The 112,648-nt window shown below is 40.3% G+C and carries 104 protein-coding genes, 11 tRNA genes, 1 pseudogene and 1 riboswitch; of the genes and pseudogenes, 54 read left to right on the forward strand and 62 right to left on the reverse strand.

Annotation, left to right across the window (positions count from 1 at the left end; genetic code table 11):
• The 13 genes from HR060_RS09240 to glyA all read right to left on the reverse strand — a co-directional run.
• The coding region (locus HR060_RS09240; protein ID WP_174200020.1) for a saccharopine dehydrogenase family protein at window positions 1–683 on the reverse strand (683 nt) is incomplete at its 3' end.
• Window positions 684–745: 62 nt separating this feature from the next.
• Window positions 746–2,707 (reverse strand): biosynthetic arginine decarboxylase, encoded by a 1,962-nt coding sequence (gene speA / locus HR060_RS09245; protein WP_174200021.1) that lies wholly within the window; start codon window positions 2,705–2,707, stop codon window positions 746–748.
• Between the two features lie 160 nt (window positions 2,708–2,867).
• Complete coding sequence (locus HR060_RS09250) at window positions 2,868–3,251, reverse strand: MAPEG family protein (RefSeq protein ID WP_174200022.1); 384 nt, start codon at window positions 3,249–3,251, stop codon at window positions 2,868–2,870.
• An 81-nt stretch (window positions 3,252–3,332) separates the two neighbouring features.
• On the reverse strand, window positions 3,333–4,277 hold the full coding sequence (gene argC / locus HR060_RS09255) for an N-acetyl-gamma-glutamyl-phosphate reductase (RefSeq protein WP_174200023.1): 945 nt from the start codon (window positions 4,275–4,277) through the stop codon (window positions 3,333–3,335).
• Window positions 4,278–4,360: 83 nt separating this feature from the next.
• The gene (locus HR060_RS09260) at window positions 4,361–4,846 is read right to left on the reverse strand and encodes a phosphatidylglycerophosphatase A family protein (protein ID WP_174200024.1); all 486 of its coding nucleotides are present in this window, start codon (window positions 4,844–4,846) and stop codon (window positions 4,361–4,363) included.
• Window positions 4,847–4,849: 3 nt separating this feature from the next.
• A complete protein-coding gene (thiL, locus tag HR060_RS09265) occupies window positions 4,850–5,845 on the reverse strand; it encodes a thiamine-phosphate kinase (protein ID WP_174200025.1) in 996 nt (331 codons plus the stop codon).
• A gap of 9 nt (window positions 5,846–5,854) precedes the next feature.
• Window positions 5,855–6,289 carry a transcription antitermination factor NusB gene (gene nusB / locus HR060_RS09270; RefSeq protein ID WP_174200026.1) on the reverse strand — a complete coding sequence of 145 codons (435 nt, stop codon included), beginning with the start codon at window positions 6,287–6,289 and terminating at the stop codon, window positions 5,855–5,857.
• Between the two features lie 19 nt (window positions 6,290–6,308).
• A complete protein-coding gene (ribH, locus tag HR060_RS09275) occupies window positions 6,309–6,773 on the reverse strand; it encodes a 6,7-dimethyl-8-ribityllumazine synthase (protein WP_174200027.1) in 465 nt (154 codons plus the stop codon).
• Between the two features lie 103 nt (window positions 6,774–6,876).
• Entirely contained in the window at window positions 6,877–7,986 is a 1,110-nt protein-coding gene (ribBA, locus tag HR060_RS09280; RefSeq protein WP_174200028.1) for a bifunctional 3,4-dihydroxy-2-butanone-4-phosphate synthase/GTP cyclohydrolase II, read from the reverse strand.
• Between the two features lie 59 nt (window positions 7,987–8,045).
• Window positions 8,046–8,711 carry a riboflavin synthase gene (locus HR060_RS09285; protein WP_174200029.1) on the reverse strand — a complete coding sequence of 222 codons (666 nt, stop codon included), beginning with the start codon at window positions 8,709–8,711 and terminating at the stop codon, window positions 8,046–8,048.
• A 9-nt stretch (window positions 8,712–8,720) separates the two neighbouring features.
• Window positions 8,721–9,839 (reverse strand): bifunctional diaminohydroxyphosphoribosylaminopyrimidine deaminase/5-amino-6-(5-phosphoribosylamino)uracil reductase RibD, encoded by a 1,119-nt coding sequence (gene ribD, locus HR060_RS09290; protein ID WP_174200030.1) that lies wholly within the window; start codon window positions 9,837–9,839, stop codon window positions 8,721–8,723.
• Window positions 9,840–9,848: 9 nt separating this feature from the next.
• Complete coding sequence (gene nrdR, locus HR060_RS09295; RefSeq protein ID WP_174200031.1) at window positions 9,849–10,328, reverse strand: transcriptional regulator NrdR; 480 nt, start codon at window positions 10,326–10,328, stop codon at window positions 9,849–9,851.
• Window positions 10,329–10,436: 108 nt separating this feature from the next.
• Entirely contained in the window at window positions 10,437–11,693 is a 1,257-nt protein-coding gene (glyA, locus tag HR060_RS09300) for a serine hydroxymethyltransferase (protein WP_174200032.1), read from the reverse strand.
• A gap of 263 nt (window positions 11,694–11,956) precedes the next feature.
• On the opposite strand from glyA, the gene HR060_RS09305 reads away from it, so the two are divergent.
• Together HR060_RS09305 and HR060_RS09310 are read left to right on the forward strand one after the other, a co-directional pair.
• Entirely contained in the window at window positions 11,957–13,132 is a 1,176-nt protein-coding gene (locus tag HR060_RS09305) for a patatin-like phospholipase family protein (RefSeq protein WP_174200033.1), read from the forward strand.
• A gap of 60 nt (window positions 13,133–13,192) precedes the next feature.
• Window positions 13,193–14,062 (forward strand): GGDEF domain-containing protein, encoded by an 870-nt coding sequence (locus HR060_RS09310; protein WP_174200034.1) that lies wholly within the window; start codon window positions 13,193–13,195, stop codon window positions 14,060–14,062.
• A gap of 5 nt (window positions 14,063–14,067) precedes the next feature.
• On the opposite strand, the gene HR060_RS09315 is transcribed toward HR060_RS09310, so the two are convergent.
• From HR060_RS09315 to HR060_RS09435, 25 genes are all read right to left on the reverse strand, one after another.
• Window positions 14,068–14,622 carry a response regulator transcription factor gene (locus HR060_RS09315; RefSeq protein WP_246283133.1) on the reverse strand — a complete coding sequence of 185 codons (555 nt, stop codon included), beginning with the start codon at window positions 14,620–14,622 and terminating at the stop codon, window positions 14,068–14,070.
• A 3-nt stretch (window positions 14,623–14,625) separates the two neighbouring features.
• The gene (locus tag HR060_RS09320) at window positions 14,626–15,969 is read right to left on the reverse strand and encodes a sensor histidine kinase (protein WP_174200035.1); all 1,344 of its coding nucleotides are present in this window, start codon (window positions 15,967–15,969) and stop codon (window positions 14,626–14,628) included.
• Between the two features lie 22 nt (window positions 15,970–15,991).
• A complete protein-coding gene (locus HR060_RS09325) occupies window positions 15,992–16,639 on the reverse strand; it encodes a hypothetical protein (RefSeq protein WP_174200036.1) in 648 nt (215 codons plus the stop codon).
• Window positions 16,640–16,757: 118 nt separating this feature from the next.
• A complete protein-coding gene (locus HR060_RS09330) occupies window positions 16,758–17,939 on the reverse strand; it encodes a transporter (protein WP_174200037.1) in 1,182 nt (393 codons plus the stop codon).
• A gap of 150 nt (window positions 17,940–18,089) precedes the next feature.
• Window positions 18,090–18,695 carry an HvfX family Cu-binding RiPP maturation protein gene (locus HR060_RS09335; protein ID WP_174200038.1) on the reverse strand — a complete coding sequence of 202 codons (606 nt, stop codon included), beginning with the start codon at window positions 18,693–18,695 and terminating at the stop codon, window positions 18,090–18,092.
• A 123-nt stretch (window positions 18,696–18,818) separates the two neighbouring features.
• On the reverse strand, window positions 18,819–20,501 hold the full coding sequence (locus HR060_RS09340; protein WP_174200039.1) for a sugar MFS transporter: 1,683 nt from the start codon (window positions 20,499–20,501) through the stop codon (window positions 18,819–18,821).
• Between the two features lie 134 nt (window positions 20,502–20,635).
• Window positions 20,636–21,976: a tRNA lysidine(34) synthetase TilS gene (tilS, locus tag HR060_RS09345; RefSeq protein WP_174200040.1), complete on the reverse strand. Its 1,341-nt coding sequence runs from the start codon at window positions 21,974–21,976 to the stop codon at window positions 20,636–20,638.
• 69 nt (window positions 21,977–22,045) lie between these two features.
• Entirely contained in the window at window positions 22,046–23,002 is a 957-nt protein-coding gene (gene accA / locus HR060_RS09350) for an acetyl-CoA carboxylase carboxyl transferase subunit alpha (protein ID WP_174200041.1), read from the reverse strand.
• Between the two features lie 27 nt (window positions 23,003–23,029).
• Window positions 23,030–26,536 carry a DNA polymerase III subunit alpha gene (gene dnaE, locus HR060_RS09355; RefSeq protein ID WP_174200042.1) on the reverse strand — a complete coding sequence of 1,169 codons (3,507 nt, stop codon included), beginning with the start codon at window positions 26,534–26,536 and terminating at the stop codon, window positions 23,030–23,032.
• 93 nt (window positions 26,537–26,629) lie between these two features.
• On the reverse strand, window positions 26,630–27,241 hold the full coding sequence (rnhB, locus tag HR060_RS09360) for a ribonuclease HII (RefSeq protein ID WP_174200043.1): 612 nt from the start codon (window positions 27,239–27,241) through the stop codon (window positions 26,630–26,632).
• Complete coding sequence (gene lpxB, locus HR060_RS09365; protein ID WP_217434901.1) at window positions 27,241–28,452, reverse strand: lipid-A-disaccharide synthase; 1,212 nt, start codon at window positions 28,450–28,452, stop codon at window positions 27,241–27,243. The genes rnhB and lpxB overlap by 1 nt, the downstream gene beginning before the upstream one ends.
• 47 nt (window positions 28,453–28,499) lie before the next feature.
• Entirely contained in the window at window positions 28,500–29,282 is a 783-nt protein-coding gene (gene lpxA, locus HR060_RS09370; RefSeq protein WP_343044202.1) for an acyl-ACP--UDP-N-acetylglucosamine O-acyltransferase, read from the reverse strand.
• 6 nt (window positions 29,283–29,288) lie between these two features.
• Window positions 29,289–29,750, reverse strand: coding sequence for a 3-hydroxyacyl-ACP dehydratase FabZ (gene fabZ / locus HR060_RS09375; protein WP_174200044.1), 462 nt, complete (start codon window positions 29,748–29,750; stop codon window positions 29,289–29,291).
• Between the two features lie 83 nt (window positions 29,751–29,833).
• The gene (lpxD, locus tag HR060_RS09380) at window positions 29,834–30,868 is read right to left on the reverse strand and encodes a UDP-3-O-(3-hydroxymyristoyl)glucosamine N-acyltransferase (RefSeq protein WP_174200045.1); all 1,035 of its coding nucleotides are present in this window, start codon (window positions 30,866–30,868) and stop codon (window positions 29,834–29,836) included.
• Between the two features lie 5 nt (window positions 30,869–30,873).
• Window positions 30,874–31,395 (reverse strand): OmpH family outer membrane protein, encoded by a 522-nt coding sequence (locus HR060_RS09385; RefSeq protein WP_174200046.1) that lies wholly within the window; start codon window positions 31,393–31,395, stop codon window positions 30,874–30,876.
• A gap of 24 nt (window positions 31,396–31,419) precedes the next feature.
• Window positions 31,420–33,930: an outer membrane protein assembly factor BamA gene (gene bamA / locus HR060_RS09390; RefSeq protein WP_174200047.1), complete on the reverse strand. Its 2,511-nt coding sequence runs from the start codon at window positions 33,928–33,930 to the stop codon at window positions 31,420–31,422.
• A 22-nt stretch (window positions 33,931–33,952) separates the two neighbouring features.
• Entirely contained in the window at window positions 33,953–35,302 is a 1,350-nt protein-coding gene (gene rseP / locus HR060_RS09395; RefSeq protein WP_174200048.1) for a sigma E protease regulator RseP, read from the reverse strand.
• Window positions 35,303–35,311: 9 nt separating this feature from the next.
• Window positions 35,312–36,496 (reverse strand): 1-deoxy-D-xylulose-5-phosphate reductoisomerase, encoded by a 1,185-nt coding sequence (ispC, locus tag HR060_RS09400; protein WP_174200049.1) that lies wholly within the window; start codon window positions 36,494–36,496, stop codon window positions 35,312–35,314.
• 17 nt (window positions 36,497–36,513) lie between these two features.
• Window positions 36,514–37,407: a phosphatidate cytidylyltransferase gene (locus HR060_RS09405; RefSeq protein WP_174200050.1), complete on the reverse strand. Its 894-nt coding sequence runs from the start codon at window positions 37,405–37,407 to the stop codon at window positions 36,514–36,516.
• Complete coding sequence (gene uppS, locus HR060_RS09410) at window positions 37,379–38,140, reverse strand: polyprenyl diphosphate synthase (protein WP_174200051.1); 762 nt, start codon at window positions 38,138–38,140, stop codon at window positions 37,379–37,381. Before uppS ends, HR060_RS09405 begins: the two co-directional genes overlap by 29 nt.
• A gap of 148 nt (window positions 38,141–38,288) precedes the next feature.
• A complete protein-coding gene (gene frr, locus HR060_RS09415; protein WP_174200052.1) occupies window positions 38,289–38,846 on the reverse strand; it encodes a ribosome recycling factor in 558 nt (185 codons plus the stop codon).
• A gap of 13 nt (window positions 38,847–38,859) precedes the next feature.
• Entirely contained in the window at window positions 38,860–39,597 is a 738-nt protein-coding gene (gene pyrH, locus HR060_RS09420) for a UMP kinase (protein WP_174200053.1), read from the reverse strand.
• 60 nt (window positions 39,598–39,657) lie between these two features.
• Entirely contained in the window at window positions 39,658–40,506 is an 849-nt protein-coding gene (gene tsf, locus HR060_RS09425) for a translation elongation factor Ts (protein ID WP_174200054.1), read from the reverse strand.
• Between the two features lie 90 nt (window positions 40,507–40,596).
• Window positions 40,597–41,328 (reverse strand): 30S ribosomal protein S2, encoded by a 732-nt coding sequence (gene rpsB, locus HR060_RS09430; RefSeq protein ID WP_174200055.1) that lies wholly within the window; start codon window positions 41,326–41,328, stop codon window positions 40,597–40,599.
• A 362-nt stretch (window positions 41,329–41,690) separates the two neighbouring features.
• A complete protein-coding gene (locus HR060_RS09435; RefSeq protein ID WP_174200056.1) occupies window positions 41,691–44,840 on the reverse strand; it encodes an EAL domain-containing protein in 3,150 nt (1,049 codons plus the stop codon).
• A 359-nt stretch (window positions 44,841–45,199) separates the two neighbouring features.
• Here HR060_RS09435 and HR060_RS09440 point away from each other — a divergent pair, with 359 nt between their 5' ends.
• From HR060_RS09440 to HR060_RS09510, 15 genes are all read left to right on the forward strand, one after another.
• On the forward strand, window positions 45,200–47,230 hold the full coding sequence (locus HR060_RS09440) for a TonB-dependent receptor plug domain-containing protein (RefSeq protein ID WP_174200057.1): 2,031 nt from the start codon (window positions 45,200–45,202) through the stop codon (window positions 47,228–47,230).
• 27 nt (window positions 47,231–47,257) lie between these two features.
• Window positions 47,258–48,520 carry an HmuY family protein gene (locus HR060_RS09445; protein WP_174200058.1) on the forward strand — a complete coding sequence of 421 codons (1,263 nt, stop codon included), beginning with the start codon at window positions 47,258–47,260 and terminating at the stop codon, window positions 48,518–48,520.
• Window positions 48,521–48,724: 204 nt separating this feature from the next.
• Window positions 48,725–49,288, forward strand: coding sequence for a MotA/TolQ/ExbB proton channel family protein (locus HR060_RS09450; protein WP_246283134.1), 564 nt, complete (start codon window positions 48,725–48,727; stop codon window positions 49,286–49,288).
• A complete protein-coding gene (locus tag HR060_RS09455) occupies window positions 49,275–49,580 on the forward strand; it encodes a DUF2149 domain-containing protein (RefSeq protein WP_174200060.1) in 306 nt (101 codons plus the stop codon). Before HR060_RS09450 ends, HR060_RS09455 begins: the two co-directional genes overlap by 14 nt.
• Before the next feature lie 5 nt (window positions 49,581–49,585).
• Window positions 49,586–53,635 carry a cobaltochelatase subunit CobN gene (cobN, locus tag HR060_RS09460; protein ID WP_174200061.1) on the forward strand — a complete coding sequence of 1,350 codons (4,050 nt, stop codon included), beginning with the start codon at window positions 49,586–49,588 and terminating at the stop codon, window positions 53,633–53,635.
• 983 nt (window positions 53,636–54,618) lie between these two features.
• Window positions 54,619–55,023: a hypothetical protein gene (locus tag HR060_RS09465; RefSeq protein ID WP_174200062.1), complete on the forward strand. Its 405-nt coding sequence runs from the start codon at window positions 54,619–54,621 to the stop codon at window positions 55,021–55,023.
• Window positions 55,024–55,143: 120 nt separating this feature from the next.
• A complete protein-coding gene (locus tag HR060_RS09470; RefSeq protein WP_174200063.1) occupies window positions 55,144–55,482 on the forward strand; it encodes a DUF6984 family protein in 339 nt (112 codons plus the stop codon).
• Between the two features lie 113 nt (window positions 55,483–55,595).
• Window positions 55,596–56,153: a hypothetical protein gene (locus HR060_RS09475; protein ID WP_174200064.1), complete on the forward strand. Its 558-nt coding sequence runs from the start codon at window positions 55,596–55,598 to the stop codon at window positions 56,151–56,153.
• Window positions 56,154–56,265: 112 nt separating this feature from the next.
• Window positions 56,266–56,694, forward strand: coding sequence for a hypothetical protein (locus tag HR060_RS09480; RefSeq protein ID WP_174200065.1), 429 nt, complete (start codon window positions 56,266–56,268; stop codon window positions 56,692–56,694).
• Window positions 56,695–56,818: 124 nt separating this feature from the next.
• Window positions 56,819–57,133 (forward strand): hypothetical protein, encoded by a 315-nt coding sequence (locus HR060_RS09485; protein WP_174200066.1) that lies wholly within the window; start codon window positions 56,819–56,821, stop codon window positions 57,131–57,133.
• Window positions 57,126–57,563, forward strand: coding sequence for an MFS transporter (locus HR060_RS09490; RefSeq protein ID WP_174200067.1), 438 nt, complete (start codon window positions 57,126–57,128; stop codon window positions 57,561–57,563). Before HR060_RS09485 ends, HR060_RS09490 begins: the two co-directional genes overlap by 8 nt.
• A 17-nt stretch (window positions 57,564–57,580) precedes the next feature.
• On the forward strand, window positions 57,581–58,132 hold the full coding sequence (locus HR060_RS09495) for a hypothetical protein (protein ID WP_174200068.1): 552 nt from the start codon (window positions 57,581–57,583) through the stop codon (window positions 58,130–58,132).
• Between the two features lie 123 nt (window positions 58,133–58,255).
• The gene (locus tag HR060_RS09500) at window positions 58,256–59,122 is read left to right on the forward strand and encodes a potassium channel family protein (RefSeq protein ID WP_174200069.1); all 867 of its coding nucleotides are present in this window, start codon (window positions 58,256–58,258) and stop codon (window positions 59,120–59,122) included.
• Window positions 59,123–59,315: 193 nt separating this feature from the next.
• Entirely contained in the window at window positions 59,316–59,648 is a 333-nt protein-coding gene (locus tag HR060_RS09505) for a hypothetical protein (RefSeq protein ID WP_174200070.1), read from the forward strand.
• The gene (locus HR060_RS09510; protein ID WP_174200071.1) at window positions 59,635–59,934 is read left to right on the forward strand and encodes a hypothetical protein; all 300 of its coding nucleotides are present in this window, start codon (window positions 59,635–59,637) and stop codon (window positions 59,932–59,934) included. The genes HR060_RS09505 and HR060_RS09510 overlap by 14 nt, the downstream gene beginning before the upstream one ends.
• Before the next feature lie 508 nt (window positions 59,935–60,442).
• Here the strand turns inward: HR060_RS09510 and HR060_RS09515 are convergent.
• Window positions 60,443–61,596 (reverse strand): annotated as a pseudogene (locus HR060_RS09515) (IS110 family RNA-guided transposase).
• A 119-nt stretch (window positions 61,597–61,715) separates the two neighbouring features.
• On the opposite strand from HR060_RS09515, the gene HR060_RS09520 reads away from it, so the two are divergent.
• The 5 genes from HR060_RS09520 (at window position 61,716) to HR060_RS09540 (ending at window position 65,113) form a co-directional block, all read left to right on the forward strand.
• On the forward strand, window positions 61,716–62,312 hold the full coding sequence (locus HR060_RS09520; RefSeq protein WP_174200072.1) for a hypothetical protein: 597 nt from the start codon (window positions 61,716–61,718) through the stop codon (window positions 62,310–62,312).
• 105 nt (window positions 62,313–62,417) lie between these two features.
• A complete protein-coding gene (locus HR060_RS09525; RefSeq protein WP_174200073.1) occupies window positions 62,418–62,672 on the forward strand; it encodes a hypothetical protein in 255 nt (84 codons plus the stop codon).
• A gap of 11 nt (window positions 62,673–62,683) precedes the next feature.
• Window positions 62,684–63,481, forward strand: coding sequence for a helix-turn-helix domain-containing protein (locus tag HR060_RS09530; RefSeq protein ID WP_174200074.1), 798 nt, complete (start codon window positions 62,684–62,686; stop codon window positions 63,479–63,481).
• 55 nt (window positions 63,482–63,536) lie between these two features.
• Window positions 63,537–63,935: a VOC family protein gene (locus HR060_RS09535; protein WP_174200075.1), complete on the forward strand. Its 399-nt coding sequence runs from the start codon at window positions 63,537–63,539 to the stop codon at window positions 63,933–63,935.
• 686 nt (window positions 63,936–64,621) lie between these two features.
• Window positions 64,622–65,113 carry an anthrone oxygenase family protein gene (locus HR060_RS09540; RefSeq protein ID WP_174200076.1) on the forward strand — a complete coding sequence of 164 codons (492 nt, stop codon included), beginning with the start codon at window positions 64,622–64,624 and terminating at the stop codon, window positions 65,111–65,113.
• Window positions 65,114–65,165: 52 nt separating this feature from the next.
• Here HR060_RS09540 and HR060_RS09545 read toward each other — a convergent pair whose 3' ends face one another.
• The 4 genes from HR060_RS09545 to HR060_RS09560 form a co-directional block, all read right to left on the reverse strand.
• Window positions 65,166–66,272 (reverse strand): ABC transporter substrate-binding protein, encoded by a 1,107-nt coding sequence (locus HR060_RS09545; protein ID WP_174200077.1) that lies wholly within the window; start codon window positions 66,270–66,272, stop codon window positions 65,166–65,168.
• A gap of 73 nt (window positions 66,273–66,345) precedes the next feature.
• Entirely contained in the window at window positions 66,346–66,723 is a 378-nt protein-coding gene (locus HR060_RS09550) for a hypothetical protein (RefSeq protein ID WP_174200078.1), read from the reverse strand.
• Window positions 66,724–66,791: 68 nt separating this feature from the next.
• The gene (locus HR060_RS09555) at window positions 66,792–69,026 is read right to left on the reverse strand and encodes a S9 family peptidase (RefSeq protein ID WP_174200079.1); all 2,235 of its coding nucleotides are present in this window, start codon (window positions 69,024–69,026) and stop codon (window positions 66,792–66,794) included.
• A gap of 129 nt (window positions 69,027–69,155) precedes the next feature.
• A complete protein-coding gene (locus HR060_RS09560; protein ID WP_174200080.1) occupies window positions 69,156–70,850 on the reverse strand; it encodes a protein adenylyltransferase SelO in 1,695 nt (564 codons plus the stop codon).
• A 360-nt stretch (window positions 70,851–71,210) separates the two neighbouring features.
• Here HR060_RS09560 and HR060_RS09565 point away from each other — a divergent pair, with 360 nt between their 5' ends.
• Window positions 71,211–72,071, forward strand: coding sequence for a transporter substrate-binding domain-containing protein (locus HR060_RS09565; RefSeq protein ID WP_174200081.1), 861 nt, complete (start codon window positions 71,211–71,213; stop codon window positions 72,069–72,071).
• A gap of 97 nt (window positions 72,072–72,168) precedes the next feature.
• Here the strand turns inward: HR060_RS09565 and HR060_RS09570 are convergent, their stop codons facing one another.
• The gene (locus HR060_RS09570) at window positions 72,169–72,333 is read right to left on the reverse strand and encodes a hypothetical protein (protein WP_174200082.1); all 165 of its coding nucleotides are present in this window, start codon (window positions 72,331–72,333) and stop codon (window positions 72,169–72,171) included.
• 36 nt (window positions 72,334–72,369) lie between these two features.
• On the opposite strand from HR060_RS09570, the gene HR060_RS09575 reads away from it, so the two are divergent.
• The 4 genes from HR060_RS09575 (at window position 72,370) to HR060_RS09590 (ending at window position 76,520) form a co-directional block, all read left to right on the forward strand.
• Window positions 72,370–73,584 (forward strand): DUF1501 domain-containing protein, encoded by a 1,215-nt coding sequence (locus HR060_RS09575; RefSeq protein ID WP_174200083.1) that lies wholly within the window; start codon window positions 72,370–72,372, stop codon window positions 73,582–73,584.
• Window positions 73,585–73,766: 182 nt separating this feature from the next.
• Entirely contained in the window at window positions 73,767–74,672 is a 906-nt protein-coding gene (locus HR060_RS09580) for a M14 family metallopeptidase (RefSeq protein ID WP_174200084.1), read from the forward strand.
• A 109-nt stretch (window positions 74,673–74,781) separates the two neighbouring features.
• Window positions 74,782–75,732, forward strand: a complete 951-nt coding sequence (locus HR060_RS09585) for an acetylxylan esterase (protein WP_174200085.1) — start codon at window positions 74,782–74,784, stop codon at window positions 75,730–75,732.
• A gap of 59 nt (window positions 75,733–75,791) precedes the next feature.
• A complete protein-coding gene (locus tag HR060_RS09590) occupies window positions 75,792–76,520 on the forward strand; it encodes an esterase family protein (RefSeq protein ID WP_174200086.1) in 729 nt (242 codons plus the stop codon).
• 12 nt (window positions 76,521–76,532) lie between these two features.
• On the opposite strand, the gene rimI is transcribed toward HR060_RS09590, so the two are convergent.
• The 4 genes from rimI to HR060_RS09610 form a co-directional block, all read right to left on the reverse strand.
• The gene (rimI, locus tag HR060_RS09595; RefSeq protein ID WP_174200087.1) at window positions 76,533–76,982 is read right to left on the reverse strand and encodes a ribosomal protein S18-alanine N-acetyltransferase; all 450 of its coding nucleotides are present in this window, start codon (window positions 76,980–76,982) and stop codon (window positions 76,533–76,535) included.
• An 11-nt stretch (window positions 76,983–76,993) separates the two neighbouring features.
• Window positions 76,994–77,833 (reverse strand): hypothetical protein, encoded by an 840-nt coding sequence (locus HR060_RS09600; RefSeq protein WP_174200088.1) that lies wholly within the window; start codon window positions 77,831–77,833, stop codon window positions 76,994–76,996.
• A 175-nt stretch (window positions 77,834–78,008) separates the two neighbouring features.
• Window positions 78,009–78,085 (reverse strand) — tRNA-Trp (locus HR060_RS09605).
• 120 nt (window positions 78,086–78,205) lie between these two features.
• A complete protein-coding gene (locus HR060_RS09610; RefSeq protein WP_174200089.1) occupies window positions 78,206–79,051 on the reverse strand; it encodes an HDOD domain-containing protein in 846 nt (281 codons plus the stop codon).
• 224 nt (window positions 79,052–79,275) lie between these two features.
• Between HR060_RS09610 and HR060_RS09615 the strand changes: the two genes are divergently transcribed.
• Genes HR060_RS09615 through HR060_RS09625 form a run of 3 tightly spaced genes read left to right on the forward strand, consistent with a single transcriptional unit; the run spans window position 79,276 to window position 83,462 of the window.
• On the forward strand, window positions 79,276–81,948 hold the full coding sequence (locus HR060_RS09615) for an ATP-binding protein (protein ID WP_174200090.1): 2,673 nt from the start codon (window positions 79,276–79,278) through the stop codon (window positions 81,946–81,948).
• Window positions 81,935–82,288 (forward strand): Hpt domain-containing protein, encoded by a 354-nt coding sequence (locus HR060_RS09620; RefSeq protein ID WP_174200091.1) that lies wholly within the window; start codon window positions 81,935–81,937, stop codon window positions 82,286–82,288. Before HR060_RS09615 ends, HR060_RS09620 begins: the two co-directional genes overlap by 14 nt.
• A complete protein-coding gene (locus HR060_RS09625; RefSeq protein ID WP_174200092.1) occupies window positions 82,275–83,462 on the forward strand; it encodes a response regulator in 1,188 nt (395 codons plus the stop codon). Before HR060_RS09620 ends, HR060_RS09625 begins: the two co-directional genes overlap by 14 nt.
• A gap of 11 nt (window positions 83,463–83,473) precedes the next feature.
• Here the strand turns inward: HR060_RS09625 and HR060_RS09630 are convergent, their stop codons facing one another.
• From HR060_RS09630 to thiC, 6 genes are all read right to left on the reverse strand, one after another.
• The gene (locus tag HR060_RS09630) at window positions 83,474–84,229 is read right to left on the reverse strand and encodes a HesA/MoeB/ThiF family protein (protein WP_217434903.1); all 756 of its coding nucleotides are present in this window, start codon (window positions 84,227–84,229) and stop codon (window positions 83,474–83,476) included.
• Window positions 84,230–84,249: 20 nt separating this feature from the next.
• Complete coding sequence (gene thiE / locus HR060_RS09635; RefSeq protein ID WP_174200093.1) at window positions 84,250–85,797, reverse strand: thiamine phosphate synthase; 1,548 nt, start codon at window positions 85,795–85,797, stop codon at window positions 84,250–84,252.
• 188 nt (window positions 85,798–85,985) lie between these two features.
• The gene (locus HR060_RS09640) at window positions 85,986–86,774 is read right to left on the reverse strand and encodes a thiazole synthase (protein WP_174200094.1); all 789 of its coding nucleotides are present in this window, start codon (window positions 86,772–86,774) and stop codon (window positions 85,986–85,988) included.
• Between the two features lie 23 nt (window positions 86,775–86,797).
• Window positions 86,798–86,992 carry a sulfur carrier protein ThiS gene (gene thiS, locus HR060_RS09645; protein ID WP_174200095.1) on the reverse strand — a complete coding sequence of 65 codons (195 nt, stop codon included), beginning with the start codon at window positions 86,990–86,992 and terminating at the stop codon, window positions 86,798–86,800.
• A gap of 1 nt (window position 86,993) precedes the next feature.
• Complete coding sequence (locus tag HR060_RS09650) at window positions 86,994–88,148, reverse strand: FAD-dependent oxidoreductase (RefSeq protein WP_174200096.1); 1,155 nt, start codon at window positions 88,146–88,148, stop codon at window positions 86,994–86,996.
• Window positions 88,149–88,164: 16 nt separating this feature from the next.
• Window positions 88,165–90,123 (reverse strand): phosphomethylpyrimidine synthase ThiC, encoded by a 1,959-nt coding sequence (thiC, locus tag HR060_RS09655; RefSeq protein WP_174200097.1) that lies wholly within the window; start codon window positions 90,121–90,123, stop codon window positions 88,165–88,167.
• A 67-nt stretch (window positions 90,124–90,190) separates the two neighbouring features.
• A riboswitch (TPP riboswitch) is annotated at window positions 90,191–90,302 on the reverse strand.
• Window positions 90,303–90,476: 174 nt separating this feature from the next.
• Between thiC and HR060_RS09660 the strand changes: the two genes are divergently transcribed.
• A complete protein-coding gene (locus HR060_RS09660; RefSeq protein WP_217434904.1) occupies window positions 90,477–92,708 on the forward strand; it encodes a hypothetical protein in 2,232 nt (743 codons plus the stop codon).
• A 125-nt stretch (window positions 92,709–92,833) separates the two neighbouring features.
• On the opposite strand, the gene HR060_RS09665 is transcribed toward HR060_RS09660, so the two are convergent.
• The 6 genes from HR060_RS09665 to ylqF form a co-directional block, all read right to left on the reverse strand.
• Window positions 92,834–92,909 (reverse strand) — tRNA-Glu (locus HR060_RS09665).
• A 60-nt stretch (window positions 92,910–92,969) separates the two neighbouring features.
• Window positions 92,970–93,045 (reverse strand) — tRNA-Glu (locus tag HR060_RS09670).
• A 63-nt stretch (window positions 93,046–93,108) separates the two neighbouring features.
• Window positions 93,109–93,184: transfer RNA gene (locus HR060_RS09675), tRNA-Glu, on the reverse strand.
• A gap of 56 nt (window positions 93,185–93,240) precedes the next feature.
• Window positions 93,241–93,316: transfer RNA gene (locus HR060_RS09680), tRNA-Ala, on the reverse strand.
• A gap of 105 nt (window positions 93,317–93,421) precedes the next feature.
• Window positions 93,422–94,831 carry a glutamate--tRNA ligase gene (gene gltX / locus HR060_RS09685; RefSeq protein ID WP_174200098.1) on the reverse strand — a complete coding sequence of 470 codons (1,410 nt, stop codon included), beginning with the start codon at window positions 94,829–94,831 and terminating at the stop codon, window positions 93,422–93,424.
• A gap of 59 nt (window positions 94,832–94,890) precedes the next feature.
• On the reverse strand, window positions 94,891–95,814 hold the full coding sequence (ylqF, locus tag HR060_RS09690; RefSeq protein ID WP_174200099.1) for a ribosome biogenesis GTPase YlqF: 924 nt from the start codon (window positions 95,812–95,814) through the stop codon (window positions 94,891–94,893).
• Between the two features lie 235 nt (window positions 95,815–96,049).
• On the opposite strand from ylqF, the gene HR060_RS09695 reads away from it, so the two are divergent.
• From HR060_RS09695 to HR060_RS09720, 6 genes are all read left to right on the forward strand, one after another.
• Window positions 96,050–96,125: transfer RNA gene (locus HR060_RS09695), tRNA-Val, on the forward strand.
• 37 nt (window positions 96,126–96,162) lie between these two features.
• Window positions 96,163–96,238, forward strand: a tRNA-Val gene (locus HR060_RS09700).
• 37 nt (window positions 96,239–96,275) lie between these two features.
• Window positions 96,276–96,351, forward strand: a tRNA-Val gene (locus tag HR060_RS09705).
• Between the two features lie 37 nt (window positions 96,352–96,388).
• Window positions 96,389–96,464 (forward strand) — tRNA-Val (locus HR060_RS09710).
• Window positions 96,465–96,495: 31 nt separating this feature from the next.
• Window positions 96,496–96,571: transfer RNA gene (locus HR060_RS09715), tRNA-Val, on the forward strand.
• A gap of 37 nt (window positions 96,572–96,608) precedes the next feature.
• A tRNA-Val gene (locus HR060_RS09720) sits at window positions 96,609–96,684 on the forward strand.
• Window positions 96,685–96,804: 120 nt separating this feature from the next.
• Here HR060_RS09720 and HR060_RS09725 read toward each other — a convergent pair.
• A complete protein-coding gene (locus HR060_RS09725) occupies window positions 96,805–97,014 on the reverse strand; it encodes a cold-shock protein (protein WP_174200100.1) in 210 nt (69 codons plus the stop codon).
• A 344-nt stretch (window positions 97,015–97,358) separates the two neighbouring features.
• Here HR060_RS09725 and HR060_RS09730 point away from each other — a divergent pair, with 344 nt between their 5' ends.
• The 5 genes from HR060_RS09730 to HR060_RS09750 all read left to right on the forward strand — a co-directional run bounded on the left by HR060_RS09730 (window position 97,359) and on the right by HR060_RS09750 (window position 101,085).
• Window positions 97,359–98,576: a hypothetical protein gene (locus HR060_RS09730; RefSeq protein WP_174200101.1), complete on the forward strand. Its 1,218-nt coding sequence runs from the start codon at window positions 97,359–97,361 to the stop codon at window positions 98,574–98,576.
• Between the two features lie 9 nt (window positions 98,577–98,585).
• Window positions 98,586–98,987, forward strand: a complete 402-nt coding sequence (locus HR060_RS09735; RefSeq protein ID WP_174200102.1) for a phosphate ABC transporter substrate-binding protein — start codon at window positions 98,586–98,588, stop codon at window positions 98,985–98,987.
• Window positions 98,988–99,089: 102 nt separating this feature from the next.
• Window positions 99,090–99,596, forward strand: a complete 507-nt coding sequence (locus tag HR060_RS09740) for an RNA methyltransferase (protein ID WP_174200103.1) — start codon at window positions 99,090–99,092, stop codon at window positions 99,594–99,596.
• Window positions 99,597–99,897: 301 nt separating this feature from the next.
• Window positions 99,898–100,575, forward strand: coding sequence for a TorF family putative porin (locus tag HR060_RS09745; protein ID WP_174200104.1), 678 nt, complete (start codon window positions 99,898–99,900; stop codon window positions 100,573–100,575).
• Window positions 100,576–100,815: 240 nt separating this feature from the next.
• Entirely contained in the window at window positions 100,816–101,085 is a 270-nt protein-coding gene (locus HR060_RS09750; protein ID WP_174200105.1) for a YkoF family thiamine/hydroxymethylpyrimidine-binding protein, read from the forward strand.
• Between the two features lie 38 nt (window positions 101,086–101,123).
• Here HR060_RS09750 and HR060_RS09755 read toward each other — a convergent pair whose 3' ends face one another.
• On the reverse strand, window positions 101,124–102,176 hold the full coding sequence (locus tag HR060_RS09755) for an aldo/keto reductase (RefSeq protein ID WP_174200106.1): 1,053 nt from the start codon (window positions 102,174–102,176) through the stop codon (window positions 101,124–101,126).
• 273 nt (window positions 102,177–102,449) lie between these two features.
• On the opposite strand from HR060_RS09755, the gene HR060_RS09760 reads away from it, so the two are divergent.
• The 12 genes from HR060_RS09760 (at window position 102,450) to HR060_RS09815 (ending at window position 112,572) form a co-directional block, all read left to right on the forward strand.
• On the forward strand, window positions 102,450–102,845 hold the full coding sequence (locus tag HR060_RS09760) for an ACT domain-containing protein (RefSeq protein ID WP_174200107.1): 396 nt from the start codon (window positions 102,450–102,452) through the stop codon (window positions 102,843–102,845).
• Window positions 102,846–102,944: 99 nt separating this feature from the next.
• Window positions 102,945–103,277, forward strand: a complete 333-nt coding sequence (locus HR060_RS09765; RefSeq protein ID WP_174200108.1) for a YnfA family protein — start codon at window positions 102,945–102,947, stop codon at window positions 103,275–103,277.
• A gap of 126 nt (window positions 103,278–103,403) precedes the next feature.
• The gene (locus HR060_RS09770; protein ID WP_174200109.1) at window positions 103,404–104,540 is read left to right on the forward strand and encodes an NAD(P)/FAD-dependent oxidoreductase; all 1,137 of its coding nucleotides are present in this window, start codon (window positions 103,404–103,406) and stop codon (window positions 104,538–104,540) included.
• A 17-nt stretch (window positions 104,541–104,557) separates the two neighbouring features.
• Window positions 104,558–105,541 (forward strand): arsenic resistance protein, encoded by a 984-nt coding sequence (locus HR060_RS09775; protein WP_174200110.1) that lies wholly within the window; start codon window positions 104,558–104,560, stop codon window positions 105,539–105,541.
• Window positions 105,542–105,689: 148 nt separating this feature from the next.
• A complete protein-coding gene (locus HR060_RS09780) occupies window positions 105,690–106,040 on the forward strand; it encodes a hypothetical protein (protein WP_174200111.1) in 351 nt (116 codons plus the stop codon).
• 29 nt (window positions 106,041–106,069) lie between these two features.
• A complete protein-coding gene (locus HR060_RS09785) occupies window positions 106,070–106,678 on the forward strand; it encodes a LysE family translocator (RefSeq protein WP_174200112.1) in 609 nt (202 codons plus the stop codon).
• A gap of 22 nt (window positions 106,679–106,700) precedes the next feature.
• Window positions 106,701–107,417: a sulfite exporter TauE/SafE family protein gene (locus HR060_RS09790; protein WP_174200113.1), complete on the forward strand. Its 717-nt coding sequence runs from the start codon at window positions 106,701–106,703 to the stop codon at window positions 107,415–107,417.
• 245 nt (window positions 107,418–107,662) lie between these two features.
• Entirely contained in the window at window positions 107,663–109,117 is a 1,455-nt protein-coding gene (locus HR060_RS09795) for a hypothetical protein (RefSeq protein ID WP_174200114.1), read from the forward strand.
• A 452-nt stretch (window positions 109,118–109,569) separates the two neighbouring features.
• Entirely contained in the window at window positions 109,570–109,806 is a 237-nt protein-coding gene (locus HR060_RS09800; RefSeq protein ID WP_174200115.1) for a DUF7660 family protein, read from the forward strand.
• A 126-nt stretch (window positions 109,807–109,932) separates the two neighbouring features.
• Window positions 109,933–110,235, forward strand: coding sequence for a hypothetical protein (locus tag HR060_RS09805; protein WP_174200116.1), 303 nt, complete (start codon window positions 109,933–109,935; stop codon window positions 110,233–110,235).
• 158 nt (window positions 110,236–110,393) lie between these two features.
• Window positions 110,394–111,731 carry an AAA family ATPase gene (locus tag HR060_RS09810; RefSeq protein WP_174200117.1) on the forward strand — a complete coding sequence of 446 codons (1,338 nt, stop codon included), beginning with the start codon at window positions 110,394–110,396 and terminating at the stop codon, window positions 111,729–111,731.
• Window positions 111,724–112,572 carry a DUF4435 domain-containing protein gene (locus tag HR060_RS09815; protein WP_174200118.1) on the forward strand — a complete coding sequence of 283 codons (849 nt, stop codon included), beginning with the start codon at window positions 111,724–111,726 and terminating at the stop codon, window positions 112,570–112,572. Before HR060_RS09810 ends, HR060_RS09815 begins: the two co-directional genes overlap by 8 nt.
• The last annotated feature ends 76 nt before the right edge of the window (window positions 112,573–112,648 follow it).

The following is a 112,648-nucleotide window of genomic DNA, read 5'->3' on the forward strand; positions in this document are numbered from 1 at the left end:
TAAATATCATACGTACCCACATTCTCTGGACATTCAAACTGCGCCGATTTGCTCATCGCAGGTGTTTCGACAAATTCACCGGCTTCCCAGTGACGACAGGCGGCCGTCACCTCTCGAATGTTAATCTCTGGGTTGAAGTTTGTCGCAAACGGGTAACCGTGATCCCCGCCATTGACATCCACAATGTCTAAATAATGGATTTCATCAAAGTGATGTTTTGCCATATGGGCTGTAAATACGTTCGTCGTACCTGGGTCAAAACCTGAGCCTAACAGCGCCATTAACCCGGCTTTTTCAAACTTCTCTTGGTACGCCCACTGCCAGTGGTATTCGAACTTCGCCGTATCTTCAGGCTCATAGTTCGCCGTATCTAAATAGTGCACGCCCGCTTCTAAACACGCATCCATAATATGTAAATCTTGGTACGGTAACGCAACGTTTATCACTAACTTCGGCTGTTCTTTTTTCAGTAACGCCACCATCTCTGGCACATTGTCCGCATCCACTTGAGCGGTGCGAACTTCACGACCTGTCTTTGCCGCAATCTGCGCTGCAATCTTATCGCACTTAGCCACCGTTCGGCTCGCTAAAACAATCTCACTAAATACTTCTGCCACTTGTGCACACTTGTGTGCAACCACACCACCAACGCCTCCGGCGCCAACAATGATCACTTTTGACATTTATCGATCCTCAAAAAGAAAAACCCGAATGGGTAAATTACATGTGCAAGTAGATTTACTCGCTACTTTTCAAAATAGGTATAGCCAGTCAGGCTCGCGGCAAAATCAGCCAACATCACTTGGCGCTCTTTTGGTGAAATTTTCCCCGCTCTAACCGCTTTTTCAGCTGTGCTTCTGAAACTTTCAGATAAAAACTTAGGATAGTATTCGACATAACTCAATACATCAGCAATGCAATCGCCTTCTAACTCACGTACATAGTCAAAACTGCCATCGGCATTAACGCGTACACTCACCACATGCGTATCACCAAATAGATTGTGTAAGTCACCTAAGGTTTCTTGATAAGCACCCACTAAAAAGGCGCCCATAAAGTAATCTTCACCTTTTTCAATCGCATGAACGGGTAATGTCGATCTTTCTATGCCATCAACCGTGAAGGTATCTATCTTGCCATCACAGTCACACGTTAAATCAGCCAGTATCGCATCGCGAGTCGGTGCTTGATCGAGCTTGTGGATAGGCATAATAGGGAAAATCTGATCAATAGCCCATGCATCGGGTAAAGACTGGAACACACTAAAGTTGCCATAATAAATATCTGAAAGACTTTCAGGCAAGTTTTCGAGCTCAGTTGGAATGCGCTTAACTTTAGGCATTTCGGCAACTATACGTTGCATAATCGCCAAGAATAAATTCTCTGCTAATGCGCGATTGCGCAGGCTTTCTTGGCCTCGGCTAAAGTCTTCACGAACTTGATCACGATAATGAACTGCATCGTTGTAGCACTCTTGTAAGGTTCGTGGTGCTATAACATCAAGGACGGCATAAAGCCCTTTTAACGAAGCGGATGTATCTTCAGGTAATGAAGACAGCTCGGGATAAGGCGCAGGTTCAAAATGTGTAACATCTAGAATGTTAAACAACAAAATAGAAGAGTAAGCAACCGTCGCTCTACCCGACTCAGTTAAAATCACCGGGTGTTCGATTTGCTCCTGATCTAAGGTTTCAGCAATCGCTTCAACAATATCGACACAGTATTCGTTTAAGCCATAATTCATACTGTGAGTGGCGTTAGTACAAGCGCCTTCATAATCGACGGCCAAACCGCCTCCCATATCGAGATAGCCCAATGGCACCCCTTCTTTGATAAGGTCGACATAATAACGGCACGCTTCTAAGACACCTGCGCGAATATTGCGAATGTTAGGAATTTGCGAGCCTAGGTGGCAGTGAAGTAATTGGAAGCAATCGAGCATGTCTGCTTGTTTTAGTTGATCGACCACGTCCATTAATTGCGCAGTAGATAAGCCAAAGATACTGCGATCGCCGCTGTCATTATTCCAGTAACCATCTACTTTGGCCGCTAACTTAAGGCGAGTGCCAATCAGTGGTCGCACACCCATTTTTTTGGCGCAATTGATAATAATGGGTAATTCAGCCGGGGTTTCTATGACAAAAAAGCAGCGAATCCCCAATTTAATTGCGTGTAAACCAAGTGTGATGAATTCCTCATCTTTATAACCATTACAGACAATGCACGCATCGGTATCATTTAGTGATGCTAAGGCAATGATCAACTCGGCTTTACTGCCAGCCTCAAAGCCGTGATGATAGCGCGAACCAAAACGCGCAATCTCTTCAATAACTTGCGCTTGTTGGTTAACTTTAATTGGGTATACACCGCGATAGTGGTTTTTATAACCCGTCTTTTCAATGGCATTGGCAAAGGCTTGATTGAGCTTTGAGATACGCTCATCGAGTAAGTTTTCAAAGCGAAGTAGTACGGGCATTTCTAAACCACGTGCCTGTAAACCTTCAACGATTTCGGTTAAAGGTACATTAACTTTTTTTAGGTCATTAGCCGGTAAGCCATTAGCAGGTTCACCTTGGTTATCAAATTTCAGTGAACAAACTAAATTACCTTCGCTATTGATATCAAAATAACCAGCGCTCCATTCACGCACACCGTATACTTCTGCCGCACGCTCAATTGACCAATTGTCTAATGGGATACTTTTCACTGACTACTCCAAATACCATCTACAAGCCGATTGCGATTTATCGCAAGCGAATTTTTTATTCTTTTATCTTGGCTTTTTTAACATAAAATTTTGCGCGCACTTTCGCATATTTTTGTAAAAAGTAAAGTTATTTTTAACATCGATAAATTAGCCGAAATACTTATAAAAAAGGCTTAACTAAAAGTACTGCACACGCTGTCAATAACACGCTAAATGTCAGTCCCATTCCTACCACGCGAAAGCGAAAATTTTCTTTCACTTGACTGATACCGCATGCATGAATTATTCGTCCTAAAAACAATAAACTACCTAATATGATCACCAGCCATGTATTACCTACGTAGTTTTGCTCAACCAAATAAATAAGCACCAATGCAAAAGGTGTGTATTCAGCAAAGTTACCATGTGCACGCATCGCTTTAGATAATGCTGTGTGGCCACCGTCACCGACAATCACGCGATTTTTCTTGCGTAATTTAATGGTATTGATACTTAACTTTATAAATAACAGGCCAAGTAAAGCCGCAAAAATACTGGTTATCATTGTTGTTCTCCTTTTTTAGGTATAAAAAAACCCTAGCTCAAAAAGCTAGGGTTTTAAATAAGTTGATGATGTCAATCAATACTAAGTTAAATCAACACAAATGGACTCTTCAAGCCCCAACATAATATTCATATTTTGAACACAAGCCCCGCTTGCACCTTTACCTAAATTATCTAGGCGAGCAACAAGTAAGTGCCTGTCATCATTATCAGAAGATAAAACAGCAAGGTCACAATAGTTGGTGTTGGCGTTACCCTCAACATTAAAAAATGTCTCTGATAGTACCTCTTCAGCACTGTGAACACGCACGTAGGTCTGTTCTTTATAGTAATCAGCTAACACCATGGCCAAATCGCTTGCACTGCCCTTTACATCGTCATTTGAAAGTGGAATTTGAATGACCATGCCTTGCTTTAAATTAACGACAGATGGGAAGAAATTAGGCGTGTGCTCAAGCCCCGTCCATTTTACAATTTCAGGTAAGTGTTTATGGTTGAAGTTTAAACCGTATAGCGCGTAAGCAGACGGTGTTTGTTCACCTTCATAGGCATCGATCAAGGCATTACCGCCACCTGAATAACCAGAAACAGCATTAATGTTAATTCTGGCATCGGCTTTTAACAGTCCACTGTAAATTAATGGCTTAAGTAATAAGTTAGCCCCTGTAGGGTAACAACCAGGATTAGAAACATATTTAGCCTGGGCAATAAGGTCGCGTTGTTCTTCAGATAATTCTGCTAAGCCATAAACCCATCCATCTGCAATACGGTGCGCTGTTGATGCGTCAATAAAGCGCACATCTAACCCTTGCGCTAATTTAACCGTTTCGATGGCAGCTGCATCAGGTAAACACAAAATACAGATATCGGCTTGAGCTAAAATAGCTTTCTTTTCTTCAACGTCTTTGCGTTTGTCGTGATCAATACTGATCACCTCAACATGCGGATGACTTTTTAATCGATCACGAATTTGTAAACCAGTTGTTCCTGCTTCGCCATCAATAAAAATTTTAAATTTATCCGTCATGTCTTTACCTTATTTCTGTTTATCGGGAATAGCTTTGAATTTTAATGCATCCAAAATGCATAACCAAGCAATTTATGAGAATATTAGTTTATATACGGTATAAGTACTAACAATACTAACCAAGCCATCAAACCAGCGAATACATCGTCGAGCATAATACCGGTGCCACCGTGTACTTTTTGGTCTGCCCATTTAATTGGCCAAGGTTTTAAAATATCGAAAAACCTAAACAATACAAACCCAGCTAATAAATTTTGCCAGCTAAGTGGTATCGCAATAAAAGTGATCATTAAACCCACCACTTCATCCCATACAATAGCTGGGTGATCATGTGTTTTAAGCGCATTAGCCGTATAGCCACAAATAAAACAGCCTATGACGGCAAAAATAAAAGTCAGCGCCACATAGCCTGTTAGTGGTAAAAGGCTTGCTAAATAAACAACGGGAATTGCGGCTAACGTACCAAAAGTACCAGGGGCTTTAGGTGCGTAGCCACTGCCAAAACCTAAAGCAAGAAAATGAATGGGATTAAGAAAATTTAATTGCTTTAATTCGGGTCTAATTTTCATTATTTAATGATCTTCTGAAAAATGTTGATAGCCAGCTCGATCAAACTCAAACGGCTGTTCGTCAAGCGTGCATTTAACCTGATGCCTTGATTGCTCGCTTTGTTTCATACTACCTATCACAGTCCAATGAATACCTTGTTGCTGCATTATTTCAGTCAACTGACAAAGCTTGTCTTTTGCGAAGGTAAAACACAATTGGTAATCATCGCCCCCTGTAGCGGCATAGCGAATAGCTTGCTGTTGGCCAAATTGTGCAATGAGGTCATCAGACAAAGGTAGTTTATCTAATGAAATTTGAGCAGATAATTGCGATGCAGCACAAATGTGTTGTAAATCAGCCAGTAATCCATCAGAGATATCCAATGCACTATTGGCAATACCCAATAAAGCTTGGCCCGCGTCTAGTTGCGGTTTGGGGTATTGATAAGCGGCAATAATATTTTGCTGGGCTAATGGTAATTGCGAGATATTTTTTGCTGGTAAAAATTGAAGTGCAGCCGCCGCATCACCCAATTGATTAGTTACGGCAATTAAATCATCCGGTTTAGCATTATTTCTCTTAAGTGCAGTATTGCCATTAACTTCACCAATAACCGTAATACTAATGGCCAGAGGCCCTTTAGTCGTATCACCACCAGTCAGATAAATACCATGTAAATCAGCTAATTCGAATAAGCCCCGGCTAAATTCAGCTAACCAAGTTTCATCAACGGAAGGTAATGTCAGTGCTAAAGAAAACCATTTGGGCTTGGCACCCATTGCCGCCAGATCACTTAAATTGGATGCTAATGCGCGGTGAGCAATACTGTGAGCCGACATATCAGCAAAAAAATGAACATCCGCAACAAGCGTATCCGTACTAATTGCTAACTGTTTACCCTGACTGGGTTGTAATAAGGCACAATCATCACCCTTATCAAGCAAAACGCCAGCAGAGCTGGCGTTTTGTTGGCTATTCTGATGACTGAAGAATCGAGCTATAACGTCAAATTCTTGCATCTTAATAGATTACTCGCTGTCTGAAGCCACTTCGTCTTTACGAATAAACTTAACGGCTTTATCTAAAACACCGTTCACAAACTTGTGGCTGTCATCAGCGGCAAATACTTTAGCAACTTCAATAGCTTCGTTGATAACAACACGATATGGCACGTCATGACATTCACTTAATTCGAATGTTGAAACGCGTAAAATCGCTTGTTCAACTAAATCAAGTTCTTCCATCGAACGCGCTAAATGTGGTTTATAAGCTTGATCGATTGAGTCAACATTGACAAAAACACCATTTACTAACTTTTGAAAATAAGCCGCGTCGAAGGTCTTTACATCATTTTCTTCAATCATAGCTTCGATAACGACATCGATTTTATTACCTGTCATTTGCCATGAATAAATAGCTTGTGCAGCTAACTCACGCGATTTTCTGCGGTGTGTTGTTTTCACTTAACTTAAGTCCTAAAAATTAAATTTGATCTAAAACGTTAACCATCTCAATAGCAGTCAGTGCAGCTTCTGCACCTTTGTTACCCGCTTTAGTACCAGAGCGTTCAATTGCTTGTTCAATTGACTCTGTAGTGATCACACCAAAAGCAACTGGTGTTGTGAACTCTAAAGCGACTTGAGATAAACCTTTACTTGCTTCACCAGCAACAAAGTCAAAGTGTGGCGTACCACCGCGAATAACCGCACCTAAAGCGATAATTGCATCGTACTTACCTGACTCAGCTACTTTTTTAGCAACGATTGGTAGTTCATGTGCGCCTGGAACGCGAATTAAAGTAATGTCTTCATCATTTACATCGCCGCTGCGCTTAAGTGCATCAATAGCACCTTCTACTAAGCTCTCAACAACAAAGCTGTTGAAACGAGCGATTACTAATGCAAACTTTTTGCCTTTAGCTGAAATTTTACCTTCGATTACTTGCATGACTGACCTTAATAATTTTATTCAATTTCTTATTTGAAAATTGGCGCGCATTCTAGCAAAAAACTCACGCCAATGTTGTAACTTTTTTCTAATCTGGCTGGTATTAGTTTTCTACGTACTCAACCACTTCTAAACCAAAACCAGATAAAGCGTGATATTTCTTCTTAGCAGAAAGTAAACGCATTTTACCAACACCCAAGGCAGCCAGTATTTGTGAGCCCACACCCACGTTACGAGAAGCACCGGCATTTGGCTTAGCTTTTAACTGCTTACCCTGATCTAATGCGGCAAAACGTTCAACAGTATTGAGCAGCTCGTTGGTTGATTCCGTTTTACCTAACAACACCAATACACCGCCTTCTTCGGCAATGCGTTTCATTGAGTTATCTAACGACCAGTTTGTATTGTTCTCTCTTGTCGAGCGAAACAAATCATTTAACGCATTGATAAGATGTACACGGACTAATGTCGGCTCATCAGAACTAATATCTGTGTTCTTAAGTGCGAAGTGTACTTGACCATCGATCGTATCTTTGAAAGTAATCAGATCAAAATCGCCATATTGCGTCGGTAATTTACACTCTGCAATGCGCTCAATTGTGGTTTCAGTCACATTGCGATACTCGATGAGATCAGCAATGGTACCTATTTTGATATTGTGTTTTTCAGCAAAGACTTCTAAATCAGGACGACGTGCCATCGTGCCATCTTCATTTAAAATCTCAACGATAACACCCGCTGGTGAACAACCTGCCAATCTAGCCAAGTCACAACCGGCTTCTGTATGACCTGCACGGTTTAATACGCCACCTTCGGCTGCCATTAATGGGAAAATATGACCCGGCTGCACAATATCTTCAGCTTTTGCATCCGCTGCCACTGCAGCTTGTATCGTACGAGCGCGATCAGCCGCTGAAATCCCTGTTGTTACGCCCTCTGCCGCTTCAATTGAAACGGTGAAGTTAGTTGCAAACGCGGCTTTGTTTCTATCGGCCATCAGGGGTAAATCTAATAATTCACAGCGCTCGCGTGTAATAGGCATACAAATTAAGCCACGACCATAAGTAGCCATGAAGTTGATCGCTTCTGCTGTTACGTGATCAGCAGCCATAATCAGGTCGCCTTCATTTTCCCTATCTTCATCGTCCATCAAAATCACCATTTTCCCTTGGCGAATATCTTCAATTAACTCTGCGGCTGTATTTAATTTCATTTCTTTATCCAAAATATCTCAAGTTGAGACAGCTTTGTTGTTGTTTTTATTGCTTGTAATTAGCTGGTAAAACCAGATTTAACTAATAAATCTAGCATAGCATCATCTTTTTGCTGACGACTCTGTTCAGGTGTTTGATAGCTCATCAGTCTTTCTAAATATCTAGCAATGACATCGACTTCTAAATTAACTGAAGTACCAATTTGCCATGACTTAATGGTTGTTTCTTGTGCGGTATGCGGAATAATCGTTAAACGAAACGCATCGCCACTCACTTCATTGCTCGTCAAGCTAATACCATCTACTGTGATAGAGCCTTTTTCAGCAATATATTTAGCTAAACCATCAGGTGCGCTCACCCAATAGTCGGTAGCGCTGCCATTTTCAATGACATTGATAATTTGACCGACACCATCAACATGACCAGAGACAATATGGCCACCAAGACGGGTATCAGGTGTACAGGCTTTTTCTAAGTTGACCTTATCGCCAGTTTTGGCTTGTTGTAACTTGGTTCGCTTGATTGATTCGCTTGATACATCGGCACTAAATTCATCATGGTTAAATGCCGTGACAGTTAAACACGTGCCATTAACGGCAATTGAATCACCTAGTTGCACATCCGACATATCTAACTTGCCAACAGCGATAACTAATTCGAAATCACCCGATTTTGCGTTAATGGCCTTTATTGAACCTAATGACGCTATGATGCCAGTAAACATAACACTACCTTATTCGCATTCTTGATTGGGTGTTAACACCAACTTTAAATCGTTACCCACTTGAGTCACAGACTGAAACTGCCATTGGCTTGCCTGTTTTAATTCTGTGAGTGTATCTATCTTGAGTAATCCTTGGGTATTTTCTGCAAGTAACTTAGGCGCTTGATACAAAATAAGCTCATCAACTAAGTTCTGCTCGATAAATGCACCCGCAAGTACACTCCCTGCCTCTAACCAGACTTCATTAATTTCACGTTTGCCCAGTTCAAGTAGTAATTCATTTAAATCGACATAACGGCCGGTTTGTTCCAGCGTCAAATTGCTAACATGCGGATGTGGCCAGCTCGCTCTTTCATTATTACTGACCATTAAAACCGGACTGGTATGATTAAATAAACCATTTTCAGCCAATACGCTATGCTGATTATCAATGACAACTCGTAACGGTTGCCTAATGCTATCTAGTGGATAATCTGAGCAACCAAGCTGGGCTTCTCGCACCACCAGTGCGGGGTTATCTACATTAACCGTACCTGAGCCTGTTAGTATTGCACAGCTCATCGCTCGATATTTTTGTACATCGGCTCTAGCTTGTGGACCAGTGATCCACTGACTTTCACCTGATGCCATGGCCGTTCGGCCATCTAAACTTGAGGCCATTTTAAGCCGAACCCACGGTTTTTTGACAAGCATGCGTTTGATAAAACCAGGATTAAGCGCCTTGGCATCTGTTTCTAAACAGCCCGAAATAACCTCAATACCCGCATCTTTTAACATTTTAATACCGCGGCCAGAGACCTTAGGGTTGGGATCGGTCATGCCAATCACGACTTTTTTGACACCCGCATTAATTAAACCAAGTGCACAAGGAGGTGTACGACCGAAATGCGAACAAGGCTCAAGCGTAACGTAAGCTGTTGCACCATTAGCATTTTCGCCAGCAGCTCGCATAGCGTGAACTTCAGCGTGCGGTTCACCCGCTTGAATGTGGTAACCTTCACCTACAATCGTTTCACCTTGAGTGATGACACACCCCACACGTGGGTTGGGCGATGTCGTGTATAACGCCTTTTTAGCGAGTTTGATGGCACGAGCCATCATCTGAAAGTCGAATGTCGATAACGTCATTAAGTAAGCTTAGCCCTTTTTATGACTGGTTTTGGAGCGCTTTTTATCAAGGCCTGCAATAGCCTCACCAAATTCTTTAATATCTTCAAATGAACGGTAAACTGAAGCAAAACGCACATACGCCACTTGGTCTAACTCTTTGAGTCCATCCATCAATAAGTTTCCCACCATTTCACTAGGGAGTTCACGTTCACCCGTCGCACGAAGTTGAGACTTGACCCGATGAATTAACCTTTCAATTTGCTCAACGCTCACAGGGCGCTTTTCTAACGCGCGATTTAAACCCGAGCGCAATTTATCTTCGTTAAATGGTTCGCGCGTGCCGTCTGTTTTTACTACTTTTGGCATCACTAATTCAGCCATTTCAAAGGTAGTAAAACGTTCATTACATTGAGCACATTCACGTCTTCGCCTAATTTGTGAACCCTCACCGACTAAACGACTGTCAATGACTTTTGTTTCCTGGTTGGTACAAAATGGACAATGCATGGGTAATTCTCAATCAAATAAACACTTTTTCTACACAGTTATCACGTGTGTATAGATGGCAAAAAAGGCCGCCAAGGCGACCTTTTTAATTTCTAGCAATAGCAGAAATTAAGCGTATACAGGTAAGCGCTTACAAATTTCTAATACTTTAGCTTTAACTTGGTTTTGAACGTCTGCGCTTTCGATGTTATCTAACACGTCACAGATCCAACCTGCTAATTCTTTTGCTTCTGCTTCTTTGAAACCACGACGCGTGATAGAAGGCGTACCAATACGTAAGCCTGAAGTTACGAATGGAGAGCGTGGATCATTTGGTACAGAGTTTTTGTTAACAGTGATGTTAGCTAAACCTAAAGCAGCATCTGCATCCTTACCTGTGATGTCTTTGTCGATTAAGTCAACTAAGAACAAGTGGTTGTCAGTACCGTTAGATACTACTTTGTAACCGCGCTCTTGTAATACTGCAACCATAGCTTTTGCGTTAGCAACAACTTGTTGTTGGTATACTTTGAACTCAGGCTCTAAAGCTTCTTTAAATGCAACCGCTTTACCTGCAATAACGTGACATAAAGGACCACCTTGGCCACCAGGGAAAACCGCAGAGTTTAATTTCTTCTGGATGGTTTCGTCTTCTTTAGCCGTTAAGATTAAGCCACCACGTGGACCAGCTAATGTTTTGTGAGTAGTTGTTGTAACTACATCAGCAAATGGCATTGGTGAAGGGTAAACGCCAGCAGCGATTAGACCGGCAACGTGAGCCATATCAACGAAAAGGTATGCACCTACTTTATCAGCGATTTCACGGAAACGCGCCCAATCAACGATACCTGAGTATGCAGAGAAACCAGCAATGATCATTTTTGGCTTGTGCTCAAGTGCTAATGCTTCAACGTTATCGTAATCGATTTCGCCAGTTGCTTCATTTAAACCATACTGAACAGCGTTGTAGATTTTACCTGAAAAGCTTACGTGTGCACCGTGCGTTAAGTGACCACCGTGCGCTAAGCTCATGCCTAATACCGTTTCACCCGGTTGTAATAAAGCTTGGAACACAGCGCTGTTTGCTTGTGAACCTGAGTGAGGCTGTACGTTTGCGTATACCGCACCGAATAACTCTTTAGCACGGTCAATTGCTAATTGCTCAACGATATCAACGTGCTCACAACCGCCGTAATAACGCTTGTTCGGGTAGCCTTCTGCATATTTATTTGTTAACTGTGAACCTTGGGCTTCTAAAACACGTGGGCTACAGTAGTTTTCAGAGGCGATTAATTCAATGTGCTCTTCTTGACGAGTCGTTTCATCTTGAATCGCTTGGTAAAGTTGTGGATCAAAGTCCGCTATGTTCATGTCACGAGTTAACATCTTATCTCCTGCAAATATGCATAAGTGAACGCAATGGGAAGGGCTCGCAATCTGGCGAGCGATAATGGCACGTATTGTATAGTTTTTCTATCTTATTGCATAGTCTTGCATCATATAAAGTATTCAGCTTAACCTTGAAATCTATACAAGCTGCTTAAAAATCAAACGTTCATCAAAAATTAACCATTAAAGACTAGTCTAGAATTTGTATTTTACCGCTAACTTACTATTTTTATTAAATAAATAGAATTTTAAGCAGACCAATGACAAGCACAAAATCAACGCAGACAGCCAAGCCCAAGAGAACAAAGAGCAAAGGTCATATTGCTTTGCTGCTATGTGGAGGGGGCGCACGTGCTGCTTATCAAGTTGGTGTGCTCAAAGCCATTGCTCATGACCTACCAAGAAACACGCGCATTCCCTTCCCTATTTTAACGGGCACATCCGCAGGTGCGATCAATTCAACGGCATTGGCCGTTTATGCATCTTGTTTTCATCTTGGCGTTAAAAAATTAGAATGGGTTTGGAAAAACTTTTCTACATCTCGCGTTTATCGAAGCGATGCGCTGGGTGTATTTTGGCACCTTAGTAAAGGTATAGGCTCAGGTACTCAAGCCAGTTATGCTAATAAAAGAGCCAATTCTTGGTTTAACAATCAGCCTTTGAGAAAACTCCTCAACGAGTTATTAGATTTTAAACGCATCGACCAAAATATTTTATCCGGTCATTTAAAAGCACTATCGGTCAACGCATCGAGTTACAGCACAGGTGATGCGGTGTGTTTTTTCCAAGCCAATCGTCATATTAAACCTTGGCGACGTTCGCACCGACGAGGAGAAAAAGCCTTAATTAATACTGAACATTTAATGGCATCGGCAGCTATTCCTTTAGTTTTTCCAAGTATTCACATCCAACAAGATTATTACGGCGATGGCTCGGTACACCAGCTTGCGCCACTGAGCCCACCTATACATTTAGGTGCCAAAAAGATTTTTTTAATTGGCATGTCTGATATTTCGCAAGAAGATCGCAGTCAAATACCCCAACATCACCCCAGTCTTGGCACTATCACAGGTCATTTACTCGATACTATCTTTAACGAAGCATTGAACTCTGATTTAGAGCGTTTAGAGCGTGTTAATCAAACGATGGCGCTGCTCGATAAAGATGAGCGCAAAAAAGTAAAGTTAAGAAAAGTTGAGACTTTTCAGATCAAACCCAGTCAGAGTTTTAATACTATTGCGGCTAAGCACTACGAAGATATGCCCAAAGCCATCAAGATGCTACTCAAGGTTTTTGGCATCAGCGCAGACTCTGAATCCAGTATCGTCAGTTATTTAATGTTTGAAAAAGCCTATTGTAGTGAGTTAATTGAGCTAGGCTTTAAAGATGCGATGGCTCAAATAGACGATATAAAAGCGTTTTTAGAGCTAGATTAATGTCCCCTCAATATGTAAAGTAAAACATAACAGGGAGTTGTTTTGAAAGGTTAATATTTGATGAAATACAAGTATCAATTAGTCCTCATTGGTTGCAGTTTTGTTTTTTTCTTATTCACCGCCTCTATTACGCCGATACTTACGCCGGATGACTATTTCGAACTTACCTCTGAAGTTGTCATGCTTTTAGCGTGTATTGCGGTGATGTTCTATATCGAAAACCTCAATTTCCCTAAGGTCTATTGGATTTTATTTTTTGGTGCCAGTTTAAGTTACCTCGGCTTCTTTTTTGATTTTGCCGAAGAGTTTATCGGTGAAGGCGTCTACTTTAGAAGTGATGTGGAAGATACCCTGCAAACAACGGGCTTCGTATTACTTTGCATTGGTATCCAAACTTGGATTGGCGTACACCGCCAAGTGCTCAGAGAACTAAAAAAACTAGCGAAGACCGACCAACTAACCGGCTTACTCAATCGCCATGCTTTTTATCACTTAATAGACAATGAACCTGATGTCCCCGAAAAGCCAACTTACCTGCTGATGGATATTGACCATTTTAAACGCTTCAATGACGATCACGGTCATGATTTAGGGGACAAAATGCTCGCAAAAGTGGCACAGTGCTTATCAAAGCAACTTTCATCCGACAATGCTTTGGTTAGATGGGGCGGCGAAGAGTTTTTGGTTTACATCAAAGATTTTGATTTAACGTCTGCAACTCAGCTAGCTGAAAAGCTGCGCGAGAGCATCGAAAAATTGCAGGTCAACTTTAAAGGTCAATCTTTTAAATGCACCATGAGCGTTGGCGTTCACATGGGTAATGACAAAGTTAGTTTAGAAGAAAATATTAGCTGTGCAGACCAAGCGCTCTATCAAGCAAAAGCAAATGGCAGAAACCGCGTTGAACTATACAACGCGATGATGGCTTAATAAGGTTATTGCTCAACGGGCTTTTTCGCTAACTTTCGCTGCAAGGTTCTGCGATGCATATTAAGCTGCCTCGCCGTCGCTGAAATATTGCCATCGTTTTGGGCTAGCACGCGCTGTATATGCTCCCAAGTTAAACGCTCTGCTGAGAGCACTTGCATATTGGTCGTTGCATGCTCACCTTCGCTATGTTCAATATCCTCTACTTTTTTACCCAACATTGCGGCATGGAGCTGTTTATAATCAATTGGTTTTGGTAAATAGTCATCGGCACCAGATTTTATCGCATGAACAGTAGAAGCAATGCTCGCATAGCCTGTCACAACAAGTATGCGTGCTTGTTTTTGTGCCTGCCTTAATTTTTCAATATAAGGTAAGCTCGACTCAATACCTAAGTTCATATCTAATAAACAAACATCAAAGCTATCTTGGCGAGCTTGTTCGAGAAGCTGCTCACCCGTCTCTACGTGAATGACTTGATGTTCGTCCCTGATAAGCTGCCTAGACAGTACCTTTGCATAGGCGATATCATCTTCTAATAATAAAATATTCATCTTTGTCATTGTCTAAATTACCTTAGGTAAACGCAATTGAGTCAGCGCACCCTGCTCAGTATTTTGAATGCACAACTTTCCACCTAAGCGTTCAACCGTTGCATTGGCCAGCACGAGACCAAGTCCCATACCCTGTGCATCCTCACCTAACGCCTTTTTACCCAAGCTATGTAAAATATTACTATTGATACCTTGGCCGAAATCAAAAACATTAATTTCAATATAGTCTTGTTGGTGATAACGAGCGAGATTCACCAACACCTTTACCTTATCACACCCCTCAGCTAGGCTCGCTCTGGCGGCATTCTCAAGTATATTGATTATCGATAATTCAAGGTTTAAGTTAATTTCAATTTGGACTTGTGTGACCTTAGGGTCAATATTTAAATCTTGTATAATATCGTTGTGAGTAACCCACCAAGTGCGATAAACCTGCTCGATAAAGTCGGCAGCATTGACATTTTTTTGAGCTTCAGGTTGGTTAGAGCGCGCTTGATTGGAGATCTGTTGGACACTGTTTTGGCAGCGTTTAATTTGCTCTTCTAATTCTTCGGTTAAATCTTCAAATTCAAAACGATCAGCTTGAGTTAAATCAGCCTCTTCAATACTCTGTTTAAATTCATCGATCAATAAATTAGCCGCGGAAATTGGCGTTGCTAGAGCATGCGCTGCATTAGCAGCAGTGGTCGCAACGGCGAGAATTTGCTCATCTCGCAGTTGTTTTTCTTTTAACTCACTTATTTGCTGTTCTTTGTTCAGTAACCATTGTCTTTGCAGCGTTAAAAACCAATTCATTAACATGGAAGAAAAAACAAACGTCAGCCACATTCCTAACACATGTTCATTAAAAAAGGCCTGATTATCTGATGCAGGTTTGTCATCAACCATATGATGCATATGATGATGCACAGTGTTGTGATTAGTATGGTGGTTTGCGTGTTCGTTACTTTGGCCATCAAATAAACTAAATAAAAAGCTATATACACAGATAGCAATTAGCCAAATCAACCAAGCCACTTTTTTGTGTTGGCAAACGGCTGCAACCACTATGGGTATATATAAAATCGAGACTGCGGCATTACTTGCCCCACCGTATTGGTTTAACAACAAAGCATAAAATAACGTTTCACAGACCAGTGCAGGTAGCCTTGCCGTTTCTTCATTTAGTTTAAATAAAACCTGAAGTTTATTTTGCTGTAATAAAGCCAGTAGTAGCGCATATCCAGCTGATAGGGATAAAAAACCAAACGTTAACTGAGCGCCAGATAAGACAAGTGTTAGAAAGATAGCCAGTAACACTAACCAAGGTAGGCTGTTAAATACTTTATTTTGCGATACGTAGGATAAAAAACTCATAACAAAAAGAACCATCAAGTGGTTAAAACAGCTTACCTTCTCGTTGCCATTGCTCTTCAAGCTCTGCGAGTTTGGGCTGAAGCTTAGGGTGGTATTTGCCATAAAAATTCGTCTTAGGGTATAACTCAGTTTCCCCGGCATAAAAGCGTTTAGCAAAGTCAAAATCACCTTGGCTTGCTGCTAATAAGACTAATACGGCACCTTGTTGGTAACAAATTTCTTTTTGTTTGGCTAAGGCAAGTACCGTCGCGTCATCTTTAGCGCCCGGCCAAGCTTGCTGTAAATAAGCCTCGCCTTGAATAATCCAGCGGCGAATCTCCTCTTTTGCTAATTCTTTGTCATCAAACGTGCCCGGGGTAGGATGCCGGAACCATCTATCTTTTAATAAACTTTTATTGCGTATATTTAATTTTTGCTCAAAAAATGTAAATTGGTTTTTGTGCTTACATTCAAAGACTTTATCCATGTATTTAGTAAATTTAGGCAAATACACACCGGTATCATAATCAAAGCTGGTAAAGCCAGGCCTGCAGTGAAAATTAGTATAAATGACCCAATGCAAACCCTTATTGGCTCGATTTACAAATTGCTGATTGATAAATTGCCAATTATCAAATTCACTGGCCACTTCTTTACACAATGCCAATAGGGCCTTTCTGTTTGCGCTCATGGTTTTACTTATCGATAAATAATAGATAAAAGATTCTATCGTTTTTTTATAGGCTATCAAGCCAATAAAAAAGGACAACTTAACGGTTGTCCTTTTTTTAAACGTCCATCAAAGCGGCTTAGAACGCCATTTGCCAGCCAAGTGTTGCCGTCCAATCTGTTTTCATTTGAATGCCGTCATAGTCTTGTGAAATAGGTGTAGATATTTCAAAAGCAATTCGCTGACCGGATAAAGCACCATCAGTAAATAAATAGTTAGCACCAATGGCAGCATCCACTAATGTGCCACCGCGCTGCTTTGGATCAGCAGTAGGCATCATCATAGGATTTAAGCGATCATCCATACCTGAGTAGTTATCTTTATCTGTAACCGATAAACGCAACGATGTGCTTAAACTTTGAGCCCAACTGTAGCTAACCCAGTTGTGAACCAGGAATTTATCGCCTGGTTTGTAATCTTCATCATTTTCATCAAGTGCCGTTTCATAGTTAGCTTGAAAACCGTATTGCCAATCTTGATGTTGGTATACATAGGTGAATGCACCAAATAGATTGTAAGTACCTGTGCCAAGTTGCATTGGATAACCAGATACCACTTTTTTACCCATGGCATTGGTGTGCATCACATCAATATCACCCGTTGGTAAATTTAAACCCACATTAAAGTGCGTTCTATAATTTTCACCTTCAATACCGCGAATTAACGCACCTAAGCGGCTATCACCAAAACCACTGCTCGACATGCTCGTTTGCATATCCATTGTCATGGTGTGCATTGCATTATCCATGTCCGCATGCATGTCATCCATGCCAGTGTGCATATCTGAATCCATGCCGTTGTGCATATCATTCATGCCGGCATCCATATCCATGTCGGTCATATCTGAATGCATATCGCCCATGCCATCGCTGTGATCCATCGACATTTGCATACGCATAACCGAGTCCATTTCATTATCTAAATAATTGGTCATGAACATTAATGTGATGTCATCAGTTGGCGCATACATCATGCCAAACATATGCATCTTCATGGTCATTTCTTTTGGCACCATCATGTAATCATTTAACGCTTCATCGATGCTGATATCGTCATCACCTTTCATCAAATCAGCCATATCCATATGCATATAACGATATGACACCATCCACTCCCCTTCTTTGTGAAGGTGATCGCCCATTACAGCAATAGGCGCATGCCCATCGGCACGAGCCGTTGTATGCGCATGGGTGTTAGTAGAAAAACAAGCTGTGGCCACAGCTGCGGCTAAAATTGATGATTGGAAAGCTTTGATATTCATAATGAAACTGCACTTGTTATAATTTTGTTACATTTATAGTATCAAATCACAAACAAAAAAGGGTGCGACATATTGTCGCACCCCAGTATTAGTTGAGTTAGCTTATATGAGTTAGCTATTTGCGTTAACTAATTGGATATCAATCAATAGTTAGTCTGTTTGTTTTTTAATTAGCGCTTTTGATAAATAGTAATCAACACTGACATAGCGACCACCGCCATAGAAAAAGAGCACCATCAACATAAATAAGTACGTGATGGCAAATTCAATACCGTTATTGAGAATGACAAAACTACCGGAACTCGTTAGCCAATCGTAATTACCGTATTCTTGCAAAATACTTTTTGCCATCGCCAATTTTTCTTGTGCCGCAATGACATTGTCATTTGCCAGCCAGCTACCACCATCTGCAATGGCTAACCAACCATTTTCAATATGCACACTAAATGCAGCGACAAACATGGTCACCATTAACGGGATACTGACCCACCTAGTTGCTAAGCCAATAATAAGTAGTATTCCCCCACCTAGTTCGGCCGCAATGGCTAAAAAGGCCATTACCCCTGGTAGTGGCATGCCCAAATAGTCACCAAACCACTGTACCGTACTATCAAAAGCTGAGAGTTTGTTGTAACCGGCCTGGATCATAATGGGCGCTAAGTACAGCCTTAAAAGTAACAGTGGTAAGCCGTCTAAGCACTTGGATTTATCTAATAATTGATGCAGTGGCAGGTAGAATCTCTCGATTGCGTTCATTGTTGTTCCTATGTATTTTCCGTTATTAGATAAGACCGTGAAATTGGCTGTTTTATTTCAGGCAAAAAAATACCGCTTATTAAAATAAACGGTATTTTTATCATCTAACTTATCTCAAGCGTATTACGACTCAGCCACTTCATCTGCTTTGAGTGTAGTGATCTTACCTGTGTAATAGCCCTTCATTGCATAGAAGAGTATGTAGGCGTAACAAACAGCACATAGTAAGAATGCCAATTTGTAACCTACGCTATCAGCGATAGCACCTATTGCCAGTGGAATAACTGCACCGCCAAATACACCCGCAACCATGACACCAGAACCTTGAGAAGTGTGTTTGCCTAATTTAGCAATACCCAAAGTAAAGATTGAAGGCCACATGACTGAATGGCACAAACCACACAGTACTAGACAGATAGCAGCAACGGGCACGCTAATACTCTCAAACCCCATAGAGAAAGGACTTGGGTTAAGAACAAATACCGAAACATCCATAAAGCTATTTAAGGTAAATGGCATGAAACTTAATGCCAGTAATACAATTGCTGCAATCGTTACAAAACGCAAAATGACCTGAGCTTCCACTTTGGTGCCAACATAAGAACCAATGAAACGCCCTACCATTGCACTACCCCAATAATAAGCAAGGAGTGATGCAGCGAGCATATGATCTATGCCGCCCATTTCATCCGTTTCAAGATATAAAATTAAAATGGCACCGATAGATACTTCAACACCTACGTAGAAGAAAATAGCTAATGCACCGAGCTTCATGTGCATGTAATCCCAGGCAGAGCCATGAACGTGCTCACCTTCTTTGAGCTCTTCACTTTCTATCTTAGGTAATTTTACATAGACCAAAGCAATTGCGAGTAAGAATGTAATCACGGCAAGTGCAACGTATGGCACTAATACAGAATCGGCGTTTTTCAGTTTATACGCCCACCATACATCTTTGGCTTGACCTTCAATTGTGGCAAATTGCTCAGATGTGAAAATAGTTAAGACAATTGGTTTTACTTGTCGCAACAATTGGTCTGCTTGTTCAGGTGTGGTGCGTTTAAGATCAGCAACTGCTGGAGAGATAATTTCAACCGCTCGGGTTAAACCTTGCTCATCAAGTTGGCGAACAATTTGATAATCTAACGTGTTTTTTAATGAGGCAAGTGCTGCTACCGATGTCAGTTCCGGATTATCTTGCTCGACCGATAAGCTATAAATCGATTTTACATTGTTGATATCACTTGGTTTTGGGAATTCAGGAGAAGCAATGTGCTGAAGAATAAAAGCACCACCTATGATAGGCCCAATAAAGGTTGCAGTTGAATTCAGTGCCCCACCAAGGTTTAGCCGCGATGCACCTGTTTCAGGTGGCCCGAGCGCAATCAAATAGGGGTTTATACACACTTGCAGTAATGTTAACCCGGATGCGACAACAAATAGCGCAAGGAGGAAGATCCAATATTGCACAGCATGAGCCGCTGGCACAAACAGTGCTAAGCCAAGACCAACGGTTGCCAACGCACCAATAATACCTTTTTTAAAGCCTATCTTTTGAACGATCATACCGGATGGATATGACCAAACTAAATAAGCGCCAAAAAAGACAAACATCACTAGCATTGCGTCTTGGTTGGTCAAGCTAAAGAGATCTTTTAATCGAGGGATCAAAACATCGTTAAGAACAGTGATAAAGCCAATCATGAAGAAGAGTGTCACCATGATGACTAAAGCCAAGCCGTATTTACTACTACCTTGGTTGTCTGTAGTGACAGCACTACCGCCCGTAGGCATTGCACCAGCCATAAAATGATTCCTTATTGCAGTTTAGAAACTGATTACATCGGTTAGGTAATCTAAACATTAAGCTTAGCTAAGGAAAAGCGTTAAGTACAAGATATTGAAGAAAATTTTCTGAATATAAATTCACTAAACTCGGGTTAATTGGGCGTCAATTTCAACTCAATGCTATCTTCACCCAAGTTGCAATGATGAGTTTGCTCTACCCATAACCCCACTGCAGCAACTAATTTTTCATCATAAAAAATGAAGGGAACACGAGAGCGAAGCCATGGCGGTACCGAATATTCATGCAGTAATTTTTTCACTGACCGGCTGCCAGCTCTGCCATAGGGTTTAGCTTTTGTACTACCCGGTATTTCAAATCTAATGCTCACTTGTTGATTATTATCAGGTGCTTTTAAATTGCCTTGCTGACCTCTTACCATCTGTAAAATACGATCATCTTCTAGTTTAATAGTTGCTTGGCCAATCCACTTGATATCACAATACTTGTTATCAGGCGCTAACTTTTGCAAATAAAGATGACCTTGATAATGGCGGATAGAAAACTCTCCAAGCTTGAAATTAAGCCCTGAGTCCGATTCACTATCTCTTATTTGCTTTAACAATTCTTCGAGCTGAGCAAGTGAAGGCATATCAATTTGGTGATCATTTAACCAAAGCCTAATCAGGTTTTTTTGTCTTAAATCAGAAAGCAGTAGCAGTGATGCAATGTTAAGGCGCTGCTCATCCAAGACAGATGCTAGGTCGGTTTTAGCGACCTCTTCAACTAAATCCGCATATTCACCACATAACTGTGCACTTCTAGCAACACAGTCAGCAAAGCCTGAAAACCTTTGTTCAAGCTCAGGGATCACTTCATTGCGATAGTAATTTCGATCAAACCGATTATCGAGGTTACTTTCATCATCAACCCAAGATAATTGTTGTTGCTCTGCATATGCGACAAGTTGCTTTCGTTTGAAAGTAAGTAAAGGTCTAACCAAGTATATACTTTGGTTCAGCGGCCTGACAGATGACATGGCACTAAGTCCTTTAGGTCCACTTCCCCTATTTAACCTAAGTAAAAACGTTTCAACTTGATCGTCTAAATGCTGGCCAGTAAAAACGAGCGCCTTACCCGATATTGCCTTTTCAATTAATTGATAACGAGCATCTCTGGCCTGTGCTTCTAAGCTCAGTTGAGCTTGTGGCTTAATTTCGGCTTTTAATACTTCACAATCTAAAGACAGTGACTGTGCAACGTTTTGACAATGCTGCGCCCATTTATCGGCATTTGGGCTTAAACCGTGATGAACGTGCAATGCCTTAAGTGAAATATCTGCTCGGTTTTGACAGTAATGCGCAAGTAAATGAAACAAACAAATGGAATCTAAACCGCCACTTAACGCAACATACCACTGCTGCTTAGCATTTGAAGCAAGTGAGTGCTTATCGAGTAACTGAGTTAAAGATTGATTAAAATGGTGTTGTTTCATATCAGTGATTAAATTGAAAAAAAATGCCGCTAATAAGCGGCATTTTTATGTACTTGCATTATCGAAGACTTAGCAATAGCCGAATGACATTAAACGGTTATAACGCTCATCTCTTAAAGTATCTGTATCTTTTTCTTTTAACTCTGCAAGTTGCTGAGTTAATAATTGCTTGATGTTATGAGCCATAAAATCAAAATCACGGTGTGCACCACCTAATGGCTCTTCGATAATTTCGTTAATTAAGTCTAGCTCTTTTAAACGCTGAGCTGTAATACCCATAGCTTCAGCTGCAACAGATGCTTTTTCAGCACTCTTCCATAAAATAGAGGCACAGCCTTCAGGCGAAATAACTGAGTAGGTAGAATACTGAAGCATATTTACGCGATCACCAACACCGATAGCTAATGCACCACCTGAACCACCTTCACCGATAACAGTACAGATAACAGGTACTTTTAAATTAGCCATTACCTTTAAGTTTTTAGCAATGGCTTCACTTTGACCACGCTCTTCAGCACCTACACCTGGGTATGCACCTGGGGTGTCGATGAAAGTAATGATAGGCATATTAAAGCGCTCAGCCATTTCCATTAAACGCAATGCTTTGCGGTAACCTTCTGGGCGAGGCATACCAAAGTTACGTCTAATTTTCTCTGCAGTGTCACGGCCTTTTTGTTGACCGATGACCATAACTGACTCGCCGTTAAAGCGCGCAATACCACCAACAATCGCTTCGTCATTTGCATAAGCACGATCGCCTGCTAATTCATCGAATTCAGTAAAAATTAAATCGATGTAGTCTTGGGTGTATGGACGTTTTGGATGACGTGCAATTTGTGCAACTTGCCATGCACCTAAGTCTGAAAAGATCTTCTCACTCAGCTCTTTGCTTTTTTGCTTTAAGCGACTGATCTCTTCTTCAATGTCCATATCTAATTCAGAGCCTTGGTTTACGTTTTTTAGCTCTTCAATTTTTGCTTCAAGCTCAGCAACTGGCTGCTCGAAATCTAAGAAATTCAAACTCATTCTGTTACCTGTGATAAATCTTTCACGTTAATAAATCAGTCTTGCTTGGTTTTCACCGGCAATTTGTTGTAGATCATACAACAAACGGTCCTCTGGTGTCACATACCAATCAATACCTAATTGAATTTTTGCAGCTGCTTGATCCGTTTGATAATTTATAACCAAAGGAACAGCACCTTCTTTGTAGGGTTCTAGGCAATCATGCAAGGTATTGATAAAGTTTTTACCAAAATGATTACCGGTTAAATTAACTTCTAATGCCGATACCGTTTTCTCGCGCATTTGCACAATTGACGTCGCTTGTTTACAGCTCATACAGTTTCCGCCAGAAAAGTCGTCATAGCGCACTGAGCCTTCACAAATGATGACATTGTCTTTTTCTAACAGTGTTTCGTATTCTTCAAATGCATCAGGGAAAAACTGCACATCGATGCGGCCGCTCTTATCATCTAACGTCACAATTGCCCAGCGACGCCCTTTTTTATTAACCATGGTTTTCACACCTATGATTAAGCCAGCTGCTTTTGCGATCTGATCTCGACGTCCAGGTTCAAGATCGGCAATGCGGCTTTGTATGTAGTGTCCTAGCTCTTTACGATATCGGTTTATCGGGTGGCCAGTTAAGTACAGACCTAATGTTTCTCTTTCAGCCTCTAGCCAGATTTCTTCAGGCCACTTAGGTACATTGGCAAAAGCCATTTCAACATCTTCAGGTTCAGTGGTTAACACACCGAATAAGTCTGATTGTCCGATTTGTTGATCTTTGGCATGTTGCTCTGCTGCACGCATTGCATCCGAGACACTGGCAATTAAAATGGCGCGATAAGGGCCTGGTTTATCCCCTTCTGGTATTGTTGGCCCTAACTTGTCCATAGCGCCTGCTTTGATAAGGTTTTCTAATACGCGGCGGTTAATTTTCTTTAAATCGACTTTATTACAGAAATCAAACAAATCACTGAATTTACCGTGTTCTTCACGAGCAGAGATAATGGCCTCAATCGGACCTTCACCCACACCTTTAATAGCTCCAATACCGTAAACAATTGCATTTTGGTCATTTACCGTAAATTTATACTGGCCGGCATTAACATCAGGTGGCTCGATGATGATTTTCATGCGATCACATTCATCAACAAGCGTCACGACCTTATCGGTATTATCCATATCAGCAGACATTACCGCAGCCATAAACTCTGCAGGATAATGCGCTTTCATCCAAAGTGTTTGGTATGACACTAGCGCGTATGCAGCAGAGTGCGACTTGTTAAAACCGTAACCCGCAAATTTCTCTACCAAGTCAAAGATTTTCATCGCCAAGTTGCCATCAATACCATTATTGACCGCACCCTCTTCGAATACACTTCGCTGTTTGGCCATTTCTTCTGGTTTTTTCTTACCCATGGCACGACGAAGCATGTCAGCACCACCCAGTGTATAACCAGACATCGCCTGGGCAATCTGCATTACCTGTTCTTGATAAAGAATAATGCCGTATGTAGGCTCAAGAATTTCTTTTAAGCATTCGTGTTGGTATTCAGCATCAGGATAAGAAACTTCTTCTCTACCGTGTTTACGGTCAATGAAGTTATCTACCATGCCCGATGATAATGGACCCGGTCGGAACAAGGCTACCAAGGCGATCATATCTTCAAAGCAATCAGGTTGGAGACGCTTGATAAGATCCTTCATACCTCGTGATTCAAGCTGGAAGACCGCGGTTGTTTCAGAACGCTGTAACATCGCAAAGCTTTTAGCATCGTCAACCGGAATAGCGGCGATATCGATTTTTTCTTTGCCTTTTTTCGCATTTCTGACATCGGCCATGTCAATCGCCCACTGCAAAATAGTCAGTGTTCTTAAACCTAAGAAATCGAATTTAACTAAACCTGCTGTTTCAACATCGTTTTTATCAAACTGGGTTACCGGTTGTTTACCCTCTGAATCACAATATAAAGGCGCAAAATCTGTGATGGTTGTTGGAGAAATAACCACGCCACCAGCATGTTTACCAGCATTACGCGTAGTGCCTTCTAGCTTACGCGCCATATCGATCATGGCTTTTACTTCTTCATCAGCATCGTAAGACTCTTGTAACCTTGGCTCGACATCAAATGCTTTAGCCAAAGTCATACCAGGATCACCCGGAATGAGCTTAGAGATACGATCAACAAAACCATAACCGTGACCTAATACCCTACCTACGTCTCGAATAACGGCTTTAGCAGCCATCGTACCGAAGGTGATAATTTGCGATACCGCATCTCGACCATAAAGCTCAGCTACGTGGTCGATTACTTCATCACGTCTATCCATACAAAAATCGACATCGAAATCTGGCATAGAGACACGTTCTGGGTTTAAGAAACGCTCGAAAAGTAAGTCAAATTCGAGCGGATCAAGGTCGGTAATTTTTTGTGCATAAGCGACGAGTGAACCGGCACCAGAACCACGACCAGGACCTACGGGGATATTGTTATCCTTACTCCACTGGATAAACTCCATAACGATTAAGAAGTAGCCTGGAAACCCCATTTGGTTGATAACGTCCATTTCAATTTGTAGACGCTCATCATATTCGCCGCGCTTTTGTGCTCTTTCTTCAGGATCTGGGAATAAGAACTCTAATCGGTCTTCTAAGCCCTCTTTCGAAACTTTAACTAAGTAGTCTTCATCAGAGAGGCCACCTGTTGGGAATTTTGGTAAGAAATATTCGCCTAAACGAACAGTAACGTTACAACGCTTAGCAATTTCTACAGTATTGGCGAGTGCTTCAGGAATATCTTCAAAACGACGACACATTTCCGCTTCGTCACAAAAATACTGTTGTTCAGAGAAACGTTTAGGTCGATTGGGGTCTGCAAGCGTAAAACCATCATTTATTGCCACACGGATTTCATGAGCTTCAAAATCATCAGCTTCTAAAAACACGACTTCATTAGTAGCCACAACAGGAAGTGATAATTGATGCGCTAAATCGACCGCAGCGTGAATATAGGTTTCTTCATCTTTACGACCTGAGCGAATAAGCTCTAAATAGAAATGATTAGGGAAATGTTCTAAATAAAATTGGGCTCGTTCAGATGCTAAGGCCAAGTTTCCTTTAACTAAAGCTTCACCAATATCCCCGTTAACTGCACCAGATAGTAAAATAATGCCTTCGGCATATTCAGCTAACCAAGCTTTGTCAACGACTGCTTTGTCTTGTATAGAGCCTCTTTGATAGGCTTTAGATATCAATAAAGTGAGGTTTTTATAACCTTCATTGTTTGTACAAAGTGCAACTAATCTGAAGATTTCATTTTCCATATCATCAGATTGCACCCACAAATCAGCACCGACAATAGGCTTGATACCCGCACCGTGGGCAGCGCCATAAAAACGAACTAAACCACATAAATTCATTTGATCGGTAATAGCAAAGGCAGGCATGCTTAACGACTCTGCTTTGGCGACAAGCGGTTTGGTTTTTGCTACGCCATCAACCATAGAAAAGTCAGAGTGGACTCTGAGATGAACAAATTTGGGGTCAGTCATAAATTGGCTACTATTATCAGTATTATTATCTGTGGTTATCTTTAGTTCGTTAGTTTGTGCTTTATCAGAATGAGTGTCGGCCTGCTGGCGCTTTCAATTTTTATGCGCAAGTAATGCACGCATCACTGGTTTAAAGCTCTTTCTGTGTTGGTCTATTGCACCGAACTGCTCCAGCTTCTCCATATGCAACTTAGTTGGGTAACCTTTGTGCTTTTCAAACTGATAATCAGGATAAAGCTTAGCTAATTCAACCATTTGCCTATCTCGATATTCCTTAGCCAGTATTGATGCAGCAGCAATGGCTTTTATTTTACTATCACCTTTGACGATTGCCTGACAGGGTGTGGAAATATCTAATACCTTGTTGCCATCTACTAATACATGCTCAGCCTTAACTGGTAAAAGCTCAAGAGCTCGTTTCATGGCTAAAAAGCTAGCTTGCAAAATATTGATATCATCAATTTCAGCTGGGCTGGCTTCTGCCACTGCAAAACTGAGTGCTTTTTCTTTAATTTCTATTTCAAGTAAGGCACGCTTCTTTGCCGATAACTTTTTAGAATCAGCTAAGCCTTCAATTGGCTTATCAGGGTCTAGAATAACCGCAGCCGCCACGACAGAGCCTACAAGAGGCCCTCTGCCTACTTCATCCACACCTGCAATGAGGTGAGTTTCAATAGGCGCTAGAATGATTTCTTCTTCAGTCATTATTTGTTCTGTATAAGGTTAGCGATTGCCAGTGAAGCGTGTTTGCCCGCATCTTTTTTCAGCGTTAAATGTAAATCTGTATAAGTTTGAATGAGTGCATCTTGCTTATCAAACATTAAGTGTTCTATTTCAGTGACTAAATTCTCTGGTGTGACTTGTTCTTGTAAAAGCTCTTTTACTAAAGCTCTATTGGCTAGCAAATTAGGTAATGAGAAGTGAGCTATTTTGACCATACGTTTGAAAATTTGATAAGACAGCCACTTAAACTTGTAACCAACAACCATAGGCCTTTTAATTAACATCGCCTCTAAAGTAGCGGTACCTGAAGCCATAATTAGCACATCGCTTGCCGCCATTACCACTCTAGAGTCATCACCGAAAAAGTGGAGTTTGAGATCCGGTGCTACATCTTGTTTGATAGCTTCAAGTTGAGCCCGCCTCTTTTCATTGACAAAAGCAGTGATGACCTGCAATGTTTTCCCTTGTTTTTGAGCTTTATCGACTAACTGCTGAGCGGCCTTTAAATACTCAGGCCCAAGGAGTGCAACTTCTGCATTTCGGCTACCACAAAAAAGCCCTAACGTTGTAGTATCCGTTAAACCTAATTGCTTACGCGCTTGTGTTTTAGATGATTCAAGAGGTATTTGATCCGCTAAAGTATGGCCTACAAATTGGCAAGGTACGTTAAATTTGTCATAGAACGCTTTCTCAAAAGGCAATAAGGCAAGTACTAAATCCGTTGCTGCTTTTACTTTAAACACGCGCTTTTGGCGCCAAGCCCAAATAGAGGGGCTGACGTAATGAACGGTTTTAATGCCCACACTTTTGAGTTCACGCTCTAGCGTCAAATTAAAATCAGGTGCATCGATACCAATAAAGATATCTGGAGGACTGGCTTGCCACTTTTGAATCAGTGTTTTTCGTATAAAGAGCAGTCTTCTGAGTCTACCCAGGACTTCTACAAGCCCCATCACAGCCAACTCTTCCATTGGAAAATAGCTTTGGCAGCCCTGCTCTAACATTCCTTTCCCAGCTATGCCTTCAAAAGAGGCATTTGGATAAAGCTTTTTTAATTCTTGAATCAAGTTAGCCCCAAGAATATCTCCAGATACTTCGCCGGCTACAATGGCTATTTTTAAAGGCTTGGAGGAAATAACAGCCGTAGACTCTGATTCAATACTGTCTACTTGTTGTTCAGCATTATTATTCATTATTCGGCGCTGTAAAATATGAAAAAGCTACCTAAGGTAGCTTTTATTTATCGGATGATACCGCGTTCTGAGAGCGCAATAAAGTCAACAAACTCTTTAAGTGCGGGTTGATTATCTGCCTCGGTTGAGATGCGCTCAATCGCTTCGGTTAAGGTTAACCCTTTGCGATAAATGGTCTTGTAAGCATCGCGTACTGCTTTGATTGCTTCTGGTGAAAAACCACGGCGCTTTAAACCCTCAGTGTTAATACCATGCGGTACCGCGTTTTGCCCTGCCACCATAACATAAGGGGGAATATCTTTGACGACAACAGAACCAACAGCACAAAAGGAATGACTTCCTACTTTACAGAATTGATGCACTCCCGTAAATCCACCTAAAATAGCCCAGTCCCCCACATGTACGTGGCCCGCCAATGTAGCATTATTAGCTAAGATATTGTTATCGCCGACGATACAGTCATGAGCAACATGGGCGTAGGCCATAAACAAATTATTAGAACCAACTTTAGTCAAGCTGTTATCTTGGCTAGTACCTCGGTGAATGGTAACCGATTCACGAAAAACGTTGTTGTCACCAATGATTAATTCTGTTGGTTCACCTGGGATAAATTTTTTATCTTGGCAATCTTCACCAATCGAAGCAAATTGAAATATACGGTTGCCTTGACCAATTTTGGTCGGGCCTTTAATGACAACATGCGAGCTTATTTGGCAGTTATCACCGATAACAACATTTGCACCAACATAAGTCCAAGGGCCGATAGCAACATTGGCGCCAATTTGGGCACCCTCTTCTATAATTGCAGTTTGATGGATAAGATTGCTCACGCTTGATTACATCTCTCTAGCAGCACACATGATATCTGCAGCACATGCTACTTCGCCATCAACTTTCGCTTCACAGGCAAATTTCCACATACCGCGACGTTCTTTGATTAATTCTGCGTGTAATTCCAAGCGATCTCCAGGCACAACTGGACGCTTGAAACGCACATTATCAATAGATGCTAATAAGTAAAGCTCATTACCTGTACGACCGCCACGCGCTTGCATCGTTTTAAAGCCTAGTACACCTGTTGCTTGAGCAAGTGCTTCTACAATTAGCACACCAGGGAAAATTGGCTTACCTGGAAAGTGACCATTAAAAATAGGTTCGTTGATTGTGATGTTCTTGTAGCCGTGGATAGATTTTTCAACTTCAAAATCAACTACACGGTCAATTAATAAAAATGGATAACGGTGGGGTAATAATTCAAAAATTTCTTGGATATCAACCGTATTTAGCTCTGTGCTCACAACAAAATTCCTATGGTGCTCGTTTCGCTGAATTATAACGGATTTTATTCAGCTCACTATGCATTTCTTATTTCTTTATTTATTTAATCTTTAGCTTGTAACTCAGCTAAAGCTTTCTCTAACGATTTGACTCGATCAAATAAGCTGTCGACTTGTCTTAGCTTAACTGTATTTTTACGCCAAGATTTATTGTCAGTAGCAGGCATACCGGATGAGTAAACTCCCGCTTCATTTAAGCTTTTTGTTACCATCGAAAAACCAGTCACATGGACATCATCTGCAATATTGATGTGTCCATTTAATGCGACACCACCTGCCATAGTACAGCGCTTACCAATTTTGGTACTGCCAGCCATAATGACACCTGCTGCTAACGCTGTATCAGTATCGATTACTACATTATGTGCAATATGGACAAGGTTATCTATTTTCACACCATCGTGGATAATCGTGTCTTTGATGGTACCTCTGTCAATAGATGTGTTTGAACCCACTTCAACGTTATCGCCCAAAACAACATTACCCACTTGAGGGATTTTTACCCATTTGCCTTTATCATTAGCAAACCCAAAGCCATCCGATCCAATCACAGCATTTGCATGGATGATTGCATTACTACCTACTTTAGTACCAAAGTACAAACAAGCATTGGCGTATACACGGCAATTGTCACCGAGCTTTACCCCATGACCTATATAAGCACCTGATGCAATCTGACAGTTCTCACCCACTTCTGCGCCAGCTTCAATGGTACAAAATGGCGCCAATTTAGCACTAGACGCAACTTTAGCTGTAGGATGGATATTGGTTACATCAGCTTGCTCAATCGCTACATCTGGTGTTGGGTCTAGATATTGTGCAGTAAGTGCATATGCGAGATAAGGATTATTGCTCAATAATCGATTGCCAGCGAAATCATCCTTGTGGTTAGGATGTAAAATCACTACACCTGCTTGAGTATCACCAAGCTGAGATAAGTATTTCTTATCCGTTAAAAAAGTCGCTTGATTAACTGTAGCATCGGTGATGCTAGCAACAGAATCAATCTGCAGGTCAGCTTCACCAATAAGTTCAGAACCGGTATGTTCTGCTAATTCAGCAAGTGTAATTGATTTCATATTTCTTATTTAGCAGACGTTAATTTCTTTAATACTTTTTCTGAGATGTTTGCATCGCCATCTTCGTCAATGTATGCAACAGCGGCTGCTGTTAAAACGATGTCTAACTTTTCTTCTTTAGCGATCTCATCGATAGCACCTTTGATAAGAGCTGCAATTTTATTGCGCTCTTCAGTTTGACGTTGACGAATTTTAGCGTCTAACTCTTTACCTTTAGTTGTGTACTCTTGGCGAAGTTGCAACACTTTTTGCTGTGCTTCTTCTTTCTCTTTTTCGCTCATGGTAGCGCCATCACGCTTTAATTTTTCCATGTAGTAAGCGATATCTTTCTCAAGACGATTTACAGATTCGATTTGATCTTTAAATTCTGAACGAATAGCTGTTTCAACTTCTGCTGCTTGAGGTAATTGTTGAAAAACTGCTTGAGTGTTAATCACTCCAATTTTTTGTGCTGCAGTAGCGTTTGCTGCGAATAAACCAGTAGAAAGTGCCAAAGTTAAAGCAGCTGCTTTTGTAAAACGTTTCACTCTAATTCCCCTGTTATATTTTTCTTAGAATGTTGTACCTACGTTGAAACTAAAGAATTTAGTATCATCGTCATAGTATTTTTTAAGTGGTTTAGAAAAACTAAACACAATAGGTCCCATTGGTGAAATCCACTGCATGGAAAGACCCGCTGACGCTCTGAAACGTTCAGGATCAGAGTAATCATCGATTTTTTCAAGCTCACTCGCAGCTAAATCTTCATAGCGGCTTAAGCTGAATTCAGTATCCCATACATTACCCGCATCGACGAATAATGATGTTCTAAAAGATGTTGATGCTTCTTCTTCAACAAATGGTAATGGGAAGATTAACTCAATCGTCCCCAGTGCTTGGGCATTACCACCACTTGAACGGGCAACAGTGCCACCACCTGTTGTATATTTTCTTATCGTATCAAATTCAGGTCCCAAGAAGATAGGATCTGATTGGCCGTTTTCATCCGGAATCCCCTCTACTACCGTAGGGATACGCTGGAACATTTTAGGGCCTACAGAGTTATTTTCAAAACCACGCATGGTTGACTGGCCACCTGCACGGAAGTATTCCCAGATAGGTAACACGTGCTCATTGCCGTTGTCTAACTTACCGTAACCATTGGCGTAACCTAAACGCAAGCGAGAGGTAAATACCCAATTGTGTTTTCTGTCTAGTGGTAAGTAGTATTTGTTATCAAAATCGATTTTGAAATATTCGTTATCAGAGCCCGGCACAGTAATTTCACCGTTTAAGCGCTGCTGTGAACCATCTGTAGGGAACAAACCTTTGTTTAATGTGCTTCTAAACCAACCAGCACTTAACTCAAAGTTATCAAAAATTAACTTGTTATCAGTGTCATATGGGTCTTGATAAACATTAAAGAAAGCCTTTTGGTGCTCGTAACGCGTGCCAAATCCAGATAATTCATTATGCGCATAGGCGATACCATAACTAATGCGGTTAGTCTCGTTGATTGGGTAACCAACTTCGATACCAGCATTGACACGAATAACGTCGTATTCTTCAGTATTAGAGCGACCTTCACCATAGTTAATTTCAGAGTAACCTAGGCTACCACCAAGACTGACCCCATCAATTGTAAAATATGGGTCAGTGTATGAAATACTCGCACTCTTAGCATATGAATAAGTGTTAACTTTGAATGCTAATGTGTTACCTGTACCTAAGAAATTAGACTCTTGTACACCCGCTTGTAAGCTTAAACCCGTGGCATCGCCATAACCGACACCCGCATTAAATGAACCAGATGATTGCTCTTTTAGCGAGAACACTATGTCAACCTGATCGTCAGAACCTGGCAAACGAACAGTTTCAAATTCAACCGACTCGACATAAGGTAAACGCGCGATACGCGCTTTTGATAATTCGAGCATGTAGCTAGATAACCAAGCAGATTCCATCTGACGCAACTCACGACGAATTACTTCATCATCAGTGATGTCGTTACCCTCAATTAAGATCCGTCTGACATTCATTCGCTTACCTGGGTTAACACTTACAGTAAGCGAAACTTCACGGTTTTCGTCATCAATTTCAGGGATTGTTCTGATTTCAGGGAATGCATACCCCCAGTTACCGAGTGACTTTTTCATTGCTTCTTCAGCAGCGGTCACTTTTGCTGCATTGTATAAAGCCCCTTCAGGGAAATACATAATGCGTTTGAATACTTCGTCTTGGTTGACTAAATCACCAACAAATTCAACGTTGGATACAGTGTAAGTTTCACCCTCTTCGACATTCATCGTGACATATATTTGCTCTTTGTCAGGAGTCAGGGCTACTTGAGTAGAATCAATGCTAAAGCGAATGTAACCTTTATCTTTGTAGAAAGATTCAATCGTCTCCATATCACCTTGCAAAGTCTGCTTTTGGTAACGGTCATTGGTGAAAAAGTCCCACCATGGTAGATCAGCTTGAGATTCGATTTTACTCAATAAAACATCGTCAGAAAAAAGTTCATTACCCACGAGGTTGATTTGCTTTAACCTAGCTGGCTCACCTTCAGTGAAATTAAAAGTCAGCTTAACGCGATTACGCGGAAGATAAGTGACTAAAGCTTCAACATTTGCATTGTATTTACCAATGCTTTGATAGAAGTCTTCTAGGCCCTTTTCGATATTAGAAAGGATCGTCTTATCAAGTGGCTCACCCACTTTAATATTTTGTTGATCTAAGTTTTCTGTCAGTTGTTCGTCTTTTAAATCGTCATTGCCTTCAAGAGTAATTTCACTAATAGTCGGACGTTCTTGAACTTTAAAAATTAAAGAATCGCCATTTCGATAAGCTTCAATCGCTTCGAAGTGTCCTGAAGAGAAAAGAGATTTAATTGTTTGCGTTAAACGAAACGAATTGACTTTGTCGCCTGTTTGAAGAGGGATATAAGTTAAGGTCGCGCCCAAGGCTACACGCTGTAGACCTTTGACCTGAATGTCATCAATGACAAATTCATCTACCGCATACGCAGGTGATAAAAGTGCTAAACCTATGGCACCTGCAATTAAAGATTTTTTAAATGACATCTGGAAAACTCAAAAATTATTCTTATAAGCGAGATAAGTCGTTAAATATGGCAATGCCCATCAAGCTGAAAATAACAAATAAACCGATACGAAAACCAACTTCTTGTACATGCTCAGGCACTGGCTTTCCACTTACTAGCTCAATAAGGTAATAAAGTAAGTGCCCGCCATCAAGTACTGGTAGGGGTAAAAGGTTAATTATTCCTAAATTAATGCTAATAAAAGCCATAAAGCTCAAAAAGTAGACTATTCCATAGCTCGCTGTGGTCCCCGCACCTTGTGCAATTGTAACAGGACCGCTAAGTGCGTCTAAAGATACATCACCCGTTAATAATTTACCAACCATAGCAAAACTCAACATTGTCGTACGCCAAGTACGTTCTAATGCTGCAGGGAAAGCCTCGATTAGTGAATATTGTTCGACTTGTTTGTATTTTTCAGGCCAAGGTTCAATTTTCGGGACAATACCTAAAAAGCCTTGTTTTTTGTTATCAGCAGATTCTCTGACGCCTAATTTAATGTAAAGTTCCGTTGCGATACCATTTCGATTAACAACAAATTGTATAGTCTGCTCAGGGTTTGACTTAATTAGGCGGTCAACTGCCTGCCAATCAACAACGGGACTGCCGTCGATTGAAAGAAACTTATCGCCTGGCTTTAACTGGCCTGAAGCTGGCGAATTATCAGATACATGAACCACTTCAGGAATAATATTCGGACGATAAGGAACAATACCAAGAGAAGTGAGTAGATCTTCTTTTTCAGGCTGTGCATTCCACTCTTGAGTATCTAAGTAGACCGTTCGCGACTTTTGCTCTAATGACTCTGCTATTGAAAGCGTTGCCTGTGGCTCACCGATTGAACCCGCAAGCTCAAGTTGAACATCTTGCCAATTCACTACTTTATTGCCATTGACGTGAGTAATGATTACTTCTTCAGGGATATTTGCATTGGCAGCTATTGAGTCAGGTGCAGTATGACCAATAACAGGTTTAACGCTGCTCACACCAATATTTAGCATTAAATAAAATGCGACAATGGCAAACAGGAAATTAAATAGAGGCCCTGCTGCAACAACGGCAATGCGTTGTAAAACAGGTTTGTGGTTAAAAGCAAGGTGTTTTAAGTCATCAGGTACGGTATCGGTTCGCTCGTCCAACATGCGAACATAGCCCCCTAATGGAATGGCGGCTACCACATATTCTGTACCTTGCTTGTCATACCAACTGAAAAGCGGTTTACCGAAACCAACAGCAAATCGAATCACTCGAATGCCACATTTTCGTGCAACCCAAAAATGACCAAACTCATGGACAGTGACAAGCACGCCAATGAGGATAAGAAAGAAAGCTATATTCCATATAAATGCCATGACAATTTCCTAATTTAACAGCTCATGGGCTAAGCTACGCGCCTGTTTATCAATTTCCAGAATATCAGTTAAATTGCATGCTTTTTGCGGTGATAACTTTTCAAGAATCCGCGCATTGTATTTAGCGATATCAGTAAAGGCGATTTGGCCTTTTAAAAATCTATCTACGTGTTCTTCGTTTGCAGCATTTAATACCGTTGTCACTTCTTGACCTTGCCTAAATGCTTCTTTAGCAAGATAAAGATTCGGGTATCGTTCTTGGCAAGGCGCTTGAAAAGTAAAGCCGCTGCATTTAACAAAATCAAAAGGTTCAACAGTTGAAGTGATTCTTTTAGGCCAAGCCATAGTGTGGGCAATGGGGGTTTTCATATCTGGCTGTCCCATCTGTGCTAATACACTTCCGTCTTGGTATCGCACCATTGAATGGATAACAGACTGAGGGTGGATTAAGACTTCTATGAAATCAGGACTGACGCCAAATAAATAACACGCTTCAATAAACTCTAAACCTTTATTCATCATAGAGGCAGAGTCGACAGATATTTTTTGTCCCATAGACCAATTTGGATGTGCGCATGCTTGTTTTGGTGTCTTGAACGGCAAATCTTCAAGCGCAGTTTCTCTAAAAGGTCCACCAGAGCCAGTTAATATAATTGAAGTAACACCGTAGTCCTCAATTGACTTATCCAAGTAACCTTGCTGGTAATCTAACGGTAAGCTCTGAAAAATAGCATTGTGCTCACTATCAACTGGCAATAAACAAGCATTGTATTTTTTAACTTCGTCAATAAAGAGCTGGCCTGACATCACCAAGGCTTCCTTATTAGCCAATAGGATGCGTTTAGAGGCTCTAGCTGCAGCCAAGCAAGATCGCATACCTGCAGCACCGACAATGGCCGCAACGACTGTATCGACGCCCTCAGCGCTAGCAACACGTTCAAGTGCTTGCTCACCGAATTCTATTTCAACGTTTAATTGGTGTTGTTCTACTAATGTGCGAGCTTCTTTAGCCAAATCGGCACTGCCCACGACAATAACCTCAGGGCGAAACTTAACCGCCTGCTCGACCAATTTTTTTACTTGGCTATGGCCTGTTAATGCATATATAGAAAACTGTTCAGGGTTTGCTTCAACAACTGCAAGAGTACTGATACCAATAGAGCCTGTCGCCCCTAAAACTGTCAATTTTTGCATCACAGATTTAAACTACTTTAACTAACGAAAAAAAACAAAAAGGCAAAGATAGGTAGTGCGGCAGTTAAGCTATCGATTCTGTCAAGAATACCGCCATGCCCAGGTAAAATAGTTCCACTATCTTTAACACCGGCTTGTCGCTTGAGCATACTTTCTAATAAATCGCCAAGGACCGAACTAAAAATAACAGCCAAGGCAATTAAGCTAACTTGAATGCCAGAGAGTTCACTGAGTAAGCTTGTCTGCGCGACCAAAAACACAACGGCAAAGGCGGCAACTAAACCGCCAAACATACCTTCCATTGTTTTTCCTGGACTGACATTCGGCATCAGCTTATGTTGACCAAATGCTTTACCAGCAAAATAAGCGCCGATATCAGCAGCCCAAACCAAAGCAAATACGAACAATAATAACCAAGCGCCCGTTATCGCTTCTGATTCATAGCCATGGCTTCTAATTGCAATTGCTGCAATCCATGTTGGCAGTAAAGTCACTAAACCAAATAAGCCTTTTAACCACGCAAAACTTTTCCAACCATGGGCAGATCTTGGGTAAGTGAGCACTAAACCAAGCGCTGCAATCCACCATGAAGCTGCCGCAATAAGCGCGTATTCGGTATATGCAGAGTTAAGAATATGATCGGTTGTGTGGTAAAGCTCGTAATGATTGAATAAGTAAGCCATTAGGCCAATAACAATGGCTACCAAAGACAGTCTGAGTCTCTTTTTAGAAAACCCGATAAATGGTCCCCATTCCCAAGCACCAATGGCAACAACAATACCCGTAAAAATTGAAAAGCCCCAAACTGGCAATTCAAATATTGAAAACAGCGCAATAGGCAAAAGTATCAATGCTGTTGCTATTCGCTTTTTTAAAGATGAGTTATTTTTTTTGTTGTTCAATTTGTTCACCCGTTAGTCCATAACGACGATTACGATTAGCAAAACACAATGAAGCACGAGCAAAACACTCTTCATCAAAATCTGGCCAGTACTCTTCAGCAAAGAAAAGCTCCGCATAAGCGACTTGCCATAGTAAAAAGTTACTGATTCTATGCTCACCACCTGTTCGAATTAGTAAATCCAAATCAGGTAATTCGCTTAAACAAGTCATCTGATGTAATTTTTCTTCAGTGATTTGTTCTGGGTTTAATTCACCAGCTTTAACTTGCTCAGCAAGTTTAGCGGCGGCTTGGCTAATATCCCAACGGCCGCCGTAATTAGCAGCAACATTAAAAACCAAACCTGTGTTGTCTTTTGTTAGTTCTTGAGCCTTGATGATTTGTTTTTGTAATCGCTCACTGAAAGCAGAAATATCACCAATGATCTGTAACTTTACATTGTTCTTATGCAGGTTTTTAACTTCTTTACTCAATACCAACATGAACAATTCCATTAGTAAACTGACTTCTTGTTCAGGGCGTTTCCAGTTTTCACTGCTAAATGCAAATACAGTTAAAGCTTGTACATTGTGTTGACGGCAAAATCTCACGGCATTTCTGACAGATTCAACACCCGCTTTGTGACCAAAAGCACGTGGTTTGCCCTGTGCCTGGGCCCATCGTCCATTGCCATCCATAATAACTGCGATATGGCCAGGTAAATCAGATTGAGGAATTTCAGCTAATTTTTCTAATGAAGACATTCAGTTTCCAAACTTGAATCGTTTAACTCATTTTTATTTTGTGCCGCAATATACCATTGTTCGTTGTAAGAACGTAGAAAAAGCACGGCTAAAAACGAAAAAAGCGCCGCAAATGGTGACATTTACGGCGCTTTTGAAAATCGTTAGATTAGATTTCCATCAATTCTTTTTCTTTGTCTGCTAATAAAGCATCGATCTCTTTAATCGCTGCATCAGTGATTTTTTGTACATCATCTTCACCTTTGCGTTGCTCATCTTCACTGATCTCTTTTTCTTTTTGAAGATCTTTTAGTGAGCCATTTGCATCACGACGAATATTACGAACAGCAACACGGCCACCTTCAGCTTCAGCACGCACTAACTTGATTAAGTCTTTACGGCGCTCTTCTGTTAATGGTGGTAAAGGAATACGAATGATTGTACCAGCTGAAGCAGGGTTTAAACCTAAATCTGAAGATAGAATTGCTTTTTCAACAGCTTGAATCATCGACTTATCAAAAACCGTTACAGCTAATGTACGAGAATCTTCAACAGTTACATTGCCCACTTGGTTTAACGGTGTTGGAGCACCGTAATATTCCACAGAAATACCGTCTAATAATGCAGGGTGCGCACGACCTGTGCGGATTTTAGACATTTGAGACTTTAATGCCTCGATACTTTTTTGCATACGCTCTTGCGCGTCTTGTTTTATTTCGTTGATCACGTCGATTACCTGCTTATTTTGCTAAATTTTCTTCATGGTCGATCACTGTACCTTCTTCGGCACCCATGATCACATTTTTTAATGCACCTGGCTTGTTCATACTGAATACACGAATTGGCAAGCTGTGATCACGAGCCAATGTAAATGCAGCCAAGTCCATTACTTTTAATTCTTTTTCTAACACTTCGTTGTAAGTAAGGTGGTTATGTAAAACCGCATCTGGGTTTTTAGCAGGATCATCAGAGTAAACACCGTCTACTTTGGTACCTTTTAAGACAGCATCCGCTTCAATTTCAATACCGCGAAGACAAGCAGCTGAATCTGTCGTGAAGAATGGGTTACCTGTACCTGCAGAGAAAATAACCACTTTGCCCGCTTTTAATGAGCTGATAGCTTCTGCCCAGTTGTAGCTATCACAAACACCTTTTAAATCAATCGCTGACATTAATCGAGCGTTTACATAAGCACGATGAAGCGCATCACGCATAGCAAGACCATTCATAACCGTTGCTAACATACCCATGTGATCGCCTACTACACGATTCATACCTGCTTGTGCTAAACCAGCGCCACGGAATAAATTACCGCCACCAATTACAATACCGACTTGGATACCAAGCTCAACTAATTCCTTGATTTCTTGAGCCATACGATCCAAAACTTTTGGGTCGATGCCAAAGTCCTCATCTCCCATTAAAGCTTCACCACTAAGCTTTAACAATACACGACGATATGCTGGTTTAGAATTCATTTATTTTTCTCTCTGCTAAAAATAAGCCGCTCAGTGAGCGGCTTAACAATTCAAGTGAAATTAAGCTTTCGCAGCTGCCATTTGAGCGGCAACTTCTGCAGCGAAGTCTTCTTCTTTCTTCTCGATACCTTCACCCACTTCTAAGCGAACGAAAGTAGAAACTGAAGCGCCTTTCTCTTTTAAGAATTCGCCAACAGCTTTTTTAGGTTCCATGATGAAAGCTTGACCAGTTAGTGAAACTTCACCAGTGAACTTCTTCATGCGACCAGTAACCATTTTCTCAGCGATTTCTTGAGGCTTACCTTCGTTCATCGCGATATCGATTTGGATAGCTTTTTCTTTTTCAACAACGTCAGCTGGTACGTCTTCTGGGTTTACGTACTCTGGCTTAGAAGCAGCTACGTGCATTGCGATGTGCTTTAATGTTTCAGCATCACCTTCACCAGCAACAACAACACCGATATTAGCACCGTGGCTGTATGAAGCTAAGTTAGCGCCATCGATGTACTCAACGCGACGTACGTTGATGTTTTCACCAATTTTAGCAACTAAAGCAACACGCGTTTCTTCGAATTGTGCTTTTAGAGCTTCAACATCAGTTTTTGCAGCAACAGCAGCGTCAGCAACTTCGTTAGCAAAACCTAAGAAGTTAGCATCTTTAGCTACGAAGTCAGTTTGACAGTTAACTTCTAATAATGCAGCGAAACCTTCGCCTTGCTTGATGATAATAGTACCTTCAGCAGCGATGTTGCCTGCTTTCTTAGCAGCTTTAGCTTGGCCAGACTTACGCATGTTTTCAATCGCTAATTCGATATCACCATCAGTCTCAACTAAAGCTTTTTTACAATCCATCATACCAGCGCCAGTGCGCTCACGAAGTTCTTTAACTAAAGCAGCAGTAATTGCCATCTTTTTTATTCCTCGTTAAAAATGTGCAGTTAAAAAATAGGGGCTATTCGCCCCTATTTACAAGGTTAATATGTAGTTATTGCAATCTTATTATTCAGCAGCTTCTACAAAACCGTCTTGTTCAGCTTGAACTTCGATGTTTTGCTCACGGCCTTCTGCAACTGCGTCAGCAGCAGCGTTTAAGTATAACTGGATTGCACGGATTGCATCGTCGTTACCAGGGATAACAAAATCTACACCGTCAGGCTTAGAGTTTGTATCAACAACAGCTACAACAGGGATACCTAAGTTGTTCGCTTCTTTGATAGCAATGTGCTCGTGCTCAGCATCGATTACAAAAATAACATCCGGTAAGCCGCCCATGTCTTTAATACCGCCTAAGCTCTTTTCAAGCTTCTCCATTTCACGAGTGCGCATTAAAGCTTCTTTCTTAGTTAGCTTCTCGAATGTACCGTCTTGGCTTTGAGCTTCAAGATCTTTCAAACGCTTGATTGATTGACGAACTGTTTTCCAGTTAGTCAACATACCACCTAACCAACGGTTGTTTACGTAGTACTGGTCACATTTTAAAGCAGCTTCTTTAACTGCGTCGGATGCAGCACGCTTAGTACCTACGAATAACACTTTACCTTTCTTAGCTGAAACAGTTGATAACTCGTTTAAAGCAGCTTTGAAAAGTGGAACTGTTTTTTCTAAGTTGATGATATGAATTTTGTTACGCGCGCCGAAGATGTACGGCTTCATTTTTGGTTCCCAGTAACGTGTTTGGTGACCGAAGTGAACACCTGCTTGTAGCATGTCGCGCATTGAAACGTTTGGCATAATAATTCCTCTAATATTGGGGTTGAGCCTCCACGCACCCATTGATTCCGACCTATCGATTATTAGACATAATCAGGCACCCCGGACAACGTTATAGTACGTGTGTGATTTCTCAGTTAATGATGGAAAAACCCATCGGTTTATTTTATGTGTTCTCTGACAATTCAGATAACGGCGCGCTTTATACCATATAGCTGGTAAAATCACAATCTAATACGTCATTTTTAGCACTTTTTTGTTTTGCCCAAACTGTAAAAACTAAGGTAGTAATACGGGCAAAGTCGATGGTAAGAAAAATCCGTTTTGTGACTTGTTTTTCAAAGAGAAACAAGTCACAAATTACAATGAGTAGAGATTGGAATTTATTGGCGGTTTAGTAACTTAACAAAGTCTGGCACAGGTACCGGTTTACTAAAGAAGTAACCTTGGTACTCTTCACAGCGCATAACGCCCAATTGTGCCTTATGTTCCGCAATTTCTACCCCTTCTGCTACAACAGATAAATTCAGAATATGGGCCAGTTCAATAATGGTTTTTACAATTTGCTGATCTGTCGTCGATTCGTGCATTTCCATGATAAAACTGCGATCAATTTTCAGAATATCAATCGGGAATTGCTTCAAGTAATTTAACGACGCAAAGCCAGTACCAAAATCATCTAGCACTAAGGTAAAGCCTAGCGACTTGATCAGATTCATTGTCTTGATTGCCGCATCGAGATCAGTCAATAACATGCTTTCGGTGATCTCAAGTTTCACACGAGAAGGTGCTATTTGATATTCAGTTAATTTGTCCGATAAAATTTGGATTAATCGCTCTGGCTGAGCAAACATTTTCGCAGATAAGTTAATCGATACAGGACCGAAATTAATACCCTCACCTTGCCAAGTAGCAATTTGCTTAAAGACTTGATCAATAACTAAAATATCAATTTTTTCAATCATCCCTGACTTTTCGGCCAATGGGATAAATCGGTCTGGAAAAATCATATTACCGTCAGCCGGTAACCAACGAATAAGTGCTTCAGCACCAGCAATGGTATTGTGAACTACATTAACAACAGGTTGGTAGTAGAAAATAAATTCATTATTTTCGATGCCGCGTAACAAGGCTTGTTCAGTTGCAAGTTCTGATTCAACTTCGTCATTCATCACTTTTTCATAGAAACTAAAGTTGTTAAGCCCTGAACTTTTCACATCAAATAACGCTAAAGCAGCCTGACGAATTAACTCTGTCGCATTAATACCTGACTCAGAGGAGAAAATCGAAATACCCATACTGACTGAAAGATTAAGCAAGTTACCTTCAATCTCAATGGCCTGCTCGAATAAATTAATAATTCGATTTGCAACAACTGCCGCACCGAACTCTGGTTCACTTAATTCAAGCAAAATGTGGAACTCACCACCAGATACATGCGCAATTACATCGCGTTCTTTAAGGCAGCTTGCCAAAGTAACGGCAACGTGTTGAATAACTTTATCGCCAAGGTCATGGCTAAATGCTTCATTGATTTTCTTGAAGTCGTCTATGTCAAAAGCAATGACAACAGGGGCTTGTTTATCTGAGCGATAATTGACACATGCACGCTCAGTAATTTCACGAAATAGCTGGGCATTCGGTAATTTAGTTAAATCATCATGTGTCGATAACTTAAGTAACTCTTCCTGTGCTCTTCTCTGCTCACTGATATCACGAAACACACCTAAGTAATGTGAAATTTCATCGGTATCATCAAATATCGCTTCTACTTCTAATTCTAACGGGTATATACGCCCCGATTTAGACTGATCATAAAGCTCACCACGCCAGCGCATATCGCGATCTGCACTGGCCTTGATTCGATTGGCCAGCTCTCCATCTTGGCCTTCTACTTCGGCAAATTTAACTTTTTTACCGATGACATTTTCTTCACGTGTTTTATTAAGTAGACAATACGATTTATTGACAACTTGTATATTAAAATCACCATCAGTGATCCAAACCGCATCAGAGGTATTTTTAAACGCAAGAGAAAGCAAATCTAACTGCTGCTCTCTAGAGGCAATTTCTTCATTGTGCTGAATAAGGCGCTTTTGCTCTTTTAAGCTGTATCGTCTAGAGAAAAGTAAAAGTGCAAAAGCCGTCGCCGAGAAAGCAACAAACATAATGAAGTATTGCTTTGTTTGTTCAGAGGTAAGTTTGGTTTCTTTGATCTGATTTTCAGCTTTGAGTAACTCAATTTTTTTCGACTGCTCATCCGCCTCGTATTCAGCCTTTAGCTTATTGACGGAATAGCTTTGTGCTTCTTGTTTAAGTTCGATGTTGATTTGATGATATTGTTTAAAATGTTCAAGCGCTTTATCGAACTCCCCCATTTTGTCGTAACTTTGGCTCAGCCATTCATGATACAGCGCCTGCGGTCGTCTCATGTTTTGCGCTTCGTAATAAACAAGTGCCTGAGATTGTAATTGAATGGACTCACTGTAACGTTTTTGAATATGTCTCAAGTTACCTTGAGTACCAATAGCACTCATTATCAGGCTTTCATCTTGTAGAAAACGTGCTATGGACAAGCCCTCATTAATAGCAAGCTCAGCCTTACCCGATTGATTCAGCTCAATATACGTATCGGCGAGACCAATCAAGGTATTCGACTTGATACGCAAGAAGTTATCAATTGCAGGGTTAGCTAACGATTTAGTGAAGGAATTTAACGCTAAGTTGTAGGCTTTTTTCTCTTTAAAATAGAGACCTTGATTGGTTAAACCTCTTAGGTATTCTTTATGGTCGCCTAATTTTTCTGATTGTTCGATTGATTTAGCTAAAAAAGAAAGCGCGGCATCGTAATCATTTTGTGCCCAAGCAATTAAAGATAAATTATTCAGGGCTTTTGCCTTGCCTTTTAAGTTGCCAGCACTATCAAAAATGGTACGCGCTTTAGCAAACAATACTTGAGCTTTAGTATATTCATCGGTGATAAAGTACGAATAACCGGCGCTGTTAATGAGCTCGCCGTATTCAACCGCAGAAATCACTAATGACTGGCTTGCTAGTTTAGTTTCATCTACATATTGAAATTGGTATTGATAAGGTTCAATGATCGTACTGGCCAATGCCAGTGCTTTTTGATCATTATTACCAAAATACAAATACTTAAATTGGGCTAATTGAACATAAAACCGCAAAGCCACTTGGCTATCACTCGAAGCTTTGTCTTGGTACTTTTCTAGTTTCTTTACCCAAAAATCGAAATCAAAGCGGTTTTGCTGCTGCGCATGGTAAGTAATAATTTCAAAAAGGCTATATAAATGTAGATTGGTCAGCGGTTGTTCTTTACGGCGTGATTCATAAATCTCCAGCCACTTTTCGAGTTTAAACTCATCAAGCGTTTGATAATCATTCTTTAACTGCTGGAAGGATTTAATCAAAGAAACGTTAGAATAACGAGCTTGTTCAGAAACGGCATCGTTAGCCAAGCTAGCATGACTGATAGCAAATAAAGAAAGAACAAAAAAGAAAAACTTAAACATGCAACTCATCATAAAAAAAACAAATCAAAAAAGCACAAAGCATGCTAAGCACTTAAATTCGATATCGCAAATGAATAGTAAAACTAAAAGTAACAAATAACAGCATAAGTTACATTCAGTATTTATCACTTAATTTATTGTAAATCTTACCATTAATAACAGATCTTAACGCTAACTACATTAGACTTTAGTCCAAGCTTTTACAAAAAATTACAAAAACACTACTTACTCCTTTGTAACAACTGGTCAAACCACACCCACTAAATGCGAATAATTATCACTTGCAAAAAATAAAAGCAACCATATAATGCGCACGCAAATCATTATCATTTACCTTAACTTTTGCAACGGTATTAAATATGCGGCTTTTAAATACGATCTCTCAGGCAATTGCTTTAGCATTAGCTAGCCCTATCGTTTTAGCTGCAACGGATGCAGATTCAGATACTCAAAAGGATGCACAAGAAGAGTATCAACACACAGAACATATCGTTGTTTCTGGTACGCGTACACCCAAGCTTTTATCAGATTCTCCGGTTTCAGTTCAGGTAATTGACGCTAAGACCATTGATGTTTTAACCACAGGCACCTTAGCGCAGGCGTTAAACTATATTCAAGGCGTAGTAGTGACTCGCAGTGTTAAAGATGGTTACAACATCCAAATGCAAGGTTTCGACGGCGACCATGTTTTAGTGCTAGTAAACAGTCGCCCCGTTGTATCCCCTACAGGTTCATCAACCGATCTCGACCAAATTAGTACTAATGACATAGTGCAGATAGAAGTAGTGCGAGGAGCCGCTTCTGTGATGTACGGTAGCTCTGCTATGGGTGGTGTGATCAATATTATTACGAAAACACCAGATGAAAACAGTGCCAAGATCAGTTACGAGCTTGCTCACTTTGATGACAATGCAATTAGTGGCGATGAATACGGTCATACTGCAAAGTTAAGCACAAGCATCATTACAGGTGAATGGGCTAACAGCCTCAATATCTTATATATAGATAACCCAGGTTTTGATTATGACAAAACGACAGTTAATCAAGATGCAGGTGGCAATGAAAAAAGCTTTGTTAATTTTTCATCTAGTAAAGAGTTTGAGCCATTAACTCTGACACTAGCCTACCAATACTTAGAAGAAGATAAATCTAGAGCAACGAGTCAAATACCCGGCCAAGATAAATACATCAGTTATTTGTCAGAAGTTGAACAACATCAATTTGATATCAACCTAGCAAGTGCCATTTTTGATAAGGCACAGCACAAAACAGCTCAAACAAGCTGGCAGTTAAATGGTCGTTACATCAACCATGAAGAAACAAGTGGTCAATCAAATAGTCTGCGTGATACCGAAATAGAGCTGATTGAACTAGATGGACAGCATGTTTGGTCAGGAAGTTCACTGGAAGTCGTCGCCGGTGGCGTTGCTCATGTTGATACATTAAATCAAATAAAACCAAGCTCAGGTTCAGTTGAAATTGATGATGAATCAAGACAAAGCGTTGAAGCTTACCTGCAATCTAATTGGATTGATAAAGATTACCAAATCTTAGCGGGTCTTCGAGCTCAACATGATTCTGATTTTGGCGAGCACAGCGCAATTCGTATTTCAGGCATGATGAATTTGGGCAATAAGGAAAACCGTGTCCAATGGCGAACAGGTTTGGGGCAAGGTTATCGCGTACCAAACTTAAAAGAACGCTTCTACGTTTTCGATCATTCAAACTTAGGTTACAAGGTATACGGTAATGAAGATTTAAAACCAGAGGAATCATTAAGTTTTAACAGTACTTTGAGCTATGAAACACTGGTTTTTGAACAATCCAGCTGGCTATCCTCTGCTGAATTATCCGCAGAGATAAATCTGCACTATACCCAAACCGAAAATTTCATTGAAACCGTCATTGATGCAGAAAAGTCAGCTGAAGAAGGTTTAGAAATATCGACCTACGAAAATATCAGTGAGGCCACACTACAAGGCGTAGATGTCAGTACCGAATTGAGATTCGATAACTGGTATGGACAACTTAATTACAGTTATTTAGATGCCAGAGATGAAAACGGCCAACGCCTTGAAGAAAGACCTTACCATCAAGTTAAAGCGAATTTAGGCTATAGCAATCTAAACCAAGATATCGATGCACTTTTATACCTTGTCTATCAGGCTAATGAATCATACAGCAACAGTTTCACACAAAGCATCGACAACGAATGGGTGACCGTAAACTTTAGTTTCACCCATGGCATAACCGACAACCTATCTTGGCGTTTCGGTATCGAAAATATTTTTGATGAACACTCATCCCCAGTCGCTGACCAAGAACAATTATTCGATGCAAGAGAAGTGTCGAGTCGTCGTTTCAGTCTTGGCGCCAGCTACAAATTTTAATTATTAACCGTATTAGAGGAGTAAAAGATGAATAAACAATTAACGTTAACAGCCCTACTCGCATTAACTTTGGGTTTAACAGCATGTGGTGGAGGTGGAAGTAATAATGGCTCTAACCGTGATAAAACCCCAACTGCAACAGAGACAGATACGCAAACTGAAACAGAGACCGAAACGGAAACGAGTACAGAGACTGAAACACAAACTGAGACTGAAACTGAAACACAAACTGAGACAGAAACTCAAACCGACAATGATGTACTCGTTGTGGATTTAGCCAGCGTGTGTGCTAGTGATGAGGCGGTCTATGTTGATTTAGGAGCAAAAGCCGTCGTCGATAGTACCAGTGATTGGGATATCAACTACCCGTGTAATGAAAGTAAAACGGGTGGTACTTTTGATGCGCACATTGCCAGTGATGCAACAGCCTTACAAGATTTCGACAATCATTATGCTGGCATCGACCAAGCTGCCCTTCCTTATTATGGTTTTAAAGAAGATGAATATCAGGAGCTCGCTGTCAGTACCGCTTTTACCAACGATTGGTATCAATATGGTTTAGCCGGCGGTCATTTGTTGTGGTCTGAATACGGTGTGTACATAGTTAAAAATCAAGGTAATTATTACCGTCTTCAAATCACTAGTTACTACAACAATGAAGGCACGTCAGGTCATTACAATTTCCGCGCAGGCCAAATTGCAACAACAAATGAAGATACTATCGAAGCGGTAACCGATTTAGATACTGGTGATATTTACGGCCCTTACTCAACAGGTTCAACACAAGCACCTAATCGCGTTTATTTTGATTTAGATACCATGAAAACGGTATCAGCAGATGATGCTTGGGAAGTTGCTTTTGAAAGAACGTCTGTGTTGTTAAATTCATCGGCCAGTATTTATCACACCAACAATAATGCCGACTTTTTTGATGCCGAAGGTAAAGCTATCGCTGATCAATTCACGAGTGCATCTGCTGCATCTGAACTGGATGATTATTTAGCCGTTACTCATAACAGTATTCCTGCTGATAGCGATATGTTTGCTGCTGATGTATCAGAGCACATCCTTGATGGTTTTTATCACTATGACTTTATGACACATATTCTAACGCCAGCTACCGAGCATTACTTCATTGTAAATTCTGACGGTATTTTCTCTAAGTTCCGTGCTGTAGCGATTGAAACGGCTGGCCGTTCAATGGGTACGATCACATTAAGTATCGCCAACCAATATGAAGGTGAAACCGCGTTTGAAGCCGAGCCGATAATTGAGCAGAGCGCTCAATAGTTGAGGCAACACGAGATGAATTAATCTCATGCTGAACACTCAAGGATGACGCGACAGGTAAGTTGCATTGATTAAGTCGACATCGGATGTTTGCCATGTCGACTTAATGCGTTTATCGCCTTATCACCCGTTTATATACATTACAGAGTTTTTATTATGGTTCGCGAAATCGAAGTCCTCATGTACCAGTTGTCAGATTTTTTTATGGCACCGGTACTTATATTAATTTCCGTTTTATTCATTTATTCACTTTATGCATCTGGTTGCTTTTTAATGCAGATTGCTCAGCGCAGACAATCAAAAAGTAACTTCTATAAGTTGATTGTGAGTAAACTCGGTGCACAACCCGAACTCAAACTAGCCGGTTTCCCCCTTGCACAACTGGCTAACCAACACCCAAATATCTCAAAAGATCAACTCGATGTCGCTGCACTTGCCGATATTGAAGGGGTAAGAAATGTCAGCCGTTTAGCTCCCATGTTGGGGTTAATTGCCACTATGGTTCCTATGGGTCCAGCGCTCAAAGGTTTAGCAGATGGCAATATTCAGGGTATCAGTGAAAACCTTATTGTTGCTTTTTCTGCCGTCATTTTTGGCCTTGTAATAGCCTCAATAACGTTTTGGATAGCCTCAGTTAAAAAACGTTGGTTAGCAGAAGAGTTAGTATCACTCACTCCCTTACTTAATGTTAGCCCAGTGATGGTTACACACGCCGCAAATGAAACACTTAGCCAAAATAGCAAAGGACAAAACAATGCGGTTGCTTGATGAAGATGAATCAATGAACCCCGCATTATCAGCGGTTAACTTAGTCGATGTTTTTTTAGTGTTAATTGCTGCTCTGTTAATTGCGATTGCACAAAACCCACTCAACCCTTTTATGAGTGAAGATGTGACCGTTATCAAAAACGAAGGTAAAGACAATATGGAAATTATCGTCAAAAAGGGTGACAAAATTGAAACCTTTAAGAGTGAAGGACAAACCGGTAGCGGAACGGGAAAAAAAGCAGGTACCGCTTATGAGATGGCGGATGGTTCGATTATTTACGTAGCAGAATAAGAAAAATGAAACAGATACTCACAGTGTGTTCACTCATCGTTTTATGTTTTAGCGCCCTAGCACAAAAACTCGAAACCGTTGAATCAACACCAATAAACAAGCCACAAGTTTTATTAATTGGCTCATCTCATGCTGCAAAAGCCAAAAGCGATTTACTGGCAGAATTGGCACGTGATAAAAATTTTGTACTCAAAATAACAACCACCTCAAAATCTTCAGACGATGAGTTAAAGTCCTTATGGGCCAAATCAAGTTTAGTGATGTTAGATGGCATCAACCCGGCCCTGTCTAAATTTATGTTTGCTAAATATTCGGCTTGGCCTAATCAAATGCCAGATGTGCCCGTTATTTCACTGGGTGACTTAAATAACCCAGCACTTAATAAAGGCCTTGAAGCAGAGCTTCATCGTCAAATAGGTGCTTATTTCAAAAATGCGGGTCGCCAAAATTATGCCAATATGATGCATTACATCGACAGTCGCTTTATTGAAAAAAAAACCGATATTGAAATAGCAGCCCCTTTTATCGTACCTAATATTGGTTTGTATCATCCGAACTTTAAAGGACAAGTGACTAAAGACGAATCCGCTTTTTATCAATTTTTGGCCGCCAGTGAAAACCAGCCTAAAATAGCGATCGCCATGCATCGCAGTATTGTTGATTATGAACAACAACAAATTGTTGATGCCATCATAGCTGGCATAGAGCAAAAAGGAGCAAAGGCCTTTGGTTTTTTCTTTGAAGGTGAAGACAAAGACTTAACCTACCCTGAGCTATTACTAGACGATAATCAAATGGCGCGTATTGATTTAATGATCAACTACCGTGCCCTGCACTATGTGGAAAAACGCCGCAAAGAGTTTAGCCAAATAGGCGTACCCGTTATTCACGCACTTAATTACACAGAAGGCAGTGAAGCGGACTTTAAAGCCGATAATTCAGGTGTTTCCCCTTCTTTAACGCCTTTTTTCTTGGTGATGCCAGAAGATACGGGCAGTACCGACCCAACCATTATTGCAGCCACACCTAAAAAAGGTGAAAACGCCGGTAACAAAGTAGCGATTCCCTATCAAATGGATGCACTTGTTGAAAGAGCATACAACCACGCTCGCTTGGCGCATCTCAATAAAGCGGATAAAAAAATAGCGGCCTTTATTTGGAACTACCCACCGGGTGAAAAAAACGTAGGTGCGGCTTTTTTAGATGTCCCCAGCTCAATTGAAAAAATAGCCACCGCATTAAAAGCGCAAGGCTATCAAATTGAATTAAAAGGTGAATCGGGACAAACAACCGATTGGCTAATTGAATCGGCTGGTTTATTACTCAGGCCATATTATCGCGATGAAGATGCACAAAGCCTCATTGCCAAAAACTTAGCTGACTATTTACCACTTAGCACATATCTCGATTGGTTTAATCAGTTACCAGAAGATGTGCGCAAGCCAATTATCGAAAAATGGGGTACCCCACAACAAAGTGCCATGCTGCGCCAAGCAAATATTAATGGTAAGCAAGTTGATGCTTATGTGATCCCAAGAATGGATTTAGGCAATATGATCATCATGCCTCAAGGGTTACGGGGTACCAATGCACAAGAGAGCGCTGACTTGTATCACGACAAAACCGTACCAGCGAATCACTCCTATTTAGCCATATATCTATACGCGCGTGAACAATTTGGTGCACACGCTTTTGTACATATGGGCACACACGGGTCACAAGAATGGTTATCGGGTAAAGAGCGTGGCTTATCAGCTTACGATGCCCCTAATTTAGTCATAGGTAATATACCTGTGTTTTACCCTTATATTATCGATAATGTCGGTGAAGCCATGCAGGCCAAACGCCGAGGTCGTGCAACGATGATCAGTCACCTAACACCTGGCTTTGCTAAAGCGGGCTTATATGCGGATATTGCCGTATTAAACGAAAAGCTCGCTAACTACATGGTATTAGAAGCAGGTCAAACCAAAGCCAATACTGAAAAAGAAGTTATAAAGCTAGCAACTGAGCTTGATATGTTAAAAGACCTATCACTTTCAAAAGAAGCTCTTAAAGATAATTTCGAGCAACACGTCCCTGCCCTGCAAGATCACTTAAACGGCCTGGCCGCCATGAGTCAGCCGCTTGGTATTCACACTTTTGGCGAACTACCAAAAGATGCACATCTGTATACAACTATACTGCAAATGCTAGGTGATGAATATGTTGAACGTGCCGCTATTTATGAACAAGAAAACGGTTTGATGCTCTCAAGTAACGATGAAAAAAACAGAGCCAACACAACACTAACAAAGTTAGATGTAGCTGATTTAGCCAGTTTAGATGGCTATCAGTTACTAAAAGCACACATCAGTGGCCAAACACTCAATGATTTAACACCAGAGCTAGTAGCCGATTTAACTCAAGCACAAGAATATTGGGACAACTTCCAAGCAATCAGTGAAATAGAAAACTTACTCAAAGCTCTTGATGGAAAGTACATTCCTGTAAGTCATGGTGGCGATCCTATTCGCAACCCCAATGCGGCACCAACCGGGCGAAATTTAATTGGTTTTAATCCTGCCAAAGTCCCTTCAAAAGAGGCTTATGAGGCAGGTGTTCAGTTGATGGAACAAACCATAGATACTTATGTTGCCAAACACGGACGTTACCCAGATAAACTAGCATTTTCACTTTGGTCACTTGAAACCATGCGCCACCAAGGTGCGTTAGAAGCGCAAATCCTCCACGCTTTAGGTTTAAAACCAAAATGGAATCGACAAGGTAATGTCACAGGTACTGAAGTCATTGAATATAAAGACTTAGGTCGCCCACGTATTGATGTTGTTATTTCAGCCACAGGTTTATATCGCGATGCCTTCCCTAACGTCATGTTATGGCTTGCTGAAGCGATTGATAAAGTGGCGAAAATGAAAGAGGAAAACAACTTTGTTTATCGTCATGCCCAGACGCTAAAAGAAAGTTTAATTGCTGAAGGTAAAACCGAGGACGATGCCGATTATTTATCATCTGTACGCATTTTCTCAAATGAAAGCGGTAACTATGGTACTGGATTAGCAGGCGCGAGTTTAGCCTCAGGCACTTGGGATGATGACAGCAAATTAGCTGATTTGTATATGCGCCGCATGGGTTTTGCATTTGGCAAAGATGAAAGCCGATGGAGTGAAAACATGGGCGATACCCAGTTGTATAGCAAAGTATTATCTGGGACAGATGGCGTGATTTTCTCTCGTTCAACCAATCTATACGCCATGATGACCAACGACGACCCATTTCAGTACTTTGGTGGTTTAGGCTTAGCCGTTCGTAATTTAGATGGTGCAACACCTGAAATGTACGTCTCAAATTTACGTAAAAAAGATCAGCTCAAAACCCAAACTCTAGAGCAATTTGTTAACCAAGAATTGCGCTCGCGTTATTTCCACCCTCGCTGGATCCAAGCAATGCAAGCGTCAGGTTATGCCGGTGCAACCGCCATTTTAGACAGAGTAAACAACCTTTGGGGCTGGGAAGTAATGACACCAGAAGCCATTCGCGATGACCAATGGCAGGAGTTTTTTGAAATTTACGTCGATGATAAATATCAAATGGATATGCGTGAATTCTTTCAAAGCAATAACGCAGAGAGCTTAGCGCAAATTATTGAACGCATGTTAGAAGCCGAGCGTAAAGACTACTGGCAAACTGACGAAGCAACCGTCAAAAAGTTAGTAGAAACTTATGCAGAGCTCGCCGTTGAATTTGACGTAGCGACAGATAATGACAAGTTTAACGAATACATGGATCAAAAGCTCGTTGGTTTTGGCTATCAACCCCTTTCAGAGCAACTCGTTGCACTTGAACCCGTACCAGCGATATCAACAAGCAGCTCAAATGCTCAAACCGAACAAGTATCAGGACAAAAATTAGAGAAACAAACCCAGCAACAACAAGCAGTAAAAGATGACTATTTCTTATATAAAGCTTTGTTCTTTATGATATTAATTATTGCAGCAGGTGGTTATGCTCAAATGCGTAAAGCAAAAAGCCCCAACTTAAAAATGGTTGGATAAATAGTGAAACCTATCATTTAAAACAACAAAAGGCCGATGCAATATCGGCCTTTTTTATTGGCTAAGGCGTTATTATTTGCTGCAGTGAATAAGACGATAACTACACTACAGGTTTTATCAAAAATTAATCAAACATCTAACTTAAATTTGAATTTAAACCCAGTTAAACGATCACTATTTAGTCAAAAACACAGATAAGGTTTATTTTTTAACCAAAGACATCTAAATAACTCACAAAAACACATAACCCTTTGTTTTTATTTAAATTTATCAAATCACAGCACAACTAAAAGTACTATTTTTAAACAAAAAAAGCCTTGTATCACAAGGTATTCAAACTACTCCACACAGTTATCCACAAACTCTGGGGGTAACTTTGGATAAAAACTTAAAATTTGTCATTTAATTAACAATTTTAATCTGATCACGTGATAATTATCTTAATATGTATAAGTAACCAGTACTTTTTAAGTTTATGCTGGCCATTAGAATACAATTATGTGAATTCCATACGCTTCAAACCTGCGCAAACGATTCACCTGTGGATAGTTTATTGCCAATAATGATTAGTAAATTTTCAGGCCAAAAGAAGCTAGACAATAAAGATAGGGTTTGAACAAAACCAAGGCTCCTAACCGGCTTTTATTTTGATAGCTGAGGTCATGTATATAAAACAATGCCACCAGTTTATGGCCACTCGACACATGGCACACAGTTATCAACTGCATAAATGATAAATGACTTGTTATAAAAACCTCAAAAAACAACTGTATACAAAAACAGTAAAGTAAAAATTCCCGTATAATGCAAGAAACAGGAACAGCCTCGTTTTTGTGCACTGCAATTTTAGGGGTTGTCTAGAAAGCAGGTGTGACGTAGAGTACAGAGAATGTAAAAATTTATTAATGTATTAGACGGGAAAGTTGTTTCTGTAAAAAACGGGAACGTTCCTTCTAATAAACTGTTATGTGTCAGTTAGCAAGATGAAAAATATCGAAAATTCACTAAAAAATTGGTTGTCCCTAGAAGTAGATGATGAATACTTTAAAGAGTTCGTTGAAACTTTCCGGCATGAAATCGAAAATAACTTTTCGAGAGGCGAGTACCTTAAGCTTAAAAATTGTGATCGGTTAGTCGGCCGTAATGTCTTAGAACAATTAGTATCTTGCAACCATTGTAGCTCAATCAAAACTATAGACGACGCATTAAGTTTAACTAAGAATGATAACTATAAAGGCATCCAGCGCCCTGAATATTTAAAATTTGAGTTTAAATATCAAGGCGTAACAGGGCCAAATTCGTATTGGCAATGTAATAAATGCGGTAGTATAACTATGTTTGTTTTACCTGAACGCGCTTTTAAAGGGTGGTGGGGTAAAATAGCGTGAATAAACACATAACAAGCTGTTAAATAAGGACAAATTTCACTGTATCGCTTTTTGCTATTCTGCTCCGCAGGCAAAAATTAACCCAGCAAAATTTGCCTATTAACAGGGCGTTATGTACCTATGAGAAAACCTACGTCTGATGAACTTATTATTTTAAGTTTCCTACTAGAGAATGCAGGGCTTGAAGTTGAATTAGGTAAAATTTGGGTTGAACCAATGACCGACGGCGGAATGGGTAGCTTAAAGCTGTACCCAAATCGAGAAAATCCAAAATATGAATTTGGGCATAATGCTGCTGAGTGTTGGTTTAAGGATTCTGATGGAGTAGCTGCTTCAGGTGCTCTTTACTTAAATACTCAAGGTGTTCCTTTTGAACTTGATATGTGGAAAGTTGATTTTAGTACGTTAATAAAATGGCCAAAAAGAGAAGAGCTAACTCTAACAAGTAGCGGTACATAACAAACGCCTCAAGGTAATCGGACACATAAAGGTTGGTTTGTGCTCGTACCTCGCAAAAGATTAACCAACCTTTATTTAGCCGCTTAGGCGGGCGTTATAACCCAAGGTAGATCATGCCAATATTCAAGAAGAAAGATTCCAATTTAGAAAGACTTGAAAATATCCTTGGTAAAATCAAGGATGCAGATACGCCTGAAGGGTGGGAAAAGGTTACTTCTGCCGCAGTGGGAGGTTTAACTGATTTAGGATTTTCAAAAAGTAATCCATATCTGCTAATTATTTCCAGCCAAGGGCGAGGAGTATTTGATTGTAACACTGGTGAAAAAGTTGCTAGAGATGATGAGTCATACGGCGAATGGTTTAATGAACGCGAACTTAAGTGTCGGGGTATAGGCCCAATTGAATCTGAAGAAATTCTAACAACTGGACTTCAAGGCGGAGGGCTACCAATGACTACTCTGCATGGTGAAAGTATTGAAGTAGTAGCACCTAACTGGCCTACCTATGATATGTATTTCTGCAAGGATTATAAGTCAGCACTAATTGAAGGTCACGGTAGTTACTGTACAAAAATAGATTCAGAGCATCTGAGAGCATATGGATTCTCTTGGTGTGGTAATTATTTAGTCTCCGCAATTGGCAGTGACTTCACATTATGGAAAAGGTTATAACAATTGCGTGCAATCTGACCTCCGGCCACTGTCACCTTTTGTGCAAAAACCGCACAAAAGGCGCCAGTAGCCTCCGGCAGTTGACGCAGGCGTTATAAGCACAGGGAGAACAATGCATAATATTCTAATAATATTTTACTTTTTCTCATTTGCATCTTTAGCGGTTATGGTCCCGCCAGACGTTGAATTAACACCAAAAAATGCATTTTGCCTTGGCTTTACTTTAGAGCGCCCAACCGATGAATATGTTGGTTTAAATTACCCTAAAGTCATCGAAAAAAAGTGGATTCCTGTTTCAATAATGGTCGAGTACAGATTAAATGAAAACCCAATATTCATTACAAAAACAAACTTTGAAAAAGTAAATGAGCTAGATGCAACCGTAATTCTCGGGTTTCACGAAACTATTCATTCGGGTGGTGACGCAGCAGTTTTGATTACATACCAATGCACTAGTAAATGCGGAACAAACTATTTAAAAAGTTACAGCGTCCCCTCGATTGTTAAGTATATGGAAGCCAACGTGAAGCAGTGCTTATAACAAGCGCATCAAAAATGACGTCAAACGCTTGGCTGGCGCTCATTCTTCGCTAATTATAGCCAAGCATTTTCCGCCTCTTAGGCGGGCGTTAGATGATGTCGTCAATTGAAAAAGGAGCATACATATGAAAATAGCACTAATTTCTTTTTTATTTTTAATTTCTACAGCTATATACGCATCGGATTTTGGATTTCCCTCAGAAACTGTGGAGACCCTTGGTGATTCAATCCCACTCATTCAAAACTGTAATAACTGTCAAATTCCTGGGCATCACTCACCAAGCCCGACTCCACCAATGGCAGGAAATCATCACAATACGTTTTCAACTCCAGCTTCGTTGTATATGGCTACAATAGAACAACAAAAAAAGACTATTGAAAAATTGAAGCTAAAAATTTATCTCCTAGAGAAAAAAATTAAGGAGCAGGAAAATGAGTGATATAGACAAGCAACTGGAAGAACTTAATACGAGCATTCAAAAAGATGAGTCAAGTTTAAATCAATCTTATGATGCTATATCTAAAATCCCTCAGGCTACTGATGATTCTAACTGGTGGTCTGCTACCGAGGCTATGACAATAAGCTCAGTTCTCCTTGTCTTTTTCTTAATTGTCCTTTGTCTAGCGACATATTTGATAAAGCTTGGTCGAAGCCCTGAAATGGTTATGAAATTCTTTGGAACTATATTGATCATAGCAGTAGCTTCTTTCCTTGTAGTTGCTGGATACGATGACAAGCAAATAGCTCCAGTAATAGGACTTTTGGGTACCATAGCTGGGTATCTACTGGGTAAGGAAAATAGAACTGATGAGGAAAAATCATCTAACAAGTCAACCAACACGGACGCCGAAAACGGCGCCGGTTCTTGAGGCGTTAGCAGTAAGTTATGAATCGAATTTATCCTTATAGCTGTAGAACGACACGGTGTGATACAGGCGAAGTAATACTTGATGAGAAGTATGATCTTCGACTAACTCAATCTGCTTCTTTTAAGGAGTTAGAGTTAATCAAGCTTTCAGAAAAAGTAGGCGGTGGCGTACATTGGGGAGTGGTTCTTCCCGATAATTGGGATGATTTAACGCCGGATGAGAAAGCTGACATTGTCGAATCAAGTGAATTCGATATTAAGGTAGAGGGTATATACTTTAGGCATGATGTTAATCTTGAAGATATACAAAAAATTACTTCATATACAGAAATTGATGGTTTACATATTTGTCGAAGTACACTAAAAAATGAAGATATTCAGCTTTTAACGTGCTTTGTAAATTTGGATCATCTTTGGTTGCGTGGTGGCCAGTTTACTGACGCTGTTATAGAGCACCTTGCGGTATTTGAAAAGCTTCGGAACCTAGATATATTTGAAACCTCTATATCTGAGAACGGAGTCAAAGAGCTGAAGCGCTTGCTTCCAGGGTGCAGTATTTGGGGGCCGTAAAAACTGCTAACATAGCCATCAAGCGCGGACGTAAAAAGTTTGGCTTTACGCTCCTTCGTCGCCAAATTGTAGCCAAACCATTTACGCCACTTATGGCAACGTTAGCTTAAGATTAGAGGAATCATGCAAGATTTACTGTTTCACTCGAAGCCAAAAGTATATGGCCTTATCTATTTGTCATTGATACCAGTCTTTGGCCTTGTTTTTTTCTTTCTTCCAGAAACAACGGGTAATAAAATTTCGTTAATTGAGAGCTTGTACTTTAGTGCTGTAACAATTACAACCCTAGGTTACGGTGATATATTACCAACGAATGATTTAGGCCGGGTGATAGCTGCTACAGAATCTGTATTGGGAATAACGCTAATTGGTTTGTTTCTAAATGCTCTTTCGAGGGTTAGAGGAGAAACATCTCGAAATGAAGAAATTCTAAAGGAAGAGCGCACCTACCGTGAGGGAGAAATTGCGAAATTAAATGGTTTTTATAATCTAATCCGACCACTCGCAGGCAAATACAAATTAGCGACAATACAGATTACAAGTCCTCTGAAATCAAGGAAGCAAGAATACAACCCTGATTTCACGTTGAACGACATGATGGATTTGTATAAACCATCAATGCTGATGACTCAAAACCATAATGAACCCGCAGTAAAGTACTATTTTTCTAGTTTAAGTCTACTTAGCATTGAAGTTTCTGATCTCATCAAAAATGTGGACTTAAGACTATTTCCTGAATTGGAGAAACACTGCTTATCGTTTGTTGATGGTGTTCATTCTTTCGATTTCTCAGACGCTATTTTGGGCGCGGTCAGGAATAAGAAGATGACCGATTTAGTGAGTGAAATGCTAGAGAAGCATGAGGGTGAAGTGAAGTTTCTAAAATCAAATTTGATTAATGGATATGTAGCTTTATACCAACAAATAAAGCTTCTAATGGGATTGCTGGATTTAATCGACAGCGAGATAAGTAACGCTGTCAAAAGCTAACAAGCGCATGTTGCAGGACTGGTTTTCCGCTACGCTTCAAACCAGCCGCAAATGCGGGCGTTAGCTATTTTCGAAGGTTCGTTTTACTATTCACTAAAAACTTATAGGGATATATATGAAAGACAGGATGTTTTGGAAGTTATGGTTTTGGTTTGTCTTGGTGTTTTCAAGCTACAGTGTTTACGAATCACTCATGGAACCAGATATTACTCAACCTCAAATCCCCATGGAACTGTCTGTTTTAAATTTGCTTTTACTTCCGGTGTTATTATTTGGGTTATATAGCTATGCGTATAAATATAGTTGCTATTACCTAACTAAAATTCGCTATTTTTGGGACATAACTGCTTGTCTTTTTATTTTGACCAACATAGCTACTCTGGCTTATGAATTCTCTGCTGGAGGATACTCCCAAGAAGAGACAATCATTATATCCATCTTAACAGCTATTTTTTTAACACCCAATTTATACGTTTTTTTTCAACTGTCTAAACAATTAAAAGGAATTAATTATGTCGGCAACTAAAATCTTTGGTTTTCCTGTTGATGCAGCAAAAAAACTTTATAAGCTGTTTAATGATAAACAAGACGCTAATAAAAAATACAAAAAGCTACTACCAGTTTTAAAAACTGTAATTGCTGCCCATGGAAGAAACTCGTCACAAGCTAACGATGTATTAGATTTATTATCAGGGCTAGTTCCTAACGGGGCACGGAGGAATAATTTTAAACGTCGATACGTTGATAAAAAAGATGGATGGAGATTGTTACCAGATGATCCAGAAAAAATACCTTATGGGCATTGGCATTAAATAGCTAACAAGAAAATCAATCGGACTAAAAACGCTTGGCTTGGTTCGCTGCGCTCACAAGTATAGCCAAGCTCTTTAAGCCCGTTATTTGGGCGTTGGTATGACTCCCCCTGTCAATAAGCGCACAATATTTCCTGCTCTTATTTCAAACCATAATTCGTTTTCTGTTGCTCAATGAAATTGAGTTAATGCAGAATGAAGTCAGTACTTTCGTCGGTTTACATGCTGGTATTCGTAGGTTATTCACTTTCGTGAACAGAGCTGGCCTTACTTGTTCCGTCGTGGTATCTATCTTCAGTCACCGCTCTTGGCATCCTGCCTCCGCTGGCACTCGTATGTCCTATAGGTCTTATGCTCGTAGGTATATGAAACGGTTAAGCCCCATAGCTATCATAAAGCTTCCGCTCCTGCTCACGCTCCTTACCTACATCCATGTAGGCAACGCCGTCGGTGTTTATACCAATGCCGTGACTTCATTCTTTGCATTAACTCAAAACGGTTTAACATGTTATGCAGGCACTCTAGCTAGCCTTAAGCTCGGATTAACTGGCACCAGTACCACTTCTTTTGTTATCGCCTAGATATAAGCAATCATCTCTCTTGCGATTGCTGTCACAACGACATTGTAATGTTTACCTCTGTTTATCAACCGTTGATATCGGCGACATAATCGCAATTGTGCCTGCCAAGCCATATCACTTACGGTTTTGGGTAACCCTTCTTGCCGTTTTTGTAATTCCGTTGAGATATTCGCTGCGTAACGATAGCTATGTGCCCCTTCAATTAACAATCGCCTTGCTCGCTGATTCCCACACTTAGTGATAGCGCCCAATCGTCTTTTCCCGCCACTTGAATGTTCGCTGGGCACCAGTCCAAGGTAACTCATTAGTTTTCTAGGGTGGTCAAATCGGTTTAAATCACCCAGCTCTGCAACAATACCGGTGGCGACCAGTAGCCTGACCCCTCGCATCGCTTGAATGGCTTTAACTACGGGATAATAACGCCAATGCCTGACTTGATGTTCAAGCTCGTTGTCTAGGCGCTTTAGTCGTTTGCTCGTTCATCTATGGTTTGAATATATTCTTGTAAGGCAATCTGTTGTGCTGGGTGCGGTAAGACTATTTCCTTTAACCACCTAAGGTGTTTGAGTGACCAGTTTGCTGTGCTTGCATAGTTGATGTCATTTCTCAGCAGTAAGGCTTTGAGTTGGTACTTCGCATCTTTTAGGTCTTTCATGGCCGTTTCACGGGCACGTGATAAATCACGCACCGCTTCATCCTCTGGCTCTGGCACATAGATAGGGCTTAAATCTTCTGATTTGAGTAATTTAGCCAGTTTTAATGCATCTCGTCTGTCCGTTTTGACGCGCTCACCGGGTTTCTTAGGGATAAGGGATGGAGCGACCACATAACAACAGTGCCCAAGTGATGTCAGCAAACGATATATCCAATAGCCACAAGGACCTGCCTCATAAACAAAGTGTAATGTGGCATTGGGGTATTTAGATTGCATCTGCGTTGCAAATTTTTTGATAGCCACTTTGCTATTCGGTATACGCCCGTAATGAACCGCGTGCCTACCTCTTTGGTCTTCAATATAAGCCGCTTCATTAAATGCTTTATGGGTATCCAAGCCAATGAATATTATGCTATTTTTAGACATGTTAGCCTCCAAGTTTAGTTATTTATCAAACTAATTATGGCTCTGGCTTTGCTAACCCACGACATTGGAGGCTAACACCTTGTGGGGAGTCATTATGTCTATAAGTCTCTGGAGGTTTGGTGGTAAATTTAGATTTTGCAACATTTCCAGTAATTGAAGAAGGAAGTGTTTTTTGGAAACTACCAAATGATGCGCTTAAAGTAATCCCTGATGTTTATGAAAAAGCAGTCGCAGCCCAATATATGCTTTTTAAAATGAGTGAAGAGCCAAAATCTCAAAATGTACCTTTGCAAATAAGTGCTAGAGCACATTTCAGAGCTTCATTAGTTGAGTTTGCTGGAATTGAAGAAGCTTTAATTAGGAATGGTTATGATTTCAAAATTAGGAAGCTACCAAATCCAGCTCTTCATTTGTTACGGTTATTACGTAATTACCAAGTTCATTTTTCATCAATTAATTTTGGCAACAAAGATATAGATATAATTTGGAATTCAGAAAACCACAGTATTAATGTTTTGGTCATTGATAATATTACTGTGCAAGGTTTATCAGAGCTAGACGCGGTAAAAAGATATAAAAATTATTCTACTGAGCAACTTGAAAATATGGTTGCGCATTTCAACGAACAGCAGAGTAAACTAGGTGTTTATCAGTTTGTTTTAACGTGTATGAATCTTTATCTTACCGATGTTGAAAGGCTTATAACAAGCAACTAAAGCGGTACAAATAAAGCTTGGCTTTTGTCACTGCGTTCCAAATCATAGCCAAGCCAACTATTTACCCCTTAGCGGGGCGTTACATGCCTAATTGAGACTAGTTAAATGTATGAGCCTTGGATAAACGGAATTATTAAAAAGTGGTCTTTAGATAAGCCTGAGGAAGAGCTTTATGAATTAATGGTTCATAAAGAAAAAACTGTTACTGTTGCTTATGGTCGTTTTGCTCATTCTAGTGGTTCAAAGGCAGTTTCTTGGGCAGAGTTTTCTGCAGGAGAGCTTGATGATTTAGTTGCCAAAACAATGGGAAAAGATATATTAAATCAAGCTCATAAATACATTAGAGAACAAGGCATATAACAAGCTGTTCTATGTTGCTAGATTATAACCCGACTCAAGGAAAAGTGGCTGGCGATTGCGACTATCAAACGTCAGTTCCCCTGTCACCGTTAAACCGGTGGGTGCAATCGTATTGGCAACTAACAGTACCAAAAGGCCAATTTCAATACCGCAGTGTGCCGGATAACTGTGTTGATTGGATCATCAATCTAGATTGCTTCGAGGATAATTTTCTTATCCCTCCATTTCTTTCATCTACGTTATTTCAGCTTGATGGACCCGCATCTTTTTTTGGTATTCGTTTTCGAATTCTAGGGCATAAAGGCTTGATCGCTGCGCCTCTGGGGGAATGGGTCGAAATTGGCAGTGTACAGGCACAAGAATTAATCCCTAAAGATATCGTTTACTCGGTATTTGAAGTGATAAATCACACAAAGTATTTTGACCAGCGCTGCAATCGCTTATCGGTGGCATTACTTCCTTCTATCAAATTTGCCAAGGTCGACCCTCGCCTAGCGCGTTATATTCGATATTGTCACGCAAGTGTCAGCAGCTCTACTATTGAGCTATTCGACAGCAAGAGCGCGGAATTTGGAGTGTCTGAGCGCCAGCTTAGGCGGCTTGCCAAACAGCATATTGGCTTAGTACCTAAAGATTTTGCCAGAGTGCTAAAATTTCAGCATGTACTTAAAGCGATGAATGCATCACAACACAACAAGGCCTATCTGGATCACTACTACGACCAACCTCATTTTATACGCGAATTTAAACGTTTATCTGGCGTTACCCCAGCCCAGTTCAAAAAAATGTCCGTTTTATACAATCTATAACCTGCTAAGTAGCTAATAATATTTCACCTTTAATTAAGGATGAAAGGTGAAAAATATGATTGAAATAGACGCGATGTTTCCTGTGATGGTAGCGGCAAATTTAGCAGAGGTGAAAGCCTTCTATGAAGAAGTATTTGGTTTTAATGCGGTATTTTATGACGCCAATTTTTATTTGCATTTAGTGTCGCCCAGTTCAGGTGTTCAACTTGGCTTTTTAATGCCTGCGCATGCAAGCCAACCGGAATTCCTTCAACCGTTAATGTCTCCCGATGGCTATGTGATATCGCTCGAAGTTAAAGATGCCGCTCACGCCTATAGTGATGCACAAAAAATGGAGTTGAAAATGGCGATGCCACTCAAAGAAGAAGTATGGGGGCAAATACATTTTATGTTGCAAGACCCGGCAGGTTTTCGAATCGACGTGGTCCAACATTTAGAGGTTTCAGGTAACTAGCCAGAGTAAACCATAAAGGGCGCTGCAATACTGAAGCTTTAAAAAATATAAAGTCGCGCCATCAAGACACATGGCGTCAATCGCTCATTCTGACCTTTGGCGCTTCTAACAAAAATATATATTAAATATTTAACTCAATGTCATTATCTTTCAAATGAGGGTAATAACAGTTGGTGCTTATGGTTTTTCTCAAAAAAATCATTGGTATATCTCAATAATCAAACTAGCCCAGTTATTAATGAGTACTCAGCAAAGTTAAAATAATGATAAATGCAACAAAAATAAGTCTATCGAAACGAAACAAAATTTTGATTAGGCATATACCTTCATAATGACATATCAAATCGATCGGTATTTTCACTAAGAAACATTTAGGCTTATTTGGTAAGTGATTTTTGTGGTTTCTTTTGTGCCTCCATTATCGTTAGTCACGTTGAAATATTTATCAGTTGGTCAATATCGAGCCCAAACTTGCTTGTATCAACACTGCAGTAATTCTTTGATCTGTTGTATTTTTCATATTAAGCTGGTCTTGAATTTACAATACTTATAGTAGCTCTAGCATATACCGTAGTAATTTAATATAAGCCATCTAAATTGCTCTGGTTGACTTTATTTAAATAGCTTTTCAATATGTTTAAAGTTCTCCTTTAAACATATTATTTGGTCTCAGGAATAACTAAATAATGATTTCAGATATTGCATTAGTGCTATCTACATTGATGTGTTCGCTAATCGCAGGGCTCCTTTTTTGCTATGCAATATTGATAATGCCTGGCCTTAAAAAACTGGATGACAAGAGCTTCATCAAAGCTTTTCAAGTTACTGATAGGATCATTCAGAATAATCATCCTTTGTTTATCTTAATCTGGCTTGGTTCAGCATTGTCTATAATTGTTTTAGCTATCAGCAGCTTAGGTAAGCTTGAGGGTATAGATGTTTACATAATGCTGTTCGCTTTAACTGGATATTTTTGCGGTATTCAAGCACCTACAATTCTCGTAAACCTACCACTGAATAAAAAATTACAGAAATTAAATGTGGCACATAGCAGCGAAGAAGAACTAAGGGCGTCGCGTATTGAATTCGAGGCTCCTTGGAATAAGTCAAACGAAATTAGGACTATCATGGCCTGCATGACGTCTCTGGCCTTAATAGTGTTGTGCCTAAAACAATAATTTGATGCTTATTGTCCTTAGACTTTTTAAGTGAAAGCATTATCCGTACCTGCTATTGTTCAATCTTAGTCGCTTGCAAATTAGCATCTTGTGTTAACTGATTTTGCAAGGACAGATGCTTTATGATCCGACGAATAGTAAAATCATATTTAGTTTGTTTTAGGTGAGTTAAACTAAACTGCTTGAAGTTAATATTTTCCCAACTTGAATTAAAAATGATTGGCTCTAACATATCTAAGTTATGTGAATTAATCACTTGAAATGGCATAGCAGCTTCGGCGAATTTGTTACCATTTTGGTAGTAATCATAAGCCCTCACTAACATCCAGCCCATACTTAAATAATTACCACCGACAGATGCGGCAAGCTGCCCATTTTTAATTGCCAATAAGCCATTTTTAGTCCAATCAAAACCGCCAATAAAAATATCTTTATTGGGTTTCAAGCCAAGCTCTTTAGCTGCCTCGATTACTCCCAAAGCCATCGTGTCAGAGGATGCCCAAACCAGATTAATATAATCGTGTCTATTGTATAGTGCAATGAACTTCTCTTTTGCTTCAGCTCCACTCCAATTAACCACCAAATTTTGGACAAACTCAACATCACTTTGTTTTGATAATCTGTCGTGTATGCCTAATAGCCTTAGTTCAGAGTCGGCAGTTCTGTCACCACTAATAGACAGAAATCTTATTGTTTTTTTTTGTTCACTTTGATGGTATTGCCGAATTAATTCATCAGCCAATAAATAGCCTCCATAACGCTCATCATAAGAGTGCTCCGCCAACCAATAATTGTAATTTTTTGGTATTAGCTCTGATTGAGATTTTTCTAATTCGGATAACCGAGTAAGTGTTACAAATGGTATTTTTGCTTGCTCCAAACCATTAAAAATAAATTTTGCACCTTGTTTGTATGGGTAAAAAACCAATAAATCTGGTTTTGATTTACCCTTTATTATCTGCTCAATAACTGACTTTTGAGAATATTTATGGTCGGCTTCAATAACATTCAGGTTAATATTTAAATCTTCCGCAGCAGCAAAAGCTATACTCAATACATTCTGCCAGTAATCATTATTTTCAGATTCTGAAGCAATAAAAGTAACCTCAAAAGCACGAACAGGAAGCGAGAAAAAGACGACGAGAAACCAAAACTTCATAGCGGAAAAGTGATTAATACAGGTTATCTAAGTATATATTGATAATGGTAATTTTCTTACTACAAAGACCCGTTTAGATAAACTTTTGTGAAACTAGGTAGCGCTTAATTTTAAAAGATTCACCACTTGTACTTCCAGTTACTGGGCTTTTAACTTGCTGTTTAATAAGAAACATCCAAAAAAAGCTTTCTAAAATATCAGCCAAACCAATATTTCTCACATTTAACCTATCTTGGCTTGCGTTATAACAATCAGTCCAGCTGTAATAATACCTGTTTGTCAGTAATTGGTTTTGATAATAAAAGCGACAATATCCATCCATTGCCCTAACAGCGGCTTGAAGAAACGCTAAATCAAATGCTTGATATAAGTTGGCCAGCTCTCTATTTATTAGGCTAGCAAGACAATGTGCAAAAACCATAGAAGCGATTGTCAGGTAAAAGGCAAGCATAAAAAAAGCCTTGCAGGAAAAACTGCAAGGCTTGTGTCAGATAAAAGCTTTATCGCTTTACTACAGCATTATTTATTAATGCCATGTGCTTTTAACATGAAAGCAAATTCTTGTGCGTAATCTAATAATCGCGCATAACGACCAGAGCTCGAGAAGTGCCCTGCCCCCATGTGCATACGCATTACAAGCAAGTTATCGTCTGTTTTGTATTCACGCATTTTTGCTGTCCATTTAGCGGGCTCCCAGTAGGTGACACGAGGGTCATTTAAACCACCAGTTACCATCATAGGAGGGTAATCGCGCTTTTCGATGTTGTCGTATGGGCTATAAGCTAAGATGGTTTGATAGTCTTTCGCAGACTTAATTGGGTTACCCCACTCTGGCCATTCAATAGGTGTCAGCGGTAATGTATCGTCCAACATGGTATTGAGGACATCGACAAAAGGCACACCTAAAATAACGCTACGCCATAATTCTGGTGCCTGTACTGTCACTACTCCCATTAATTCACCGCCCGCACTGCGGCCAGAAATAGAGATATTACCTTTTGACGTGTACTGCTGTTCGATTAAGAAATTCGCTGAATCAATAAAGTCATTAAAAGTATTTTGACGTTTTTCTAATTTACCATCTAAGTACCATTGATAACCCATTTCATCACCGCCACGAATGTGCGCAATGGCATAGGCAAAACCACGGTCTAATAAACTTAAGTTAATCGTCGAGAAGTTCGCACTCATGCCTAAGCCGTAAGCACCGTAGGCGTATAAATGCACAGGTTGAGAGCCATCGCGCTTAAAGCCTTTTTTATAAACAATCGAGATTGGAATTTTAGCGCCATCTCTAGCCGGTGCCCATAAGCGCTCCGTTTGGTATTGACTCTTATCGTAACCAGAAGGAATATTTCGTTCCTTTTTGGTCACCAATTTTTGTTCTGCAAATTGATAATCTAGAACCGATTCAGGTGTAACCATCGACTCGTAGTTAATACGAATATGGTTTTGATCAAACTCTGGGTTGTTACCTAAATTGGCTGAATAAGCGGCTTCAGGAAATGCCACATAGCTTTGCTCGCCTTGATAGCTAAATAAGCGTACTTGATCTAAACCTTGTTTGCGCTCTTGCACAACTAAGGTGTTTTTAAGTGGCAACAAACCTGTGAAGTAAACCTCATCAGATGGCGCGATCAGTGTTTGCCAATTATCAAAAGTCGGCTCTGTATCCTTGGTTTTAGCAATGTGGAAATTAACGTGTTGATCATTGGTACGAATGTAAAAATCACCGTGGGCATGATCAACATAATAATCAATCGCCTTATCACGAGAAGCCATCAGTGTAAGTGGGCTAAGCGGTGCATCGGCTTTAACAACATAGTTTTCAGCAACGGTATGACTGGCCGTTCGAATAACTAAGTAATCGCCAGAGTGGCTTTTGTCTATCCCCACAAAAAAGCCGATGTCTGACTCTTTGTATAAGGTTTTATCAGCGGTATTGTCTGTACCTAGCACGTGTGCTTTGGCTTCAAACGGGCGCCACTCTTCACTAACAATTACATACAACAGGGTTTTACTATCGTTAGCCCAGATAATATCGCCGCTTGTTTGGGTAATGGTATCTTTGAGTAACTCACCTGTTTTCAAATCTTTTATATAAATAGTAAAGCGCTCAGAACCGTTGGTATCAACACTCCAAGCAAGATACTGATTATTTGGGCTAACCGAGATATCCGCTACTTTATAAAACTCATAAGACTTTGCTTCAACGGCTTCATCAAGAATGACGTGTTCAGTTGTATCGCCCGTTAGCGCTTTTCGCACCCAAGTGCGGTATTCCGCGCCTTTTTCAAAATACCAACGGTATTGATAGCCATTTTTAACCCAAGGAACCGACGTTTCTTCGTCGTCTTCTCGGCCTTTGTACTCTTCAAATAAAGTATCAACTAACGCTTGGTGAGGCTTAATAAAAGACTCAAAATAAGCGTTCTCTTCTTTTAAATAATCAAGTACGGGCTCGTCATTGATTTCTGGGTAAGACTTATCTTTTAACCAGTTGTAGTCATCTGAGAGTTTAAAGTCGTGATATTGTGCGGTATAGCTTTTTTTATCCGCTACGGGTGCAACGGTATTAGCATCCGCTTTTAATCTTGGATATGCAGTCACGGTATCGTCTTTTGCTTCTTGTTGGTCCGCTGTTTGGGTACATGCAGAAAGTGCTAAGCAACCAAGTGTTGCCAGCAATACAGCGGGTTTATTAAATTTGGATGTGATTTTACCTGCTTGGCTTTTTAAGCTAAACAATTTCATTATTCCCTATCCTATGGTTTTACAAAGAAAAGTTAGTATAGGTGAGGCCAATTGAACTTCAATATCAGTGACTAAATTATCAATTGGCAAAAACCTGAGTGTTGTAAAGTGCTCGCCTGCTCTATTTATTTATGAAGAGCAGCTGTAGTGATTAATGCCACCAACGCCAAAATACTCAACGGGCCTTAAACGATAAAACTTATCTGTTACTTCTGAAGATTGCTCTTCGTAAGGCTGAGTTAACATCGCTTGCAACTCATTAATTAACGAATAATCACCTTTTGCCGCACTTTGATAAGCGGGCACGACTAACCATTCACGCCAAGTAAATTTAGGGTTCACTTGTTTCATTTGCTTGCTAATGACCTTTGCATTGGCAGGGTTAGCATCAACCCCTATTTTATTGCGCCATTTTGCTAACCATCCCGACCACATATCATCTTGCTCTTGGCTGGTTTTTTTATAAAAACACTTTGTAAGCTGGGTCATATCTTCAGGGATTGCTGATAACTCACGAAACAGCATGTTGTAGTCAACACCGCTTTGAACCATCAGTTGTAACAGTTCAACAAAAAGAGCTGAATCATATTCGTCGAGCCCTAGTTTAGCGGCCCACATCTTATCGAGCTTGGCTTCCATTAATGCAGAAAAGCCCTCTTCTATCGCTTCGAGCTTTGAAGTGGCCAAATCATCATCTTGCAGTAATACCTTTAAACTGCGACAGAACATTTCAAAGTTCTTTTGTGCAGCCATTGGCTGGTTCAAAAATGAAAAGTGCTGACCGCCCCCTGTCCAAGGCTGAAATACAGGGTCGAATAATTCACTGAACCCGAACGGACCATAATCTAAGGTATAACCACCAGCGGCGCAGTTATCACTGTTAAAGTTGCCTTGGCAAAAACCTACACGCAGCCAGTGAGTCACTAACGTAGTTAATCTATCGCGAAACGCACTTGCTAGCTGTAATACTTGTTCAGTAAATACAAGGTTTTGATCAACGTCATTTGGGTATTCTCTTTCAATTAAATGTTGCACAATTTGAGTCAACTCTGCCATTGCGTTGTCGTGTTCATTAACCCTAGCGCGGCGGGCAAAGAGCTCAATTTGACCCACTCGTAAGAATGAAGGTGCAACACGTGTCGATATCGCCACTGGGTTAGAGACCATAATTTCAGGATCTTGAGAGCGAGAACCTTCGTAGTACCAAGGGCGATCAACCGTTTCTGTTTTTGACACAAATAAGCTTAACGAGCGAGACGTGGCAATACCTAAAGCGTGCATATGTTCCTGTGCTAAAAACTCTCTGACACTTGAGCGCAGCACAGCACGACCATCACCGCCACGACAATAAGGTGTTTGCCCTGCACCTTTAAGTTGCATTTCCCAGCGTTTATCTTTGGCAACTAACTCAAGTACCGAAATAGCTCGGCCATCACCATATGCATTACCCGTTCTAAACGGGCATTGCTGGGTATATTCGGTTCCATAAATCGATAAGGCATAGCCTGTCGCCCAACCTAATTTGCGCATCGGCTCTGGTGAGGCACTGACATCACCTGAAAACAAACGTGTAAAACCATCGGTTGTTGCCAAACTATCTGCAAAACCCAATTCATCAAATAACGTATGGCTGTGTGCAATATATTCAGGTTGCGCCAAAGGCGTTGGTTTGACGGGTACATAGTGGCCAGAAAATACTTGTCTTGGGTAATAGTCTTCCCCACTTTCTGTTGCATCTGGGTCTGGCGTTAAATTATCTAAAAAAGAATAATCGGCAAGTTTGGCAAGTTCAGTAAAACTGCTCACTTTATCTGGGTTAGGCATAAGGATTGTCTTGGTTTGAAAAAAGCTAAAGGTAGATGTATATACCCAATTGGTTGTGATGCCGTTCAACGTTAGTAGCCCGTGCTACTTTATTGAATCACTCATCGAATCATACGTCATACTAGCTCGAATTATTCCATTTAAACAATCTGGGTATTGAGTTTTGAATGCCCCCAAACTTGGTCCAATAGTAAATATTAAACCTAAAAAGCCCAGCAGGGTTTTATCCAACTATCAATTTTCGCTGCCACTTTACTTATGGTCTCAGTCTCATTAAAACATGTGGTAGGTGAAGTTAATTGAGCTAAACTTAAATTGTTATATTTTGATTTAATCTGTTAGCACTTGATAGAGTAACCAATGACTAAGCTTAAATTAATTTTGATCTTTATTTTTGTATTTTATCCCGTGTCTGCTTGGTCTAACTGTACAATAAAAATGGTCTTTAAGCTTGGCGATAAGTATCCATTGATGAATGCAGCTCCCGATAATTCAGGCATTTTTCAAGATTTATACACTGAGGCGAGTCATCGTATTGGTTGCGAATTATCAATAACACGTTTACCTAAACAAAGAGCACACCAAGGCCTTGAACAAGGTAGGTTTGATTTTTACCCCGCCGCATCATTTTCTACGCAACGATCTCGTTATTTAATCTACCTAGATAATGGTTTGACAACAAGTGAATATGGCATTTCATCAAAAGGCGTCCCCACTATTACCCAGTTAAGCCAACTGAAAAAAGTCCCTTCCCTTATATGGCTATTGGAAACAAATAGCTCCAAAGATGAAGTAGCTTCTAATTTAGGCATTGCAGCACAGAAGGTTAAGTACCTGAATATTGAGAAAGTTATTGAATTTGTAAATAAAAGAAGAAGTTACCAGTACTTCTATGTCGCCGATAAAGAAATACTTGATAGTTTTATCGCTAAGAATGATTTATCGAATTTGAATACATTTGGCTTAAAAATTCATAGACACTGCTGCGGGCAACAACAACCTATGTATATGGGCGTGTCGAGATATTCTCCTTCAATTAGAGAACAGCTTAATGACGATTTCGACCCAACATTAAATGCATCACCACAAAATCAAGTTACAACGGTCAAAGCGAACTCACTGATTGAACAATTTTACCAAGCACTTTCAGAGCTGAAAAAAGAGGGAGTCACCGACACTATTTATAAAAAATGGTACGCTCAACTTGAAGATACTAACTAATTTTATAATTTGTCTGACGACTACTTTTTCATACTATGATTAAAAAAACGGCGCTATTAGCGCCGTTTTATAGTTAGCTTTTAGCGTTTACTTAATTTTATGGATTAAGATAAGGGCCTAAATCACTGATTCGCCCCGCTTGAGTGCCTTTACTCGATAGACCTTGAACATTGATATTTTTTAACGTCACATTTGCTTGAATCCATATCATAAATACCGGTACCCGCCCAATCGCAACAAGACCATTTACAATTGCATTCATAATATTTTTTACAACAACAGGGCTGTCCAAGTAGGCATGATGGCCGTTGCTGGGGTTAATACTTTTTTATCTGGCAGTCCACTCAGTATGCGCATCAACCCTGCTCACGCTCCCGAAGGTAAAACCATAGTATCGGTATTTCAACGCGGCGGTTGTGACGGTCTCAATTGTGTTATCCCATACAATGAAGGCCATTACTACGATATGCGCCCAACAATAGCAATTGGTGCACCCGATGCACCGACTAATGCGGCTCTAGATTTAAATGGTCAATTTGATTTGCACCCTGCACTTAGTGGCTTGCATCAACTTTATCAAGCGGGCTCGTTAGCTATTTTACCGACAGTACACGACCCAAATGGCAGCCGCTCGCACTTCCAAAGCCAGCATTATATCGAAAGTGGGCAAAGGCAAAGTGTGTCCGATGGTTGGCTAAATAGGCATTTACAAACACAAAACAGTAATGCCTCTTTTAGAGCGGTGGGATTTGGCAGCAACTTAGCGCAATCGTTAAGAAGTGATGAAACAGTGGCGTCACTGACTCGTTTGGCCAACTACAACATTGGCTTGGACAATGAAGAGGAAACCTTGTTATTGCAGAGGCTATCCCCGCTTTATCAACAAAGTGCCAGCTCTGCCAATCAAAGCTTGCTGAATCGATTTGGCTTAAGAGTGTTTAATGACTTAGATTTAATAGGCCAAATTCGCAGCCAAGATTATCAACCGGAAAATGGTGCACAATATCCCAACAATAATTTTGGTAATCAGCTAAGAGAAGTCGCGCAGTTGATTAAATCAGGTGTGGGGCTAGAAGCCGCTACCGTTGATATAGGTGGGTGGGACACGCACTCCAATCAAGGAACAGCCAATGGTTCACAAGCGCGCTCTTTGACTGCATTTTCACAAGGTATCCACGCTTTTGTTACCGACTTAGCTGACTATATGCAAGATGTGGTGTTGCTTACCAGTACTGAGTTTAGCAGACCGGCACATGAAAATGGCTCTCGTGGTACTGACCACGGCTATGCCTCTACGTGGTTTGCCATTGGAGGAGGAATTCAAGGTGGGTTGTTTGGTGATTGGCCGGGGCTTAGCCAAAATCAATTAAGAGATGGCCGTTATTTAGATGCCACGGTTGATTATCGCGATATTTATGCTGAGATATTAACGCATCATTTAACTCACAATCAGTTAGCAAGTTTGTTACCGGATTTCACTCCACAAACCCTCAATTTATTTGCTAATAGTTAGCGGGCTACTATGTAGCAACTGGCTCAATTAATGTAAATTATTTGAGCCAGTTGTTAGTTAACAAGCAAAAGTGCCAAGCTTTATTTACAAGCACGGATAGACAATTAGTGCTGTTAGCTATCCAATATATGCCAGTTTAATTACACTGCCGTTATGTTTACAGACACGATTAGAGAAAGTATATGACTTACCCTATCGGCACGCCCGGTCAAAAGTGGGGCCCACAAGAGAACCAGCAATGGTTTGAATTACAAACCGTCAAACGTTCATACCAAGAACAAGTGGTTAGTAAAATCCAAGCACTAGCAGATCAGGTCACAATTGATCACTACGGCACGTTAGACTACCCAAATCAAAGCTATTCACTCTATGCTATGCGCTCTAATAACTTTGATGAGTCTAAGCCAAGTGTATTGATAACAGGTGGTGTGCACGGCTACGAAACATCAGGTGTTCAAGGTGCTATTCGCTTTGTTGAGAGCCAACTCGCTCAATTTCAGTCGGCATTCAACTTTGTTGTGTTACCTTGCATCAGCCCTTGGGGTTATGAAACGATCAATCGCTGGAACCCCAATGCCATTGACCCTAATCGCTCATTTTACCCAGACTCACCTGCCGGTGAATCTTCATTAGCGATGAGCTATGTTGAATCTTTAGGTATCAACTTTGTGATGCACATTGATTTGCATGAAACAACCGATACAGATAACACACAGTTCAGACCTGCATTATCAGCACGAGACGCGATTGAGCAAAAAAGCTGGGATATTCCGGATGGCTTTTATTTAGTTGGCGACAGTGAAAACCCAAGCCCAGCATTCCAAAAAGCAGTGGTTGATGAGGTCTTAAAAGTAACGCATATCGCACCGAGTGACAGTGACAATCAACTCATTGGTGTACCTTTAGAGCAATTAGGCGTCATTCATTACACAGCTAAAAAATCAGGTTTGTGTATGGGTATGACTAATGCCACTTATGTGACAACGACAGAAGTCTATCCAGATAGCCCAAAAGTAGATGACGAAAACTGTATTTTGGCCCAAGTTGCTGCGGTAACAGGTGGTTTAAATCACATCTTATCTGCTTAAAGTTAATCGGTTCACCTTGTTAAATTTTTAATAAGGTGAACTTAAATTATCGACTTTCCCCCTTCTAGCTTGCATACTTTCACTACCCTACTCATTATTTTCAAGCTATATGGCCACACCGCCCTTTGATGCCAGCTACGGTTATACACTTAATCAACTCAAAAAAGTTACCGCTCCCCCTGCACCAAGCGACTTTAGCCAGTTTTGGCAAAACTGTTATCACAAAACCTTAATGACTCAGCCTCGACCGAGTATCACCGATACGGGCCGTTGCCATAAAAACTGGCGTATATTCACTATTAGTTTTCATTCTACTCAGAACTATCTGATTAGCGGTTGGTTATTATTACCCATAGATAGTGCGCCAAAACGAGGCTTTGTAATTGGTCATGGTTATGCGGGAAGAGACGAGCCAGATTTCGATTTACCGTTCTCAGATAGCGCTTTATTTTTTCCTTGCTGTCGTGGCATCAGCTTAAGCCAACACCCGCCGATATCCCCCGATCCAATTTGGCATGTCCTTCATGATATTGACAAAAAAGACCATTACATTATCCGAGGTTGTGTTGAAGATACTTGGCTCGCCATCAGTAGTTTGCTTGTATTATTTCCTTATTTATCAGGTAAGTTAGGCTATTTAGGTATCAGTTTTTCTGGTGGTGTTGGTGCGCTTGCCATGGCATTTGAACAGCGAGTCAGTAAAGCGCATTTTAATGTACCTAGCTTTGGTCATCATAGACTGCGCTTAAAACTGCCAACTTGGGGCAGTGGCGATGCTGTCCAACGTTTTTTTAAGCAACATCCGAAAATGACCTTAAGAACACTGAGATATTATGATGCGGCAAATGCAGCTGAATACATCAATATGCCCGTACATTGTGCACTGGCAAAAGACGATCCTGTGGTTGCGCCACCCGGTCAATTTGCCATTTACAACGCACTGCATTGTGAAAAGCAATTATTGGTGTTGGATAAAGGTCACAGTGAATATAAAAACCAAGCGAAACAAAAGAAATTGTTACTCAATCAATTAGATAAATTTTTTGCCGAACTCGAATAGCTAACGACACAATGAACTAGCGATATCTGAGCAAGGATGCAAACAAAGATGTAAAGGACATGAACAGACAATATCACAAGTGGTTTAGCCCAAACCTAGAAAGAGAAATGGAGTTATTAGTTTTTGGCCATGCCGGCGCAAAGGTATTAGTCTTTCCAACCCGTGGCGGACGTTTCTATGAATATGAAAATTTGCGCATGGTTGATCAAATTCGAGATAAGTTAGAGCAAGGTCAACTTCAACTTTTTTGTATCGATGGACTCGATGCTGAGACATTTTACTGCTTTTGGGCACACCCATCAGGCCGATTGCAACGTCATAACGAATACGAGGCTTATGTACTCAATGAAGTGATTCCCTTTATGCACAGCATTAACAGTCATCCATGTGTGATCAGTCACGGCTGCAGTTTGGGAGCGTACCAAGCAGCCAATATTGCGTTTAGACATCCACATATTTTCAATAAGCTGTGTGCATTTAGTGGACGATATGATTTAACACTCAACGTAGAGTATTTTTATGACTTACTTGATGGCTATTACGATGAGAATGTTTATTACCACACCCCTACCCATTTTTTACCTAATTTAGCTTGTTACTATTCACTTGAGCATTTAAGGAGAATGGATATTGTTGTCGTGATTGGCGAGCAAGATCCTTTTTTAAAAAATAACCAAGAGCTCAGTCAAATACTCCATAGCAAAGGCATTGAACATACATTTCATATTTGGCCCGATCGCGCCCACACAGGCTACTATTGGCGAAGAATGGTTAGAGAATATCTGTAAACGATGAGGTGATTACTTGAGGCTTAAACTCATCACCAAGGCATCCTCTTTACCAGTTTTACACGGATAGTAATTCTCCCTGACCGCGACTTCGCTAAAACCTAATTGTTGGTAAAGAGATATGGCATTGTCATTAGACACCCTCACCTCTAACCAAAGCAACTGATTACCTTGAGTACGGCACCAGTCAATACCCTGATTCAACAAAGCACGTCCAAGGCCTTGGCCTTGATGGTTAGGTGCAATGGCAATATCCATTAACGTTGCTTCGCCACAGATATGTTCAAAAAAAGCAAAACCTAATAGCTGATTATTTTGTTTAAGCCCTAAGCAATAGTATCTCGGCCCAAAACAAGAAGAAATCGTATTTAAAGACCAGGGTACTTGATGGCAGGCTTGCTCTATTTTAAAAATAGCCTCTATATCGGCCTCACTTAACGCGTGAAACTCATATGTATCCATGATCTATCCAATCAGTGTTCTAGAGCGAGGTAAATGTAGTGCCAAATAAAGCGTTTTTTCTCAGCTAAACTGACATTTTTACCAAGTTGAGGAAGCTGCTGCAATAGTTCGACATTTTCAAGCTTTATACCTGATTCATCTTGTAATACACCGAGGCCAGCCAGGTCTTTTTGTAAACAGGCAATAGATAGGTCATCCGCTGTTACTGGCTCATCAAACTGAATATGGACTGCAAGCGGTTCTTGTTCCGTTTGATTTACTGAATTAAGCAGTAAAGTGTCACCACCCACATTTAAATCATCTTGTTGAGTAACAGTGTCCTGAGTAGCGATCTCTGCAGGCTCAACATTCTGAGATGATGACGTTGATATTGATTGGCTCGCCATAGACAAGACTTGAGATGCTAACGTATCCAGGCGCTTTTGCTGCTCTGTTTGTTCATCACTTGTTAGCAGTTGTTCCTGTTTTTGACTGGCTGAATTGACATCACTTGGCGCTTGATTCGATGCCGTTTGTTCATCTGACATACCCAAGCTTTGTTTAAGCTGAGCTAGATGCGATAAACCGGATACTGAACTTGGTTTGGTATGAGCTACACCATCGGCAGTGTGTGATTCAAAAGATTGCGCTGCGTTTTCATGCTGCGGCATTCTTGCTTGATCACTAAATGCATTGCTATCAACTGAACCCGGATGATGTTCGAGCCCTGAAGCAACGCCATCAGACACTATGTGAGTATGTGAAGAGACTTGCTGTTTTTCAGTAACCAGCGGCAAATTTTCAGGTCGACAATAAATGTCTATACCCATCTGCGTTAGTAAAGCTTGGTGATATTCAGATAGTGATTGCATGCATGAAAATAACTATAAACTCTAATCGTCATTCTGGCGTAAACGATTCAAGAATGAAAGTAAATTATCGGGAATTAGTTAACAGTAAAAAGAATTCGATCAACAATTAACTATTAGGAAATATTAAAGTTTTTATTTTTTGTAATTTAACTGATTGGATAATCAAGGAAAGAGTTGGCAGGGGTGGAGAGACTCGAACTCCCAACCATCGGTTTTGGAGACCGCTGTTCTACCAATTGGAACTACACCCCTGCAACGTGGGGCGCATTATAAGGCGAACTTTTACAAAAGGTAAAGCACTTTATTGAGAAAAATTAATAAAAATGAACTGTTTGGACATTTTTACAACAAAGTGCTCAAAATCAAAACAGCCTAGCTTATTTCTTGTTCAACTCGTTCAAGAATATAAGTTAACTCATCATCCTCTAACTTACAGAATTGAAGAATTTGATCGCGAACGGCTTCCCATTCAACGGATGAATCTTCTCCATTTAGTCGATCAAGGGCGACATGGCGAGCTATTTTTAATATCGCGAGTATCCACAAGCCGACTTTGGAAAGTTCATCAGACAAAAAGATGCCATTGGTATCATGTTGATAATAAATCACTTCGACTAAATCTTTAGCAAGCTTCCACTGTTGAGCTAATAAAGCCCCTACTGTGGTATGCGCGGTATCAAATTGATCTCGCTCTTTTTCAATCATTTCAAAATCCCAGCCATCAACTTTCGCCGATTGAATGATAGCCGCGTATGCCTCATCATATTGCAACATGACAGGAATACCCGCATTGTGAAATAAACCTAACATATAAGCATTATCTGCCAATTGCGGCTTTTCTAACTCTCGACTGACGATAGAGCACGCTTGAGCGATTTTGTCTGAGCTTTGCCAAAAATCATCTAATACCGGGGTTTGTGCCATTGATGCTTTTACCGCAACGGCTTTTACAATGGGAAAGACACGCTTTAAACCAAGTACCATGACGGCTTGATCAATGGATTCAATCTCTCGCGTTCGACGAAATGCAGCCGAATTAACAACTTGAAGCACAGCAGCTGAAATACCTACGTCATGGGAGATAGCTTCGGCAATGATACTAATGTCAGGCTCAGGCTTTTTAGCTTCTTCGCTGACTTTGATTAAAGCTTCAGGTCGTGGCGGGATAGTAACGTTTTGCAGAATAGCTTTTTCTGCACTGGTGATTTTAATAGCCATATAATTTCAAACATCCAAATTAAGCTAAAAAATGTAAAGTATATACATTACATATTAAACCGAGCAAAGCACTTTAAGCCAGTGATAAACCGTAACAATTATTTTAACGCCTCGCTCAATAAACAAACTTGTCTTGAATCAATAAAAATCCCCTAATTTATTAGCGTATGCAGTGATCTTTAACAATACTTATTGTGTGAACGATTATTGATGGACCAAAACCAATGAAATGCTTGTCTCTAGTATTTGATGAAAAGGGAAACCAAATCTCCAGCTCCAATTCAGCCTTTGATGATTTATCTTTGACCGAGATCCTCGATAACCCCAAAACGATAGAAAATGCCAAACACACACCGCAATTTGTGCAAATGAAAGTCGCAGGAGAGAACAGGCATGCGCTGTGTGAAATAAAAGAATTTCAAATAAATCAATACACCTTCTCTAATCTCATTTTTTCGTTTAATTCGACCCGAGATACGCGTTTTCAAAAAGCAGCCGATAACTGCCAACTTGGTATTTGGCAAACCGAGCTTACTTTGGATAAAAGCCAAGATGGCTATTTGGATTTTTTAAAAGCATTTATGACCTCACAAAGCAGCTTTTTCTCAATGACAATGAAAAAAATGTTGGGCTTATCCCATGGTCAGATAAATACTTGGCAAGACATCATCCAATTTATCCATCCTGATGATGTCCCCATTTTCGATTTACTGATGAACAATCACCTTGAGTTTGAAATACCCTTGAGTATTGAATGCCGTATCTTAGATAAAAACCATGATTATCAATGGTATCGCATTATCGGCGATTCCACGCGTAACATAAATGCCGAGCCACTTGTTGTCACTGGCAGTATTACCAACTGCACAGCACAAAAGGAAATGCTACACGCATTATTAGACTCAGAAGAAGCCAAAAAGATGGCGTTAGAAACCGCTAATATTGGTATTTGGACAGGAAACCTCTTAAACGGACAATGGAGTTGGGATCAAAAAGTATCAGATATTTTCTCATTTACACATGAACAGCTTGGTCAGCTTGATGCCTGGAAAGAAAGCATATACCCTGACGATCAAGATAGAGTCATTAGCGCCTTGAACTATTCAATATCTGAAGCCCAGCCTTTTTGTGAAAATTACCGCATCATCAAGCCTGATAAACAATTGAGATACATTGTTGCCAAAGGAGTTGTCAGTAAAAATGTCTTTGGTGAAAAAGTCAGGATTGATGGACTATGCTATGACAATACAGATGAAGTTATCTCAAAAACGAAAATGGCTGAACTTAATGCCAAGCTGGAAAGCCGAGTAATAGAGCGAACAACTCAACTCGAGGCAGCAAAAGATTTAGCCGAACAGGCCAGCCGAGCAAAATCAGACTTCCTAGCAATGATGAGCCATGAAATACGCACCCCAATGAACGGGGTAATTGGCGCCTTAGATTTGTTTGATACCCAATCTTTAACTGAAGAACAGACTAGCTTAATCAGTATCGCAAAAAGCTCAGCGCTTTCTATGGTAACGATTTTAAATGACATCCTCGATTTAAATAAAATCGAAGCAGGTAAACTTGATATAGAGTCTGTACCTATGTCTATCAGTGAAGTTGTTGACTCACTGACCAGCATTTACGGCAAACTAGCTAAAGATAAAGGCTTATTTTTTGAAGTGTATGAAAGTAATCATTACCCAGATAAAGTGGTTTCAGATCCAATCAGGTTAAGGCAAATACTCGGTAATTTACTCAGCAATGCCGTTAAATTTACTGAAGCAGAGCAAAACAAACAAAGTGGTATCAGCTTAATAGTTAAAAATAACAACGAAAAAAACACGGGTGATTTAATTAATTTAGTGTTCGAAATTACTGATACTGGCATAGGTATTTCAAAAGAGGCACAAAAAAAACTATTTTCACCTTTCACGCAAGCAGAAACATCAACTACACGAAAGTATGGCGGTACCGGTTTAGGTTTATCTATTTGTGGCAAGTTGTGCGATCTACTTGGTGGCTCTATTGAGCTGACCAGCGAACTCAACCAAGGTACAACCTTTAAGGTTTCTTTGCCCATTTGGCAAGCCAAAGGCCAAGATGAACTCGCATCTTTATTCGGTATGTCCATTAATTATTTTGCTAAGCCAGACATGACGCAAATAAAGGCCCGAAAAATATTTCTAGAAGACAAAGGTGCTTGGTTAACCAGCTTTGATTTAACCGAGCAAAACCTTAGCTTTTCAAATTTTGATAGCACAGATATTAACATCATTGATCTGAGCCACAGCCTCGAAGAAGACATTAATAACATTATCAAAGCCTGTCTTTTAGCTTCGCATTGCCAGTTTATTATCATCAACAAAAAAGCAGACGAACTAGCACAGACTCAAGCTAATCATTTACATTTTTGTTTACAAGGTAATTTTGGCGCACTAGAGAAGCTCCTCATCAATATTCAAAATAATGACGTTAATTTACTAGCTAGGAACGACTCCAAGCTAAGCACTAAGAGTAAACCTAGTGCTGAATATTCAGATATCCTCATTGTTGAAGATAACCCACTTAATCAAGATTTACTCTTTCAACAATTTGAGCGACTGGGCTATCAAACAGACTTAGCTGATGATGGTGCTATAGGCTTGGGTATGTTTAAGGATCACAACTACAAAATAATCGTTACCGACTGTCACATGCCTAATATGGACGGCTACCAACTAACCAAAGCAATAAGACAATACGAAAATCAGCAAGACTTATTACCCATCCCAATTGTCGCGCTAACAGGTGCTGCAATGTCAGGCGATAAAGAAAAGTGTTTAGCCATGGGCATGACTGATTTCTTGTCTAAGCCCATTCAAATGAATCAACTCAAAGCGATGATGGAAAAATGGTATGAATCAAATTAGCCCGTTACCCGTTTATGACAAGGAAGTCATCACCAGTTTAATTGGTGATGACCCCACTTTGATCCGTAAATATCAGAATCAATTTTTTCACCAAGCCAAACTGTCACTTCGCAGCTTTGTTAGTAATTACCGCAGCCAAGACTCAGGGGCATTAAAAGAAGGCGCACACTTTTTAAAAACGTCAGCTAAAGCTATTGGTGCACTTGCGTGTGCCGATTTATTAGAAAGGCTTGAGCAAGCCTGTTTAAATAAAAATGCCTCCTTACAGAAAGAGTTGTTATCACAAATACAACTTAGCTTGAAAGAATTACAGAGCGTGCTCTCTCATGAAAGTAAATAGTTCCATTATTTGTAGGCACCCTAAGGTCATTATGATTCATGACCACCGAGAAGATAGCGGTGCAGCTGCAATTATCAGTGATTGTGTTAGGCAATTTAGAAGTTTTCGCATTGGTGATGAAGCCGTTAAAGCCATTCAAGAATACCAACCCTATATTTTACTGATTGAAGTTGAAACGGTAGCAGATGCCCTTCGGCATTACGTTACTTTAGTTAAAGAATTCGACTGTCTTCAGCACCCTCACCACGTCGTGTTGTTGTGTCCAAATAAAGAAGTAGGACTGGCTTATGATATATGCAGTCAGGGGGTATTTTATGATTACTTCGTATCACGACCCATGTATGAAAAGTATCGTTTAAAGTCCATTATCAACACACTGGCTAAAAGTTACGATGAAAATGAGTTACTGCTTGATAAATCGGCTGAGTACATAGATGAAAATAACTGTGACATCGTGGAATTAATTGATGAAATCAAGGCCATGTCATCACAGGTTGAAGAAACCATTGCCGATTGCAAAACATCCATTAAACAGGACTTATCGGCAGAGCAACACGCTGAGCAAGTATCCGATACAGTATCTGAATTACTCAATAAAATTGAAGGTGACATTCATCAAAGCCTAGCCAAAATAATGGCTGGTTTAACCCAACACAAAGAGAAAAACCTAGATGGTAAAAACCTTCTCGAACAGGCCATTAAACAAAGAAGTACCCAGCAAATCGATAAGCTGGCAAAGCTAAAGGCTAAACAAAAAACAGATACCCTCGCTAATTCATCTGATCCAACATCAGTAGAACCGGTAGAAACGGCGGCAAAAATTTTACTGGTTGAGGATAATCACATATACCGAGATATGATCAAGCAGATCTTACAAAAAGCGGATTACAAAGTAGATGAATCTGCTGATGGAATGGAAGCGTTAAGACAAGTCAAAAAAAGTAAATACGACCTGATTATCATGGACTTATTTATGCCCAAGTTAGATGGATTAAATACGACTAAACAATTTAGAAAAATGGCTAATAAAAAAGACCTACCAATTATTGCTTTAACCAGTAATAAAAACAAAGAACTGGTGCAAAAGTGGGTTAAATACGGAATCAATAGCTATATTATGAAACCGTCAAAACAGGAAAATATTCTCGCGGCAGTAGACAAAGCCCTCAGTTAGCCTTGTCTAAATTAGTTACAGCACTTACAACTTTTCGCTTTTCTCAAACCAATTTGAGAAAAGCTCAACTGCCAAGCATCAAAACTTGTTAATTTACCTGCACTTTTGGTTTGCCCCAAAATTAACTTCATCGTTTCAAGCGCTTGCAAGCTTCCCATCACACCTAATAAGGGAGAAATTACGCCTGCCGTGGCACAGTTAAGCCCAGCTTGGCTTTCTTCGTTTGGTTCTGGTTCAGGGAACAAACATGCGTAACAAGGTGAATTTTCATCTCTTAAATTGAATGCCATTAACTGACCATTCCCTGCAATTGCTGCAGCGGTCACTAATGGCACTTTATTATCGACACAAGCTTGGTTAATAAAATAACGGGTCTTAAAATTATCAGTGCAATCAAGTACTACATCTGCATTTTGAATCAATGATGTAAAGTTGCTATTGAACACCGATTGGTTGATAGCATTAATCTTTATCTCTGGATTAGTGGCGCCCAACTGTTGTTGCGCCACTTCCACTTTACTGCGCTTTAAGTGGTTGGTTTTATAAAGAATTTGTCGCTGTAGGTTACTCAATTCAATTTTATCGTGCTCAATAAGGGTTAACTCCCCGACTCCTGCTGCAGTCAAATAAAGTGCAGCAGGACAACCTAACCCTCCTACGCCAACGATGACAACCTTAGCTTGTTTCAGTTTGACCTGCCCTGCTTCAGCAATATGTTCAACTAAAAGGTGTCTGGCATACCTGAGTTGTTCTTTATCTGACAGCATACTAATCCTTATAAAGCCGGTTATTGAGCTTGTTCAATGATCTGGTTAAACTGTTCAACCACTGTTTCGGGTTGTTCAGACAAGGTGATTGCCGTGACAACTGCAATACTACCTACTCCAGTTGCAGCCACATCGACAGCGCGTGTTAAATTAATACCACCAATGGCAACAAAAGGCATATCCGGTAATAGCTTAACAAACTTTTCTAAGCGGTCTAAGCCTTGTATTTGCCCTGTCATATCTTTGGTGACGGTCGGATAAATTGCACCAATCGCAAGGTAACTCGGTTTTAATTGAGCAACTTTTAGCATTTCATAATACCCGTGGGTACTAATACCCAACCTCAAGCCTGCTGCTTTGATTTCAGCTAAATTAGCATCGAGAATATCTTCTTGTCCCAAATGAACACCGTAAGCCTTGTGCTTAATAGCTAACTGCCAGTAGTCATTAATAAAGAGTCTTGCTTGGTATTGGTTTTGTAATTCAACTGCGCGAGCAATGGCTGATTCAAGCTCATCATTCGTTTTATTTTTCAAACGTATTTGAATGGTTTTAACGCCGGCTTTTAATAAGCGTTCAATCCACTCAACGGAGTCAACCACAGGATAAAGACCCAGCTCAGTTGTATCGGTTTGTGCAAACCCTTCTACATAAGGCCTTTGTGCCTCTCCAGAATCAAAGCTCGACTCTGGACACCAATCCAACTCTTTAGCAAGCGCTGAACCAGGCGTTAACATGTTAGGGAAATAAGCGTGCTCAGTCGGCCACTGGCCTTGCCAAATACCTGCGTAGCGGGCATCAAAGTGCTGTGATTTAGCTAACCCTTGGTTAATAAAGGCTTTAGCTACAACAATTGCATCTCTTAGTAAGTAATCTTGTGCAAGGGCCGCTGCTACCGCAGAAGCATAGGTACAACCTGTGCCATGGGTATGTTCGGTATCAATTTTAGGACTGGCTAACCAAAAATGTTGTTGACCGTCAGTGCAATAATCAACACAGTGATATCGGTCTATATCCATATGGCCGCCTTTAATGATAACTGCTCCAACCCCCATTTCGATGATAGCTCGACCAGCCTGCTCTACACTGTCCCAGCCAATGAGGTATATACCCGCAATACGTTGTACTTCATTGGCGTTTGGCGTTAATACATCGACCAGAGGTAGTAGTTTAGTTTTAATAGTCGGTAGGATGTCTTCTTCAGTTAAATCACCACCGCTTGAAGCAATAGCAACAGGGTCATAAACCACCCTTGGTGGTTCTGGCCATTTGTCTTTGGCTTTTTGAATAAATTCACTGATGGCAAGAACCTGACGTTTATTCGACAATAAACCAATCTTTATCACATCGGCAATTTTATCTTGCTCTAACGCAGCGAGTTGTGACCAAAGGACATCATCACTGACGGCGTTAATCTCCAGTACACCTTGACTATTTTGAGCCGTTACAGCCGTTATCACTGAACACGCATCACATCCCAAGTTGTGCAAGGTTTTTACATCGGCTTGTATGCCTGCGCCCGCAGTTGGATCAGAGCCTGCGATACTCCAAACAATTGGTCTATACATTTAATAATGTCTTTCTAAAGAAAAATTCCAATTTAAGGAATTAGAAATAAGCTGAAAATTGTATTTGGCAATAAAGTTGGCGTTTAGACAAAGCCGTCAAGCTTTCTGGCCCCATGAGCATAGCTTGTCTATGTGATAGGGGTAGAAAGTGAAGACAATCTCGACTAAACGTCAAATAAAAAGCCAAATTATTCTTGGTGCCAAAATGGCATGCCTAGTGTTGGTGTCGATGCTGAGGCCATATTTTTTTCAGGCATTTGCCCCGCTAAATAACCTAGGCGCCCAGCCTCAATAGCTTTTGCAAAAGCTTGAGCCATGACTTCGGGGTTTTGGGCTTCAGCAACGGCTGAATTTAGCAATACTCCATCGTAACCTAACTCTAAAGCTTTAGTGGCATGCGAAGGGACACCTAAACCAGCATCAATGATAAGTGTCGTATCGTTAAATCGATCACGTATTGCACTCAATGCATATTCATTTAAAAGGCCTTTACCGGTTCCAATTGGCGCGCCCCAAGGCATTAATACTTGGCAACCTAGCTCAACTAAGTGTCGACAAATAACTAAGTCATCTGTGCAGTAAGGCAATACTTTAAAACCTTCATTAAGTAAAATCTCGGTGGCTTTAACTAACTCAATCGGATCAGGTTGAAGGTTGTATTCATCGCCAATGAGTTCGAGCTTAATCCAGTCGGTGCCAAAGATTTCGCGCGACATCTTAGCCAGTGTTACGGCTTCTTTGATGGTGTGACAACCTGCCGTATTGGGCAATAAATGCAAACCTAAATCTTTGATCATCTGCCAAAACGCTTGGCCCTCTTTCGATTGAGGCGATTGACGGCGTAGTGATAACGTCACCACTTGCGAGCCGCTTTGACGAATCGATTCTTGCATTATGGTAGGCGATGGATACAACGCACTTCCAATTAAAAAACGGCTCTGTAGTTCAGTGCCGTAAATTGACCATGTATCAGACATGTTTTTGTCCTACTATTGTGGCACTAGCCACCTTGAATAGGTGAAAGAAACTCGAGAGAGTCACCTGAGTTTACCTGTGTGTGATATTCATCTTTACTAATAAAATCACCGTTTAGTGCAACCGCGAAAGGCGGTTTGATACTCAGTTCAATGGCGACGTTATTAATGTCTGTGGCAGCAACGGAATGATTTTGACCGTTTACAGTAATATCTATCATATTAAAAACTATCTATTAATTGGCTATCCGTTTGCTCAACTTGACTAAAATTCAAAGCAAGGCCTGTTTCAGCCTCAAGTAAATTAAGCGCTTGATTGACTAGATAAGGCGTCAATAAATAACCGTGTCGGTATAAACCATTAATTTGAATCAGCGCATCTTTGACAGACACTTTCGGTTCATTGTCTTGGCGTGTTGGCCTTAGCCCCGCATTCATCGAGAGTACCTCAGCTTCTGCAAAACCTGTGTGCAGAGAGTAAGCTGCTGAAAGTAGCTCTAATGCCGATCTCACCGTAATGGGTTTATCATCTTGCGATTCTATTTCAGTCGCACCAATAACAAATTCATTGTCAGGTTTGGGTACACAATAAATTGGGTACCTAGGGTGCATTAATCGAATCGGTCGAGTGATATCTACTTCGGGTGCTCTGACGCGAATCACTTCACCTCGTACACCACGCAAAGCGTCGGATTTAGCAACAAGATCTTGTTTAGCACCTAAACCACGACAATCGATAACCCAATCAAATTCTAAATGATGGTCCGTTAACGACTCGCCATCAGGACAACTGACTTCAACTTTTCCCTGCTCATGTTGATAAACAGTCGAGGTCACCAGAGATTGTGTCAGTAATTTAATTTGGCTTTGTTCAATAGCGCGCTCAGTTTCGCGGTATAAACCTTGGTTATCAACTTGAGCTTCATCAGGAATAAAGTAGCCGGAACTAAATCGACGGCTTAATTCTGGTTCAAGTGCTTGCATCTTAGTACGATCGATACGCTCAATCGCATCGGGCTTACTGGTTTTGATACGCTGAACAAAGCTCGATAAATGAGCAATATCTTGTTGGTGTGCCAAGACCAGGCTACCAGCTTGTTGAAACACGACATCAAGTTTGTTGTAGTCTAATAATTTAGGCCACAGGTTCAGTGAAGCGGATCCCATAGCCACAATATGCTCACTAGCAACAACTGATTCAGCTGTTGGCGAAACCATAGCAGCGGCAATAAGCCCAGGCCCTTGAGGCTGAGCTAGCTTACCTTGCTCAATCAAAGTGATTTGCAGTGCGTCTGCATCGCTGGCGTTAATTTTATCTAACGTCAAACTCAACAAACGCCCAACTAAACCAGCGCCTAAAATGGCAACTTTAATCATTGGCTATTACCACCAATTATTGAACTTTGTGATAAATCTCAGAGCCCGTTGCTTTAAATTCAGCTGACTTCTCTGCCATGCCTTTTTGCGCGGCTTCAAGTGCATCAGCATCGGCGGTAACGGTCTCATCTAATAGTTTGATCTCTATTGGTTGAGCACCATCAGCTTCAAGCTTAGCGGCATAGTCACGTACATCTTGTGTGATCTTCATTGAGCAGAACTTAGGTCCACACATAGAGCAGAAGTGGGCTACTTTACCCGATTCCTGCGGAAGTGTTTCATCGTGGTATTCACGCGCTCGCTCAGGATCTAAACCTAAGTTGAACTGGTCGTGCCATCTGAACTCGAAACGCGCTTTAGATAGAGCATTATCTCGAATTTGAGCACCTGGGTGTCCCTTCGCTAGATCACCCGCATGAGCGGCGATTTTGTATGTGATAAGACCTTCTTTAACGTCTTCTTTGTTTGGTAAACCTAAGTGTTCTTTTGGAGTTACATAACACAGCATGGCACAGCCGTACCAACCAATATTGGCAGCACCAATACCCGATGTGATGTGATCATAACCTGGCGCAATATCTGTCGTTAATGGGCCTAATGTATAGAAAGGCGCTTCATGACAGTGCTTAAGTTGCTCTTCCATGTTCTCTTTAACCATGTGAAGCGGAACGTGACCAGGGCCTTCGATCATTACTTGAACATCGTGCTCCCAAGCAATTTTTGTCAATTCACCTAACGTGCGTAACTCACTAAATTGTGCTTCATCATTAGCATCAGCAATTGAACCAGGACGCAGGCCATCACCTAGAGAGAATGAAACGTCATATTGCTTACAGATTTCACAAATGTCTTCAAAGTGCGTGTATAAGAAGTTTTCTTTATGGTGAGATAGACACCATTTGGCCATGATACTACCGCCGCGTGAAACGATACCGGTAACGCGTTTAGCTGTCATTGGCACGTAACGAAGTAATACACCAGCGTGGATAGTGAAGTAATCTACGCCCTGCTCTGCTTGCTCGATTAACGTGTCACGGAACACTTCCCACGTTAAGTTTTCGGCAACACCGTTTACTTTTTCTAAAGCTTGATAAATAGGAACGGTACCAATTGGAACAGGCGAGTTACGTAAGATCCATTCACGTGTTTCGTGAATATTTCGACCTGTAGATAGGTCCATAACCGTATCTGCACCCCATTTAGTAGACCAAACAAGTTTTTCAACTTCTTCTTCAATCGATGAAGTCACAGCTGAGTTACCAATGTTTGCGTTAACTTTAATTAAGAAGTTACGACCGATAATCATCGGCTCTGATTCAGGGTGGTTAATGTTTGCAGGGATGATTGCACGGCCTTCAGCCACTTCCTTGCGAACAAATTCAGGTGTAATTTCAGCAGGAATATTGGCACCAAAACTTTGACCTGGATGTTGGAATTTTAAAATTTCATCACGCATTTCAGCGCGCTTCATGTTTTCGCGAATCGCGATGTATTCCATTTCAGGTGTAATGATACCTTGGCGCGCATAGTGCATTTGAGTAACGTTTTTACCCGCTTTAGCACGACGTACTTTTGGTAGGTTTTCAAAGCGAATGTGATCTAAACCTTCATCAGCAAGACGTTGCTGAGAATAACCAGAGCTCGCACCTTCTAAATGTTCAGTATCTTCGCGAGATGCAATCCATTCGCTTCTTAATTTAGGTAACCCTTGGTGAACATCAACGGTTACTTCAGGATCAGTGTAAACGCCAGATGTATCATAAACACGAACAGGTTCGTTCGATTCAAAAATTGGATTTTCTTCTGTACCACCAGCAAAAGTATCACCTACTGATATTTCACGCATGGCGACTTCAATATCGTGGATTTGACCTTTTACATAGATTTTTTCTGAGTTCGGATAGCTTTGACCCGAAACGTTTTTAAGAAATTCTTCCGCCTGTTGACGACGTTCACGACGAGTTGGTTGAGTCATAGGTTTGCCTTTTTATGAACAATTAAAAAGACGGAGTGATACAGATATGTAGATACAGCAAATCAGCAATAGCTGATGCCTTGTTCCCTTACGCAGGTATTAGCCTGTTCAGGTTCTACGGATCCCGCTAATGCGATCTCAGCTATAGCTCTATAGGCCAAGCACTCCGACAAGTAATCACATGGTAACGCATCTTAGAAACAAAAGATAACAATTTTTAGTAAAGACCCAATTAAGCGTTTTTGCCATTAACAATCTAACATTTAATCTTAGGCAGGTATTTGCCATTAATTTAACTTCGCTGCTTTGGAGTTAAGTGAGTCAAATAATGGAATCGCATTGCGGAGAATTAAATGCAAAAGAAAACTTCACCTCAGAAGGGAGTGAGCGCAGCTGCTCATACAACATCGAGCACAGTCTCCGAGCCAAGTGACGACTTTGATTTAATCGTTAAAGAGCCGGTATCAAAATCCAATAAAAAAGTAGAAGTCTTAAGAAAAGATACTGCTGGCGATGTGCCTTACATGTATTTTACCGAAAAAGACCTCAACCGAATCCTCAGCAATCTAGACACCTTAAGAAATGAAGTCTATCCGAGTGAGCAGAGCCAAGAAGAAGTCGAACGTAAGCTACCCAACTTCCCTTCTGTCTGTTTAATTGGCCTCGGACGATGTGGGTCAAATATCGCTTTAGATGTTGCTTCACTTGTACACAACGCCAGAAACTTTTACTTGAGCGAGTTTCACAATGAACAGCAAATCGCCAAAGAAAAAGAATCTCGCCCCGTAAAATGGATCCAGCGAAATTTAAAGCTCAGTTCAGAAAAGTCGGTCAAGCCGGTATTTTTAATCGAGCCATTAGTCATGCTAGGCGACCTTGATAAAGACATTGAAGGTCGCATACGATTTTCATCAAAAGGTGAAGCAAGTAACTTTCTAAGAGACTACAACAAACTCAAGATAATGGACTTATCTGAAGTTCACGCAGGGGGTGCAGGTAATGCCCCTATTCTCGGTCAATATTTAGCAAAAATTATTCTCAATAAAGAAACAGAAGAGTTCACCAATGCTGATTGGAAATTTATTCATTCTTATCTAATTGACTCTTGTGGTATCAAAGCGAACCAATCGCGTTTGTACTTTTATATCTTCAGCGCAGGTGGTGGTACCGGTTCAGGGATGGCCTCGGAGTTTGGCTTAGCTCAGCAGTATTCATACATGAGTAAGACTTTTGATACCCGTCCTGATTCAGGGCTAGCAAGCCAAAATCAATCTTTTGTTTTTGAACCTATCTTTACGAGTGGTATTTGTATTCTACCCAATATTAATGACCATGGTGTTGAATTATCTGAAGCCTTGCATATCAACGCAGGCCGCCTGTTGTGCAAATATTTATCTGAGGAATGGAATTTCTCTTACAACATGGATAATGAAGAAAGCACATCAGAAAATGTGATCAATCGCATTAGGCCGTGGAATGCAATGATGCTGATTTCAAATGACATCATGCGTTATGCTGAGCAAAATGATTCCGATGGCGGTATTCAATACATTGATGTTAACTCAATGGAAAAGCACGCCAATCAATATATCAGCCAACAAATTTTTAATATTTTAACGGCACAAGCAGTAACAACGGACTACGATGAAAATTACTTCCGACGGGCGGGTATCGATATCGGAGAGACAATCCGCTTAGACGCTAATGATTTATTTATGAGCTTAGCAGGCCCCGTGGCCATCGCTTACGCTGAATCAGTTGTCGCGGATAATCCGGATCCAGAAAAACCCAAGTTATTTGATGGTGAACAACTTGATATAGACGATTTGTTTTTCCGCTCAATTGACCTGCCCCATTACAATAAACAAACGCAAGCGATAGAAGGGGTCAGTTTATTACCAATTGAATCTGAGCGTTATAGAGAAGCATTGCGTCAATACAAAGATTCAAACTACAACGCCAAGCACTTAAGTGAATTACACTTCTTTAAAAACTGCTCTTCCGTTGTATCAATCGTTTCATTACCTAAAGACTACAAACTTTCTTATATGGATTTGAATAAGCTGAAAATGCACTTAAACAGCCTATTCCCAAATACCACATTGAAACGCTACGCTTTAGTGATTGGGGCATCCGCAAATTTATCTTTGACGACCCTTATTGCAAAAAGTCCATGTCTCAGTGACGATTTCTTAACGTTGATCGTTTCATATATCAAACGCTGCTTTGCTAAAGATAACTACCGCTACGATGATGCACTAGATAGAGCTATCATTGATTTTATTAGAGCGGACGAGTTTGATGAATCTAAACTAGAAGCCATGTTAGTTGAGAACGAAAATCCAGCTAAGATCCTCGATACCAACTGGTACGCAATTAAACCTATGTATGAGAAAAAATATAGAGAGTTAATTCACGATCAAGGCAAGTTTACTTCAATTAACGATATTCGTTTAACAATAGAATGCGTGAAAAAAGCGATTCACTACTTAAGGGAAATCTACCGCCACCGAATCAGTAAAACGAAAATTATTTCACTTAATGATGGCTTTAGTTTCAGTGATGAACTGGCGAAAAAAGATTAATAAGCCATCAATTTTAATCTAACATCAAAAAAGCTCTTAAATGGGCTTTTTTGCTATTTAGCACACAATAAATTGAAGATTTAAATAAAAGTTAACAAAGAAATAGAAGAATATAAGAAAGGAAATGGCGTCCCATAGGGGATTCGAACCCCTGTTACCGCCGTGAAAGGGCGGTGTCCTAGGCCTCTAGACGAATGGGACACTATGAATAATGTCTTGCTAAAATAATCGTTACGCAAGGCTATGTTAACGATTAAGTGTTGGCGTCCCATAGGGGATTCGAACCCCTGTTACCGCCGTGAAAGGGCGGTGTCCTAGGCCTCTAGACGAATGGGACACTCATAAAAAATGTCTTGTTTTAAAATAAAGCTAACGCAAGGCTATGTTTAACGCTAAGTAGTGGCGTCCCATAGGGGATTCGAACCCCTGTTACCGCCGTGAAAGGGCGGTGTCCTAGGCCTCTAGACGAATGGGACGTCCGGTAAAAAACTTAACAGAAAATGGCCTAGACTGTTAAGTTAAACAAAAGCGTTGGTGGAGCTAAACGGGATCGAACCGTTGACCTCTTCGCTGCCAGCGAAGCGCTCTCCCAGCTGAGCTATAGCCCCGCTTTTGTGCACATTGATGGAAAACAAATTTGATTGCTGTCCCTCAAACGCGGGGCGCATTCTATGCACCACGCGTTATCAAGTCAATGCTTTTTTTGCGTTTTTTTAAGATTTTTCTCTTTGCTCAATAAACGTCAACGCTTGGCCGATTCTTTGTACAGATTTGGCCTGTCCGATTAAGTTTAGCGTAATATCTAAAGATGGAGAGTTACCGCTACCTGTTGTTGCAACACGTAATGGCATCCCTACTTTACCCATACCAATTTCTAATTCTTCTGCCGTTTCATTAATTGCAGCTTGAATTGATGCTTCAGACCAATCAGTAATGGCTGCTAATTTATCTTTCACTAACGCAAGTGGCTCAGCAGCAACAGGACGCAAGTGTTTTTTCGCCGCTTTTGCGTCAAACTCAGTAAAGTCTTCGTAATAATAACGAGAGATCTCCACTAATTCTTTAAGCGTTTTCACTCGTTCGGCTTGAGCAGTGATAACTGCTTCAATTGCTGGGCCGTTACTAATATCAAGTTTTTGATCATCTAAATGCCATTGCAGGTGCTCAGCAACCTCAGCGGCTGGTGTCGACTTAATATAGTGTTGGTTTAACCAAACTAATTTTTCGGTATTAAATGCAGATGCAGCTTTATTGATACCGTCTAGCTTGAATAGCTCTTTCATTTCTTGCAAAGAGAAGATCTCTTGATCGCCATGTGACCAACCTAAACGCACCAAGTAGTTAAGTAGTGCTTGAGGTAAATAACCTTCATCGCGATATTGCATCACGCTGACTGCACCATGGCGTTTTGATAACTTGGCACCGTCATCACCTAAAATCATCGATACGTGAGCATATTCTGGAATCGGTGCATCAAGCGCTTTTAAGATATTAATCTGACGAGGCGTATTATTAACATGGTCTTCACCACGCACTACGTGAGTAATGCCCATATCCCAGTCATCCACAACAACACAGAAGTTATAAGTTGGACTACCATCAGAGCGCAAAATGATTAAATCATCTAATTCCGCGTTTTGTACTTCTATACGACCACGTACGTGATCTTCAAAAACCACACTGCCCTCTTGTGGGTTTCTAAAACGGATAACATAGGGTTGATCTTCTGGGTAATCAGTACGATCACGCCAAACACCTGTATAACGAGGTTTTTCACCTTTAGCCATTTGTTCTTCGCGCATTGCATCTAATTCTTCTGGCGTGCAATAACAACGATAAGCTTTGTCTTGTTCAATTAACTGTTGAATCAACGATTTGTAACGGTCAAAACGTTTAGTTTGATAATGTGGGCCTTCAGTCCACTCTAAACCTAACCACTTCATACCTTCTAAGATGGCATCGATAGCTTCCTGAGTAGAACGTTCTAAATCTGTATCTTCAATACGCAGGACAAACTCACCACCTTGAGCTTGGGCAATAAGCCATGAGTAAAGAGCTGTACGTGCACCACCAACGTGAAGGTATCCAGTTGGGCTCGGTGCAAAACGTGTTTTGATTGTCATAATAAATAAAACCTTAAATCGATTGATGACCAATATTAGTCAGTCATTTTTTAAATTATTTAACGTCGGCGCTTTTTAGCTTTTTTCTTGCGGTCTTTGTCTTTATCCGCTTTTAACTCGCGTTGTTTTTCGACTTCTATTTCCTCAGCCTCAATCATTTCTGGCGTTTCCATTGAGATTAAGCCGATTGTTGCATCCCTTAATTCATTTAGGACGATATCCGCCGCTTTATTGATTTCCACTCGACCACCTGATCGCAAGCAGCCTCGTTTTTTACCAATTAGCTCTAATGTGTCGTAGCCAGTGTAGCCAAACTCTTCTAGATCGTAACGCGCTTTTAAAAGTTCAGGGTAAGCTTCCATTAGATAGTCAACTAAATAAGTGCCAACATCATCAGATTCCATCGCCGTATCTTTAACTGCGCCGGTAGCCGCTAGACGATAGCCAGAATTTTCATTTTCCACTTTTGGCCATAACATACCTGGTGTATCAGATAACACGACACCATTTTGTAGGTTGATACGCTGTTGCGCCTTAGTGACAGCAGGCTCATTCCCTACCTTTGCAACAATGCGATCGGCCAAAATATTAATCGTCGTCGATTTACCTACATTGGGAATACCACATATAAGTGCACGAATATTTTTGCCTTCTTGATCGCGGTGCGGTACTAAATCTCGACATAACCCGATGATCTGTTTTACTTCCTCAGGCTTTTTAGCTGATACAGCAATCGCTTTTACGCCCTGTTCTTGTTCAAAGTAAGCTAGCCATTGCTCAGTAATGACAGGATCAGCAAGATCTCTTTTATTAAGGATCTTAATAAAAGGTTTATCGCCTCTTAATTTAGCAATCATCGGATTATTACTACTATATGGAATGCGCGCATCTAATACTTCAATGATGACATCTATGCTTGGCATGATCTCAGCAATTTCTTTTTGCGCTTTGTGCATATGACCAGGATACCAATGAACTGCCATAAAAAGCCTTCCTACTATTAATAAAGTGGCGCGTATTTTAGCTTAAATATCACTAGCAACTAAAGGTTATTTAAAAGTAAGCGATTAATTAGCACAAAAAATCAACGGAAGTGGCTAAAAATGCTCAGCAAATAGGCAAACAAATAAATAATCGAAATTTCTCTAAATTTTCTGTTGACACTAATAAGTCCATCCCTATAATACCGCCCCACACAAGACGAGAGTCTTACGAGTTGGGTGATTAGCTCAGTTGGGAGAGCATCGCCCTTACAAGGCGAGGGTCACTGGTTCAAGTCCAGTATCACCCACCACTACCCTATTAGTGTTTCGCAAAGAATAATTTAAGGCGGGTGATTAGCTCAGTTGGGAGAGCATCGCCCTTACAAGGCGAGGGTCACTGGTTCAAGTCCAGTATCACCCACCACGACCCTATTCGTGTTTCGCAAAGAATAATTTAAGGCGGGTGATTAGCTCAGTTGGGAGAGCATCGCCCTTACAAGGCGAGGGTCACTGGTTCAAGTCCAGTATCACCCACCACTACCCTATTAGTGTTTCGCAAAGAATAATTTAAGGCGGGTGATTAGCTCAGTTGGGAGAGCATCGCCCTTACAAGGCGAGGGTCACTGGTTCAAGTCCAGTATCACCCACCACTCTATTTAGTGACCGTTTTATATTCTTTGCGGGTGATTAGCTCAGTTGGGAGAGCATCGCCCTTACAAGGCGAGGGTCACTGGTTCAAGTCCAGTATCACCCACCACTACCCTATTAGTGTTTCGCAAAGAATAATTTAAGGCGGGTGATTAGCTCAGTTGGGAGAGCATCGCCCTTACAAGGCGAGGGTCACTGGTTCAAGTCCAGTATCACCCACCAATTCTACATTGGTCACAAAAAACTTATCTAAACAACTCAATTAATATTATAAAGCTATATTGCATGCATAAAAAAACCGAACATTAAGCCCGGTCTTTTTCGTCAATATCTTTTAGTCGATTAAAGCGGAGTTACGTTCTCAGCTTGAGGACCTTTTTGACCATCTACGACTTCGAATGACACTGATTGACCATCTTTCAATGAACGACGACCTGTACCGTTAATAGCTCTGAAGTGAACAAAAATATCCGGACCACCTTCTTGAGCGATAAAACCGAAACCTTTTTCGTCGTTAAACCATTTTACTTGGCCTGTTTTTGTATCAGACATTTGTTGCATTTTCCTATAAATTAAAACGTGTTGCTGACCACTTAAATGTGATTGAGTTCTTGCGTAGAAGGTTTAGCGTTATGACGAAAGAGAGGGCTAAAGATTAGACTTCAATGTTCAGCACATAAGACAAAGCACTTCCTTGCTCTGAATAGTATTGACGTGTTTTTACTCAAGGTCAATTGATAATCACACAAAGCAACAAAAAATTAATATTGTTTGTCTTATAAAACCGGAGCTTAACGCAAAAATAGGTTTGACCACTATAAATAGATATTGACATCAATTGTAATTTAGCAAGAATGGTCACCTAGAAAAGAAAATTACAAATAGAGATATTTATCTTGCTATTACAAAGCAAATATAAATCTGCCCTGCTTTGCCCTGTTTTACTAGCGAGCACAGCACCTAGCCTAGCCGCTGATATTCACTGGTCAGGTTTTGCTTCTATTCGAGGCGGGCTAATGACAGACGATCTAGTGCGTCCTGCTTTCCACAATCTTTATCAAGACAAAGAGTTCACATTAAAAAAAGAATCCCTATTTGCATTACAAGCCACTACCGATTTAGGTGAAGGGTTAACAACGGCCTTACAACTGGTTGCAAGGGGTCATGAAGACTTCGATGTCGAAGCAAGATGGGCTTACATTGGTTATCAAATCAATGAAAACACGCAAGTGATTGCAGGACGCTTTGCTATTCCTATCTTCAAATTTTCAGATACTGTCGATATTGGTTTTGCTCGTAATCGCGGACGATTACCGACATCAGTTTATGTACCTTTCGATTTTTCTGTTATCGAAGGACTAAGGCTCGATTATAGCAATTACATTAATGAGAGCTGGAATTATCAAGTTATTGCGACGTACGGTAGCTGGGATGGCATCATTCCATCAACGGCACTGACACCATTTTCAGCAGAAGCCAGCAACATTACCCATTTATCAGTTGAGCTCAGTAATGAGTGGCTAACCCTATTTGCTGGCGGCATGACAACAAACTTTGTCAGTGAAGAGTTCGATCATGTTTTAGTTGATGGGACACTTGAGCAACTTGGTTTAAAGGATGAGTTAGACGCTATCGACTACGACTACAGTCAAATGTACATCTCTGAAGGTCGTGAATCTGAATATTTAATGGCAGGTTACTATATTGATTACAATGGATATATTAATCAGTTTGAGTGGACCCGTTACGGTACCCACAAATCAGTAGATCAATTCAATGACGGCTGGCAATTTACTATCGGTAAGCGATTCGACAAACTGACCGTTTTATTAACCCAAGAGCAAAATAAGCAAAATAATAGCTCGACAAATTTCCATGATGTCGAAGATAAATCATTGGCTGCCCGCTTAAAAGTAGTGGACGATCTGTTTTCACTCGGTAATGAGTATGAATCGCTCAGTTTAAACTTTCATTATAACTTTCACGAGCAAGCTAATCTGACGATGACCATTGCCGATTTAGAATTTGTAAATAAGGAATATAACAAAGACGAGAACGGAGACTATGCTAACGAAACCAAGATCATCAGTCTTGGCATAGATATAGTGTTTTAGGGGCTAATAATGAAAACACTTATTTGTGCATTGATGTTATTACTATCATTTGAGCTGTTCGCCAAAACGGCCATCATAGTGCACCCTAATAATGATAGTAACTTCAATAAAATAGAAGTTTCACGCATCTTTATCGGTAAAGCCAAATTCTTCAGTAATGGTCAAAAGGCCGTGCCTCTTTATTTAACAGATAAACCAGTGAAAGATAAATTCAACGGTCAGTTTTTAGGTCGTTCAACCATTCAAATTAAAACTTACTGGTCAAAGTTACTGTTTACTGGTCGTGGTGTGCCACCCAATGAAGTCACTAATGAAGAAATGCTAGAAAAAGTCGCTTCATCAGAAGAGTTCATCGGTTATATCGATGCGTCTTTGGTCAACGATCAAGTTAAGGTTATCTATACCTTCTAACCCCCAGATCTTACTCTGCCTTGCAGAGTAAGATTTTCTGCTTTATCACAAATGCGATTCTGTTAAAATCGGCGGCTGTTTTTTTCACTAGTAACATTCACTATGAATCAATTTGCCTGCATTGGATTATTCAACCCTAAAAGCCCTCAAAACGTCGGTACCATTATGCGTGCGGCTGGATGCTACGATGTCAATTCTGTTTTTTACACCGGTCGACGCTATGACAAAGCGCGAGAATTCACCACAGATACCAAGCAAGTTTATCAGCGTATACCTTTAACAGGCGTCAATGATTTAAAAGATGTGATCCCTTTTGGAGCCAAACCAGTGGCAATTGAATTAGTAGAAGGTGCAACCCCACTACCAGACTATCGACACCCACTTAACGCTTTTTATGTCTTTGGACCAGAAGATGGTTCGCTGTCGCAAGAAGTGGTGGATTGGTGTGAGGATGTTGTGTATATCCCAACGATTGGTTCAATGAATTTGGCGGCGACTGTAAATGTGTTGCTCTACGATAGATTTGTCAAACTTGGTGTCGATATGGGCGAAAATGATGCATTAATAAAAAAGAGCCGTGACAATAATAATCGTACTAAGGTCAAATAACGGTAAATTTAGCTTATTTTCTGGTTTTAATAATTAATTCATACGTATGCAAGCATTTGATTTATTGCCATTTTTATTATCAATGCCCAATAAAGCACCAAAAAAAGACACCCGCACCAAAACAATGCAGACAATTGGACTATATTAGTTATCAGGGATATTTGTTGTGCCAGAACAAAGTTAAATAATTCACGTAACCAAATGAATAAAAAGGATTTTTTACATTTGGCACAACCAATGCATTTCTCTATTTACAACAACAATAATAAAAATTACTCAAGTATTTTAAATTAAGGTAAATATGATGAAACTGACAAAAATCGCTACTTCAATCGCTTTACTCGCTTCAACTATTTCTGCGCCAGCAATGGCTCAAATCGAAGGCTTATCAGCAAATGTTGCTGCCACATCGAACTACTTATGGCGTGGTTTAGAACAATCAAGTGGTGATGCTGCTATCTCTGGCGGTATCGACTACGAAGCCGATTCAGGTTTATATCTAGGTACTTGGGCATCAAATGCCTCTTGGGATACAGATATGAGCTACGAATTAGACCTCTACGGTGGTTATGTTTTTGAATTAAGTGAAGGTGTCGACTTAGATGTAGGTTTTATTTACTTCGCTTACCCTGATGCCCTTAATGATGAACTCGATTTTTCAGAGGTCTATGCACATGTATCGGTGGGTGATTTCTCATTTGGCATCGATGTATTAGTAGACGCAGAAGGCTACGATGCAGGCGATAGTACTTATGCATCTGTCAGTTATGCGACTGAAATCAGCGAAGGCCTTGAATTGGCTATCAATGCTGGTATGTATTCAGGCGATTTAGTTGAAGATGGTTACGGTGATGACTTAATTGATGTAGGCATTTCACTATCAAAAGACGGCTTCTCATTTGGTTTATACAAATCAGATTACGACGGTGATGACGATGTTAAAGCCGTAGTAAGCTATTCAATGGATATCGATTTATAAATTCGTTTTTTAACTAGCTACTGTTGTATTTAAACCTGCAACAGTAGCTATTTAATAATGTTCGTCACATTAGTTATATAGCAGGATGAAAGTTAACCACGCGATACCCGACATCCCATACTTTCTTTTTATACCTACCCTAAGTTTTATCACCCTGACTTAACCCTATTGCAGCAGGCTATTAATAAGCTAAAAATCACGTCATAATCGCTTTAAAAGCAATTAATAAATGGAATATTTATGCAACTGACTTTAGAAATCAGCCTTTACCCTTTAGCTAATATGCAATTTGAAGACGAAATTTGGGACTTTCTTCGCCGCTTGAGAAATCACGAAGAATTAAAAGTAGATACCAATGGTGTCAGCACATTGGTTTATGGTGATTATGACGATGTCATGCAAAAGGTGATGGCAGAAATTAAACAGACACATGAAGAGGTTAATTCAGCCATTTTTATCGTAAAAATGTTGGCTAAAGACCGCTCAACCTTTAAAGACAAACTTGCTTGAACAACGCACAGCAAGCTTGTCTTCGCTTAAATACGTGATTAAAACGCGGCAGGATAACGTTTCAACAAGTCATCAACAGCTTGTTTTAATTCATCAGATAGCGGCATATAAAATGCGTCGATATCTTCTTTTAGCTGCGCCATAGAGGTTGCACCAATAATAGTCGACGTTACACCATCGACTTGATCACACCAAGCTAGCGCTAACTGAGATGGCGTATAACCAAACCTTTCGGCTAATTTAACGTATTCAGCCACAGCTGCATTTGACTGCTCAGTGTCTCTAAACAAACCGTTACGCTGTGATATTGTCCAACGCGTGCCCTCAGGACGAGCGCCATTTAAGTACTTACCACTGAGTACACCGCCCGCTAAAGGCGACCAAGGTAAGTAAGCAATATCTTCATGCATACAATTCTCAATTAAATAAGGCCAATCTTTACTGTGCAGTAAGTTAAACTCGTTTTGAATCGAGACCATTTTTGGCAAATCATATTTTTCACTGAGTTTTAAGTAAGTATTGATACCCCAAGTTGTATCATCAGATAAACCACAGTGCTTGATCTTCCCTGCCTTAACACACTTATCTAACCCCTGAAGAATATCTAGCATATCAGCGGTTTCTTTTGCGGCATCCGTTTCACTGAATTTCACCTGATTTAACCAGTGTTTACCAAAATGAGGTGATACTCGGTTAGGCCAGTGTAGTTGATATAAATCGATGTAGTCGGTTTGTAAGCGCTTTAGAGAATCATCAACTGCCTTGATCACGGCATCGCCCGTAATAGGCTGACCTCCCCTAATCCAAGGTAAGCCGCCTCCCGCAATTTTTGTCGCAATGACTAAGTCTTGGCGCTTATTTTGATGACGAGAAAGCCAATCACCAATGATACTCTCTGTCTTACCGTAGGTATCTGGCGAAGGTGGAACGGCGTACATCTCAGCTGTATCGATAAAGTTAACTCCCTGCTCCATGGCGTAGTGAATTTGCTCATCAGCATCAGCCTGATTATTTTGCAGTCCCCAAGTCATCGAGCCTAAACAAACTCTAGATACATCAACACCACTACTACCTAGCTTGTCATATTTCATTATTATTCCTTGATTGATTCAATTGCATTTACAAAAGGTTCATTACGTTTTAACTGATAAAAATAGATTAAAACAAACTTAATATTTAGCGCTTAGCTCAATAAAAATCATGTCTTATAAAGCACTTAACGATAGTTAATTGAAGAAGTTTTTGTTTATAGTAATCAATCTCAACCAGCATCACAGAAATGATTATCTGGCTAAAAAGTTATAACCTAAAGTTAAGACTAGCGCATTACCATACAATTCAACATTTCTAATAAGGCCAAAAACATGTCTGCCATCAAAGCACTCGATCAATTACTTCAATCTATGGCACCGGTATTAACAAACAAAGAATATGTTTTTTGCACCGTGAAAAGCGATTTAGCCAGTTGCGTTAGCTATCAGCCGATAGCTAGTTTTATCGAAGATGAAGGGTTGACCTTAGTGCTAGAAAAACAAACTGCTATTAAAGCTGGGCTAAATTTTGAAGGCGTATTTAAAAAAATAACATTAACCGTTCATTCAAGTTTAGAAGCCGTTGGTTTAACCGCGGCCATTGCCACAAAACTAGCCGAGCGCGATATAAGCGCCAATGTGATCGCAGCTTATTATCACGACCATATCTTTGTGCCAGCCAACAAAGCTGATTTGGCCCTCAACGCTTTAAAGACCTTCTCTGACTAAATATTCACTAGCTAAATAGTGAAAATACCCAATTTGTTACTTGGCATAAACGGTAAAAAAGAGGAAGTTAATAACAAACCAAGCTATTGAGATAAGCCAATGCCAGAGCTAAAAACCTTAGGGCTATTTATTATTACCGCCATTGCTGAAATCGTCGGCTGCTACCTCCCCTACTTGTGGTTACGAGAAGGTAAAACCATATGGCTATTGCTACCAGCCGCGTTAAGTTTGGCACTCTTTGTTTGGTTATTAACTCTTCATCCTACGGCATCAGGCAGAGTTTATGCAGCTTATGGCGGTGTATACGTTTTTGTCGCTATTTTTTGGTTATGGACAGTTGATGGCATTAAACCCACTCAATGGGATCTCATTGGAGCTTTAGTCGCTTTAATCGGTATGGCCATTATCATGTTTGCGCCAAGAGCGAGCTGAAAAACAACAGGCTAAATCCAAAACCTAGCATTGTTCTGATAATAATAGGGGAAAAATACAAACACTGAATGCGAATCATTATCAGTTATGTTATAACATAACTAAATATATTAGCTATTCAGATGTATGAAACCAGAATTACAACACACTAAAGTCGTTATTGTTGGCGCAGGCCCTTCGGGAATAGGCTGTGCTGCCCTATTAAAACAAATGGGGTTGACCGATGACGCGATGCGCATTTTCGAAGCCAAACAAATAGGTAGTACGTTTAAGGCTTGGCCAAAAGAAATGAAGATGATCACGCCTTCTTTCCCAAGCAATGGCTTTCACCAAACCGACCTTAATGCCATTACGCCCGATACCTCCCCTGCTTTTAGCATAGGAAAAGAGCATTTAACCGGTGAAGACTACGCCACTTACTTACAGAATGTAGTCAAACACTACGATATTAAAGTTGAAGAAAACCAAAAAGTTATCGACGTCTTACCGCAAGGCGAAGATGATGACTTTTTGATCACCCTCGCATCGGGTGAACAAATTGCAACTCAATATCTAATTTGGGCTGGTGGTGAATTTTCTTCTCCTAAAAAGGCCACGTTTGGTGGCAGCGAACTCTGTACCCACAACAGTGAAATTGATAGCTGGGCAAATTGTGATGCTGATCATTATGCTGTGATTGGTTGCTATGAAAGCGGTGTAGATGCGGCCTATAACCTAGCCAGCTTGGGTAAAAAAGTAACCTTAATAGATGCCAGTTACGATCAGGCCGATACTTATGATCCCAGCCGCGTGTTAAGTCCATATACGGCAGAGCGTTTAGCGTCACTCGTTAACACTCAACTTGTCGAATTAGAACAATGCTTTGAAGTAAATCAAGTAATAGAAACCAGCTCAGGTTACGAGTTGATATCCATGACGGGCGATCGTTTATCCAGTCAAGGCAAGCCCATTAACTGCACGGGTTTTAATACTCACTTAGGCCCGGTCTCCGATTTATTTGATTTAGACAGTGAAGGTTTTCCACTTATCAATAAATTTGATGAATCAACCATTTGCAGAAACCTATTTTTAACCGGACCCAAATTAGTGCATGGCGAAGTATTACTGTGCTTTATCTATAAATTTAGAGGTCGATTCACCACACCTTGCAGCATTATTGCCACCGAATTGGATTTAGATTTATCAATACTCAAGCATTACCAGCAAGCAGGCATGCTGCTACAAGATCTTAGTTGTTGTGAAGACCAACAGTGTTTTTGTTAACTTATTAAGGAAGATTTATGTCAAAAGGAGACTTCAGCAAGGCCATTAGCCTTTTTAAAAATACCAGCGTCTATTTGCTACTCGCCATACTAGCAGGCTCACTCATTGGTGTTTACTCACCACAAGTCGCGACCATGGCGGGCAATAAAATTGACCCCACTATTTTGCTGCTCATATTCTTGCTACTGGTAGAAGTACCAATAAGCGGTATTTTTAAAGGTTTTACCCATTTCAAATTTCTCACTGTTGCTTGGCTGGTTAATTTTATTGCTATTCCGCTGATTGGGTTTTGTGTCGCCTCATTATTTTTATCGGGCAACGCCCTATTTTATACCGGCTTGGTGATCTACTTTATGGCGCCTTGTACCGATTGGTATTTAGGTTTTACCAAACTGGCAAAAGGCAATACTGAGCTAGGTGCTGCTATTTTACCGATTAATATGATCTCACAATTGATCTTATTCCCTGTTTATTTACTGCTCTTTGATACTGTGGTGGCTTATAAAGTCGATTTGTCTATGCTGATTGATTGGTTTATTCAGCCATTAGTAGCCGCATTTATTTTCAGATTAGTGTTAAAACCTTTTATGCAAAAAGTGCGGAACGTCTGTAAAACGCTTATCCCAGTAGTACTCACTTTATTAGTTGCACAAATATTTGCGGCCAATATTAACGTACTGACCCAGCACTTATCGGTAGTGCCATTATTACTGGCTGCCATTTTTGTGTTCTTTATATTAACTTACCTTTTAGGTGAAATGGTTGCTAAGGCAGCTAAGTTTGAATACCCAGAGCACTGCTTACTCACGTTTACCACATCGGCTAGAAACGCCCCATTAATGCTAGGTTTAAGTACCATAGCACTACCGAACCAACCGCTTATTTATGCCACCATCACCATAGGCATGTTAATTGAATTTCCGCATTTAACGGCTTTGAAATCAGTCATGTTAAGACGATTAAAAGGCGATATAACAAGCGATGAGCTTGTTAAAAACTAACCTTAGATTAGATAGCCGGTTATTTACCCTCCATCAATACACTTTGCAGCAAGCGCTGCAAAGTGTAATTTTATCAATTCATTTCAAAAATAATGGTTATAGTGCATAGTCATTGCCCTTTTTAATAACTAAGCGATAGGCTTTATTCATGGATTTTAGACAATTAACCGACCAAGCTATCTTAGCTATAGCAACGCCTATTATGGATGAGCTTATGCTGGCCTCAACTGAAATTAATCACAGCTTACATACCAAGCACTTTACCGACAGGCTAAAAACTATTGTCACCGCTGATTATTTTGAGAATGTCTGCAAGCACTATCAAGTGGAAAAAGGCTTCTTTACCGAGCGCTCGCCAGTAAGCGTATTTAAGCGACCAGATTCAGCGGCGATCATTTGGCGACAAGGCTTTAGCAAAAAACCGGGTGATTATGTTGCCGAGATGGTGTTGGTAAAAAGTGGCGATCAATACTTAGTGGATCACGTTATGGTGTTTTAAAATACCGCTTTTTCACCAAGGAGTTATCAATGAGCGTAGAAGCCTATATAGCATTAATTGCCGCTATGTTTTTTGTTGCGGTTTTACCCGGCCCAGCCGCTTTTACCGTGACATCAACGTCAATGACCTCAGGCTTTAAACAAGGCTCGATGATGACGCTTGGTATCGTTTTAGCCGATTACGTTTTTATCGCACTTGCCTTATCCGGTTTAACCTTTATTGCCGAGTTGCTCGGCAGTGCCTTTATTATCGTTAAATACGTCTGCGCTGTTTATCTAATTTGGCAAGGGGTTAGGCTAGTAACCGCAACGCCTGAACAATTTAATAACCCAAAACCTCGCTCAAATCGATCAGCGATAGTGACCGGCTTTTTACTGACAATGAGTAACCCCAAAGCCATCTTATTTTATGCTGCGCTATTTCCAACCTTTGTTAATTTAGCGCACATAACGATTCAAGATGCACTGGGTATTATGCTGTGCGCAACCTTGGTATTTGGTTCAGTCAATTTGGTCTTTGCTTACCTTGGTGTAAAAGCAACGAATTGGGTTAACAACAACCGGCAGTTAAACCTATTAAATAAAACGGCAGGCTCAGTACTGATGACTTCAGGCTTAGCTATCGCCATTAGAGAATAAAACCAGTTTTACGGAGTAAATAATGGAGTGGCTACTTGCCTGTATAACCTTGGTCACTTCATTTATCGCTGCGGTTGTTGGCTTTGGCGGGGGCATGTTACTCATTGCATTAATGCCACTTTTTGTAAGCCCACAATTGATCATTCCCGTTCACGGGCTCACCCAAATTAGCAGTAATGCTTCTCGCTTTATCTTTGCCCTTAAAGATGTGCAATGGCCAAAGGTCTGGCCATTTTTATTGGGCTCAATACTGGGTACGGCTTTTTTTAGCAGCTTTTTACTTATTATCCCACTTGATTATATTCCGATTGCGATCGGTGTTTATTTACTACTAAACCTTTGGAGTCCTTCGTTTAAAAAACAAATCAGCCGTTTTGAAAACTACTATCTGATTGGTTTTTTACAAACGGGCTTAGGTTTGATTGTGGGGGCAACGGGCCCTTTATCTTTAACGATACTAACCAAAGAGCTCAAAGATAAAGAACAAATTATCGCAACCAGTGCGGTTTTCATGACAATTAGCCACTTAGCCAAAATACCAGTTTTTATTTTTATATCTGTACAACTTTTGCCTCATCTACCAATTATTTTATTAATGGTAAGCGCCGCCATTTTAGGCTCGTATTTAGGGACGCGATTTAGGCTAAAACTGGATAATAAAACCGTGATCAAATGGTTAAAAATACTGTTAACCCTTCTGGCTTTACATATGATTTGGGCCTGTTTTCAGCTTTTATAACAATTAAAAACACCGTTTGTTCATATACTTTTTAACAGCTAAAAGAGTATTTAATCAGCAATTGTAATTTTCTGTAATTTGCTTTTTGACCTTTGGTCGTATTGGTAATTCAACGGCAATAAAAAACACTTCACCTGCAAATTAATGAGCAAAAAGAACAAATTAGATACAGTGGTTACAAACTAGAGCGTTGCTTTTGGGCGAGGAAAAAGAGCCCATAAGAGAAAACAAAAAGGACATCGCACATGCAACATCAAACCAGCTTAGCCTTATTAGTATCAAGTTTATTACTCACTGCCTGTGGTGGTGGCGGAGGGTCGGGTTCAAGTAACCAAACTCGAACAGCCACTGAAACAGATACCTCACCTGCACTTAATACCCTTTCTTTGCGTTACCAGTTACCCACTTGGTGTCATACCACAGTTAACGAGTCTGATTACCAAATCTATTTATATGACGCGCAATGGCAGCAAGTAGCCACACTTGAACCTGATAAATCTGGGTTAGTGACGTTTGAAACCGAGCTGGAAAACGTAAACCTAGTAAAAGTGAAAATGGATGATCCGAGCAATCCAGCAAGTCAGCAGCAATTCACCATTGTTGAAAATTTAACGGTGGAGGATCACGGTGATATCTTTATTGATGAGCCAACAAAAGCTGGGTGTGAGTGTCGTGAGTTATTATCTTACGTCTCGATGTCAGATGATTTTCGTGATCAAGCCTCGTCAGTATCAATTAATATTGGCTTTAATGACACCTTTACCCCGCGTTTAAATATTGACGAGATCACACTTAACACCGTATCCGATCAAACAGTCTGTAAAGTAACTGACGGCGATTACCCAACAACGCTTTCTTTTATAAGAAGTACTAAAACCACCGCTGATGGCATTGAAAACATAGGTTTACTATCAAATAATATTGATTATGAAAACTCAGATAACGCTTGGTTAGTGTGGTTTAAACACCCGGCAGAACATAAACAACTGACTAATTACCTAGACGAAGGCCATGCAACCTTAGTTAAGAACCTCACTTACCTGCGTCAAGGTCAAGCGATTTATCAAGCACCTGGTGCGGTAGATTCTTCAATTATCTCTTTTGAAACTGCCCTAAATAATCATCCAGATATCAGTGCAGATAAACTCAGCTATCGCCTTTTGTCGTACAACCCTATGTTCTCACTTAACCTGCCAGGTGATGACGAACAATCGAACAATGCAACTTATTACTTCCGTCAAGATGTTTTAAATACACTCGCTGAGACAGATGGGCTAGCTCAAATAAACATGGTTGCGAGCAACTTATATCAAGATCAAATACTGAATATAAAGAACCAGCCACTTGGTGATTTGAGTTTTGATTACTCAGACCAAAACTTTGACCACTCAAGGGTTGATTTATTTTTTGAAACGACAGAGCAATTAAATCCAGCAGAGCGCGATAATATTCATATTCGCTATTTTGGCCATCAACTAGATAGTAGTGAAATACCTTTCGCTAAAATTATTGCCGATGCGTTACCAGAAATAACGCAAATTGAGGTAAAAGCCTGGGATATATTATTAGGTGGTTTTGATATTACCGACCAAGGTAACTACAAAACCGAACAAGCGGTTTTATTATCAGGCTCGTATGAGCAAGGCTTAGTAGAAGTTAACGGTATACTGAGTACGTCGTACAGCATTAGCTTGCGTTAATAAGTATCAATAAGCGTACTCAAATTTTGGGTACGCTTGTTACCAAGGCTAACAGACGCTAAGAACCACCAAACACTTTACCAATCCCCTACTCCGTTGATTTCCCCCCCCCAACCTGCCACCAAATGTGCCTTACCCCAAAGCCAAATTAAAAACTTAAATGAAGGTTTCTCAATTATTGATTGGATAAAAAATAAATGACTTTTCAGAAAAAACCTCAAACAAAGGCTGTATATAAAAACAGTGGTATAAGGATTCCCGTATAATGCAAGAAACAGGAACAACCTCGTTTTTGTGCACCGCAATTTTAGGGGTTGTCTAGAAAGCAGGTGTGACGTAGAGTACAGAGAATGTAAAAATTTATTAATGTATTAGACGGGAAAGTTGTTTCTGTAAAAAACGGGAACGTTCCTTCTAATAAACTGTTATGTGTTCATCTAAGTTGTGCGTTTATGAATAAACCTAGTGTAAATAGTAAGAGCGAACTTTTATCATTGATAAAGTCCTTGTCCTCGGAAAACCCTAATAGTTGGGAAAACAAAACTGCTAGTGATTTTGTTGAAGCTCTTGGAGCTTGGCTAAATGATGCTGATGGTTATTATAAAAACTTCAATCTAGCAGTTGATGCTGATAAGCCAAGTTGGCAGCTATTTGCAGATGCAATTCAAGCAGCAAGACACTATGAGTAATTGAACACATAACAAACGCTTTAACCAAAGGACGCAAAACAGCAGGCTTGCGCTCCTTAGTCGCTAATTTTAGCCTGCTATTTTGCGCCGGTTAAGCGAGGCGTTATATGGCAAAGGGTAAGCTCCGTGTTGGCATTCAATGGAACAGCCGAATATACAGAAAATGATTCGGATAAGTTTGAAAATGGAAAGCGGTATGCTTTCTTAATGTTTTCGACTGATGAAAATTTAAGTGAAGTCATAGAAGATGTTGCTAATTTTCTTGGTGACTTAGGCTGGAATCAAATTGATATTCGTAGAACTAAAATTGTACCCAATGACGCAGAAATAGAAGACGGTGTTGTAAAGGAAGCTTTTGAGTATGCAAGAGATAATCGATTTGCTGTTATTCGTTATCCTGAAGCAGTAGATGAGATAGTCAATTTGTAATTGCCATATAACAAGTTACTCAAAAGGACGCAAAACGCTTGGCTTGTGCTCCTTCGTCGCAAATTTTAGCCAAGCATTTATACGCCCATTAGTAAGGCGTTAGATTTCAGCTGGTGTAGTGGTACCTGTGCCAGTCATGTTAATAAGGAGATTGAGTTTTGGAAAATAGAATAAGTGTTATCTCTGTTGATAAACTTTTCGGATTTTTAAATCATAAAGTAGAAATAAAAGAAGAGGGGGTAACATTCATCCATGGCCCTAACGGTTGTGGTAAAACAACATTTTTGAAACTTATTGCAAGCTTTTTTGAGTGGGATATTGCTAATTTGCACGATACCAATTTCGAAAAAATGTGCATCGAGTTTCAAGATAATAGGAAAATAACAATACAGAAAGCTATAACAATAAAGGAGTTTGAAAATGAAAAAGTAGAGACCCCTAACTTTATTTTTAAACTTTTTGAAAATAATGAGCAAATTGAGGTATTTGAATTTCACCGAAACTTAAAAGAAATAAGAATACCGCCATCACAACTAGATGAATATTTGCCATTCTTGCACCAAGTGGCAGCTAGAAGGTGGGTTGATGGAAGAACGGATGAAGTTCTTTCATATCATGAGGTAATTGAAAGGTTTTCACATAGACTTCCATTTACAAGTAGAAAGAAAAGACCAGATTGGCTGCAATCCCTTCAAGAAAATGCCAAGTTACACTTTGTCCAAACTCAAAGGCTATTGAAAGTTAATATTGAAAATAGAACTCACAGGTCAGAGCAGAATGTAACTAATGTAATCGAAATTTATTCAAATGAAATAAAAAATAAAATATCAAGGTTATTAGCTGAATCATCTGCGGTTTCTCAATCAAAAGACAGGTCATTTCCACAAAGGCTGCTATCAATGTACTCAACAGCAGCACTCTCAGAAGAAAAAATAAGAAGTGATTATGATGAAACTGAAAGAAAAATTGAGAAGTTAATGGAAGCAGGCTTGATTCAACAAGAAAAAAACCTTGCTCTACCTAGTAAGGCTTTTGAGGCCACTGAGAAGAAAGTACTGACACTCTATTTACAAGATATAAATGAGAAGTTAGCAGTTTTTGATGATTTGCTACTAAGAATAGAAACCTTTTTAAGCATAATAACTAAGAAGCTTAGAAATAAAAGCTTCAAAGTAAGCCAGAAAGATGGTTTTTTCATTGAAACAATTCAAGGAAAAAAACAAGTATTAAAGCCAACTCAATTATCCTCGGGTGAGCAGCATGAGATTGTTTTATTCTATGAATTGATATTTAAAACAAGTGACAATTCGTTCTTCTTAATTGATGAGCCAGAAATATCATTACACATAGATTGGCAACGACAGTTTTTATCTGATATTTCGAAAATAGCAAACTTAGGCCAGCATTCGTTTTTAGTTGCAACGCATTCACCACAAATAATTGGCACTAGGAGGGATCTCGCAGTATCTCTTGATGGAGGCATTTTGAATGACTAGTTGTTTAAGTCAAACTGCTGAAGAGATTGTTACGGAAATTTCAATGTCAGAGTCCCAAAAACCATGGTTAGTTGTCGAAGGAGATTCTGATGGAGTGTTTTTTTCTACTAAGACTCTCGAAAAAACACCGAATACTATTGTGGCTTTAGGATGGGAAAATGTAGTAGGTGTCATATCTCAAGTCATCGAAGAATCAATTGCTAAAGCAGTTTTTGGCTTCATTGACCGGGATTACAGAGAGGAATTAGGCGTTGTAGTTGATGAAAATTATATTGTTACAACCGACTTTCGAGACTTAGAAATATCTCTCTTTGAATCGACATCTTTACACCGATTAATCGTCGAGTATGGCTCAAAGTTCAAGCTCCCTTTAGATTCAAATGAAGAAATAGATATAAATGCAGTTAAAATTAAAATTTATTCCATAGCGTCAAAGATGGGAAGGTTGAGGTATTTTAGCTTAAAAGAAGGATATAACTATCCAATAAAAAAATTAGATTTTTCCAAGTTTGTCGATTCAAAAACGCTGGAGTTAAATGAAGGAAAGCTGATAAATCAGATAAATTCTAAGAGCGACACAAAAATAGATGCCGATATATTGAGCACAATTTTTGAAGCTGGTTTACCTAAAAGATTGCTAGATGTAAAAAATATATCTAGTGGTCATGATGTTGTCGAACTTTTAGGATTGGCACTGAGAAAAGTTTGGGGAACGAATAACTCAGGAGACGTAGCTCGTGAGAAGCTAGAATCTTCTTTCAGAATCGGCTATTCAAATGAAGAGTTTTCTCAAACGCCAATGTATAAAAAACTTAACGCGTTGATGAGTACTGAAATCTAACAAGAGACTATGGCGTCAATAGTTAATTTTGACATATTGTGTCATCCCACATGACGCCATCTCTCAACATCGAATT

The sequence above is a fragment of the Marinifaba aquimaris genome (assembly GCF_013328345.1).
Classification (GTDB): Bacteria; Pseudomonadota; Gammaproteobacteria; order Enterobacterales; family Alteromonadaceae; genus Marinifaba; species Marinifaba aquimaris.

Coding starts and splice junctions, on each gene's coding strand:
- HR060_RS09250 (WP_174200022.1), bottom strand. CDS start 3,251: ATGATAACCAGTATTTTTGCGGCTTTACTTGGCCTGTTATTTATAAAG.
- argC (WP_174200023.1), bottom strand. CDS start 4,277: ATGACGGATAAATTTAAAATTTTTATTGATGGCGAAGCAGGAACAACT.
- HR060_RS09260 (WP_174200024.1), bottom strand. CDS start 4,846: ATGAAAATTAGACCCGAATTAAAGCAATTAAATTTTCTTAATCCCATT.
- thiL (WP_174200025.1), bottom strand. CDS start 5,845: ATGCAAGAATTTGACGTTATAGCTCGATTCTTCAGTCATCAGAATAGC.
- ribH (WP_174200027.1), bottom strand. CDS start 6,773: ATGCAAGTAATCGAAGGTAAAATTTCAGCTAAAGGCAAAAAGTTTGCA.
- ribBA (WP_174200028.1), bottom strand. CDS start 7,986: ATGAAATTAAATACAGCCGCAGAGTTAATTGAAGATATTCGCCAAGGG.
- HR060_RS09285 (WP_174200029.1), bottom strand. CDS start 8,711: ATGTTTACTGGCATCATAGCGTCATTAGGTTCAATAAAGGCCATTAAC.
- ribD (WP_174200030.1), bottom strand. CDS start 9,839: ATGACGTTATCGACATTCGACTTTCAGATGATGGCTCGTGCCATCAAA.
- nrdR (WP_174200031.1), bottom strand. CDS start 10,328: ATGCATTGTCCATTTTGTACCAACCAGGAAACAAAAGTCATTGACAGT.
- glyA (WP_174200032.1), bottom strand. CDS start 11,693: ATGTTAACTCGTGACATGAACATAGCGGACTTTGATCCACAACTTTAC.
- HR060_RS09305 (WP_174200033.1), top strand. CDS start 11,957: ATGACAAGCACAAAATCAACGCAGACAGCCAAGCCCAAGAGAACAAAG.
- HR060_RS09310 (WP_174200034.1), top strand. CDS start 13,193: ATGAAATACAAGTATCAATTAGTCCTCATTGGTTGCAGTTTTGTTTTT.
- HR060_RS09315 (WP_246283133.1), bottom strand. CDS start 14,622: ATGACAAAGATGAATATTTTATTATTAGAAGATGATATCGCCTATGCA.
- HR060_RS09320 (WP_174200035.1), bottom strand. CDS start 15,969: ATGAGTTTTTTATCCTACGTATCGCAAAATAAAGTATTTAACAGCCTA.
- HR060_RS09325 (WP_174200036.1), bottom strand. CDS start 16,639: ATGAGCGCAAACAGAAAGGCCCTATTGGCATTGTGTAAAGAAGTGGCC.
- HR060_RS09330 (WP_174200037.1), bottom strand. CDS start 17,939: ATGAATATCAAAGCTTTCCAATCATCAATTTTAGCCGCAGCTGTGGCC.
- HR060_RS09335 (WP_174200038.1), bottom strand. CDS start 18,695: ATGAACGCAATCGAGAGATTCTACCTGCCACTGCATCAATTATTAGAT.
- HR060_RS09340 (WP_174200039.1), bottom strand. CDS start 20,501: ATGGCTGGTGCAATGCCTACGGGCGGTAGTGCTGTCACTACAGACAAC.
- tilS (WP_174200040.1), bottom strand. CDS start 21,976: ATGAAACAACACCATTTTAATCAATCTTTAACTCAGTTACTCGATAAG.
- accA (WP_174200041.1), bottom strand. CDS start 23,002: ATGAGTTTGAATTTCTTAGATTTCGAGCAGCCAGTTGCTGAGCTTGAA.
- dnaE (WP_174200042.1), bottom strand. CDS start 26,536: ATGACTGACCCCAAATTTGTTCATCTCAGAGTCCACTCTGACTTTTCT.
- rnhB (WP_174200043.1), bottom strand. CDS start 27,241: ATGACTGAAGAAGAAATCATTCTAGCGCCTATTGAAACTCACCTCATT.
- lpxB (WP_217434901.1), bottom strand. CDS start 28,452: ATGAATAATAATGCTGAACAACAAGTAGACAGTATTGAATCAGAGTCT.
- lpxD (WP_174200045.1), bottom strand. CDS start 30,868: ATGAAATCAATTACACTTGCTGAATTAGCAGAACATACCGGTTCTGAA.
- bamA (WP_174200047.1), bottom strand. CDS start 33,930: ATGTCATTTAAAAAATCTTTAATTGCAGGTGCCATAGGTTTAGCACTT.
- rseP (WP_174200048.1), bottom strand. CDS start 35,302: ATGGCATTTATATGGAATATAGCTTTCTTTCTTATCCTCATTGGCGTG.
- ispC (WP_174200049.1), bottom strand. CDS start 36,496: ATGCAAAAATTGACAGTTTTAGGGGCGACAGGCTCTATTGGTATCAGT.
- uppS (WP_174200051.1), bottom strand. CDS start 38,140: ATGTCTTCATTAGAAAAATTAGCTGAAATTCCTCAATCTGATTTACCT.
- pyrH (WP_174200053.1), bottom strand. CDS start 39,597: ATGAATTCTAAACCAGCATATCGTCGTGTATTGTTAAAGCTTAGTGGT.
- tsf (WP_174200054.1), bottom strand. CDS start 40,506: ATGGCAATTACTGCTGCTTTAGTTAAAGAACTTCGTGAGCGCACTGGC.
- rpsB (WP_174200055.1), bottom strand. CDS start 41,328: ATGCCAAACGTTTCAATGCGCGACATGCTACAAGCAGGTGTTCACTTC.
- HR060_RS09435 (WP_174200056.1), bottom strand. CDS start 44,840: ATGTTTAAGTTTTTCTTTTTTGTTCTTTCTTTATTTGCTATCAGTCAT.
- HR060_RS09440 (WP_174200057.1), top strand. CDS start 45,200: ATGCGGCTTTTAAATACGATCTCTCAGGCAATTGCTTTAGCATTAGCT.
- HR060_RS09445 (WP_174200058.1), top strand. CDS start 47,258: ATGAATAAACAATTAACGTTAACAGCCCTACTCGCATTAACTTTGGGT.
- HR060_RS09450 (WP_246283134.1), top strand. CDS start 48,725: ATGGCACCGGTACTTATATTAATTTCCGTTTTATTCATTTATTCACTT.
- HR060_RS09455 (WP_174200060.1), top strand. CDS start 49,275: ATGCGGTTGCTTGATGAAGATGAATCAATGAACCCCGCATTATCAGCG.
- cobN (WP_174200061.1), top strand. CDS start 49,586: ATGAAACAGATACTCACAGTGTGTTCACTCATCGTTTTATGTTTTAGC.
- HR060_RS09465 (WP_174200062.1), top strand. CDS start 54,619: ATGAAAAATATCGAAAATTCACTAAAAAATTGGTTGTCCCTAGAAGTA.
- HR060_RS09470 (WP_174200063.1), top strand. CDS start 55,144: ATGAGAAAACCTACGTCTGATGAACTTATTATTTTAAGTTTCCTACTA.
- HR060_RS09475 (WP_174200064.1), top strand. CDS start 55,596: ATGCCAATATTCAAGAAGAAAGATTCCAATTTAGAAAGACTTGAAAAT.
- HR060_RS09480 (WP_174200065.1), top strand. CDS start 56,266: ATGCATAATATTCTAATAATATTTTACTTTTTCTCATTTGCATCTTTA.
- HR060_RS09485 (WP_174200066.1), top strand. CDS start 56,819: ATGAAAATAGCACTAATTTCTTTTTTATTTTTAATTTCTACAGCTATA.
- HR060_RS09490 (WP_174200067.1), top strand. CDS start 57,126: ATGAGTGATATAGACAAGCAACTGGAAGAACTTAATACGAGCATTCAA.
- HR060_RS09495 (WP_174200068.1), top strand. CDS start 57,581: ATGAATCGAATTTATCCTTATAGCTGTAGAACGACACGGTGTGATACA.
- HR060_RS09500 (WP_174200069.1), top strand. CDS start 58,256: ATGCAAGATTTACTGTTTCACTCGAAGCCAAAAGTATATGGCCTTATC.
- HR060_RS09505 (WP_174200070.1), top strand. CDS start 59,316: ATGGAACCAGATATTACTCAACCTCAAATCCCCATGGAACTGTCTGTT.
- HR060_RS09510 (WP_174200071.1), top strand. CDS start 59,635: ATGTCGGCAACTAAAATCTTTGGTTTTCCTGTTGATGCAGCAAAAAAA.
- HR060_RS09525 (WP_174200073.1), top strand. CDS start 62,418: ATGTATGAGCCTTGGATAAACGGAATTATTAAAAAGTGGTCTTTAGAT.
- HR060_RS09530 (WP_174200074.1), top strand. CDS start 62,684: ATGTTGCTAGATTATAACCCGACTCAAGGAAAAGTGGCTGGCGATTGC.
- HR060_RS09535 (WP_174200075.1), top strand. CDS start 63,537: ATGATTGAAATAGACGCGATGTTTCCTGTGATGGTAGCGGCAAATTTA.
- HR060_RS09540 (WP_174200076.1), top strand. CDS start 64,622: ATGATTTCAGATATTGCATTAGTGCTATCTACATTGATGTGTTCGCTA.
- HR060_RS09545 (WP_174200077.1), bottom strand. CDS start 66,272: ATGAAGTTTTGGTTTCTCGTCGTCTTTTTCTCGCTTCCTGTTCGTGCT.
- HR060_RS09550 (WP_174200078.1), bottom strand. CDS start 66,723: ATGCTTGCCTTTTACCTGACAATCGCTTCTATGGTTTTTGCACATTGT.
- HR060_RS09555 (WP_174200079.1), bottom strand. CDS start 69,026: ATGAAATTGTTTAGCTTAAAAAGCCAAGCAGGTAAAATCACATCCAAA.
- HR060_RS09560 (WP_174200080.1), bottom strand. CDS start 70,850: ATGCCTAACCCAGATAAAGTGAGCAGTTTTACTGAACTTGCCAAACTT.
- HR060_RS09565 (WP_174200081.1), top strand. CDS start 71,211: ATGACTAAGCTTAAATTAATTTTGATCTTTATTTTTGTATTTTATCCC.
- HR060_RS09570 (WP_174200082.1), bottom strand. CDS start 72,333: ATGAATGCAATTGTAAATGGTCTTGTTGCGATTGGGCGGGTACCGGTA.
- HR060_RS09575 (WP_174200083.1), top strand. CDS start 72,370: ATGATGGCCGTTGCTGGGGTTAATACTTTTTTATCTGGCAGTCCACTC.
- HR060_RS09580 (WP_174200084.1), top strand. CDS start 73,767: ATGACTTACCCTATCGGCACGCCCGGTCAAAAGTGGGGCCCACAAGAG.
- HR060_RS09585 (WP_174200085.1), top strand. CDS start 74,782: ATGGCCACACCGCCCTTTGATGCCAGCTACGGTTATACACTTAATCAA.
- HR060_RS09590 (WP_174200086.1), top strand. CDS start 75,792: ATGAACAGACAATATCACAAGTGGTTTAGCCCAAACCTAGAAAGAGAA.
- rimI (WP_174200087.1), bottom strand. CDS start 76,982: ATGGATACATATGAGTTTCACGCGTTAAGTGAGGCCGATATAGAGGCT.
- HR060_RS09600 (WP_174200088.1), bottom strand. CDS start 77,833: ATGCAATCACTATCTGAATATCACCAAGCTTTACTAACGCAGATGGGT.
- HR060_RS09610 (WP_174200089.1), bottom strand. CDS start 79,051: ATGGCTATTAAAATCACCAGTGCAGAAAAAGCTATTCTGCAAAACGTT.
- HR060_RS09615 (WP_174200090.1), top strand. CDS start 79,276: ATGAAATGCTTGTCTCTAGTATTTGATGAAAAGGGAAACCAAATCTCC.
- HR060_RS09620 (WP_174200091.1), top strand. CDS start 81,935: ATGAATCAAATTAGCCCGTTACCCGTTTATGACAAGGAAGTCATCACC.
- HR060_RS09625 (WP_174200092.1), top strand. CDS start 82,275: ATGAAAGTAAATAGTTCCATTATTTGTAGGCACCCTAAGGTCATTATG.
- HR060_RS09630 (WP_217434903.1), bottom strand. CDS start 84,229: ATGCTGTCAGATAAAGAACAACTCAGGTATGCCAGACACCTTTTAGTT.
- thiE (WP_174200093.1), bottom strand. CDS start 85,797: ATGTATAGACCAATTGTTTGGAGTATCGCAGGCTCTGATCCAACTGCG.
- HR060_RS09640 (WP_174200094.1), bottom strand. CDS start 86,774: ATGTCTGATACATGGTCAATTTACGGCACTGAACTACAGAGCCGTTTT.
- thiS (WP_174200095.1), bottom strand. CDS start 86,992: ATGATAGATATTACTGTAAACGGTCAAAATCATTCCGTTGCTGCCACA.
- HR060_RS09650 (WP_174200096.1), bottom strand. CDS start 88,148: ATGATTAAAGTTGCCATTTTAGGCGCTGGTTTAGTTGGGCGTTTGTTG.
- thiC (WP_174200097.1), bottom strand. CDS start 90,123: ATGACTCAACCAACTCGTCGTGAACGTCGTCAACAGGCGGAAGAATTT.
- HR060_RS09660 (WP_217434904.1), top strand. CDS start 90,477: ATGCAAAAGAAAACTTCACCTCAGAAGGGAGTGAGCGCAGCTGCTCAT.
- gltX (WP_174200098.1), bottom strand. CDS start 94,831: ATGACAATCAAAACACGTTTTGCACCGAGCCCAACTGGATACCTTCAC.
- ylqF (WP_174200099.1), bottom strand. CDS start 95,814: ATGGCAGTTCATTGGTATCCTGGTCATATGCACAAAGCGCAAAAAGAA.
- HR060_RS09725 (WP_174200100.1), bottom strand. CDS start 97,014: ATGTCTGATACAAAAACAGGCCAAGTAAAATGGTTTAACGACGAAAAA.
- HR060_RS09735 (WP_174200102.1), top strand. CDS start 98,586: ATGAAAACACTTATTTGTGCATTGATGTTATTACTATCATTTGAGCTG.
- HR060_RS09740 (WP_174200103.1), top strand. CDS start 99,090: ATGAATCAATTTGCCTGCATTGGATTATTCAACCCTAAAAGCCCTCAA.
- HR060_RS09745 (WP_174200104.1), top strand. CDS start 99,898: ATGATGAAACTGACAAAAATCGCTACTTCAATCGCTTTACTCGCTTCA.
- HR060_RS09750 (WP_174200105.1), top strand. CDS start 100,816: ATGCAACTGACTTTAGAAATCAGCCTTTACCCTTTAGCTAATATGCAA.
- HR060_RS09755 (WP_174200106.1), bottom strand. CDS start 102,176: ATGAAATATGACAAGCTAGGTAGTAGTGGTGTTGATGTATCTAGAGTT.
- HR060_RS09760 (WP_174200107.1), top strand. CDS start 102,450: ATGTCTGCCATCAAAGCACTCGATCAATTACTTCAATCTATGGCACCG.
- HR060_RS09765 (WP_174200108.1), top strand. CDS start 102,945: ATGCCAGAGCTAAAAACCTTAGGGCTATTTATTATTACCGCCATTGCT.
- HR060_RS09770 (WP_174200109.1), top strand. CDS start 103,404: ATGAAACCAGAATTACAACACACTAAAGTCGTTATTGTTGGCGCAGGC.
- HR060_RS09775 (WP_174200110.1), top strand. CDS start 104,558: ATGTCAAAAGGAGACTTCAGCAAGGCCATTAGCCTTTTTAAAAATACC.
- HR060_RS09780 (WP_174200111.1), top strand. CDS start 105,690: ATGGATTTTAGACAATTAACCGACCAAGCTATCTTAGCTATAGCAACG.
- HR060_RS09785 (WP_174200112.1), top strand. CDS start 106,070: ATGAGCGTAGAAGCCTATATAGCATTAATTGCCGCTATGTTTTTTGTT.
- HR060_RS09790 (WP_174200113.1), top strand. CDS start 106,701: ATGGAGTGGCTACTTGCCTGTATAACCTTGGTCACTTCATTTATCGCT.
- HR060_RS09795 (WP_174200114.1), top strand. CDS start 107,663: ATGCAACATCAAACCAGCTTAGCCTTATTAGTATCAAGTTTATTACTC.
- HR060_RS09800 (WP_174200115.1), top strand. CDS start 109,570: ATGAATAAACCTAGTGTAAATAGTAAGAGCGAACTTTTATCATTGATA.
- HR060_RS09815 (WP_174200118.1), top strand. CDS start 111,724: ATGACTAGTTGTTTAAGTCAAACTGCTGAAGAGATTGTTACGGAAATT.